This is a genomic window from Intrasporangium flavum (assembly GCF_001956915.1).
GTDB lineage: Bacteria > Actinomycetota > Actinomycetes > Actinomycetales > Dermatophilaceae > Monashia > Monashia flava.
Window position 1 is genome coordinate 1 of record NZ_MLJO01000015.1, and the last position, 106,019, is coordinate 106,019.

Annotated in this window: 97 protein-coding genes; 34 read left to right on the forward strand and 63 right to left on the reverse strand. The window is 73.4% G+C overall.

The features are described 5' to 3' along the window. Positions 1-143: 143 nt before the first annotated feature. From BIV28_RS12590 to BIV28_RS12600, 3 genes are read right to left on the reverse strand one after another with little or no spacing between them, the layout of a single operon-like run. Positions 144-1,091, reverse strand: a complete 948-nt coding sequence (locus BIV28_RS12590) for a phage tail tip lysozyme (protein WP_076262346.1) — start codon at positions 1,089-1,091, stop codon at positions 144-146. Between the two features lie 45 nt (positions 1,092-1,136). Next, complete coding sequence (locus BIV28_RS12595; RefSeq protein WP_083707311.1) at positions 1,137-2,237, reverse strand: peptidoglycan recognition protein family protein; 1,101 nt, start codon at positions 2,235-2,237, stop codon at positions 1,137-1,139. Beyond that, the gene (locus BIV28_RS12600; RefSeq protein WP_083707312.1) at positions 2,225-2,986 is read right to left on the reverse strand and encodes a M15 family metallopeptidase; all 762 of its coding nucleotides are present in this window, start codon (positions 2,984-2,986) and stop codon (positions 2,225-2,227) included. The genes BIV28_RS12595 and BIV28_RS12600 overlap by 13 nt, the downstream gene beginning before the upstream one ends. Before the next feature lie 300 nt (positions 2,987-3,286). On the opposite strand from BIV28_RS12600, the gene BIV28_RS12605 reads away from it, so the two are divergent. Together BIV28_RS12605 and BIV28_RS12610 are read left to right on the forward strand one after the other, a co-directional pair. Beyond that, the gene (locus BIV28_RS12605; protein ID WP_076262348.1) at positions 3,287-3,739 is read left to right on the forward strand and encodes a hypothetical protein; all 453 of its coding nucleotides are present in this window, start codon (positions 3,287-3,289) and stop codon (positions 3,737-3,739) included. Between the two features lie 168 nt (positions 3,740-3,907). After that, complete coding sequence (locus BIV28_RS12610) at positions 3,908-6,322, forward strand: helix-turn-helix domain-containing protein (RefSeq protein ID WP_083707313.1); 2,415 nt, start codon at positions 3,908-3,910, stop codon at positions 6,320-6,322. Here BIV28_RS12610 and BIV28_RS12615 read toward each other — a convergent pair. Both BIV28_RS12615 and BIV28_RS12620 read right to left on the reverse strand, forming a co-directional pair. Continuing rightward, a complete protein-coding gene (locus BIV28_RS12615) occupies positions 6,311-6,919 on the reverse strand; it encodes a ClpP family protease (protein ID WP_076262352.1) in 609 nt (202 codons plus the stop codon). The genes BIV28_RS12610 and BIV28_RS12615 overlap by 12 nt on opposite strands. Next, positions 6,916-7,524, reverse strand: a complete 609-nt coding sequence (locus tag BIV28_RS12620) for a ClpP family protease (RefSeq protein ID WP_076262353.1) — start codon at positions 7,522-7,524, stop codon at positions 6,916-6,918. Before BIV28_RS12620 ends, BIV28_RS12615 begins: the two co-directional genes overlap by 4 nt. A gap of 116 nt (positions 7,525-7,640) precedes the next feature. On the opposite strand from BIV28_RS12620, the gene BIV28_RS12625 reads away from it, so the two are divergent. The 5 genes from BIV28_RS12625 to BIV28_RS12645 all read left to right on the forward strand — a co-directional run bounded on the left by BIV28_RS12625 (position 7,641) and on the right by BIV28_RS12645 (position 13,942). Continuing rightward, on the forward strand, positions 7,641-9,287 hold the full coding sequence (locus tag BIV28_RS12625) for an FAD-binding dehydrogenase (RefSeq protein ID WP_076262355.1): 1,647 nt from the start codon (positions 7,641-7,643) through the stop codon (positions 9,285-9,287). 50 nt (positions 9,288-9,337) lie between these two features. Then, positions 9,338-10,534 (forward strand): ROK family transcriptional regulator, encoded by a 1,197-nt coding sequence (locus tag BIV28_RS12630; RefSeq protein ID WP_076262357.1) that lies wholly within the window; start codon positions 9,338-9,340, stop codon positions 10,532-10,534. A gap of 93 nt (positions 10,535-10,627) precedes the next feature. After that, positions 10,628-11,716, forward strand: coding sequence for an ABC transporter substrate-binding protein (locus BIV28_RS12635; protein WP_076262359.1), 1,089 nt, complete (start codon positions 10,628-10,630; stop codon positions 11,714-11,716). Between the two features lie 100 nt (positions 11,717-11,816). Further along, the gene (locus tag BIV28_RS12640) at positions 11,817-12,656 is read left to right on the forward strand and encodes an ATP-binding cassette domain-containing protein (RefSeq protein WP_076262360.1); all 840 of its coding nucleotides are present in this window, start codon (positions 11,817-11,819) and stop codon (positions 12,654-12,656) included. Next, the gene (locus tag BIV28_RS12645; protein WP_076262362.1) at positions 12,653-13,942 is read left to right on the forward strand and encodes a sugar ABC transporter permease; all 1,290 of its coding nucleotides are present in this window, start codon (positions 12,653-12,655) and stop codon (positions 13,940-13,942) included. Before BIV28_RS12640 ends, BIV28_RS12645 begins: the two co-directional genes overlap by 4 nt. Positions 13,943-14,064: 122 nt before the next feature. Here BIV28_RS12645 and BIV28_RS12650 read toward each other — a convergent pair whose 3' ends face one another. Together BIV28_RS12650 and BIV28_RS12655 are read right to left on the reverse strand one after the other, a co-directional pair. Continuing rightward, positions 14,065-14,622, reverse strand: a complete 558-nt coding sequence (locus BIV28_RS12650) for a GNAT family N-acetyltransferase (protein WP_076262499.1) — start codon at positions 14,620-14,622, stop codon at positions 14,065-14,067. A gap of 63 nt (positions 14,623-14,685) precedes the next feature. Then, complete coding sequence (locus BIV28_RS12655; RefSeq protein WP_076262364.1) at positions 14,686-15,912, reverse strand: MFS transporter; 1,227 nt, start codon at positions 15,910-15,912, stop codon at positions 14,686-14,688. Positions 15,913-16,051: 139 nt separating this feature from the next. Between BIV28_RS12655 and BIV28_RS12660 the strand changes: the two genes are divergently transcribed. Continuing rightward, the gene (locus BIV28_RS12660; RefSeq protein WP_076262366.1) at positions 16,052-16,519 is read left to right on the forward strand and encodes a MarR family winged helix-turn-helix transcriptional regulator; all 468 of its coding nucleotides are present in this window, start codon (positions 16,052-16,054) and stop codon (positions 16,517-16,519) included. A gap of 3 nt (positions 16,520-16,522) precedes the next feature. Here BIV28_RS12660 and BIV28_RS12665 read toward each other — a convergent pair whose 3' ends face one another. The 8 genes from BIV28_RS12665 to BIV28_RS12700 all read right to left on the reverse strand — a co-directional run bounded on the left by BIV28_RS12665 (position 16,523) and on the right by BIV28_RS12700 (position 24,287). Beyond that, complete coding sequence (locus BIV28_RS12665) at positions 16,523-17,242, reverse strand: phosphatase PAP2 family protein (RefSeq protein WP_076262368.1); 720 nt, start codon at positions 17,240-17,242, stop codon at positions 16,523-16,525. Between the two features lie 81 nt (positions 17,243-17,323). Beyond that, positions 17,324-18,415 carry a DNA polymerase IV gene (locus BIV28_RS12670; RefSeq protein WP_076262370.1) on the reverse strand — a complete coding sequence of 364 codons (1,092 nt, stop codon included), beginning with the start codon at positions 18,413-18,415 and terminating at the stop codon, positions 17,324-17,326. Between the two features lie 38 nt (positions 18,416-18,453). Next, positions 18,454-18,849 (reverse strand): hypothetical protein, encoded by a 396-nt coding sequence (locus tag BIV28_RS12675; RefSeq protein WP_076262372.1) that lies wholly within the window; start codon positions 18,847-18,849, stop codon positions 18,454-18,456. A gap of 67 nt (positions 18,850-18,916) precedes the next feature. Next, positions 18,917-20,155 carry a hypothetical protein gene (locus tag BIV28_RS12680; RefSeq protein WP_207555961.1) on the reverse strand — a complete coding sequence of 413 codons (1,239 nt, stop codon included), beginning with the start codon at positions 20,153-20,155 and terminating at the stop codon, positions 18,917-18,919. Positions 20,156-20,296: 141 nt separating this feature from the next. Further along, positions 20,297-22,432, reverse strand: a complete 2,136-nt coding sequence (locus tag BIV28_RS12685) for a penicillin acylase family protein (RefSeq protein ID WP_083707314.1) — start codon at positions 22,430-22,432, stop codon at positions 20,297-20,299. Then, positions 22,429-22,839 (reverse strand): TIGR03618 family F420-dependent PPOX class oxidoreductase, encoded by a 411-nt coding sequence (locus BIV28_RS12690; protein WP_076262378.1) that lies wholly within the window; start codon positions 22,837-22,839, stop codon positions 22,429-22,431. The genes BIV28_RS12685 and BIV28_RS12690 overlap by 4 nt, the downstream gene beginning before the upstream one ends. Positions 22,840-22,845: 6 nt before the next feature. Further along, on the reverse strand, positions 22,846-23,304 hold the full coding sequence (locus tag BIV28_RS12695) for a hypothetical protein (RefSeq protein ID WP_207555962.1): 459 nt from the start codon (positions 23,302-23,304) through the stop codon (positions 22,846-22,848). Between the two features lie 14 nt (positions 23,305-23,318). Further along, positions 23,319-24,287 (reverse strand): phage tail tip lysozyme, encoded by a 969-nt coding sequence (locus tag BIV28_RS12700; protein ID WP_076262382.1) that lies wholly within the window; start codon positions 24,285-24,287, stop codon positions 23,319-23,321. Between the two features lie 113 nt (positions 24,288-24,400). Here BIV28_RS12700 and BIV28_RS12705 point away from each other — a divergent pair, with 113 nt between their 5' ends. The 4 genes from BIV28_RS12705 (at position 24,401) to BIV28_RS12720 (ending at position 26,799) form a co-directional block, all read left to right on the forward strand. After that, positions 24,401-24,799, forward strand: coding sequence for a DUF2237 family protein (locus tag BIV28_RS12705; protein ID WP_076262384.1), 399 nt, complete (start codon positions 24,401-24,403; stop codon positions 24,797-24,799). Beyond that, positions 24,796-25,245, forward strand: coding sequence for a hypothetical protein (locus BIV28_RS12710; RefSeq protein ID WP_076262386.1), 450 nt, complete (start codon positions 24,796-24,798; stop codon positions 25,243-25,245). The genes BIV28_RS12705 and BIV28_RS12710 overlap by 4 nt, the downstream gene beginning before the upstream one ends. Then, complete coding sequence (locus BIV28_RS12715) at positions 25,245-26,051, forward strand: pentapeptide repeat-containing protein (RefSeq protein ID WP_076262388.1); 807 nt, start codon at positions 25,245-25,247, stop codon at positions 26,049-26,051. Before BIV28_RS12710 ends, BIV28_RS12715 begins: the two co-directional genes overlap by 1 nt. Positions 26,052-26,148: 97 nt before the next feature. Then, positions 26,149-26,799: a hypothetical protein gene (locus BIV28_RS12720; protein ID WP_076262390.1), complete on the forward strand. Its 651-nt coding sequence runs from the start codon at positions 26,149-26,151 to the stop codon at positions 26,797-26,799. A 73-nt stretch (positions 26,800-26,872) separates the two neighbouring features. Here BIV28_RS12720 and BIV28_RS12725 read toward each other — a convergent pair whose 3' ends face one another. Next, a complete protein-coding gene (locus tag BIV28_RS12725; protein WP_076262392.1) occupies positions 26,873-28,312 on the reverse strand; it encodes an HNH endonuclease signature motif containing protein in 1,440 nt (479 codons plus the stop codon). A gap of 221 nt (positions 28,313-28,533) precedes the next feature. On the opposite strand from BIV28_RS12725, the gene BIV28_RS12730 reads away from it, so the two are divergent. After that, positions 28,534-29,607 (forward strand): M14 family zinc carboxypeptidase, encoded by a 1,074-nt coding sequence (locus BIV28_RS12730; RefSeq protein WP_076262394.1) that lies wholly within the window; start codon positions 28,534-28,536, stop codon positions 29,605-29,607. Between the two features lie 27 nt (positions 29,608-29,634). Here BIV28_RS12730 and BIV28_RS12735 read toward each other — a convergent pair whose 3' ends face one another. After that, positions 29,635-30,621 carry a DUF389 domain-containing protein gene (locus tag BIV28_RS12735; RefSeq protein WP_076262396.1) on the reverse strand — a complete coding sequence of 329 codons (987 nt, stop codon included), beginning with the start codon at positions 30,619-30,621 and terminating at the stop codon, positions 29,635-29,637. A gap of 73 nt (positions 30,622-30,694) precedes the next feature. Here BIV28_RS12735 and BIV28_RS12740 point away from each other — a divergent pair, with 73 nt between their 5' ends. Further along, entirely contained in the window at positions 30,695-31,888 is a 1,194-nt protein-coding gene (locus BIV28_RS12740) for an MFS transporter (RefSeq protein ID WP_076262398.1), read from the forward strand. Here BIV28_RS12740 and pdxR read toward each other — a convergent pair. Next, the gene (pdxR, locus tag BIV28_RS12745) at positions 31,863-33,296 is read right to left on the reverse strand and encodes a MocR-like pyridoxine biosynthesis transcription factor PdxR (RefSeq protein WP_076262400.1); all 1,434 of its coding nucleotides are present in this window, start codon (positions 33,294-33,296) and stop codon (positions 31,863-31,865) included. The two genes, BIV28_RS12740 and pdxR, sit on opposite strands and share 26 nt — an antisense overlap. Before the next feature lie 95 nt (positions 33,297-33,391). Between pdxR and BIV28_RS12750 the strand changes: the two genes are divergently transcribed. Continuing rightward, positions 33,392-34,732: an amino acid permease gene (locus BIV28_RS12750; protein ID WP_207555963.1), complete on the forward strand. Its 1,341-nt coding sequence runs from the start codon at positions 33,392-33,394 to the stop codon at positions 34,730-34,732. Between the two features lie 57 nt (positions 34,733-34,789). Continuing rightward, positions 34,790-36,739 carry an APC family permease gene (locus BIV28_RS12755; protein WP_076262402.1) on the forward strand — a complete coding sequence of 650 codons (1,950 nt, stop codon included), beginning with the start codon at positions 34,790-34,792 and terminating at the stop codon, positions 36,737-36,739. 41 nt (positions 36,740-36,780) lie between these two features. On the opposite strand, the gene BIV28_RS12760 is transcribed toward BIV28_RS12755, so the two are convergent. After that, positions 36,781-37,314, reverse strand: a complete 534-nt coding sequence (locus tag BIV28_RS12760; RefSeq protein ID WP_076262404.1) for a GNAT family N-acetyltransferase — start codon at positions 37,312-37,314, stop codon at positions 36,781-36,783. Positions 37,315-37,595: 281 nt separating this feature from the next. Here BIV28_RS12760 and BIV28_RS20445 point away from each other — a divergent pair, with 281 nt between their 5' ends. From BIV28_RS20445 to BIV28_RS12780, 3 genes are all read left to right on the forward strand, one after another. Further along, on the forward strand, positions 37,596-39,173 hold the full coding sequence (locus tag BIV28_RS20445; protein ID WP_207555964.1) for a helix-turn-helix domain-containing protein: 1,578 nt from the start codon (positions 37,596-37,598) through the stop codon (positions 39,171-39,173). A 102-nt stretch (positions 39,174-39,275) separates the two neighbouring features. Further along, positions 39,276-39,746, forward strand: a complete 471-nt coding sequence (locus BIV28_RS20450; protein ID WP_076262406.1) for a YciI family protein — start codon at positions 39,276-39,278, stop codon at positions 39,744-39,746. Next, the gene (locus BIV28_RS12780) at positions 39,747-41,030 is read left to right on the forward strand and encodes a DUF6596 domain-containing protein (protein WP_076262408.1); all 1,284 of its coding nucleotides are present in this window, start codon (positions 39,747-39,749) and stop codon (positions 41,028-41,030) included. A 4-nt stretch (positions 41,031-41,034) separates the two neighbouring features. On the opposite strand, the gene BIV28_RS12785 is transcribed toward BIV28_RS12780, so the two are convergent. Continuing rightward, on the reverse strand, positions 41,035-41,592 hold the full coding sequence (locus BIV28_RS12785) for a DinB family protein (protein WP_076262410.1): 558 nt from the start codon (positions 41,590-41,592) through the stop codon (positions 41,035-41,037). 72 nt (positions 41,593-41,664) lie between these two features. On the opposite strand from BIV28_RS12785, the gene BIV28_RS12790 reads away from it, so the two are divergent. The 3 genes from BIV28_RS12790 (at position 41,665) to BIV28_RS12800 (ending at position 45,128) form a co-directional block, all read left to right on the forward strand. After that, positions 41,665-42,291, forward strand: coding sequence for a LysE family translocator (locus BIV28_RS12790; RefSeq protein ID WP_076262412.1), 627 nt, complete (start codon positions 41,665-41,667; stop codon positions 42,289-42,291). Positions 42,292-42,375: 84 nt separating this feature from the next. After that, positions 42,376-43,830: an FAD-binding oxidoreductase gene (locus tag BIV28_RS12795; RefSeq protein ID WP_242652974.1), complete on the forward strand. Its 1,455-nt coding sequence runs from the start codon at positions 42,376-42,378 to the stop codon at positions 43,828-43,830. After that, positions 43,827-45,128, forward strand: coding sequence for an SAM-dependent methyltransferase (locus tag BIV28_RS12800; RefSeq protein ID WP_076262414.1), 1,302 nt, complete (start codon positions 43,827-43,829; stop codon positions 45,126-45,128). Before BIV28_RS12795 ends, BIV28_RS12800 begins: the two co-directional genes overlap by 4 nt. 15 nt (positions 45,129-45,143) lie before the next feature. Here the strand turns inward: BIV28_RS12800 and BIV28_RS12805 are convergent, their stop codons facing one another. The 3 genes from BIV28_RS12805 to BIV28_RS12815 all read right to left on the reverse strand — a co-directional run bounded on the left by BIV28_RS12805 (position 45,144) and on the right by BIV28_RS12815 (position 46,410). Next, positions 45,144-45,542 (reverse strand): VOC family protein, encoded by a 399-nt coding sequence (locus tag BIV28_RS12805; protein ID WP_076262416.1) that lies wholly within the window; start codon positions 45,540-45,542, stop codon positions 45,144-45,146. Between the two features lie 6 nt (positions 45,543-45,548). Next, a complete protein-coding gene (locus BIV28_RS12810; protein WP_076262418.1) occupies positions 45,549-45,809 on the reverse strand; it encodes a metal-sensitive transcriptional regulator in 261 nt (86 codons plus the stop codon). A 64-nt stretch (positions 45,810-45,873) separates the two neighbouring features. After that, positions 45,874-46,410, reverse strand: coding sequence for a hemerythrin domain-containing protein (locus tag BIV28_RS12815; protein WP_207555966.1), 537 nt, complete (start codon positions 46,408-46,410; stop codon positions 45,874-45,876). A gap of 139 nt (positions 46,411-46,549) precedes the next feature. Here BIV28_RS12815 and BIV28_RS12820 point away from each other — a divergent pair, with 139 nt between their 5' ends. Then, positions 46,550-46,765: a hypothetical protein gene (locus tag BIV28_RS12820; RefSeq protein WP_076262420.1), complete on the forward strand. Its 216-nt coding sequence runs from the start codon at positions 46,550-46,552 to the stop codon at positions 46,763-46,765. A gap of 30 nt (positions 46,766-46,795) precedes the next feature. Here the strand turns inward: BIV28_RS12820 and BIV28_RS12825 are convergent, their stop codons facing one another. The 22 genes from BIV28_RS12825 to BIV28_RS12930 form a co-directional block, all read right to left on the reverse strand. Beyond that, positions 46,796-47,455 (reverse strand): LutC/YkgG family protein, encoded by a 660-nt coding sequence (locus tag BIV28_RS12825; protein WP_076262422.1) that lies wholly within the window; start codon positions 47,453-47,455, stop codon positions 46,796-46,798. Continuing rightward, positions 47,452-48,957 (reverse strand): LutB/LldF family L-lactate oxidation iron-sulfur protein, encoded by a 1,506-nt coding sequence (locus tag BIV28_RS12830; protein WP_076262424.1) that lies wholly within the window; start codon positions 48,955-48,957, stop codon positions 47,452-47,454. The genes BIV28_RS12825 and BIV28_RS12830 overlap by 4 nt, the downstream gene beginning before the upstream one ends. Continuing rightward, a complete protein-coding gene (locus tag BIV28_RS12835; RefSeq protein ID WP_076262426.1) occupies positions 48,954-49,721 on the reverse strand; it encodes a (Fe-S)-binding protein in 768 nt (255 codons plus the stop codon). The genes BIV28_RS12830 and BIV28_RS12835 overlap by 4 nt, the downstream gene beginning before the upstream one ends. Positions 49,722-49,754: 33 nt before the next feature. Beyond that, a complete protein-coding gene (locus BIV28_RS12840) occupies positions 49,755-50,372 on the reverse strand; it encodes a class I SAM-dependent methyltransferase (RefSeq protein WP_076262508.1) in 618 nt (205 codons plus the stop codon). A 10-nt stretch (positions 50,373-50,382) separates the two neighbouring features. Further along, positions 50,383-51,408 carry an alpha/beta fold hydrolase gene (locus BIV28_RS12845; RefSeq protein ID WP_076262428.1) on the reverse strand — a complete coding sequence of 342 codons (1,026 nt, stop codon included), beginning with the start codon at positions 51,406-51,408 and terminating at the stop codon, positions 50,383-50,385. Beyond that, positions 51,405-52,643: an RNA polymerase sigma factor gene (locus BIV28_RS12850; protein ID WP_076262430.1), complete on the reverse strand. Its 1,239-nt coding sequence runs from the start codon at positions 52,641-52,643 to the stop codon at positions 51,405-51,407. The genes BIV28_RS12845 and BIV28_RS12850 overlap by 4 nt, the downstream gene beginning before the upstream one ends. A 12-nt stretch (positions 52,644-52,655) precedes the next feature. Further along, positions 52,656-53,060: a YciI family protein gene (locus BIV28_RS12855; protein WP_242652976.1), complete on the reverse strand. Its 405-nt coding sequence runs from the start codon at positions 53,058-53,060 to the stop codon at positions 52,656-52,658. A gap of 112 nt (positions 53,061-53,172) precedes the next feature. Continuing rightward, positions 53,173-53,568 (reverse strand): VOC family protein, encoded by a 396-nt coding sequence (locus BIV28_RS12860; RefSeq protein WP_076262432.1) that lies wholly within the window; start codon positions 53,566-53,568, stop codon positions 53,173-53,175. A 128-nt stretch (positions 53,569-53,696) separates the two neighbouring features. Next, positions 53,697-54,707, reverse strand: coding sequence for a sugar phosphate isomerase/epimerase family protein (locus tag BIV28_RS12865; protein ID WP_076262434.1), 1,011 nt, complete (start codon positions 54,705-54,707; stop codon positions 53,697-53,699). Positions 54,708-54,751: 44 nt separating this feature from the next. Next, on the reverse strand, positions 54,752-56,185 hold the full coding sequence (locus BIV28_RS12870; RefSeq protein ID WP_076262436.1) for an alkaline phosphatase family protein: 1,434 nt from the start codon (positions 56,183-56,185) through the stop codon (positions 54,752-54,754). Further along, a complete protein-coding gene (gene eboE / locus BIV28_RS12875) occupies positions 56,182-57,363 on the reverse strand; it encodes a metabolite traffic protein EboE (RefSeq protein WP_076262438.1) in 1,182 nt (393 codons plus the stop codon). The genes BIV28_RS12870 and eboE overlap by 4 nt, the downstream gene beginning before the upstream one ends. Before the next feature lie 2 nt (positions 57,364-57,365). Further along, positions 57,366-58,262, reverse strand: coding sequence for a TatD family hydrolase (locus BIV28_RS12880; protein ID WP_076262439.1), 897 nt, complete (start codon positions 58,260-58,262; stop codon positions 57,366-57,368). 9 nt (positions 58,263-58,271) lie between these two features. Next, positions 58,272-58,886, reverse strand: coding sequence for an EboA domain-containing protein (locus BIV28_RS12885; protein ID WP_242652978.1), 615 nt, complete (start codon positions 58,884-58,886; stop codon positions 58,272-58,274). Further along, a complete protein-coding gene (locus BIV28_RS12890) occupies positions 58,883-59,779 on the reverse strand; it encodes a sugar phosphate isomerase/epimerase family protein (RefSeq protein WP_076262441.1) in 897 nt (298 codons plus the stop codon). The genes BIV28_RS12885 and BIV28_RS12890 overlap by 4 nt, the downstream gene beginning before the upstream one ends. Further along, complete coding sequence (locus BIV28_RS12895; protein ID WP_242652980.1) at positions 59,776-60,699, reverse strand: SCO3242 family prenyltransferase; 924 nt, start codon at positions 60,697-60,699, stop codon at positions 59,776-59,778. The genes BIV28_RS12890 and BIV28_RS12895 overlap by 4 nt, the downstream gene beginning before the upstream one ends. Further along, positions 60,696-61,856, reverse strand: a complete 1,161-nt coding sequence (locus tag BIV28_RS12900) for an inositol-3-phosphate synthase (RefSeq protein WP_076262443.1) — start codon at positions 61,854-61,856, stop codon at positions 60,696-60,698. Before BIV28_RS12900 ends, BIV28_RS12895 begins: the two co-directional genes overlap by 4 nt. 123 nt (positions 61,857-61,979) lie before the next feature. Next, positions 61,980-65,240, reverse strand: coding sequence for a PQQ-dependent sugar dehydrogenase (locus BIV28_RS12905; RefSeq protein WP_076262445.1), 3,261 nt, complete (start codon positions 65,238-65,240; stop codon positions 61,980-61,982). 227 nt (positions 65,241-65,467) lie between these two features. Next, on the reverse strand, positions 65,468-66,592 hold the full coding sequence (locus BIV28_RS12910; protein ID WP_076262447.1) for a sugar phosphate isomerase/epimerase family protein: 1,125 nt from the start codon (positions 66,590-66,592) through the stop codon (positions 65,468-65,470). A 95-nt stretch (positions 66,593-66,687) separates the two neighbouring features. Beyond that, positions 66,688-67,920, reverse strand: coding sequence for a Gfo/Idh/MocA family protein (locus tag BIV28_RS12915; protein WP_076262516.1), 1,233 nt, complete (start codon positions 67,918-67,920; stop codon positions 66,688-66,690). Positions 67,921-68,040: 120 nt separating this feature from the next. Then, a complete protein-coding gene (locus BIV28_RS12920) occupies positions 68,041-69,099 on the reverse strand; it encodes a substrate-binding domain-containing protein (RefSeq protein ID WP_076262449.1) in 1,059 nt (352 codons plus the stop codon). A gap of 91 nt (positions 69,100-69,190) precedes the next feature. Next, entirely contained in the window at positions 69,191-70,267 is a 1,077-nt protein-coding gene (locus BIV28_RS12925) for an ABC transporter permease (protein ID WP_076262451.1), read from the reverse strand. Next, the gene (locus BIV28_RS12930; RefSeq protein WP_242652982.1) at positions 70,264-71,790 is read right to left on the reverse strand and encodes a sugar ABC transporter ATP-binding protein; all 1,527 of its coding nucleotides are present in this window, start codon (positions 71,788-71,790) and stop codon (positions 70,264-70,266) included. Before BIV28_RS12930 ends, BIV28_RS12925 begins: the two co-directional genes overlap by 4 nt. A 91-nt stretch (positions 71,791-71,881) precedes the next feature. Between BIV28_RS12930 and BIV28_RS12935 the strand changes: the two genes are divergently transcribed. The 3 genes from BIV28_RS12935 (at position 71,882) to BIV28_RS12945 (ending at position 75,769) form a co-directional block, all read left to right on the forward strand. Next, positions 71,882-73,123 carry an ROK family transcriptional regulator gene (locus tag BIV28_RS12935; RefSeq protein ID WP_076262455.1) on the forward strand — a complete coding sequence of 414 codons (1,242 nt, stop codon included), beginning with the start codon at positions 71,882-71,884 and terminating at the stop codon, positions 73,121-73,123. A 17-nt stretch (positions 73,124-73,140) separates the two neighbouring features. After that, positions 73,141-73,935, forward strand: a complete 795-nt coding sequence (locus BIV28_RS12940) for an HAD-IIA family hydrolase (protein ID WP_076262457.1) — start codon at positions 73,141-73,143, stop codon at positions 73,933-73,935. Between the two features lie 82 nt (positions 73,936-74,017). Continuing rightward, a complete protein-coding gene (locus BIV28_RS12945) occupies positions 74,018-75,769 on the forward strand; it encodes a serine/threonine-protein kinase (protein WP_076262459.1) in 1,752 nt (583 codons plus the stop codon). A 51-nt stretch (positions 75,770-75,820) separates the two neighbouring features. Here the strand turns inward: BIV28_RS12945 and BIV28_RS12950 are convergent, their stop codons facing one another. Together BIV28_RS12950 and BIV28_RS12955 are read right to left on the reverse strand one after the other, a co-directional pair. Next, on the reverse strand, positions 75,821-77,479 hold the full coding sequence (locus BIV28_RS12950) for an HAD family acid phosphatase (RefSeq protein WP_076262461.1): 1,659 nt from the start codon (positions 77,477-77,479) through the stop codon (positions 75,821-75,823). Between the two features lie 132 nt (positions 77,480-77,611). Next, positions 77,612-78,115: a DnaJ family domain-containing protein gene (locus BIV28_RS12955; RefSeq protein WP_076262463.1), complete on the reverse strand. Its 504-nt coding sequence runs from the start codon at positions 78,113-78,115 to the stop codon at positions 77,612-77,614. Between the two features lie 159 nt (positions 78,116-78,274). Between BIV28_RS12955 and BIV28_RS12960 the strand changes: the two genes are divergently transcribed. The 3 genes from BIV28_RS12960 (at position 78,275) to BIV28_RS12970 (ending at position 83,365) form a co-directional block, all read left to right on the forward strand. Next, a complete protein-coding gene (locus tag BIV28_RS12960) occupies positions 78,275-80,035 on the forward strand; it encodes an ATP-binding cassette domain-containing protein (RefSeq protein ID WP_207555968.1) in 1,761 nt (586 codons plus the stop codon). Then, a complete protein-coding gene (locus BIV28_RS12965) occupies positions 80,032-81,834 on the forward strand; it encodes an ABC transporter ATP-binding protein (protein WP_076262465.1) in 1,803 nt (600 codons plus the stop codon). The genes BIV28_RS12960 and BIV28_RS12965 overlap by 4 nt, the downstream gene beginning before the upstream one ends. Before the next feature lie 88 nt (positions 81,835-81,922). Next, the gene (locus tag BIV28_RS12970; RefSeq protein ID WP_076262467.1) at positions 81,923-83,365 is read left to right on the forward strand and encodes an HNH endonuclease signature motif containing protein; all 1,443 of its coding nucleotides are present in this window, start codon (positions 81,923-81,925) and stop codon (positions 83,363-83,365) included. A 10-nt stretch (positions 83,366-83,375) separates the two neighbouring features. Here BIV28_RS12970 and BIV28_RS12975 read toward each other — a convergent pair whose 3' ends face one another. The 3 genes from BIV28_RS12975 to BIV28_RS12985 form a co-directional block, all read right to left on the reverse strand. Next, positions 83,376-83,570: a hypothetical protein gene (locus BIV28_RS12975; RefSeq protein WP_076262469.1), complete on the reverse strand. Its 195-nt coding sequence runs from the start codon at positions 83,568-83,570 to the stop codon at positions 83,376-83,378. A 114-nt stretch (positions 83,571-83,684) separates the two neighbouring features. Further along, on the reverse strand, positions 83,685-84,128 hold the full coding sequence (locus BIV28_RS12980) for a GNAT family N-acetyltransferase (RefSeq protein WP_076262471.1): 444 nt from the start codon (positions 84,126-84,128) through the stop codon (positions 83,685-83,687). A 21-nt stretch (positions 84,129-84,149) separates the two neighbouring features. Next, complete coding sequence (locus BIV28_RS12985) at positions 84,150-85,046, reverse strand: uracil-DNA glycosylase (RefSeq protein ID WP_083707319.1); 897 nt, start codon at positions 85,044-85,046, stop codon at positions 84,150-84,152. Positions 85,047-85,173: 127 nt separating this feature from the next. Between BIV28_RS12985 and BIV28_RS12990 the strand changes: the two genes are divergently transcribed. Then, positions 85,174-85,662 carry a sigma-70 family RNA polymerase sigma factor gene (locus tag BIV28_RS12990; protein ID WP_076262473.1) on the forward strand — a complete coding sequence of 163 codons (489 nt, stop codon included), beginning with the start codon at positions 85,174-85,176 and terminating at the stop codon, positions 85,660-85,662. Further along, positions 85,659-86,348, forward strand: coding sequence for an anti-sigma factor family protein (locus BIV28_RS12995; RefSeq protein WP_076262474.1), 690 nt, complete (start codon positions 85,659-85,661; stop codon positions 86,346-86,348). The genes BIV28_RS12990 and BIV28_RS12995 overlap by 4 nt, the downstream gene beginning before the upstream one ends. 29 nt (positions 86,349-86,377) lie before the next feature. On the opposite strand, the gene BIV28_RS13000 is transcribed toward BIV28_RS12995, so the two are convergent. From BIV28_RS13000 to arfA, 6 genes are read right to left on the reverse strand one after another with little or no spacing between them, the layout of a single operon-like run. After that, on the reverse strand, positions 86,378-87,421 hold the full coding sequence (locus BIV28_RS13000) for a glycoside hydrolase family 43 protein (protein WP_076262476.1): 1,044 nt from the start codon (positions 87,419-87,421) through the stop codon (positions 86,378-86,380). Continuing rightward, positions 87,418-89,742, reverse strand: coding sequence for a family 43 glycosylhydrolase (locus BIV28_RS13005; protein WP_083707320.1), 2,325 nt, complete (start codon positions 89,740-89,742; stop codon positions 87,418-87,420). Before BIV28_RS13005 ends, BIV28_RS13000 begins: the two co-directional genes overlap by 4 nt. Positions 89,743-89,751: 9 nt before the next feature. After that, positions 89,752-90,579, reverse strand: a complete 828-nt coding sequence (locus tag BIV28_RS13010) for a carbohydrate ABC transporter permease (protein WP_076262480.1) — start codon at positions 90,577-90,579, stop codon at positions 89,752-89,754. Continuing rightward, a complete protein-coding gene (locus tag BIV28_RS13015) occupies positions 90,576-91,511 on the reverse strand; it encodes a carbohydrate ABC transporter permease (protein ID WP_076262521.1) in 936 nt (311 codons plus the stop codon). Before BIV28_RS13015 ends, BIV28_RS13010 begins: the two co-directional genes overlap by 4 nt. Positions 91,512-91,566: 55 nt before the next feature. Continuing rightward, a complete protein-coding gene (locus BIV28_RS13020; RefSeq protein WP_076262481.1) occupies positions 91,567-92,931 on the reverse strand; it encodes an ABC transporter substrate-binding protein in 1,365 nt (454 codons plus the stop codon). Next, the gene (gene arfA, locus BIV28_RS13025) at positions 92,928-94,451 is read right to left on the reverse strand and encodes an arabinosylfuranosidase ArfA (RefSeq protein ID WP_076262483.1); all 1,524 of its coding nucleotides are present in this window, start codon (positions 94,449-94,451) and stop codon (positions 92,928-92,930) included. Before arfA ends, BIV28_RS13020 begins: the two co-directional genes overlap by 4 nt. Before the next feature lie 204 nt (positions 94,452-94,655). Here arfA and BIV28_RS13030 point away from each other — a divergent pair, with 204 nt between their 5' ends. After that, complete coding sequence (locus BIV28_RS13030; protein WP_076262484.1) at positions 94,656-95,687, forward strand: LacI family DNA-binding transcriptional regulator; 1,032 nt, start codon at positions 94,656-94,658, stop codon at positions 95,685-95,687. 226 nt (positions 95,688-95,913) lie between these two features. Continuing rightward, entirely contained in the window at positions 95,914-96,162 is a 249-nt protein-coding gene (locus BIV28_RS13035) for a DUF2630 family protein (RefSeq protein ID WP_076262486.1), read from the forward strand. Between the two features lie 24 nt (positions 96,163-96,186). Here the strand turns inward: BIV28_RS13035 and BIV28_RS13040 are convergent, their stop codons facing one another. The 7 genes from BIV28_RS13040 to BIV28_RS13070 all read right to left on the reverse strand — a co-directional run bounded on the left by BIV28_RS13040 (position 96,187) and on the right by BIV28_RS13070 (position 104,938). After that, the gene (locus BIV28_RS13040; protein ID WP_076262487.1) at positions 96,187-98,058 is read right to left on the reverse strand and encodes a glycoside hydrolase family 3 protein; all 1,872 of its coding nucleotides are present in this window, start codon (positions 98,056-98,058) and stop codon (positions 96,187-96,189) included. Between the two features lie 136 nt (positions 98,059-98,194). Next, positions 98,195-99,841, reverse strand: a complete 1,647-nt coding sequence (locus tag BIV28_RS13045; RefSeq protein ID WP_076262489.1) for a glucoamylase family protein — start codon at positions 99,839-99,841, stop codon at positions 98,195-98,197. A 19-nt stretch (positions 99,842-99,860) separates the two neighbouring features. Continuing rightward, complete coding sequence (locus BIV28_RS13050) at positions 99,861-100,763, reverse strand: carbohydrate ABC transporter permease (protein WP_083707321.1); 903 nt, start codon at positions 100,761-100,763, stop codon at positions 99,861-99,863. Between the two features lies 1 nt (position 100,764). Next, on the reverse strand, positions 100,765-101,679 hold the full coding sequence (locus BIV28_RS13055; protein ID WP_076262490.1) for a carbohydrate ABC transporter permease: 915 nt from the start codon (positions 101,677-101,679) through the stop codon (positions 100,765-100,767). A 4-nt stretch (positions 101,680-101,683) separates the two neighbouring features. Beyond that, positions 101,684-102,970, reverse strand: a complete 1,287-nt coding sequence (locus BIV28_RS13060; RefSeq protein ID WP_076262492.1) for a sugar ABC transporter substrate-binding protein — start codon at positions 102,968-102,970, stop codon at positions 101,684-101,686. A gap of 141 nt (positions 102,971-103,111) precedes the next feature. Further along, complete coding sequence (locus tag BIV28_RS13065; RefSeq protein WP_083707322.1) at positions 103,112-104,266, reverse strand: LacI family DNA-binding transcriptional regulator; 1,155 nt, start codon at positions 104,264-104,266, stop codon at positions 103,112-103,114. A 288-nt stretch (positions 104,267-104,554) separates the two neighbouring features. Next, on the reverse strand, positions 104,555-104,938 hold the full coding sequence (locus tag BIV28_RS13070) for a VOC family protein (RefSeq protein WP_242652986.1): 384 nt from the start codon (positions 104,936-104,938) through the stop codon (positions 104,555-104,557). Positions 104,939-105,025: 87 nt separating this feature from the next. On the opposite strand from BIV28_RS13070, the gene BIV28_RS13075 reads away from it, so the two are divergent. After that, positions 105,026-105,997: a sigma-70 family RNA polymerase sigma factor gene (locus tag BIV28_RS13075; protein WP_076262494.1), complete on the forward strand. Its 972-nt coding sequence runs from the start codon at positions 105,026-105,028 to the stop codon at positions 105,995-105,997. The last annotated feature ends 22 nt before the right edge of the window (positions 105,998-106,019 follow it).

Genomic DNA, 106,019 nt, shown 5'->3' on the forward strand with positions numbered 1-106,019 from the left:
CGTCGCGCCGGTCCTCGACCTGACGACCCGCATCGAGCACCAGCGCGCCGATCTCGCCGACCAGGGCGCGCTGACGCCCGTGACCCCTCCGGCCACGGGCGCCCGCGCGTCGTTCGTGCTCGCCAGCTGAGGCGGCCCCTCCCTCAGTCGACGAGGCTGCCCCACGTGTTGTTGCCGACGACGCCGTCGACGACGAGGCCCACCTTGGACTGGTAGGACCGCACGGCGGTGTTCGTCGCCGGTCCGAACGAGCCGTCGACCGTCAGCGAGTAGCCGGCGTCGACGAGCTCGCGCTGCAGGCCCTTGACCGCCTCGCCGCTGCTGCCCTCGCGAAGCACCGGCAGGATCGAGTACCACGTGTTGTTGCCGACGACGCCGTCGACGGTGAGGCCGTGCGCCGACTGGTAGGACCGCACCGCTGACTCGGTGCCCGAGCCGAAGATCCCGTCGGCCGTGACCGACCGGCCCGAGGCGCGCAGCATGTACTGCAGGGTGCGCACCGCCGAGCCGCTGCTGCCGTTGCGCAGCACCGGCAGGCTCGTCTCGGTCGTGCCGCCGCCCGTGCCGCCGGTGCCGTACTTGGCGAGCACGTCGTTGGCGTAGGCGATGCGCTGCGTCGTCGCGCAGGTGCCACAGCGCTCGAACTTCTGCATGAACACCGTCGTGGCGGTGCTCACCGACGTCGACGCCCGCAGGTCGGCGAGGCCGTAGCCGGAGAAGGTCGTCAGCTCGTACCAGGTGAAGTCGAGCTGGGCCCCGAGCGCGTAGCGGCTGCGACCGCTGAGCCCGGCGTACCAGACCATGTTGTCGCGGCTGTCGGTGTCCCAGCGACCGCCCTCGGACCACTGGGCGATGCCCATGCCCGGGCCGCCGGCCTGGTTGGCGTACGGGTTGATCGGGCTGCCGGACTCCTGGATGAGGTTGCCGACGATGCCGGCGGACTGGCGCTCCGTGAGGCCCTTGGACACGAAGTAGTCGAAGGCGATCTCGTCGTTGCTGGCCGCCGACGCGCTCGGTGCCACGGCGACGCCGAGCACGAGCACGGCGACCGCCGCGAGCAGGCCGGACAACGTCCGGCGATGGGTCTTCATCGGTGGATCCTCCTGTGCGATCGAGTGGTTCGGGTACGGCTCACCTCAGGCGAGCAGCCTGCTCCACGTGTTGAGACCCACGACGGCGTCGGGGTCGAGGGCGTTCGCGGTCTGGAAGGACCGCACCGCCGAGGCCGTGCCGGAGCCGAAGACGCCGTCGACGGTGACGGTGTTGCCCTTGGCCGTCAGGGCCGTCTGGACGCCGCGGACCGCGTCGGAGGTCTGGCCCTGGCTGCACGTCACGGCGAGCGGCGACTCCCACGTGAGACGGCCGATGCTGCCGTCGGCCGTCAGGCCCTTGGACTGCTGGAACGACACGACGGCGGACTTCGTGCCGGGCCCGAAGGCGCCGTCCACCGACAGGCTGCGGCCGGAGTGGCGCAGCAGGTACTGCGCCGTCGTGACACGGAAGCCGGACGCCCCCTGCGAGAGTGTCGGCCACGAACGCGTCGGCGGCGGAGGGGGATTCGTCGTGCCGAGCTTGGCGGCCACCTCGGAACGCAGCTGGGGGAGCCTGGCGTACAGGGCATCTCCCGGGCAGTCGGTGTCGAGGAAGTCACGGTGGCCGTAGATGTCCTCCGGGCCCAGGCCGTAGGTCTGGCACAGGTAGGCGCAGAGGTTCACCAGGGCGGTCCACTGCGCGCTGGTCGGCAGGACCGTCATGTACGTGCCCTCGTTCTCGATGCCGATCGACGTCGAGTTCTGGCCCGTGCAGTGCGCCCCCAGCGGGAACACGCTGCTCGTGCCGGAGCCGAGGCCCTCGACCGAGCGGTGTCGGCCCTCGAGCGTGTAGCCGCCACGGCTGATCGTGAACTGCTGCCCCGAGTCGATCCAGCCGCGCGCGAAGTGCCACTGCTGGATGTTGCGGGCGATCGTGTACGCGGCGGCCTGCGAGTAGTCGGTCGTGTTCGCCGAGTCCGTGTGGTGCACGAGGATCTTCTGCGGCGGACCGACCATGCTGATGGTCGACGTCGCGGGCTGGGCGCCCCACGTGGCGCACCCGATGATGGCCGGCCGCGCGACGGCGGCGTTGGCCGGCCCGGCCTTGCCGACGGACAGGGCGCCGAGGCCCCCCGCGCCGAGCAGTCCTCCGAGGACCGCCCGGCGCGAGGGACGCGGGGCCGCGTTGGCGCTCAGATCCCGCACTGGGACGCGCTCCAGGTCTGGCCCGAGCGGATGTCGACGTGGGTGTGGTCCGAGTGGCCCGGGTAGCCCGGCCCGAAGATGCCGCCCATGCCGGCGTAGCGTGCGTTCTGGGCGATCTTGCACAGCGTCGTGCCGCTGTCGGCCGGCACGAGGTCGAGCGCCGTGCCGTACGTGTGCTGCCCACCACCGGTGCCGCCGACGCCGGCGTCGCAGGCCTTGTCGCGGAAGCCCGACGTGACGCGCAACGGGTGGTCGCCCATCCGGTGGCGCAGCGCCTCGGCCCGCCACATGACGCGCTTGAGGTTCTCCCGGGCGGTGGCCAGGGACACCGACCCGTTGCCGTTGAGGCCGCGGCCGCAGTTCTCGCTGGCCTCGGCGTAGCTGAAGTGGATCGGCGTGCAGTCGGGGTCCTGCAGCGCGTAGATCTTGGAGAACGTGGCGGGTCCGGCGACCCCGTCGGCCGCGAGGCCGTAGGCCGACTGGAAGTTCTTGACCGCGGTGGTCGTCTGGCCGCCGTACTGGCCGTCGATGGCCATGTTGACGCCGTAGCCGGCCCAGCCGGCGACGCGGATCTGCAGCTGGCTGACGTCCGAGCCCGACGTGCCGTTGCTCAGCGTGCGGCTCCACGTGTAGCACTCGTCGGCGTGCGCCGTCGGGGCAGTGGCGGTCACCGTGGCCGTGGCGACGGTGAGGCCGCCGATGGCGAGGGTCATGGCCGCGAGAGATCGGGCCAGTCGTGAGGTGCGCATGTGCGTGTCCTTTCGTGAGTTGCCGTGTCCCTGCGTCTCGAGCGTGTCCGAGCGGTCCGCGAACCGCGCGCCGAGCGGATGGGGAGCACTCCCCATCCGGCCGTCCCAGCGTCGCCACCCGCGCACCCGGGCGCCCACGCACTCCGACCCGGACATTGCGTTGTCCGGGCTCGCGCGACCCGGACACCGGCCGTGTCCGACCGGACATCCACCGGTGTCCGTGGGCCCGCGAGCGCCGGCGCGACACCGTCAGGGCAACGGCCGGCGATCCGCCGCCGGTACCGACCCGAGGAGGAACCCATGAACAGCAAGCTCGTCGCCGGAGTCGTCAGCGTGGCCGCGGCCGTCAGCGTCGGCGTCGCCGCCGCCCCATCGGCCCAGGCGTCCTCGATGTACGGCTGCAGCTACCCCAAGGTCTGCCTCAAGGACGGCAGCTACCAGTCCGGCACGGTGTTCTGGGGCGGGCAGGACACGATCTACCAGAACCTGCCCTCCTCGGGGCAGAACCGGGCCGACTCCGTCGTCAACACCCGCAACGACGACTCGGTGTGGCTGCTCGACACCGGCTCCTCGCCCGACCGGTACATCTGCATCCCGCGCAACACCGCCGTGAACCTCGGCGACTACACCCTGTCCGGCACGAACACCTGGGCCAACGACGTCGACACCGTGCGCATCTGGAGCGACGGCGGCACGTGCTCCGGCACCTACCACGTCGTCACCGGCACGGTGCCCGACGGCTGGCGCGGCTGAGCCGACCGGCCACGCGAGGGGCCCGGCGCGTCGCCGGGCCCCTCGCCGTGCTCTGCCCGGGCCCCGAGTTGCGAGGCCGTTGCCCCTCCCCCACGATTCGACTGCGGGACCCCGCAGGTCCCGTCTTCGCGCGGGCCGCCCTGCGGCCCAGACCGATCAGGGGACGGTATGGACGGAGATTTCGGTACGGCTCTGCGGCGGATGCGCCGTACGGCCGGGTTGACCCAGGAGGCGCTGGCCGAACGGTCGGGCCTCAGCGTCGAGGGCATCAGCGCCCTCGAACGGGGCCATCGGCGCTACCCACGCGCCGACACGGTCCAGCTGCTCGCGGACGGCCTCGGCCTCGCCCCCGATGACCGGGGTGCCCTCGCGGCCGCCTCCCGCCGACCCCGCGCCACCCCCACCACCGCCCGCCACGACGTCCCGCGGCAGCTGCCGGCGCGCGCACCCGCTTTCACCGGACGCGCCGCCGAGCTGGGGCGCATCACGGCGCTGCTCGCCGACCCGGAGCGGCGCGACTCCCCCGTCGTCGTCGCGGTCGTCGGGATGGGCGGCCTCGGCAAGACGACCCTCGCGGTACACGCCGCCGCGGCCGTCGTCGACGACTACCCGGACGGCCAGCTCTACCTCGACCTGCGCGGCCACGACGCCCGGGCACCGCTGCCGCCGCAGCGCGCCCTCTCCTTCCTCGTCGGCTCGCTCGGGGGCGATGCCGGCGAGGTGCCCGACGACGTCGACCAGGCGGCGGCGATCTTCCGCTCGCTCGTGTCCGGCTCGCGGCTGCTCATCGTCCTCGACAACGCCGCCGACGCCACCCAGGTGGAGCCGCTGCTGCCGGCGGCCCCGGGGTGCGCCGTTCTCGTCACGAGCCGGCGGGCGCTGACCGGACGCGTCGGCGTGCACCACGTGCCCCTCGACGTGCTGCCCGAGCACGAGTCCCGCCGCCTGCTCGACGAGCTCGTCGGCGCCGACCGCCTCGCCACCGACCCAGACGCCGCCGCCGAGCTCGCGCACGCGTGCGGCGGCCTGCCCCTCGCGCTGCGGATCGTCGCCTCGCGGCTGACCGCCCGCCCGTCGTGGCCGCTGGAGTTCCTCGCCTCGCGCCTCGCCGAGGCCCGCACCTGCCTCGGCGAGCTGCGCTGCGGCGACCTCGCGGTGCGCTCGAACATCGCCCTGTCGGTCGAGCACCTCGAGTCGAGCGAGGACCCCGTCGACGCCGCGGCCGCGCTCGTGCACCTGTGGTGCGGCCTGCTGCCCTCGGCGTCCCTCTCGGTCCCGGCCGTCGCCGCGCTCACCGGCCTGCCCGACGACGACGCGGCCACCGCGCTCGAGCGGCTCGCCGACGTCAGCCTCGTCGAGACGACGACGCCGGGCCGGTACCGCGTCCACGACCTCGTGCAGGCGGTGGCGCGCGAGCGGGCCGAGGCCACGCTGGCACCGCACGAGACGGCGGCCGCCCTCGAGCGGCTGCTCGCGTTCTACGTCGCCGTCGCCTGGCGCACCCGCCACCACAGCCGTGGCGTGCCCCGCGGCGTCGACGAGGCCGCCCTGACGGCGCCGTCCGGTGCGCTCGTCGAGAGCTCCGCCTGCCTCGACCTGCTCGTCGCCGACGCCGACCAGATCGTCGGCCTCGCCCAGACCTTCGCCACGGCCGACCACCCGGCCCGACGCCACGTGCCGTGGCTCGCCCTCGGGCTCATCACCTACTACGTCGCCCGCGTCGACACGGCCGGCTGGCCGGAGATGCTCGGGCTCGCCCTGGCGGCGGCCGCGGCCGAGGCGCCGGACGCGTCGCCGTCGCTCGTCGGGCACCTGCACGAGGACCTCGCCCTGGCCCTGAGCGGGCGGGGCGAGCACGCCGCCGCCCTCGAGGAGGCGCGCCGCGCCGCCGGCACCTTCCACGCCTGCGGCCACGCCTCGGCCGAGGCCGCGGCGCTCGGCACCGTCGCCATCGTCCTCGGACGCCTCGACCGCGTCGGCGAGGCCATCGAGCTGCGCACGCGGGCCCTCGAGCTGAGCGAGCGAGCCGGCGACACCCGGGCCGTCGCGGCGGCGCACCGCGACCTCGGGCTGCTCCACTCCCGACGCGGCGACCTCGCCACCGCCGTCGTCCACGAGCAGCGCTCGCTCGACCTCTACACGCGGATCGGCGTCCGGCGCGGCATCGCCATGGCGTCGGTCAACCTCGGCGTCATGCTCCGCGACAGCGGCCACCTCGAGCCCGCCCGCCGCCACATCGAGCAGAGCCTGGCCATCTACCGCGAGATCGGCGACCGCGCCGGCGTCACCGAGTCGCTCGACGAGCTCGGCTACTGGCACCTGGTCTCCGGCGACCCCGACCGCGGCCTCACGGTGCTGACCGACGGCCTGGCCCTCGTCGTCGCCGCCGACGCCGGGCAGTGGGAGGCGAGCATCCGCAAGCGGCTCGGCCTCGCGCTCCTGCGGCTCGGGCGCCGCGACGAGGCCGAGCAGCACTGGCACGCCGCGCTGCGCATCCACGTGCGGCGCGGTGAGTGGCGGGCCGTGGCCGAGGCCCGCCAGCTGCTCGGCACCGTCGCGGTCCCGGCGGCCTCAGCCCGGTAGCCGCGTCTCCTCGGCCCGCTCGACGACGTGGTCGACGAGGCCGAACTCGACCGCCTGACGGGCGGTGAGCACCTTGTCGCGGTCGGTGTCGAGGCGCAGCTGCTCGATGCTGCGCCCTGTGTGCCGGCTCAGCACCTCCTCGACCTCCGAACGGACGCGGAGCAGCTCGTCGGCCTGGAGGGCGAGGTCGCTGACGGTGCCCTGCCCACCGGCCGACGGCTGGTGGAGCAGGACGCGCGAGTGGCGCAGCGCGAAGCGCCGCCCCGGCTCGCCGGCCGCGAGGAGCACGGCCGCGGCCGACGCCGCCTGGCCCAGGCACCAGGTCGCCACCGGCGTCGGCACGTACTGCATCGTGTCGTAGATCGCCATGAGCGCCGTGAACGAGCCGCCCGGGCTGTTGACGTAGAGCGACACCTCGCGCTCGGGCGCGACATCGGACAGGTGGAGCAGCTGGGCCATGACGACGTTGGCCACGCCGTCGTCGATCTCGGTGCCCACGAAGATGATCCGCTCCTGGAGCAGCCGGCTGTAGATGTCGAAGCTGCGCTCGCCGGCGGGGGTGCGCTCGACGACGTAGGGGATCGTGTAGCTGCTCACCGCAGGCCCACCTTCCGCTCGACGCCCTGCGGCCGGACGTCGGCGAGCGAGGCGACGACGTGGTCGACGATGCCGTAGGCCTGCGCCTCCTCGGCGCTGAACCAGCGGTCGCGCTCGCTGTCGAGGGTGATCTGCTCGACGCTCTGGCCGGTGTGCTCGGCCTGCAGCTCGTTGACGCTGCGCTTGACGGCCTTGAGGTTGTTGGCCTGCACCTCGACGTCGGCGGCCGTGCCCTGGATGCCGGCCGAGGGCTGGTGCATCATGATCCGCGCGTTGGGCAGGGCGAACCGCTTGCCGGGCGTGCCGGCTCCGAGGAGGAACTGCCCCATCGAGGCCGCGAACCCGAGCGCCAGCGTCGACACGTCGTTGGGGATGACGCGCATCGTGTCGTAGATGGCCAGGCCCGCGGTGACGGAGCCGCCGGGACTGTTGACGTAGAGGCTGATGTCGCTGCGCGGGTCGCGCGCCGACAGGAGCAGGAGCTGGGCCGTGATCCGGTTGGCGACGGGGTCATCGACCTCGGACCCGAGCACGATGATCCGCTGGTGGAGCAGCTGCATCGACAGCTGGTCGTCCAGCGCGGCTGGTGCGAGTTGGTCGGTCATGCCCCCAGCGTGCGGCCCGACGCGTCGTCCGGAGGTGCGTCTCTGCCGCGGGCGGATACGCCCCCGGCGGACGGATCGCCGGGGGTCGGGGTCCGGGCACCGGTAGGTTGCCCTGCATGGAAGCCGACGTCGTCGTCGTGGGAGCCGGCCTGGCCGGGCTCGTCGCCACCGCCGAGCTCGCCGATGCCGGCAAGCGGGTGGTGCTCGTGGACCAGGAGGGCGAGCAGTCGCTCGGCGGCCAGGCGTTCTGGAGCTTCGGGGGACTGTTCCTCGTCGACTCGCCCGAGCAGCGGCGCATGGGCATCCGGGACTCCATCGAGCTGGCGACCCAGGACTGGATGGGCTCGGCGCAGTTCGACCGCGACGAGGACTTCTGGCCGCGCAAGTGGGCCGAGGCCTACCTGCACTTCGCCGCCGGCGAGAAGCGGGCCTGGCTGCACGACCTCGGCCACCGGCTCTTCCCCGTCGTCGGGTGGGCCGAGCGCGGTGACGGCCGCGCCGACGGGCACGGCAACTCCGTGCCGCGCTTCCACATCACGTGGGGCACGGGCCCGGGCATCGTCGAGCCCTTCGAGCGTCGGGTGCGGGCCGGCGTCGCGGCCGGACGCGTCACCCTCGCCCTGCGCCACCGCGTCGACGAGCTCGTCGAGTCCGGCGGCGTCGTCAGCGGCGTCCGCGGCGCGGTCCTCGCACCGGACGACGCGCCGCGCGGGCGCCCGACGAACCGCGAGGTCGTCGGCGACTTCGAGATCACCGCCCAGGCGGTCATCGTCACGAGCGGCGGCATCGGCGGCGACCACGACCTCGTGCGGAAGGCCTGGCCCGAGCGGCTCGGGACGCCACCGAGGCGGATGGTCGCAGGCGTGCCGGCGCACGTCGACGGCCGGATGCTCGGCATCACCGAGGCCGCCGGTGGCCGGGTCATCAACCCCGACCGGATGTGGCACTACACCGAGGGCCTGCGCAACTGGGACCCGATCTGGGACAACCACGGCATCCGCATCCTGCCCGGGCCCTCGTCGCTGTGGGTCGACGCGACGGGCCGGCGGTTTCCGGCGCCCTACTTCCCCGGGTTCGACACCCTGGGCACGCTCGGGCACATCATGCGCACCGGCCACGACTACTCGTGGTTCGTGCTGACCCAGAAGATCATCGAGAAGGAGTTCGCCCTCTCCGGCTCGGAGCAGAACCCCGACCTCACCGGCAAGGACGTGCGCCAGGTGCTCGGACGCGTCCGGCCGGGGGCGCCGGCGCCGGTCGAGGCGTTCAAGCGGCACGGCGAGGACTTCGTCGTCGCCGACACCCTCGAGCAGCTCGTCGCGGGCATGAACGCGCTGACGGGCGAGGACCTCGTCGACGAGACGGCGCTGCGGGCCACCATCGTGGCCCGCGACAACGAGATGGCCAACGACTTCGGCAAGGACGCGCAGGTCACAGCCATCCGCGGCGCGCGGAACTACCGCGGCGACAGGCTGATCCGCGTGGCCACACCGCACCGGCTCCTCGACCCCAAGGCCGGTCCGCTCATCGCGGTGCGGCTCAACATCCTGACCCGCAAGACCCTCGGCGGCCTCGAGACCGACCTCACCGGACGCGTCATGCGCGCCGGCGGCGAGCCGCTGCCGGGCGTGTACGCGGCGGGCGAGGTGGCCGGGTTCGGCGGGGGCGGGATGCACGGCTACAACTCCCTCGAGGGCACCTTCCTCGGCGGCTGCCTCTTCAGCGGCCGCACGGCCGGGCGCTCCGTGGCGGCGGCGCTCTGACCGGCGGACGCTCGCTACCCAAACCGAACCCCAGCCCTTATCTTTACCCCGTGAATTCATCGCAGGCATCCCCCGGCTCGCAGGCGTCACTGCGCGAAGCCAACCGCCTGCGCGTCCTCGAGGCCCTGCGCGACCAGGGCGCCATGACCCAGGTCGAGATCGCCGGCGCGACCGGGCTGTCCCCGGCGACCGTCTCGAACATGGTCAAGGAGCTCGACGCAGCGGCCGTCGTCGAGCTGGCCCCGAGCATCCGCAACGGCCGCCGCGCCGTCCTCGTCAAGCTGGCGACCGGCAACACGCTGCTGGCCGGCATCGCCTTCGGCGACCGCGACGTGCGCGTCGCCGTGGCCACCGGACCGCGCGACGTCATCGGGCGCCAGCGCATGCCCCTGCCGAAGGACCACGCCGCCGACGAGGGCATGGAGCGCGCCGCCCGCCTGCTCCACGACCTCGTCGAGAAGGCCGGTCGCGAGATGCCCGACATCAAGGCCGTCGGTGTCGGGATCCCCGCCCCGGTCGACAGCGTGACGGGCCAGGTCGGGTCCGAGAGCATCCTGCCCGGGTGGCGGGGCGTCGACGTCGCCGACGAGATGAGCGGGCGCATCGGCGCCCCCGTGTCGGTCGACAACACGGCGAATCTCGGCGCCCTCGGTGAGCTGAGATGCGGTGCGCTGCAAGGGATCTCGGATGCGGCCTACATCAAGCTCTCCTACGGCGTCGGGGCCGGGTTGGTGCTCGGCGGCGAGCTGTTCCGCGGCCATGCCGGCACGGCCGGCGAGATCGGCCACCTCACCATCGACGAGCACGGCCCGATCTGCCGGTGCGGCAACCGCGGCTGCCTCGAGACCTTCATCGGGTCGCCGGCGCTGACCGAGGCGCTGGCGGGCTCGCACGGCCGCCTGACGCTGCGCGACCTCGTGGCGCGCGCCCTCGACGGCGACATCGGCTGCCGCCGGGTCCTCGAGGACGCCGGACGCCACCTCGGGGTGGCCGTGGCGGGCCTGGTCAACCTGCTCAACCCCCAGGTCGTCGTGGTCGGCGGCCAGCTCTCGGCCGTCGGCGACCTCATCACCGACCCGATGCGCCGCGCGCTCGAGCGCAGCGCGATCCCGAGCGCCGCCGCGTCGGTGGAGATCCGTCGGTCCGAGCTCGACACCGACGCCGACGTCGTCGGCGCGATCGTCGCCGCGGAGGCGCTCCACGCGTCCCGCGAGGGCCTCATGGTAACGATTACGTCCACTTCTTGAATTCAAGGCTTGACGCCAAGGCCGCGCACACGCTGTACTCCGTACGGCCGCACCACCGAGGTTGCCGGCGCAAGAACAAGGGAGTTCCACACCATGCGTGCTCGCTCGACCCGTCTGGCCGGCCTCGTCCTCGCCGCCGGCCTCGGCATCACCTCGCTCGCCGCGTGCGGCGGCAACAGCAACGGCTCGACCTCCGGAAGCAGCGGCGGGGCAGCCGCCGGCGGCAAGAAGATCGCCCTCCTGCTGCCCGAGTCGAAGACCACCCGCTACGAGACGTTCGACCGCCCGCTCTTCGAGGCCGCCGTCAAGGCCTCGTGCGCGGACTGCCAGGTCATCTACAGCAACGCCGACCAGGACGCCAGCAAGCAGCAGCAGCAGGCCGAGGCCGCGCTGACGCAGGGCGCCAACGTCCTCGTCCTCGACCCGGTCGACGGCAAGGCCGCCGCGTCGGTCGTCGCCAGCGCCAAGAGCAGCGGCGTCCCCGTCGTCGCCTACGACCGCTTCATCGACGGCGCCGACTACTACGTGTCCTTCGACAACGAGACCGTCGGCAAGCTGCAGGCCCAGACCCTCGTCGACCTCGTCAAGAAGAGCGGCAAGACCTCCGGCGACCTCGTCATGATCAACGGCTCGCCGACCGACCCGAACGCCGCCGACTTCAAGAAGGGCGCGCACAGCGTCATCGACGGCAGCGGCTTCAAGGTCGCCGCCGAGTACGACACCCCGGACTGGAGCCCCGACAAGGCCCAGCAGTGGATGGAGGGCCAGATCTCCGCGGTCAAGGGCAGCCTCGTCGGCGTCTACGCGGCCAACGACGGCACCGCGGGTGGCGCGATCGCGGCCCTCAAGGGTGGCGGCGTCAACCCGCTGCCGCCGGTGACCGGCCAGGACTCCGAGCTGGCCGCGATCCAGCGCATCCTCACCGGCGACCAGGCGATGACGATCTACAAGCCGATCAAGCCCGAGGCCGAGGCTGCCGCCAAGGCCGCCCTCGCCCTCGCCGCCAAGGAGACGCCGGAGAAGTCCGGCGACTTCAAGGGCATCGCGGCCACGATCCTGGACCCGATCGCCGTGACGAAGGACAAGATCAAGGACACCGTCGTCAAGGACGGCATCTACAAGACCGCCGACATCTGCTCCGGCAGCGCCGCGTCCGCCTGCGCGGCCGCCGGCATCAGCTGACGCACTCCGGGTGCGGGCGGCGCCGACCGGGCCGCCCGCACCCCCGCTCCCCTCCACCGGCACCACCCTCCCGCTCCCTCTCCGACCGAAGGACGGCCCCATGACCGGCACGACCGCCACCACCTCGCCGCCACCTGCACCGACGCAGACGGCCGTGCTCTCGCTGCGCGGCATCTCCAAGCGCTTCGGTGCGGTCCAGGCCCTCTCGAACATCGACTTCGACGTCAACCCGGGCGAGGTCGTCGCGCTCGTCGGCGACAACGGCGCCGGCAAGTCGACGCTCGTCAAGACGATCGCCGGCGTCTACACGCCTGACGCCGGCACCATGGAGTTCGCCGGATCGCCCGCGACGGTCTCCTCCCCCGCCGAGTCGCAGCGGCTCGGCATCGCGACGGTCTTCCAGGACCTCGCCCTGTGCGACAACCTCGACGTCGTCGCCAACCTCTTCCTCGGCCGCGAGCTGCGCACCGGCCGGGCCCTCGACGAGGTGCGGATGGAGCAGGAGAGCTGGCGGCTGCTGCGCCAGCTCTCGGCCCGCATCCCGTCGGTGCGCATCCCCGTCGCGAGCCTCTCCGGCGGCCAGCGCCAGACGGTCGCCATTGCACGCTCGCTGCTCGGTGACCCCAAGGTCGTCATGCTCGACGAGCCCACCGCGGCCCTCGGCGTCGCACAGACCGCGGAGGTGCTCAACCTCGTCGAGCGCCTGCGCGAGAACGGGCTCGGCGTCATCCTCATCAGCCACAACATGAGCGACGTCATGGCCGTCGCCGACCGCGTCACCGTGCTCCGGCTCGGGCGCAACAACGGAACGTTCGACGTCAGCCGGACCAACGTGCAGGAGATCATCGCCGCGATCACCGGCGCCACGACCAACGCGGTGTCCGAGCGGGCCTCCCGGCGCGCCCAGGCCGAGCCGACCGAGACGCAGGAGCAGCAGTGAGCACCACGACGCCCGACCCGACGCGCGACGCGACCACCGCCGAGCCCGCCCCGGCCCCGGCGCTGCCGGCCGACCTGCAGGACGAGCGCCTCATCGCCGAGGCCGGCGTCGCCGGCGCGGCCCGCGCCTTCCTCGCCCGGCTGCGCAGCGGCGACCTCGGCGCGCTGCCGGTCGTCGTCGGCCTCGTCATCATCTGGGTCGTCTTCCAGAGCCTCAACGACGCGTTCCTGTCGCCCCGCAACCTCGTCAACCTGACGCTGCAGAGCGCGGCCATCGGCACCATCTCGATCGGCATCGTGCTCGTGCTGCTGCTCGGCGAGATCGACCTGTCCGTCGGCTCGATCAGCGGCCTCGCGGCGGCGATCGTCGCGGTCGGCACCGTCGAGCGCGGCTGGCCGGCGGTCGTCGCCATCGTCGCGGCGATCCTGGCCGGCACGGTCATCGGCATCGCCTACGGCGCGATCTACACCCGGTTCGGCGTGCCGAGCTTCGTCATCACGCTCGCGGGCCTGCTCGGCTTCCTCGGCCTGCAGCTCAAGGTCCTCGGCGAGACCGGCTCGATCAACCTGCCGTTCGACTCGGGCCTGGTGAAGTTCGCCCAGCAGACGTTCCTGCCGCCCGTCGTGGCCTACGTCCTCGCACTGCTCGTCGTCGCGGCCTACGCGGCGACCCGCCTGCGGGCCAACGCCCGCCGTGACGCCGCCGGCCTGTCGACGACGCCGGTCGGCTTCGTCGCCGCGCGCACCGCCGGCCTCGCGCTCGTCCTCATCGCGCCCATCGCGGTGCTCAACCAGGACCGTGGCGTGTCGGTGATGTTCCTCGTGTTCCTCGCGCTCGTCGTCGTCATGGACTTCGTGATCCGCCGTACCGGCTGGGGCCGCTCGGTCATGGCGGTCGGTGGCAACGTCGAGGCCGCCCGTCGGGCCGGCATCAACGTGCGACGCATCTACCTCACGGTCTTCGCGCTGTGCTCGACGTTCGCGGCGGTCGGCGGCATCTTCGCCGCGGCTCGCCTCGCGGCCGCCAACCAGAGCAGCGGCGGCGCCGACACCAACCTCAACGCCATCGCCGCGGCCGTCATCGGCGGCACGAGCCTCTTCGGCGGACGGGGCTCGGCCTACGCGGCGCTGCTCGGCATCCTCGTGATCCAGTCGATCAGCAACGGCCTGGCCCTCATCAACCTCGGCTCCCCGGAGCGGTACATGATCACCGGCGCGGTGCTGCTCCTCGCCGTGACGGTGGACGCGCTGAGCCGGCGCAGCCGGGCGGCCCACGGGCGGGCCTGACGCGCCAGTCGCGTCGGGCGTGCCGGGGTCGGCACGAGACCTTCGCCGACGGTCGGTCGGCGGGGGCGGGAGGAGGGCCCGGCGGTGGGAGACCACCGCCGGGCCCTCTGGCGTCCGCGAACTCAGCGCGGCGACGGCTGCCACTCGCGCCGCAGCAGTCCGTGGACCCACGAGTCGGAGACGACGCCGCCGACGACGCAGTCCTCGCGCAGCGTCCCCTCGAGGACGAACCCGAGCTTCTCGAGCACCCGGGCCGAGGCCGGGTTGCGGGTGTCGACCTCGGCCTGGACGCGGTTGAGGTCGAGGGCACCGAAGGCCCACTCGAGCAGGGCCCGGGCGGCCTCGGTGGCGTAGCCGTGCCCCCACGCGGCCTCGCCGAGGCAGTAGCCGAGCGACGCGCTGCGGAAGTCGGGGTTCCACCGGTTGAGGGTGATCCACCCGAGGAAGACGCCGTCGTCGGCACGCTCGAGGACGAGCCGCACGCCGGTCCCCTCCTCCTCCATCCGGCGGCTCACGTCGAGGAACTTCTGCGCCCGGGCCGGGTCGGTCCACGGCGGCGAGTCCCAGTAGCGGAGCACCGTCGCGTTGCTCTGCAGGGCGTAGAGGTCGCCGGCGTCGGTGTCGGCGAACGGGCGGAGCCGGAGGCGGGCGGTGGCCAGCGTGGGAGCAGGCAGCGTCATGCGCGTCATGCTCTCCCCGCGACCACCGCCCGGGCAACCGAGTTCCCTGCGGCGCAACGCCCCTCAGCCGACCGGCACCTCCGGCCGCACGGGGGACACGGCCTCGGCGAGCGGAGCGGAGGCCCCTCGTCGTCCGGCGGCCGTCGCGGAGAGGAGCACCACGAGGCCGAGGCCACTCAGGGCCGCGCCGACCCACAGCGGCGAGGTCCAGCCGAGGCCCGCGGCGATGGCGAGGCCCGAGAGCCAGACGCCGAGGAAGTTGCCGACGTTGAAGGCGGCGATGTTGGTCGAGGAGGCCATCGTCGGGGCGGCCGACGCGTGCTCGAGCACCCGCATCTGCAGGCCGGGCACCGTGGCGAACCCGAAGAAACCCATGGCGAGGAGCATCGCGGCGGCGCCCCAACGGCTGCCGGCGAGCAGGCCGAAGGCGACGAGGGAGGCGCCGAGGGCGATCGTCAGGGTCACGAGCGTGCGGGTCAGGGCGCGGTCGGCCCAGCGGCCACCGAGGAGGTTGCCGGCGAACAGCCCCGCCCCGAAGAGCACGAGCAGCCACGGCACGGCCGACTCGCCGAAGCCGGACACGCGGGTCAGCAGCGGCTCGACGTACATGAACGCCCCGAACATCCCGCCGAAGACGAGCACCGTCATGGCGAGGGAGTACCAGACCTGCGCCGAGCGGAACGCCGCGAGCTCGGTGCGCAGCGACGCCGCTCGCCCCGTGCCGCCCGGGGCGTGACCCGCCACCGGCGCGTCGGGGACGAGGAGTGCGATCCCGGCGAGGGCCACGACGCCGACGACGGCGATGACCGCGAAGGTGGCCCGCCAGCCCCACTGCTGCCCGACGAAGGTGCCGAGCGGGACGCCGAGGACGTTGGCGAGCGTCAGCCCGCCGAACATGATCGAGATGGCGCCGGCCTTGCGGTCGGCCGGCACGAGCGAGGCGGCGAGCACCGAGCCGATGCCGAAGAAGGCACCGTGGGCGAGGGCCGCGACGACGCGTCCGGCGAGCAGGGCGGCGTAGCCACCCGCGAGGGCGGAGGCCGCGTTGCCGACGACGAAGAGCACCATGAGGGCGAGGAGGGCGCGCTTGGGGCGCCAGGCGCCGATGAGCGGCGTCAGACCGAGGGCGCCGACGACGACCGCCAGCGCGTAGCCGCTGACGAGGTAGCCGGCCGTCGGGATCGTGACCGCCATGTCGGTGGCGACGGCCGAGAGCAGGCCGGCGATGACGAACTCGGTGAGGCCGATGCCGAAGCCACCGAGGGCGAGGGCGATGAGGCCGAGGGGCATGCGAGGAGTCCTTCCGGGAGGACGCGGGAGCGTCGGGGCGCGTCGTTGTCGTCGCCGATAGGCCGCGTGTGCAACTAACTGACCGGATCGAAGTTAGTTGCACACGCGGGATATTGCAAGCGCGGGTTAGAATGGACGCATGGGTATCGCCGACTCCGCCGTGGAGGTGCGCGCCAACGGGTGGCGCACGCTCGCGGCGCTCCACGGGCACATCGAGGCCGCGCTCGAGCGCGAGCTGAGCCGCGAGCACGGCGTCTCCGCCGTCGAGTTCACCGTCCTCGACGCCCTCTCCCGCCAGGACGGCTGGCACATGCGGATGTCGCAGCTGGCCCGCGCCGCCGCCCTCTCCTCCTCGGCCACGACCCGCCTCGTCAACCGGCTCGAGGAGCGCGGCCTGCTGACCCGCGTCCTCTGCGCCGACGACCGCCGCGGCATCTACACCGAGCTGACGGCGAGCGGCCGGAGCCTGCACCGGGCCGCGTCACCGACCCACGACCGCGTGCTCGAGGCCTCGCTCGAGCAGGCCCGCGAGGTGCCCGAGCTCGCGCCCCTCGTCGACTTCCTCCACGCGCCGGCGTCAGCGTCAGCGGCTGCGACGCGTCGCTGAGGCTCAGGCCTCGGGACGCTCCCGCACCGGCTCGCCGACCACGCGGCGCACGAGGTCGGGGGCCGAGCCGTCGACCCACGCCTCGAGCCGGGCGTGCAGCCACGGCACGAGGGCCCACGTCGCGAACCACACGACGAGCACGCCCACGGCCACCCCGGTGACGACGTCGTGCCAGTAGTGCGCGCCCGTGACGACGCGCGAGACGCCGACCGCGATCGCGACCGGGACGGCGAAGCGCCACCACGTCGGGGCGAGCACGACGACGGCCGTCGCGAGCGACGCGGCGATGACGGCGTGGTTGCTCGGCCACGAGTAGTCGCCCGGCGGCGGGCAGGCCGCGAGCGGGTGCACGGCGAGGGTGCGGCACGGCCGCTCCTCCCCCACGAGCGACTTGACGACCTCGCTCAGCACGTACGCACCGACCGTCGTGACCGCGGCAGCGACCGCGACCGCGACGTGGTCGAGGCCACGCGACCGGGCCCGCCACGCGAGGAAGGCGGCCGCGCCGAGCAGCACGATGATGCCGAGCTCGCCGACGACCTCGAAGAGCGCACCGAGCGGTCCGGGCAGGGCCGTACCGAACGCCGCGGTCGCCCGGTACAGGGGCTCGCGCGCCACGGTGAGCAGCAGGACGAGGACGAGGCACCCGCCCACGGCGGGCAGCACCCCGGAGCCGCCGATGCGGCGGCGGACGTCGGCGGTGCTGCTCGGGCGAAGAGACATGGGCACGACCGTAGGCCACCAACCTGACAGCCGCCTGCCACCCCCCGTACAGGCGGCGTCCACCTCGGTCGAGACCACGCCCTAGAGGCGGCCGCGGATCGGGGTGCGCTCGACCGGGTCGCCCTCCTCGGGCATCACCATCTCGGCGCGGACGCCGAGCAGGCGCACCTCACGGTCGGGGTCGAGGCGCCCGGCCAGCTCGACGGCGGCCGCGACGACCGCGTCGAGCTCGGTGGTGGGCGCCGGCAGCTTGCGCGCCTTGGTCTGGGTGAAGAACGGGGCGTACCGCACCTTGAGGGTGACCCGGAAGACCGGGCGCCCCTCCTTGACGGTGTCCTCGAAGACCTGGGCGGCGAGCACCCGCACCGCCTCCTGCACCTGCGCCGGCGTCGTGAGGTTCTCCTGGTACGTGGTCTCGCGGCTGTGGCCGCGCGCCACCCACGGCGAGTCGTCGACGACGGCCGAGCCGAGCCCGCGACCGAGCTGGTGGTACCAGACGCCCATCCGCGGGCCGAGCTCGCCGACGAGGACGGACTCGTCGGCATCGGCCAGCTGGCGCACCGTGTGGATGCCGTGGGCCGCGAGCCGCTTGGACACCTTGGACCCGACGCCCCAGAGGTCGACGGTCGGCCGCTCGCCCATGACCTCGAACCAGTTGTCGCGGGTGAGCCGGAAGACGCCGCGGGGCTTGCCGAACCCGGTGGCGATCTTGGCGCGCACCTTGTTGTCGCCGATGCCGACCGAGCAGTGCAGGTCGGTGGCCTCGAGCACGGCCTGCCGGACGCGGGCGGCGAAGGCCTCCGGGTCGTCGGTGTCGACGCCGAGGAACGCCTCGTCCCAGCCGAGCACCTCGACGACGACGCCGAGCGAGCGCAGCGTCTCCATGACCCGGCCCGACGCCTCGGTGTACGCCTCGGCGTCGACGGGAAGGATGACGGCGTCCGGCACCTTGCGCGCCGCCAGCCGCAGCGGCATCCCCGACCCGACGCCGTACTGCCGCGCCTCGTAGCTGGCCGTCGAGACGACGGCTCGCTCGGTGGGGTCGCCGCGACCGCCGACGATGACTGGCCGGCCGGCGAGCTCGGGGTGGCGCAGCACCTCGACGGCGGCGATGAACTGGTCGAGGTCGACGTGGAGCACCCAGCTCGTGGCGGGGGCGGCGCCGTCGGTCATGTCGCCATTGTGCCCACGGCCACCGACGACCCGACGGCTCAGGACCCGCCGATGCGCTTGCCGCGCTTGAAGGTGTAGGTCTCGTGCGTCTCGACGTCCGCCCGCTCGGGCACCCCGGCGGCCGGGTCGGGGTCGACCCGGGAGGGGTCGAGGACCGGGCCGACCGACGCGTCGCCGCCCGGGGCGTCGGGCTCGTCCCAGTCCTCGACGGCGGCGGGTGCCGCTGCGTCCTGGGCCTCGGCCGCGACGACGACCCCGTGGTAGAGCATGAGCGCGGCGAGCGCCGTGACGAGCCACGCCGACACCTCGAGCCCGAGGCTCGTGTGGGCACCGCCGAGGTCGGAACGCAGGACGTGGAGGACGGCCGCGACCCCGCCCACGAGGGCGGCGCCGACGAGCCACAGGGCAGCCGAGCGCCGCGTCGTTGTGCTCACGGGGTCACTCTCGCACAGCACCGCCCGTGCGGGACGTGGGTCCGGCGCGACGTGCCGGGCTGCCGGCTCAGCGGGTCGCCCGAGCGGCCTTCGCCGCGCTCTTCGCCGCAGCCTTCGCGTCCGACTTCGTCGCCCCGGCCACCTGCTTGGCCACCTGCTTCGTCGCCTTGGCCGCCTGCTTCGTCGCCTTGGCCGCCTGCTTCGTCGCGTTCTTCGTCGCGCCCGGAGTGACGGCCGCGGCCGGCTTGGCAGGCTTGGCCGTCTTCGCAGGCTTGGCCGTCTTCGCCGGCTTGGCCGACTTGGGGGCGGCCGGTGCCGTCGTCGCGGGAGCGGTGAGGCCGGTGGGCGTCGCGGGCAGTGCGCCCGTGCCGGCCACGGCGGCCAGGCCGCCGAGTCCCGGCTTCGGGGCGAACGCGTCGGTGGGCAGGATCGGCGCCGACGGCGTCGCCGCGGCGCGCACGACCTCGGCCGTCGCACTCGCGTGCGACGCGCTGCTGCGCGGGGCCGGGGCCGCCGACCCGCCGGCGGCGTGCCGGCTCGGCGGCACGAGCGTGCCGGTCACCGACGGGACCGCGCTGAGCTCGGTGCTCGTGCGGTGCGGCGTGGTCGGCGCCACCGACGCGGACGCCGACGGCGTCGCGGCATGGCTGGAGGCGATCGCCGAGGAGACGGGGACGGGGACGCCGTGCTGGACGGCGTCCTCGCGGCGGGCCGCGGCGTCGACCGAGCCGAGGATGAGCGCGCCGACGGCCACGACGAGCAGGAGGCTGCCGCCGCGCAGGCCACCGACGTGGTGGAGCGTCAGGCGGCCGAGGATGATCGCGGCGGACGCGGCGAGCAGCGTCGAGACGCCGAGGACGACGAGGCCCCCGGTGGGGCCCCCGATGAGCGTGCCGAGCACGACGAGGGCGGCCATCAGTGTGAAGCCGAGGCCGGAGCCCTCGGGGAGCCGGCGACGGCGCGGGCGGGCGAGCAGGTCGACGGTGTCGCGCGGCGCGATGACCGGGCGCGACGGGAGGGTGAAGGCGGCGTCGTCGGCCTCGACGAACGGGCGCGTCTCGTCGTCACCGGTGAGGTCGACGTCGGCGCGCTCGGGCGCCCGGTCGGCGCCGAGGGCGCCATCGGCGGACGCACCGGGTGCACCCGGCTCGGGCAGCGCTGCGGCCCAGAGGTGCCAGCCGCGCGGAGGGACGGGCCACTCGGGGTCGGGCAGGAGCCGCTCGCCGGTCCCGGCGCCCACCGGCACGAGGGCGCGGTCGAGCGAGAGATCGAGCGCCATGCGGTGCATCGTCGTCGTCCTGGACATGTCCGGACCCCCTCCACCCCTCACGATCGGGACCCTCGACCCGACCCCCGCGGACCGTCCCACCGGTCCGTCAGGCTCGAGCGTACGGGGAAAGTCACGAAATGTCCCGCAAAAGGTAAAAGAATGGTCAAGTGCGGCGGATCACGCCCCGCCATCGTCGTGCACGGGGTATAGGCGTCCGGTGAGCCACGCCGCAGTCTGGTCGGCGAAATGTGGGTCGCCCTCGACCCCGGAGGCGCCGATCGGCACGACCCAGCGGCTCGCCGAGCGGTCCGCGAGGTCCCACACGTACCGCGCGACCGGACCGCCGTAGGCACGGTCGGTGACGCCGGGGGCGCTGGCCGCCGCGAGGACGCAGCCCTTGTCGCCCGGCACGGGGTCGGGCGACACGGACGGCGCACCACCGACGCCGTCGAGCGCGTGGAGCGGGTCGAGGCGGTGCCGGTCGCCCCACATGGCGTCCGGGCCGACCGACCCGGCGGCCCGCTCGAGCGCGACCCGGACCCCGACCGAGACGTCGATGCCGAGCGCGTCCGCCCCCTCGACGAGCGTGTGCCAGCCGGCACCGAGCTGGCCGAACGGGTTGGTCCACGCCGCGAAGATCCTCGAGTGGCCGAGGGGTTCGCGCACCGCCGCGAGCTGCGGCTGCTCCGCGAACCAGTGCACGAGCGCCGTGCGCCAGGCCGCGAAGAGCGCGGCCGCGTGGCTGTCGACGTCGCTGTGGCCGTCCCACGCGAGGAGCGTCTCGCGCGCCGCGGCCGCCCGGCCGTCGACCACGGCCGCCTCGACGAGCGGACGCATCGGCTCGGCCTGGCCGTTGAGGGTGTCGACGTGGATCGCCGCGAAGTCCAGGGCGGTGAGGTCGGTGCGGTCGCCGACGAGGGCGCGGATCCGCTCGGCCCGGAAGGGGGTCGCGTAGTCGACGCCGAGGCCGCCGCCGCTCGCCCGGTCGTTGGCACTGACCATGACGTCGTCGACGTCGGTCACCGGTGGCGTGCGGTAGCCGCGCCACGCGTGGCGGGGGTCCCACGCCGGCACCGGCAGCTCGAGGGCCGAGGGGTCGCGGTCGGGCACGCGGCCGGCGACGACGTGCCGGACGCGTCCGGTCGTGTCGGCGACGAGCCCGCTGTTGACCGGCTCGACCCAGCGCGCGAAGGCCGCCTCGACGTCGTCGACGCTGCGGGCACGCAGCAGCGGCAGCAGCGCCGAGAAGCCGAGGTCCTCCTCGACGGAGGTGGGCGTGCGCAGGCTGTAGGCCGGCGGGTGGCTGCGCCGGGGCGCGGACGCGGGGTCGCCGCCCGCCGCCACGTGCTCCGCGGCGGCCCGGTCGAGCTCGGCCTCGAGCCCGGTGACGACCGGCCCGCGACGCGTCACGACGACGGGCACGACGACGTCGTCGCCGCCACGCACCCGCACGACCTCGCTCGAGGCGTCGACCGGCTCCCAGCCGTCGACACCGCGCACCTCGAGGACGAGCCCGCCCGACGCGTCGTGGCCGGTGACGCGCAGCGACTCGGTCGTGAGGTCCTGGTAGTCGGCCATGGCGTTGGTGATGCCCCAGGCCACGGTGCCGGTGTGCGCGAAGTGCTGGACGCCGGGCACGCCCGGGAAGGTGAACCCGACGACGTCGAGCTCGGGACAGGCGAGGCCCACCTGCTGGTAGCAGCCGGGCAGCTCGATGGTGCGGTGCGGGTCGCCGGCGATGAGCGGCAGGCCACCGGCCGTGCGGTGACCGGCGACGACCCACGCGTTGCTGCCGGAGCGGTCCGAGCCCTCGGTGCGCAGCAGCGGCACGACCTCCGCCCCGAGCCGCGCGGCGACGTGGGCGTTGAAGAGCTTCGAGGGGAAGGTGCCGAAGAGCAGGTGGATGCCCCAGAAGATCCCGAGCGGGGTCCACGGCTGCCACGGGCGCGGGGCCGCGGCGTACTCCTCGAGGCCGAGCGATCGGATCTCGGATGCCTTCGAGAGCCCTTCTGCCAGAGTCGAGCTGACGCCGTCGACGTAGGCGGCGAGCCACTCCTGGGTCTCCGGGTCGAGCTTCTCGAAGCAGCGGCGGACCGTGTGCTCGAGGCGCACCTGGCGCGCGAACCGGTCCCAGTCGAGGCCGTCGACCCCGACGTGCTCGGCCGTGCGTCCCTCCATCCGCCAGCGGTGGTGCTCGATCTGCCAGGCGCGGTCGAGCGCGGTGACCTGCCCCTGCAGACGGGCCAGCTCGATGACGTCGTCGGCCCACAGGTGCGGCACCCCGAGCGGGTCCCGACGGACGCGTGCCGTCACCTCGCGTCCTTCAGCCGGCCCCACGCGTGCCAGCGGTCTACCTCGACGCGCGCCGTGACGCGCGGGCGGTCGCGCACCCGGTACGGCTTGCCGGTGTAGTGCCGTGCGATGCGGTCGATGTCGCGCAGGTCGGCGTCGTCGAACAGCTCGACGACGTGGCCCTGGAGGCTGACGTGGGTGATCCAGTCGTCGGGGTCGATGGCGCTGAGGGCGACCCGCGGCTCACGGCGCAGGTGGGCCAGGCGGGTGCGGCCGGCGTCGAGGTTGACGACGACACGGCCCTCCTCGAAGAGGTACCAGGTGGGCACCGAGACGGGCTGGCCGTCGCGGCGCACCGTGCTCATCGTGGCGTGGTTGGGACGGGCCAGGAACTCGGCGACCTCGCCGGGCAGGGGCGGACGGCTCACGACGCGTCAGCCCTGCCCGCCGTGGGACAGGTGGGCCTCGACCTGGCGGAAGAACGCGTCGGCGAGGCGCATGTACTGCTGGAGGGTCAGGCGGACGGGGTCGCCCGGCGCGAGGCGCAGCACGGTGCGCGCGGGGTCGAGCGGCGAGCGCGGGTCGGCGACGAACGTGCCGCCGTCCTCCATGAGCGACCGGACGACGGCCCGCACCTCGTCGACGGCGCCCCCGCGGCCGAGGAGGGCTCGCGACCGCTCGCCGAAGTAGCCCTCGAGGACGATGAGCATGTTGTTGAAGTACTCGTACTCGAGCGAGGCGAGCGCCCCCTCGAGGAGGTCGACGTCGGCGTCGCCGTGGTCGCGCGCCGCCTGGGCGACCTCGCGGAACATCGCCGCCTGGGTCTCCGAGCGGGAGCGACACGCGTCGACGTAGTCCTGCTCGCTGTCGTCGTAGTCGCGCATCCCAGCCATGGGATCCAGCGTAGTCAGTCGACGAGGCTGCCCCACGTGTTCGTGCCGACGACGCCGTCGACGAGCAGGCCGTTCGCCTGCTGGTAGGAGCGCACGGCCGAGTCGGTGGCCGGCCCGAAGGACCCGTCGACGGTCAGCGCGTAGCCGGCGTCGACGAGCTCGCGCTGCAGGCCGGTGACCGCGTCGCCGCTGTCGCCCTGGCGCAGCACCGGCAGGATCGAGTTCCACGTGTTGGTGCCGACGATGCCGTCCGAGCCGAGCCCGTGCGCCGACTGGTAGGAGCGCACGGCGGAGTCGGTGCCCGCGCCGAAGACGCCGTCGGCCGTGACCGCGTAGCCGCGCGAGCGCAGCAGGTACTGCAGGGTGCGGACCGCGGTGCCCTGGCTGCCGCTGCGCAGGGTCGGCAGGGCCGTCTCGGTGGAGCCGCCACCGCCGCTGCCGCCTGTGCCGTACTTGGCCAGGGCGTCCTTGGCGTAGGCGATGCGCTGGGTCGTCGCGCACGTCCCGCACCGCTCGAACTTCTGCATGAAGACCGTCGTGGCGGTGTCGACGCTGGTGGCGGCGCGCAGGTCGGCGAGGCCGTAGCCGGAGAACGTCGAGAGCTCGTACCAGGTGAAGTCGAGCTGGGCGGTCAGGTCGTAGCGGCTGCGACCGCTCTGCCCGACGTACCAGACCACGTTGTCGCTCGCGTCGTGGTCCCACCGGCCACCCTCGCTCCACTGCGCGATGCCCATGCCGGGCCCGTTCGGCTGGTCGGCGTACGGGTTGATCGGGCTGCCGGACTCCTGGATGAGGTTGCCGACGATGCCGGCCGACTGGTTCTCGGTCAGACCCTTGCCGACGAAGTAGTCGAAGGCGATCTCGTCGTTAGAGGCGGCGGACGCGCTCGGTGCCACGGCGACCCCGAGGACGAGCGCGGACGCGCCCGCGAGGACGGCGGTGAGCACCCGGCGGGCGCGGGTCGGGCGTGCGAGGCGGTGCATGGGGTGTCCTCTCGGGGCCGGTCCGGTTGCCTGGTCCGCCACAGGACACTGGCACCGGATCGAGGCCCTCGCCACTCGAGACGGGGCCCGGCGCCGGACGCTACGTTGGGCGCATGGCGGATCGGCGGGAGCGCAACGTGCTCGGCGGCGACCTCGAACCCTGCGGCACCGACCCGCTCACCGGCTTCTACCGCGACGGCTGGTGCACGACCGGCCCCGAGGACCGCGGCAGCCACACGATCTGCGTCATCGCGACCCGCGAGTTCCTCGACCACCAGCGCGCCGTCGGCAACGACCTCGTGACGCCGCGGCCCGAGTGGCGCTTCCCGGGGCTGACGCCCGGCGACCGCTGGTGCGTCGTCGCCGCGCGCTGGCTGCAGGCCCAGCAGGACGGCGTCGCGGCCCCGGTGTTCCTCGCCGCGACGCACGAGCGCGCGCTCGAGGTCGTGCCGCTGCAGCTCCTGCAGGACTACGCCGCCGACATCCCCGACGACCCGAGCTCGCTGCTGTGAACGCGCCGACGCCCTTCACCGCCGGGGAGATCCGCGCCGGCTGCCCCGACGGCCGCACCATCACGCTGCTCGTCGAACCGGCCGGCGGCGAGCCGTTCCGGCGGGTGAACCGCTACCGCGACGGGGACGCCGACGGCGTCACCGTCGACCGCTGGACCCTCGGGCCCGACGGCGCGCCGGCCGGCGAGGTCGAGGCCACGCGGTCCACGTGGCTCGAGCTGCAGGCCCACGCGTCGTTCCCCGAGGAGGTCACGACGGTGACGCGCGAGACCGTGACGCTCCCGCTCGGCGAGGTGGAGACGTTGCGCTACCGGGTCGGCACCGGCGCGGACGCGGCCACGTTCTGGTTCGCCCCGGCCCACCCCGGCATGCCGGTCCGGTACGAGTCGCCTTCTGCCACGGGCGGCGTCGACCGCACCACCGTCGAGTCCGACCGGATGTCGTGATGGGTGCGCCCCCGAGCGGCGTGCTCCCCGAGCTCGTGCCCGACTGCTCCCGCTGCTTCGGCCTCTGCTGCGTGGCGCTGCCGCTGACCCGCTCGGCCGACTTCCCCGTGGACAAGCCCGCCGGGGAGCCGTGCCGCAACCTCCTCGCCGACGACCGGTGCGGCATCCATGACCGGCTCCGCGAGACGGGTTGGAAGGGCTGCACCGTCTTCGACTGCTTCGGCGCGGGCCAGCAGGTGTCGCAGGTGACCTTCGGCGGGGTGTCGTGGCGCGACGCCCCGGGCACGGCGGCGTCGATGTTCGCCGTCCTGCCGGTGCTGCGCCAGGTGCACGAGGTGCTCGCGCTGCTCACCGAGGCGGCCGGGCTCCTGGCTCACGGGGCGTCGGCGGCGCCGGGCGACCCACTCGGCACGGAGGTGGAGGGGCTGGTCGACGAGGCGGTCGGCCTCAGCGGTGCCGACGCCCAAACGCTGCTCGCCCTCGACCTCGACGCCCTGCGACGACGCGTGGGCCCGGTGCTCGGACGCGTCAGCGCCCTCGTGCGCGCGTCGGCGCCCGGTCCGCGCGGGGTCCCGGACCGCAGGGCGCGGCCCGGGGCCGACCTCGTCGGCGCGGACCTGCGCGGTGCGGACCTGCGCGGCGCCGACCTGCGCGGGGCGCTGCTCATCGCCGCCGACCTGCGTGGGGCGGACCTGCGCCGGGCCGACCTGCTCGGCGCCGACCTGCGCGACGCCGACCTGCGGGGCGCCGACCTCGAGGGGGCACTCTTCCTGACGCGGCCGCAGCGCGCCGCGGCCCGCACCTGAGCGGTCGGGTGACCCGATTCGGTCGTTCGGCCCCGAAACGTGCCCTGGCGTGCTGACAATCGTCGGACCACACACCCGGCGACCGAGGGAGGCGACCGTGCACCGAGCCCGTGCCACGGCAGCCGCCGTCCTCGGCCCCGCTCTCGCGCTGGCCCTGGCCGTCTCCGTGTCCGCGTGCTCGTCGGGCAACCCGTCGGTCGAGCTGAGCCAGGCGGCGCAGGGGGCGGGCGTCCGCGACACGGTGAGCGTCACGGTCACCGACACGCAGACCGTGACGCAGACGGCCACGGTCGCGGTGACCTCGACGGTCACGGTGCGGGCCACCCCCACGGTGACGGTGACGATGCTCCCGCGACCGGCCCTGACGAGCACCTCCGTGTTCAACCGTGCGACGGCCCTGAACGGCTACGCGGCCCTCCTGTCGGACATCCGCACGCTCGACGGGATCCCGTTGAACGGCAACACCGCCGCGGTGCGGCTCGACACGCTGGCGCGCCACTTCGCCGCGCTCGGCGCGGGCGGGTCGCCGCCCGGCCTCGACGCGCCGACGTACTACGCGAGGCTGTCCTCGCTCCGGCTCTTCACCGACGCCGCGGTGCGCGAGGCGGAGGCCGCCTCGCCACAGGCGGCGGCCCGGTACGCCGTGATCCGCCAGGAGACGGGCACCTTCCTCGCCCTCGTCAACGGCGCGCTGTCGACGACGTTCACGCTCCCGGCACCGACGCCGGCACCGACGACGAGCCGCTGAACCCGCCCTGCGCCACGGGCCCGGCGGCGGCGACCGGCACGCGGACAGCCGGGAATCGGCCAGGACGGCCCGCTCACTCCCGCCGCGGTGCGGCGCGTGACGGGGTGAGGTCGACGAGGTGCAGGTGCAGCGTGCCGCCGGTCGGGGCGGGGTAGGTGCGCCCGAGTCGTGGTGTCGGTCGCGGGTGTGGTCGACGCGGCCGGGTCGACGCGTCGACGCTGCGGCGGCCGGACGGCGTGTCGGCAGCCAGGGGGCAGGGCGGCTCAGGTGGCGGTGCGGGTGGGCCGATGGGCCAGCCCTGCCGGGACTCGAACGTGAGCCCGTCGGTGCGGGTGGGGTCGCCGGTGATGGTGAACTCGCCGCGGTGGTGGCTGTCGTGGTGGAACGTGCACAGGCACAGCAGGTTGTCCAGGTCGGTGAGCCCGCCGTCGCGCCAGTGCACCCGGTGGTGCACCTCCAGGTAGTCGGCGGCGCTGACCGGGCAGCCGGGGAACCGGCAGCCGCGGTCCCGGTCGAGCACGAGGACGCGGGTGCGGTGCGGCACGACCCGGTGGGTGCGCCCGACGTTGACCGGGGAGCCCTGCGTCTCCCACACCGGGGTCAGGGTGCCGTCGCAGGTCAGCCCGTCCAGGACGCGCTTCGGCAGGCGGGGTCCGGCGTTTAGCCAGCCGCCGTCGGTGTCCAGGTGCACCTGGACCCGGCACCGGGCCCGCCTGGTCGACCCGCCACACGCCGAACCGCCGGCGCCGCTGGACGCAGCGATGGTTCCCGCGGCGTCGAGGGAGCGGGTGGCGAGCAGGACGAGGGCGTCAGCCCAGGTGACGCGGCGCGGGCCGGGTGTCGTAGCCGGGTCGGTGTAGGGGTCGTGCTGGCGCTGCGCGTCGTCGCCCTCACCGGTGTGGGTGGTGTCGGTGACGGTGTGGAACAGGGCGTCCTTGGCCTCGGCGAGCGCGGCCCTCACGAGCTCGCCGACCTCCGCGGGGGCGTCGTACCGCAGCCGGAACCGCCCATCGGCGTCGACACCCATCGACAGCGACGCCGGCTCGACGACCTCGGGCTTCGCGTCCGGGTCGCGCTCGGCGGGCAGCAGTTCGCCCTCCTCGTCGAAGGTCCGCGGTTCGAGGGTGAAGTCGTACCGAGCGACCGACCGCTGCAGCTGCGGCACCGTGGCGTGCTGGGCGAACTCGGCCACCGTCACGTCGAAAGCCGCCGGGGCGTGCCGGGCCACGACCGCCGCCTGGTCCAGGCTGATCCGCCCCGCCCGCAGGGCAGCGGCCGTCGCCGGCAGCTCACCGGCCCGGCGCGCCATCAGCACCAGCGCCGCCGCGTGACCCCGCGACAGCCCGGCCCGCACGACCAGCCAGTGCTCCGGCGAGCGGATCCCGGCCGCCATCCAGGACCCCTCCACCAGCGCCACCGCGACCGCGTCGACGAGCCGGGCGTGCGCGTCGTGCAGGTCGGCGGCCAGGGACGCCACGAGGTCCCAGTCCTGCTCGATCACTGCTTGCGACATGTCCCTATCGTACAGGTGTTCGAATGGTGACGACAGTGTTGTCCACAGCGAATCTCATTGGACCACAGTCCGTTTCGCCGACTGCGCTGCCAAGCGGTCTCCACCCCTGTCCATCTTTTGCCGACTCGTGAGTAGCCCCTTTGACTGAGGGCACCGCCGCAGCCGAACGCGGCCGGTACTCGGGGAGACACACCGATACGCAACGAACAGGAACCACTCACATGACCGCACAGAACACTCACACGACCGTGCCGACGCGTCGCCGCGCGTTCCGGCGCACGTTCGCCACCCTCGCCGCCGCCACGCTGCTCGGCGGGGCCGGACTCGTGGCGACGCCGGCGGCGCAGGCCGTCGGCGAGGGCCCGACGTGCTGCACCAACGGCACCGTCAACACCTCGATCCTGCACACCTACGACTCGATGGTCGCCGAGCTGAGGACGCAGGCGGCCAAGCAGCCGAGGATGGGGCTCGAGGTCATCGGCCAGACCCGCAAGGGCCGCGACCTGCACCTCGTGAAGTACCTCAGCGACCCCGCGAACCCGACGATCCTCTACATCACCCAGCAGCACGGCAACGAGCAGCTGACCACGGAGGGGACGCTCGAGTTCATCAAGAGCCTCGGCACCGGCAAGAACGGTGACGTGCTCGACCACGTCAACATCCTCATCGTGCCGATGGTCAACGCCGACGGTGCGATGGGCGACGTCGACTTCCCGCTCGACGACTACGTCGCCGCGGGTGACCGGCACCTGACGCGGTACAACGCGGCACGCGTCGACCTCAACCGCGACCACGTGGCCAAGGCCGAGCCGGAGACGCGGGCCCTGCACGACAACGTCCTGTCGAAGTACGACATCGACTACGCCGTGGACCTGCACCACCAGGGCACGACGAGCCGCGCGGGCGGCGAGCTCGTGTCGGGTTCGATCCTCTACCCGACCAACGGCGACGTCTCGACCGGCACGCTCGCGGGCAGCAAGCGGCTCGGCGCGGTCGTCTACGACGCGATCCAGCCGACCGGCTGGGGCCACCTCGGCAAGTACGTCGGCGGGAGCGAGCGGACCATCGCCCGCAACGGCCTTGCGGCCGAGTACGGCATCTCGACGCTCCTGTTCGAGATGCGCGGCATGAGCGACCACGAGAACGAGTCGGCCGTCCTCGGCCAGAAGAGCAACGGCTACCTCATCAAGCAGACGGTCGTCACGCTGACGGCCACGGCCCGCGCCCTCGCCGACGGTTCGATCGACACGGTCGACACCTCGTTCTGGGACACCCTTCCGGCACAGCGCAGCTGAGACGTCCGGCCGCCCCCGCCCCGCGCCTCACCGGGCGCGGGGCGGGGGCGGCTCGGCGTGCACCCGCCGGTTGAGCCGCGAGTGCGACCGCGGAGCCGGCACGCGTGACCAGACCGCGCGCTGCAGGGCCAGCGTCAGCCACCCGGCCAGGGCCATCCCGACGAGGTTGACGACGAGCTGCAGGCCGCTGCCGGCCACCTCGGTCCACGCGCCGAAGGCGAGACCGAGGCCGACGTTGCCCGCGGCGGGGATGGTCGTGACCGAGATGAAGACGCCACTGAGACCCCCGACCTTGGCCGAGGTCAACGAGAGGACACCCGCCGCGGCGGCGAGCACCGCGACGATGAACGACCACCGGTCCGGCGTGTAGATGAAGCCGGTCGCAGGCCGCCGGCCGGTGATGTCCTCGAGCGTCACCCAGCCGAGCGCACGCCCGAACAGGCCGGCGAGGCACGTCACGAGGATCGCGACCCCGAAGCCGACGACGAGCGCCCGGGCCGCCACCGCGAAGAGCAGGGCGCGCCGCCGCACCAGGGCGACACCGAGCGCCGCGATCGCCCCGAACTCCGGGCCGAGCACCATCGCGCCGATGACGAGGATCTGCGAGTCGAGGACGATCGCGATGCCGGCGATGAGCGTCGCGAGCGACATGAACGACAGGAACGTCCAGTTCAGCTCGCTGTCCTCGTAGGAGCGCTGGGCGACCTCGGCCCAGACGACGGCGTCGGCGCTGCTACCGGGCGTCTCCTCGTCGGCCTCGAAGCCGGCCCGCGACACCCACGTGCCCACCGGCTCGAGCTGCAGCGACCCCTCCTCGTGGACGCCGAGAGCGCGGAGGCGCTCGACGAGGTCGTTGGCGCCCTCGCGCGCGACGTCGGCGTGCACGACGTCACCCGGCGGGCGCAGGGCGACGCCGCGGTGCACGACGAGCGTGCTCACGGCCGTCGAGTCGGCGAGCACGTGCGTCACGTCGTCGGTCAGCGCGCCGGGCACCGTCACCGTCAGTCTCAGCATGGCGGACAGTCTGCCGCGCCCCGCGGGACGGAGCGCTTGACGGCGGCGCGCGCGGGGTCCATCGTGAGCCACCGTGACGGTCCAGACCGAGGCCCCTGCCCTCCGCCGCTCCCGGCTCGCCGCCGGCGCCGCCTTCTTCGTGCAGGGCCTGCTCTTCATCTCGCTGACCACCCGCCTGCCGATGATCCAGGAGCGCTGGGACCTCGACGAGCTCGCCGTCAGCGGCCTGCTCCTCATGGTCGTGCTGCTCGCCGGCGTCGGGTCGGTGCTGGCGGAGGTCGTGGCCAAGCGGTCCTCGAGCGCCGTCGTCGTGCGGGTCGGGTTCGTCCTGGCGACGGTCGGCTTCGCGGTGCTGCTCGTCGCGCCGGCGTTCGGGGTGTTCGTCGCGGGGCTCGCGGTCTACGGGCTCGCGCTCGGCCTCGTCGACGCGTCGTCCAACATGCAGGCCGTCACCGTCGAGCACCTCTACGGCCGCCCGATCCTGCCCTCGTTCCACGGCTTCTGGACCGCCGGCGGCGTCGTCGGCACAGTCATCACGCTCGCGACGGCGTCGGTCGACCTCGGCCCGAAGCTGCTGCCGCTGCTCGTCTTCCCGCTCGCCGTCCTCGCCGCGCCGTTCGTGCGCCGTGACCGGCTCGCCGAGACCGCCGAGCCGCTCGACGTGCCGTGGCGGCGCATCCTGCTCCTCGGCGTCGCGATGGTCCTCTTCTACATGGTCGACACCGCCGCGACGACGTGGGGACCGGTCTACCTCGGCGGCACGCTCGACGCCCCGACGACGCTGACCGCGCTCGCGACGCTGCCCTACCTCCTCGCGACGCTGCTCGCCCGGGCCGTCGGCGACGGGCTCGTCGACCGGCACGGGGCCGTGTGGATGCTGCGGATCAGCGGTGTCGTGGCCTCGCTCGCCCTCGCGGTCATCGTCTTTGCCCCGACCTGGTGGGTGGCCGTCGTCGGGTTCGCCGTCCTCGGTGGTGCCGTCGCGACGATCGCCCCGCTCAGCTTCTCGGCGGCCGGGGCCATCGCCGGCGGCGAGGGCCTGAGCGGCGAGGCCCGCATCGACAAGGTCGACCAGGTCATCGCCCGCTTCAACCAGTTCAACTACGTCGGCGCCCTTCTCGGCGCCGTCCTCACCGGCGCCGTCGGCTCGGACAACCTCCGCATCGGGTTCGCGGTGCCGATGGTGCTGATCCTCGGGATCATCCCGCTCGCAGCGCAGTTCGCGATCGTGCGCCGGCGCGCTACGGGCGTCGTCGACGGCGCCTGAGCACCGCGGCGAGCGCCGCCACCCCGGGCCCGACGCGGTCGGCGGGCACCGCCCCGACGCCGAGCACGAGGCCGTGGCGAACCGGCTGCTCGCGGTGCCGGGTCGACAGCGGCTCGACGAACACCCCCGAGGCGAGGGTCTGCCCGGCCACCGTGGCGTCGTCGAGTTCGGGGTCGCGCAGCACGGCACAGACGTGCAGGCCGGCGGCGGACGGCACGACGTCGAGGTGCTCGTCGAGGCCGGTCAGCGCGTCGAGGAGCCGCTCGCGCCGCTCGCGGTAGACCTTCGTGGCGCGCCGCACGTGCGCCCCGTGGTGGCCCTCGGCGAGGAAGTCGGCGAGCGCCTCGTGGGTGACGGCATCACCGGACCACGCCGTGACCCGACGCGCCTCGCGCAGCGCGCCCGACAGCGACGGCGGCGCCACCGCGTACCCGACCCGCAGCGCCGGCAGCAGCGACTTCGAGAAGGACCCGACGTAGACCACCCGCCCCTCGCGGTCGAGGCTCTGCAGCGGCTCGAGCGGGCGGTCGGCGAACCGGAACTCGCTGTCGTAGTCGTCCTCGACGACGACGGCGTCGTGCCGGGACGCCCACTGCAGCAACGCGATCCGGCGCGCCAACGACATGGCGGCGCCCGTCGGGTGCTGGTGCGACGGCGTGACGTAGACGAGCCGTGCCGCGTCCGGCAGGGCCTCGACGACGAGCCCCTCGCCGTCGACGGGCACGCCCCGGACGCGCGCCCGGTGGGTCTCGAGGAGGCGGGCGGCGGCGGTGTAGCCGGGGTCCTCGACGGCGACGACGTCGCCCGGCTCGACGAGGAGGCGTGCGACGAGGTCGAGGGCCTGCTGGGCACCCGCCGTGACGACGACGTCCTCGGGCCGGGCCGACACCGAGCGTGACAGGCCGGCGTGCCGGGCCACCTGCTCCTCGAGCCGCGACGGACCGGTGTCGCCGTAGGTCACGGTCGACAGGCGTCCGCGACGCAGGGCGCCCGACACGAGGCGGCGCCAGGTCGCGAGCGGGAACAGGTCGGGGTCGGGCACCCCGACCGAGAAGTCGACGGCGACCTCGCCCGGCAGCTGCGGCGGCTCCCCCGGCACCTGCCATGGCCCGCGCGGCGTGAGCACACCTGCGGCCCGGGCCGCACGCGTAGGGGCCGCGGGTGGCACGCACCCGGGGGCGACGAACGTGCCGGCGCCGCGTCGGGCCTCGAGCAGCTCCTCGGCGAGGAGGCGGTCGTAGGCGGCCGTCACGGTGCCCCGGGCGACGTCGAGCCGGACGGCGAGGTCGCGGGAGGCGGGCAGCCGGTCGCCGCCGGCGAGCCGGCCCTCGAGCACGGCGTCGCGCAGCTGGGCGTAGATCTGGGCCGTGAGGTCGCCGGTGCCGGTCAGGGTGACGTGCAGGTCCACCGCTCCAGCCTAGGCACGTGGGAGCCGGATTGGCCCAAACGGATTGCCGCGGACTGGACCTTCTGACCGGGCCACTCTGGCGGCAGTCTGGGCCCATGACCTCGACCGCCGCCCACGAGCCCGCGCTCCCCGTGCTCCCCGCACCTGCGACCGGGGCCGCTCCCGCCCGGGTAGGCAGCGGGGCCGGCAGCGGGGCCGGCGGCCTGACGGTCCCGCAGGGCACGGCGCTGTCCGTCGGCGCCGTGCTCGGCACCGGCGTCATCACACTGCCGGCCCTCGCCGCCGGGATCGCCGGCCCCGCCTCGCTCGTCGCGTGGGCGGCGCTCGTCGTCCTGTCCGTACCGCTCGCCAGCACGTTCGCCGCCCTCGGCGCCCGGCACCCCGACGGCGGCGGCGTGTCGACGTACGTGCGCCGCGCCTTCGGCGACCGCGCCGCCGGTGCCGTGGGCTGGTGCTTCTACCTCGCCATCCCGGTCGGGGCGCCCCCGGCGTCGATGATGGCCGGCGGGTACGTCGCCGACGTCGTCGGCGGCGGCCGCACGACGACGCTCGTCGTCGCCGCGTCGCTGATCCTCGGCACCGGGCTCATGAACGCCGCGGGCCTGCGCTTCTCCGGACGCGTCCAGCTCGGCCTCGCCACGGTGCTCGCCCTCCTCATGACGGCGACCATGGCCGTCGCGCTGCCGCACGGTCACACCGAGTCGCTGACGCCGTTCGCGCCGCACGGGTGGGGCGCCGTCGGCTCGGCCGCGGCCGTCCTCGTGTGGGGCTTCGCCGGGTGGGAGGCGGTGGCCTCGCTCGCCGGCGACTACCGCAACCCGCGGCGCGACGTGCCCCGGGCCACCGGCATCGCCGTCGCCGTCGTCGGCGTCCTCTACCTGGGTCTCGCGGCCACGAGCGTGCTCGTCCTCGGCCCGGCCGCCGGCTCGAGCGCCGCGCCGCTGTCCGACCTGATGGCCATCGCCCTGGGCGAGCAGGCCCGGGTGGTCACCGCTGTCGTCGCGGTCCTGCTCACGATCGGGGCGATGAACGCCTACTTCGCCGGCGGGTCGCGGCTCGGGGCGTCGCTGGCCCGCGACGGCGCCCTGCCGGCCTGGCTCGCCAAGGGATCCGGCCCCGGCGAGGTGCCGCGGCGCAGCGTCGCCGTCATCGCGGGCTCTTCGGCGAGCGCCCTGGCCCTGACGGCCGTGCTCGACCTCGGGATGACCCCGCTCATGCTGCTCGCGACCGGGTGCTTCACGCTCGTCTACGTGCTCGGCACGGCGTCGGCGCTGCGGCTGCTCGAGCGCGGGAGCGCCGGCTGGTGGTGCGCCGCCGTCGCGTTCGCCTCGGTCGTCGCGCTGCTGGTCGTCAACGGCCTCCACGCCCTCTGGGCGCTCGGCGTGGTCGGTCTCTCGCTGGCCTACCAGGCGCGCCGCCGGCGCCGGGTGGCCTGACCGGCCCGCGTCCTCGACTGGCGCCGGACCCCGGACCGGCCCCTAGACTCCTCCGCCGTGACGACGCCAACCGCGCAGCGGTTCAACCGGTGGTTCTTCGACGCGGACCCGCAGCCCGACCCGGGCGGCTACTACGAGCGCGAGGCCCAGGCCACCGCCCAGCACCACGTGCAGCCCTGGTGGCGGGTCATGTGCCTCACCGGTGTCGACTACTTCTCGACGCTCGGCTACCAGCCCGGCATCGCCGCACTGGCGGCCGGCGCGCTGTCCCCGGTGGCCACCCTCGTGCTCGTGCTCATCACGCTCTTCGGGGCGCTGCCGATGTACCGACGCGTCGCCGCCGAGAGCCCGCACGGCGACGGCAGCCTGTCGATGCTCGAGCGGCTCCTGTCGTACTGGCCGAGCAAGATCCTCGTGCTGGCCCTCATCGGCTTCGTCGCCACCGGGTTCGTCATCACCATCACGCTGTCGGCCGCCGACGCCAGCGCCCACCTCATCGAGAACCCGTACCTGCGCTCGACGCTGAGCGGGCACCAGGTCGGCGTCACCCTGGCCCTGCTCGTGCTGCTCGCGGCGATCTTCCTCAAGGGGTTCAAGGAGGCCATCGGCCTGGCGGTCGTCCTCGTCGTGGCCTACCTCGGCCTGAGCCTCGTCGTCGTGGTGCGCGGTTTCGTCGCGATCGGCGACCACCCGTCGGCCTTCGGCGACTGGGTCGATGCCATGACCTCGGCCCACTCGGTGCCGTTCGGGATCATCGGGGCGGCGCTGCTCGTCTTCCCCGCCCTGGCCCTCGGCCTGTCCGGGTTCGAGACCGGGGTCGTCGTCATGCCGCTCGTCGAGGGCGACCCCGACGACACCCCGGCCAACCCGGCGGGCCGCATCCGCAACGCCAGGAAGCTGCTGACGACCGCCGCCCTCGTCATGAGCGTCATGCTCATCGGGTCCTCGCTCGTCACGACCCTGCTCATCCCGCACGCGGCCTTCGAGCCGGGCGGGCCGGCCAACGGCCGCGCCCTGGCCTACCTGGCGCACGACCTGCTCGGCGAGGGGTTCGGCACCGTCTACGACGCGTCGACGATCGGCATCCTGTGGTTCGCCGGGGCGTCGGCCATGGCCGGCCTGCTCAACATCGTCCCCCGCTACCTGCCGCGCTACGGCATGGCGCCCGACTGGGCCCGCTCGACGCGCCCGCTCGTGCTCGTCCTGTCCTTCATCGCCGCGGTCGTGACGCTCGCCTTCAAGGCCAACGTCGACGAGCAGGCCGGCGCGTACGCCACCGGCGTCCTCGCGCTCATGACCTCGGCCGCCGTGGCGGTGTTCCTCACCGAGCTGCGCCGCCGGCACCGCGGCACGGCCGTGTTCTTCGGCGTCGTCAGCGCGATCTTCCTCTACACGATCACCATCACCGTCGTGGAGCGTCCCGAGGGCCTGCTCATCGCGCTGCTGTTCATCGCGCTCATCGTCGTCATCAGCGTGTGGTCGCGGATCGTCCGCTCCACCGAGCTGCGCGTGCAGCGCGTCGTCTACGACGAGAGCGCCAAGGCGATCCTCGACGACGCGGCCCTGGGCCCGCAGCCGCTGCGGTTCATCGCGAACAAGATCGACGCCGGCGACCGCGACGAGTACCGCGCGAAGTCGCTCGAGGTGCGGATGCACAACCACCTCAACGCCCGCCAGGGCGCAATCTTCCTCGAGGTCGAGATCAGCGACGCGAGCGACTTCGCGACGACCGTCCACGTCAGCTCGGCGGTCGTCGGCGGCCACTACATCCTGCGCGCGACGGGCCCGTCGGTGCCGAACGTCCTCGCGGCTGTGCTCCTCGACGTCCGCGACCGGGTGAGCAAGCCGCCGCACATCTACTTCGAGTGGAGCGAGAAGGCCCCGGGCCAGAACGTGCTGCGCTTCCTGCTCGCCGGCGAGGGCGACATCCCTCCGCTGACCCACGAGATCATCCGGCGTGCCGAGCCCGACGCGACGCGTCGCCCCCAGGTGCACGTCGGCGGCTGAGCCCCACGACCGCCGGCGTCGTGGCGGTGGGTTCGGACGCGTCAGGCGCGGTTGGCCCACGCGTCGGGCGTCGTGCGGAAGACGCGCGAGGGCTCCTCGTACCACTTCGTCATCTCGCCGAGGTCGTCGAGGCCGAGCCGGCGACAGACCGCCTGGGAACGGTCGTTGGTCAGGTGGGTGATGGCGTGGACGTCGGGCAGCCCGGCGTCGAAGCCGTGCCGGATGACGGCCGTGGCGGCCTCGGTGGCGTAGCCGTGGCCCCACGAGTCGGGGTGCAGGTGCCAGCCCACCTCCACCTCGCCGTCCTCCGCGTTCGGCAGCGTCAGCAGCAGGACCGAGCCGGCCACGACGCCCGTCTCGCGCACCTGCACGGCCCAGAACCCCAGCGGCGGGTTCTCGCTGCGGGCCCGGTAGCGGTCGATCCGCTCGTGCGCCTCGTCGAGGTCCTTCATGAGCACCGGCTCGCCGTCGCCGAGCCACTGCACGACCTCGATCCGGCTGAGGATGTCGAGGAGGCGGTCGGCCTCGTCGTGCGACCAGGGACGGATGACGAGGCGAGGGGTCTCGAGCTGCATGGCGCCACGATCACACCCGTCGCGCCCGCCGTCCACGCATTTGTCCAGCGCCCTCAGCATTGCTCCGCCACACGAGCCAATGGCCCGCGGCGGCGACGGCGCCGCTTCACCCCTGCTTCGAGTGGCCTGGCTCGCCGGGCGGAGCAATGCTGAGTGACCGAGGGACGTCCCCCTCACCTCCGAGGAGCGGGTCGTCCACATCCCCGGCCGGTCGGCCCGCTGCATCCACAGGGGACCTCGCTGGTGCCCGACCAGGCGTCGGGGCGCGGGAAGGTCGGGTCATGAGCTCCAGCGCGACTCCGCCCGACCTCGGCGCCGAGGCGTTCGGCGACGCGTTGCGCCACGTGCGGCGCGTGCATCGGGTGAGCCAACGCGCGCTCGCCACCTGGCTCGGGGTGCCGCGGGCCCGGATCGGGCGGATCGAGGCGGGTGACCTGTCGATCAGCCTGCGCGAGGCCATCGGCCTGTTCAGGGTCCTCGGCTTTCGGATCGTCCCGTCCCACGACTTCCCGTGCCGCCCGCGACCGGTGCCCGAGGAGCACTGGGTCGGCGCCGAGAGCCCCAACCGGTGCACGGAGTGGTTCCTCGACGGGGCCATCACCCATCGCGACGACGCCGACCGGGCCTTCCCGGCGCACGGGGTCATCGACCCACGCGGGCTTCCCGACCACTGGGGCATGCGCTACGGCTGGGGAAACACCGACGGCCGGATGCCGTGGATCCACGACCGGCGAGGCCCGCGCGCTCCGGAGGTCCCGTGGGGCCGGACAGGGCAGGATGGCGGCATGTCAGCGACGACCCCGTCCTCGACCGGCGGACCAGACGGCTCCGATGCGCCCGCCGCGGTCGACCTGCCCCTGCCCTCCTCGACGCCGGAGATCCGCGCCGCCGTCGAGGAGTACGCGGCGCGCCGGCCGGCCCTCGAGATCGCGACCCACCGGTTCATCGACCTCGTGCGCGACCTGCTCGACGACGCCGGCATCAACTACCTCACGGTCAGTGGCCGGACGAAGTCCGTCGAGTCGTTCGCCGCCAAGGCCGAGCGCCGGCGCGACGGCGTGCTGACCCATCCCGACCCCCTCGAGGACATCACCGACGTCGTCGGGGTCCGGGTCATCACCTACGTGCCCGACGACGTCACCGCCGTCGCCGAGCTGCTCGCCGAGGAGCTCGCCGTCCTCGACGACCGCGACCTCGGCAAGGAGACCGCCCGCTCCGGCCGGTTCGGCTACGCCAGCCGCCACCTGCTCGTCGGCATCGACGCCAGCCGCAGCGTGCCCCGCGCCTACGAGTCGCTGGGGCGGCAGAACGCGTCGGTGCAGGTGCGCACCGTCCTGCAGCACGCATGGGCCGAGTTCGAGCACGACATCCGCTACAAGGGCAGCGTCCCCGAGGAGCACGCGAGCGACCTCGACCGCCGGTTCACCCTCGCCGCCGGGCTCATCGAGCTCGCCGACCGGGAGTTCTCCGCGATCCGCGGGCGCCTGCAGAAGGTGCTGCCCACGCGTCCGGCCGACACCGGCGAGCGCCCGGCGCCGGGGATCGCGGCCCAGGACCTCGCCAAGTTCCTCGCGCACCGGTACACCGACGCCGGCTGGTCACGCGCCGACCACTACACGTGGATCTCGGGCCTGCTGCTCGAGCTCGGCGTCACGACGGTCGACCGGCTCGCCGAGGTGCTCGGGCCCGACGACGGCGCCGACCTGACCGAGCGGATGGGCTACAAGTACCCGCCGGGCGCGGTGCGCCGCCTCGACGACGCCCTGCTGCAGCGCTTCGGCGAGGCCTACCTGGCCCTCGACGGCAACGCGCACCGCCGCGACTCCCTCGCCGCACGCCTCGACAAGCTGCGGGCCTGAGTCACCGGAAATCCTTTCCGGGGTCGTGTCGATTCCACGGACGCGAGTTCGTCAGCATGATGTGACGAGAGTCGTCACGCACCCACTGACGAGGAGCCGACCATGACCGACACGTACGCCTACATCATCCACGAGGGCGACTGGGACTCCGACGCCTTCCTCGCCGGCGCTCCCGGCGCCGGCGCGCCCGCCGGCAAGGACCCGTCCGCACCCGGCAGCACGCCCGGTATGGGCGGCACCGCCGTCGCCACCGCCGAGGCCCCGACCGACCTCGAGGGCTCCTTCCCCGAGCACAAGGCCTTCCAGGAGGCCGTCGCCCGGATGGGCGCCCGCATCGTCGGCGGCGCCGCGCTGCAGAACGGCCGCCACGGTGGCACCGTCAAGCCCGGCACCGGCGACCGCAAGGTCGAGGACGCCGTCTACACCGACGGGCCCTTCACCGACACCGCCGAGGTCATCACCGGCTTCTACCTCGTCGAGACCGACGACGAGGACACCGCGCGGCGGATCGCGGCGCTCGTCCCCTCGGGCGGGCACGTCGAGTGGCGCAAGGTCTTCCCGACGGGGATGTGAGTGCCCCTCGCGCCGGGTGAGTTCGAGGAGGCGTGGCCGCGCATCGTGCGCGTCCTCGCCTCCTTCACCGGCAGCCTCGACGACGCGGAGGAGTACGCCGCCGAGGCCGTCGCGCGCGCTGCGGACCACGAGCGCCGCACCGGCAGGCCCATCGACTCGTGGGCCGCGTGGTGCACGACCGTGGCCAAACGGGCGTGGCTGGACGACACGCGTCGCCGGGCCGCGCTCGACCGGCTCACGCCGCAGCTGGCCCGGCCCGAGGCGGACCCCACCGCCGTCGACCCCACCGACCACACCGCCATGGACACCGACGACCTGGCCCGCGAGGGCCTCGACGACCGCCTCGCCCTGCTCTACGTCGCCTGCGACGAGGCGCTCTCCCCGGCCTCGCGGATGGTGCTCGCGCTCCGGGTCGTCTGCGGCCTGACGATCCCGGAGATCGCCGGCCACCTCGGCGTGCAGGACACCGCGGCGGCGGCCCGGCTCACCCGAGCCAAGAAGGCGCTGACCGAGGCCCGGGGCGCCTTCCACGTGCCCGACGCCGCCGAGCGCGAGCGGCGCCTGCCCGTCGTGCTCGCCTGCGTGTCCGGGATGTTCACCGTGGCCCACCGGACCGTGCTCGACCCCGCCGACGGCCTCGCCGACACCGGGCGGCAGGCCCTGTCCATCGCCGACGCCCTCGTCGCCGAGCACCCCGACGACCCGGAGGTGCGCGGGCTGCGGGCCGTCATCCGGCTCGGCCTCGCGCGCCGACCCGGCCGCCTGGACGCCGACGGCACCGGCCTCGCGCTCGACGAGGTCGACCGCCGCCGCTGGGACCACGCCCTCGTCGCGGCCGGTCTCGACGACGCGACGGCCGCGACCCGTGGTGACGGCCGCTTCGCGATCGAGGCCGCCATCGCCGGGCTGCACACCGCGGCCCCGACGTTCGAGGCGACCGACTGGCCGCGGATCGTCCAGCTGTACGGCGCGCTCGAGGAGCGCTGGCCCTCGCCCGCCGTCCGCGTCGCCCGGCTCGCCGCCACGGCGCACGCCCACCTCGCCGGACGCGTCACCCCGGCCGGGAGCGACGTGCCGTCCCTCTCCGACGTCGAGCGCGAGCTGAGGCTGCTGGCCGACGCCGCCCCGGCGTACGCGAGCCGCGACGCCGCCCTGGCCCTGGCCGACCTCGAGTGGCGCACCGGGCGCCGGGAGGCCGCCGCCGCCCGCTACCGCGAGCTGGCCGAGGTGCTCCCCGCCGAGCCGCTGCGCCGGTTCTGCCTGCGTCGGGCGGCCTCGGCCTGAGGCGTCACTCGCCCGTGGCGCCGTCGATGGACTCGCGGATGAGGTCGGCGTGGCCGTTGTGCCGCGCGTACTCCTCGATCATGTGCAGCAGGATCCAGCGGAGGCTGAACTGGCGGCCCTCCTTGCGCGAGGAGACGACCGACAGCTGGTCCAGGCCGCCCGCGGCGAGCGCCTCGTCGATGTGCCGGCGGGCGGTCCCGACGGCCTCGTCCATGAGCCGGTGCAGTTCCTCCGGGCTGTCGTCCCTCGCCGAGGTCAGCTCCCAGTCGGGGTCGGCGTCCCAGTCGGCGGAGTCCCACGGCTCGCCCATCGGCCGCCCGTGCAGCACCCGGCCGAACCAGCTGGCCTCGTTGAGCGCGACGTGCTTGAGCAGGCCGCCGAGGGTCAGCGTCGACGGCGGGTGCGGCGTCGCGAGCTGCTCGGCGGTCAGGCCCGCGGTCTTCCGGCGCAGCGTGTTGCGGTGGTAGTCGAGGAAGGCGACGAGCGTCGTGGCCTCGTCGGCCGCGAGGGGCGGGTCGGTGCGGCTGGGCTCGGTGGCCCCGGGTTCGGTCGCGTCGGTCATGGCGCCCGACGCTAGTGTCCGGCCCGCGGAAAACGCATGTCGTTATCGGCGGTGCGGGAGCACACTGGGTCGGTGCCCAGCTCGAGCCAGTGGATCGCCTTCCTCATCGCCTCGCTCCTGTTCATCCAGGTGCCGGGGCCGAGCCTGCTGTTCACCATCGGCCGGGCCCTGACCGTCGGGCGCCGCGAGGCGCTGCTGTCGGTCGTCGGCAACGGGCTCGGCGTCACGACGCAGGTGCTGCTCGTGTCGGTCGGCCTCGGCGCCGTCGTCGCGGCGAGCACCACGGCCTACACGGTCGTCAAGGTCGCCGGCGCGGTGTACGTCATCTGGCTCGGCATCCAGGCCATCCGCCACCGAACCGAGGCCCGCAAGGCGCTCGAGGCGCAGGTCGCCGCCAGGCGTGGGCACGCGCTGCGCGTCGGGTTCATCGTCGGGGTGACCAACCCGAAGACGATCCTCTTCTTCCTCGCCTTCCTGCCCCAGTTCACGAACACCGCGGCGGGACACGTCGGCCTGCAGATGGCGGTGCTCGGCGTCGTCTTCGGGGTGATGGCCGTGTGCTCGGACAGCGTCTGGGCGCTCGCCGCGTCGAAGGCGCGGGACTGGTTCGCCCGCAAGCCGGCCCGGCTCGACCGTCTCGGCGCGGCCGGCGGCACGATGATGGTCGGCCTCGGGGTCACGCTCCTGGCCCGCGAGTGACCGGGCCGCGGCCCGTCCCGGAGATTTTCGCGAGTGCCGGCGGTCCGCGTGCGGAGCCCGCTGCGGCCGTGCTTGAGTAGGACCGTGGCAACCGGTCAGGCTACGGCCCTGACGCGTCCGCCCGGCACGAGCGAGCGGCTGCGCGACCACGAGCGTGCCGTCGAGGCGGCCCGACGCTCCTTCGCGGCCATCCCGCCCGGGGCCCGCGTGCGCCTGGCCAAGCGCACGTCCAACCTCTTCCGCGTGCGCGCCCCCTCCGACGCCCCCGGCCTCGACCTGTCCGGGCTCACCGGCGTCGTCGACGTCGACCCGGAGGCCCGCACGGCCCGCGTCGGGGGCCTGACGACCTACGAGCAGCTCGTCGACGAGCTGCTGCCCCACGGCTTCGTGCCGCTCGTCGTGCCGCAGCTGCGGACCATCACCATCGGCGGGGCCGTCACCGGTCTCGGCATCGAGGCGGCCTCGTTCCGCAACGGCCTGCCCCACGAGTCGGTCCTGGAGATGCGGGTGCTCACCGGCGCCGGCGAGGTCGTCACCGCCACCCCCGACGGCGAGCACGCGGAGCTGTTCCGTGCCTTCCCCAACTCCTACGGGTCGCTCGGGTACGCGCTCGACCTCGTCATCGAGCTCGAGCCGGCGCACCCGTGGGTGCTGCTGCGGCACGTGCGCTTCGACGGCGTCGCCGCCCTCGTCGACGCCGTTCGCGCCGTCATGGCCGACGCGGCGTGGTCGGGCGAGCGGGTCGACTTCGTCGACGGCGTCGTCTTCGGCCCGCGCGAGGCGTACCTGACGCTCGGGCGCTGGTCCGACGACCTGCCCCACGGGACGCGTCCGAGCGACTACACCGGCGAGCGCGTCTTCTACCGCTCGATCCAGCACCGGCGCACCGACGCGCTCTCGGCGCACGACTACCTCTGGCGCTGGGACACCGACTGGTTCTGGTGCAGCCGCGCCTTCGGGGCGCAGGTCCCGGCCGTGCGGCGGCTCTGGCCGAAGCACCTGCTGCGCAGCGACGTGTACTGGAAGATCGTCGCCCTCGAGAACCGGTACGGCCCGATGGCCCGGCTCGACCGGCTCCGTGGCCTGCCGGCCCGCGAGCGCGTGGTGCAGGACGTCGAGATCCCGCTCGACCGCACGGCGGAGTTTGTCGAGTGGTTCCTGCGGGAGGTTCCGATCGAACCGGTCTGGCTCTGCCCGATCCAGCTGCGCGACGCCGGGTCGGCGACTGGAGACGTGTCAGGCGACGAGAGCACGCCGTGGCCGCTCTACCCGATGCGCCGGGGCGAGCCCTACGTCAACGTCGGCTTCTGGTCCAGCGTCCCGATCGAGCCCGGCGCCGCCGACGGCGACGTCAACCGTCGCATCGAGGACGAGGTGACCCGCCTCGGCGGCCACAAGTCGCTCTACTCCGACGCGTACTACGACGAGGCGACCTTCGCGCGCCTCTACGGCGGCGCGGCGTACACCGCCGCCAGGCACAGGTACGACCCGACGGGTCGGCTCCCGACCCTCTACGAGAAGGCGGTGCGAGCAGGATGACGACGCTCACGGTGGGCGAGGCGTTCGACCGGGTCTACGGGCCGGACGCCCCGGTGCGGGTGGTCGCGTGGGACGGGTCGAGCGGGGGCAGCCCCGACGGCCTCGTCGTGCGCCTCACCGGCCCCGAGGCCCTGAACCATCTTGTGACGGCCCCCGGCGACCTCGGCCTGGCCCGGGCCTACCTGCTCGGCGAGCTCGTCATCGACGACATCGACCCGGGCGACCCGTACACCGTGCTGCGGCTGCTCGGCGACGGCCTGCACCCCCGGCGCCCCGGGGCGCGCGACCTGCTCGAGGTGGCGCGTCTCGTCGGGGCCAACGGCGTGCACGTGCCCCCGATCCCGCCGGAGGAGACGCCCGGGCAGCTGCGGCGGCTCGCCCACGGCCTGCGCCACGGCCGGGCCCGCGACGCCGAGGCGATCAGCCACCACTACGACGTGTCGAACGACTTCTACGAGCTCGTCCTCGGGCCCTCGATGACCTACACGTGCGCCTGCTACCCGAGCGACACCGCCTCGCTCGAGGAGGCCCAGGCCTACAAGTACGACCTCGTCGCCCAGAAGCTCGGGCTGCGCCCGGGGATGCGGCTGCTCGACGTCGGCTGCGGCTGGGGCGGCATGGTGCGGCACGCGGTCCGGCACTACGGCGTCACCGCCTTGGGCGTCACCCTCTCGCGCGAGCAGGCGACGTGGGCCCAGCGGGCGATCGTGGCCGAGGGCCTCGAGGGGCGGGCCGAGGTCCGCCACGGCGACTACCGCGACGTCACGGAACGCGGCTTCGACGCGATCAGCTCGATCGGCCTGACCGAGCACATCGGGGTACGCAACTACCCGGCCTACTTCCGCTTCCTGCGCGAGCGGCTGCGCGACGAGGGGCGACTGCTCAACCACTGCATCACCCGCTCGGACAACCGCCACGCCGGCCTGCCGGCTCGCGGCTTCATCAACAAGTACGTCTTCCCCGACGGCGAGCTGACCGGGTCCGGCGACATCGTGCGCGTCATGGAGGACGAGGGCTTCGAGGTGCGCCACCACGAGAACCTCCGTGAGCACTACGCGCGCACGTGCGGCGCCTGGAACGCCAACCTCTCCAAGAACTGGGAGCGCTGCGTCGAGCTGGCGGGGCTCGGCACCGCGCGCGTCTGGGGCCTGTACCTCGCCGGGTCGCGGATGTCCTTCGAGCAGGGCGACATCCAGCTGCACCAGGTGCTCGCGTCACGCACGAGCAGCGACGGCGCGTCGGGCTTCGCGCTGCGCCCGCGCTTCGAGCCGAGCGACCTCGAGCGGCCGGTGGGCTGAGACGAGCCGGACGCGTCAGAGGTCGCCGGCCGCCCGGCGCTCGTCGTCGCTGCGCAGGATGCAGAACTCGTTTCCCTCGGGGTCGGCCATGACGACCCAGCCCCGACCGTCGGCCGTGCGGCAGTCCTGCACGACGGAGGCGCCGAGCGCCTCGACACGGGCGACCTCCTCGTCGCGCGGGCGGTCGGTGGGGCGAAGGTCGAGGTGGACGCGGTTGCGCACCTGCTTGGCGTCGCCGACCTCGATGAAGAGCAGCCGGTGCGACTCGTCCGGCGAGAAGATCATGCACTCCTCGTGGCCCGGCTCGTTGGGGTCGTCGGGGTCCTCGTGGTAGCCGAGCAGGTCGGCCCACCAGACGGACTGGGCGTGCGCGTCGAGGGCGTTGACGGTCGTGTGGGACAGCTGGAGCGCCATCGGACCTCAGGCGAGCGAGAGGAACAGACGCTGCATCGTGTCGACGTCCATCTCGTTGTTGTCGGGGTCGGCGAGGCACTGGCGCAGCCCGAGGGCGATGACGGCGAAGCCGGCCCGGTCGAGGGCCTTGGACACCGCGGCGAGCTGGGTGACGATGTCCTGGCAGTCGCGGCCGTCCTCGATCATCCGGACGATGCCACCGATCTGGCCCTGTGCACGGTTGAGCCGCTTGACGACGGCCTTCATCTCGTCGGGGTCGAGCTCCATCGACGGGCCTCCTGGTCTGGTCGGAACCCCCTGATGATACCCCTCGGCGTATCAGGACGAGGGTTCAGCCGGAGCCGCCGAGGTCGACGTCGTAGGCCTCGTGGAGCAGGTCGTCGCCCTTGCTCCGGTGGCGCACGAGCCGGGTGACGAGCCGCGCGACCTCCTCGCGGAAGACGGGGAGGTCGGCCATGGTGCCGCCGTGCTCGAGGACGACGAGGTAGCCGCGGATGGAGTCGCGCAGGTCGACGTGCTCGGCGCGGAGCCGGCCCGCCGTGCCGGAGAGGCGCGGCGCGGCGTGGGCCGCCCGCTCGTAGACGCCGCCGCTGCTCTCGGTGAGGCTGACGTGGTCGTCGAAGTCGTGGGACAGCTCGGCGAGGGCGGCGCGGACGCGCTCACGCCACATCCCGCCCCGCGCCAGGGGTGAGTCGAGGGCCGAGCCGACGGCCGACACCGACTCGCGCAGCTCGGCGCGATGGGCCCGGACGCGTTCGAGGTGCGCGGCGAGGCCGTCGTCGGCCACCGTGGTGGTGGCCCACGGGCTCGACGACGTCACGGCACCGTGGCCGGGGGCGTGTGGCTCGAAACCGGTCTGCACGTCCATGGCGACCCCTCTCCATGCGCCTCCATGGTCCTCCCGCGATGCGAAGATCGTCCAGTCCCAGTTTCGTCAACCGTGGTTGACGACCGCTGAGCCGGGGCGTAGCGTCGTCAACGCAGGTTGACACGGGAGGGACGGACGGATGGAGGTGGACGACGTGGTGCGCACCGCCCTCGCGACCGGGGACGAGGACCCCCGCGTGGCCCTCGCCGCAGCACGCGAGCTGCGCCGGGCGGCCGGCCGCACCGAGGCCGCCGTCGTGCGGCGGGCCCGGGTCGGCGGGATGGCCTGGGCCGAGATCGCCGACGCGCTCGGCGTCAGCCGGCAGGCCGTCCACAAGCGCTACGGCCGCCGCTGAGGGCCCACGGGCCCGCGGGCCCGCGGCCGGTCAGCCGGCGAGGACGACGACGAGCGTCCGGGGGCCGTGGACGCCCTCGACACGGCTCAGCTCGATGTCGCTCGTGGCCGACGGGCCACTGACGAACGTCAGCGGACGCGTCGGGTCGAGCCGGGCCAGCGCCTCGGGCACGGTCTGCACGACGTCGGCGGTGCGCAGGACGCAGACGTGCACGTCGGGCACGAGCGTCAGGGCGCGACGACCGCACGCCGGCGAGCCGTCGAGGACGACCGTGCCGGTCTCCGACACCGCGACGACCGACGCCGTGACGACCGCCGCGACCGCGTCGAGGTCGCGGGCGGCGCTGGTGCCGTCGTCGGGTCGGGACCCCAGCCCCTCCACCCACGCGGGCGGCAGCCCCGGTGCGTGGAGCAGAGCAGCGGAGGCGTCGGCGGTCTCGCCGATCCCCTTGCGGGACAGCACCTCCCGCACGGCAGAGGACACGGCGTCGCGCACCGACGCGTCGTCGCCGCCGCACCGCACGACGGTCGCCCGGTAGTCCTCGAGCCGGTCGACGAGCTGCTCGACGACCATCTCCGAACCGGGCTCGTGCTCGCCCACCCGTCGGTACCCGCGCGGCACGTCGGGCACGGTCGGCGTCGGGCCGAGGGCGTCGCGGACCCGCGCGAGCACCTCGTCGCGGGCGCTCACGACCCGGCCCCTTCTCCGCGGGTGCGGGCCCACCAGTCGCGGAACGTCTCGGTGGGCAGGTCGGGCAGGTCGCGGGAGGACGTCCAGCCGGCGAACGGCGGCGGCAGCGGGACCACGGGCTTGCCGCGTCGGATCCCCTTGCGCGCCAGAGCAGCCGCCCGTCCGGCGCGGGCGAACCGACCGGCGTCGGCCATGACCCAGGCCACGGCGCGCATCGAGGCGGCCTCGGCCGTCGGCAGCCGGTGCGCCTCCTCGTGCGCCTCGACGTGCTCGGCCCGCAGCCGCACGAGCTGGTCCGGGATCGGGATCTTGACCGGGCACACGTCGTAGCAGGCGCCGCACAGCGACGACGCGTACGGCAGCGAGTCGTTGGGGTGCGCGTCGCCGGTGCCACCGTCGAGACCGGTCAGCTGCGGCGACAGGATCGCCCCGATCGGGCCGGGGTACACCGACCCGTACGCGTGGCCGCCGACCCGCTCGTACACCGGGCACACGTTGAGGCAGGCCGAGCAGCGGATGCAGTGCAGCGCCGACCGGCCCTGCTCGTCGGCGAGCACCCGGGTGCGGCCGTTGTCGAGCAGCACGAGGTGGAACTCCTGCGGGCCGTCGCCGGGCGTGACGCCGGTCCACGTCGACGTGTACGGGTTCATCCGCTCGCCGGTGGAGCTGCGCGGCAGCAGCTGGAGGAACACCTCGAGGTCCTGCCACGTGGGCACGACCTTCTCGATGCCCATGACGGTGATGAGGGTCTCGGGCAGCGTCAGGCACATCCGACCGTTGCCCTCCGACTCGACCACGGCGAGCGAACCGGTCTGCGCCACGGCGAAGTTCGCGCCCGACACCGCGACACGTGCGCGGAGGAACACCTCGCGCAGGTGGGCCCGGGCCGCCGCGGCGAGGACCGCGGGCTCGTCGGTGAGCGACGCGTCGACGCCCGGCATCTCGCGCACGAAGATGTCGCGGATCTCGGCCCGCCCTCGGTGGATGGCCGGCACGAGGATGTGCGACGGCCTGTCGTGGCCGAGCTGCACGATGAGCTCGGCGAGGTCGGTCTCGTGCGCGGTGATGCCGGCGGCCTCGAGCGCCTCGTTGAGGCCGATCTCCTGGGTCGCCATCGACTTGACCTTGACCACCTCGCCCGCCCCGGTCGCCCCCACGAGGCCGGTGACGATCGCGTTGGCCTCGGCGGCGTCGCGGGCCCAGTGCACGTGGCCGCCGCGCGCGGTGACGTTGGCCTCGAGCTGCTCGAGCAGCTCGGGCAGCCGGGCCATCGTCGCGGCCTTGAGCGCGGCGCCGGCGTCACGCAGCGCCTCCCAGTCGGGCACCTCGCCGACGACGGCGGCGCGCTTGGCCCGGATCGTCGCCGTGGCGTGCCCGAGGTTGCGGCGCAGCTGCGTGTCGGCGAGCGCGGCCCGTGCGGCGGTCGGGAACGACGCGTCGCCGGTGAGGTTGCCGTGCCCGGCTGGGGGCCGCAGGCCCGGCATCCCGAGGTGGGTCGTCATGCGCCCACCTCCCACGGCGCGTCCTGCGTGCTCGCGAGCACCTGCGCGAGGTGGACGGGTCGCACGCCGGTGCGCAGCCGGGCCAGCCCTCCCCCGATGTGCATGAGGCACGACGCGTCGCCGACGGTCAGCACCTCGGCGCGGGTCTCGCGCACCGCCGCCATCTTGTCGGCGAGCATCGCCGTCGACGTGTCGGCGTTCTTGACGGCGAAGGTGCCGCCGAACCCGCAGCACGAGTCGGCAGCCGGCAGCTCGACGAGGTCGATGCCCCGGACCGCGCGCAGCAGCTGCAGCGGCCGGTCGCCCACGCGGAGCATCCGCAGCGAGTGGCACGTCGGGTGGTAGGTGACCCGGTGCGGGTAGGAGGCGCCGACGTCGACGACGCCGAGCACGTCGACGAGCAGCTCGGACAGCTCGAAGGTGCGGGCGGCCACGGCGTCGGCCCGCTCGGCCAGCGTGACGTCGCCCGCGCGTCGGGCGACCTCGGCGTGCTGGTGGCGCACCGACCCGACGCACGACCCCGACGGCGCGACGACCGCCTCGACGCCGGCGGCCAGGGCCCGCCCGAACACCTCGACGTGGTGGCGCACGAGGCCCACGGCGTCGCGCTGGTAGCCGGTGTTGGTGTGCATCTGGCCGCAGCACGTCTGGTCGGCGGGGAAGACGACCTCGTGGCCGAGCCGCTCGAGCAGCACCGTCGTCGCGCGGGGCACGTCGGGGAACAGGACGTCGCCGAGGCACGTCGCGAACAGGCCGATGCGCATGCGCGCCTCCTCTGGGTGCCGGTCAGGGTCGGGTCAGGTGCGGCTCAGGACGACGACGGTGTCGAGGGCCTCGCGCGGGCCGTCGTCGGTCTCGACCGGCCGTACCCGGATGCCCGACTGCTGCACCTGCACCGGCAGGCCGTCGACGAGGTCGGTCACCTCGTCGGGGTCGTGGAGCACCTCGCGCGAGCTCGGGCCGCCCCAGCCCTCGGCGAGGTTGCGCCCGGCGTGGCAGACGACGACGACGTGCCCGCCCGGGCGAACCGCCTCGACGCCGGCGCGGAACGCGGCGCGCATCTGCTCGCGCGGCAGCTGGAGGTAGGAGAACAGGGCGAGGTCGAAGGAGGCGGGGTCACCGGGGGCGTCCGTCGTGGCGTCGGCGACGAGCGGCGTCAGGCGCGACGCGTCGTCTCCGAGCACGGCGGCGGCACGGGCGCGCATGCGGTCGACGGCCACCGGGGAGTAGTCGGTGGCCACGACGGTCCAGCCCTGCTGCACCATCCAGATGGCGTTGCGGCCCTCGCCGGCGGCGAGGTCGAGCGCCGAGCCCGGGCTCAGCGCGGCGACGATCTCGGCGACGAACCGGTTCGGCTCGGCCGACCACACGAGCTCGCTCGCGGCGTAGCGCTCGTCCCAGGCGTCGGAGTCCACGTCGCCCTCCTCAGGCCGGCCCGGCGGCGGGCCGGCCGACGGCGTCGTCGCGGACATCGCCTGCGGCGTCGACCGACTCGACGAATGGCACGACCTCGGCGAGGAACCGGTCGGGCACCTCGAGCTGCGGGGTGTGCCCGACGCCCTCGAGCCAGGCGGTGGACCAGCCGGGGTTGCGGGTGGCGGTGCGCTGCGCCGCGGTGAAGGGCACGAGCCGGTCGCGGTCGCCGTGCACGAGCAGCACCCGCCGGTCGATGCCGGAGATGAGCGCGTCGTAGCGACGCGGACGACGCAGGACCGCGAGCAGCGACCTGGCCGCGCCGAGGAACTCGGTGTCCTTGGCCGGCAAGGCGCCGCGCCACTGCGTCAGCGTGACGCCGGCGTCGACGACCGCCGCGTCGGCCCGCGACGCGTCGGCGAAGCACAGCTGCACCGTGCCGAGCACGCGCTGGCGGTCGGTGTACCGGCTCTGCAGTCGCGACAGGAACAGCTCGCCGACGCGGGGCACCGCGTAGAGCGCGAACGTCACGGCGACCTGACGGTCCTGGCGCTGGCGGGGCGCCGGCAGCGCCGGGTCGACGAGGACGAGGCCGGCCACGCGCTCGGGCGACCGGGCGGCCAGCAGCAGCGAGACCATGCCGCCCATCGAGTTGCCGACGAGCACGGCCGGCGCCCCGACCACCTCGTCGAGGAACCGGGCCAGCACCACGGCGTTGGCGTGCACGCTCGTCGAACGGTCACCTGCAGGAGTCAGGCCGAAGCCGGGGAGGTCGAGTGCGACGACGCGACGGCCGGCCGCGAGCGCCGGGCCGACGTGCACCCAGTTGAGGTGCGAGCCGCCGAGGCCGTGCACGAGCACGACGGGCGTGCCGGCCGTGTCGGATGCGTCAGACGCGTCGGACGCGTCGGCGCCCTCACGGCCGCCGGGCGGGTCGAACTCCACCCAGTGCACCGGGCCGCCGAGGTCGGTGACGTGGCTGCGGGCGCCCCACGGCGCCGCGAGGTCGAACGGGGCGTCGCCCGGGATCGCGCTCACCCCAGCAATCTACGACTCCCGGCGGCCCTGGAGGCGAGGTGGGCCGACTCCGTGGCGTTCTCGGTCGACGCCGAAGCCCGCTCCCACTCCGCCGCGGCGTCCGCGTGACGCCCCACGCGTCCGAGCAGGTCGGCGCGCACGGCGTGGAAGGACGTGTACCCCTCGAGGGCGAGCGGCTCGACGAGCGCGAGCCCGGCCGCCGGGCCATCGACCTCCGCCACGGCGACGGCCCGGTTGAGCCGCACGACGTCGGTCGGCACGACGGCGAGCAGCTGGTCGTAGAGCGCGAGCACCTGGCGCCAGTCGGTGTCGGCGGCGCTCGCGGCGTCGGTGTGCACCGCGTTGACCGCCGCCTGCAGCTGGTAGGGCCCGGGCGCGCCGCGGCGCAGGCAGGCCCACACGAGCGCGTGGCCCTCCGCGATCGCGGCGTGGTCCCACCGCGAGCGGTCCTGGTCGGCGAGGCGCACGAGCCCGCCGGACGCGTCGGTGCGGGCCGGGCGCCGCGCCTCGGTGAGGAGCATGAGCGCGAGCAGGCCGACCGCCTCGGGCTCGTCGGGCATCAGCTCGACGAGGACCCGGCCGAGCCGGATCGCCTCGGCCGCGAGGTCGGGCCGGCCGAGGTCGTCGCCGGCGCAGGCCGTGTGGCCCTCGGTGAAGACGAGGTAGATGACGGCGAGGACCGACGCGAGCCGGTCGGGCAGGTCGGCGTCGCGGGGCACCCGGTAGGGGATGCCGGTGTCGCGGATCTTCTTCTTGGCCCGCACGATCCGCTGGGCCATCGTCGCCTCGGGCACGAGGAAGGCGTGCGCGATCTCGGGGGTGCTGAGGCCGCCGAGGAGCCGCAGGGTCAGGGCGACGCGAGCCTCCGGGGCCAGCGCCGGGTGGCAGCACGTGAAGACGAGCCGCAGGCGGTCGTCGCGCACGGGGCCCTCCTTCCAGTGGTCGTGCAGGGTGTCGTCGGACGCGGCGAGCAGGGCCGACTCGGCGTGCTTGCCCTCGCGCGCGGCCTCGCGGCGGAGCCGGTCGACCGCGCGGTGGCGGGCGGTCGTGATGATCCAGCCGGCCGGGCTCGGCGGCAGGCCCTCGCGGGGCCACCGCTCGACGGCGACGGTGAAGGCGTCCTGCACCGCGTCCTCGGCGAGGTCGATGTCGCCGAGGACGCGGATGAGGACCGCCACCGCCCGCCCGTGCTCCTGCCGGAAGACCCGGGCGATCTCGTCGGTGCTGGCCGGCATGCGTCGGGACGCTCAGCCGGCCTCGGGCCGCTGGCCCGGGTCGTCCATGTCGACGAACGGGCGGATCTCGACGGCGAGGCCGGTGGCCTTCGCCGTGCGCTGCGCCCAGCCGAGCGCGACGTCGTAGTCGGGCGCCCGGACGATGGTGAGGCCGCCGAGGTGCTCCTTGGCCTCGAGGAACGGACCGTCGGTGAGGACGGCCTCGCCCGAGCCGCCGGTCCGGATCGTCGTGGCCGCGGACAGGTCGCCGAGGCCGCCGGCGAAGACCCAGCCGCCGGCCGCGCGGATATCGGCGTTGAGCGCCTCGAGCTCGGCCATGATCGGGCCGAGGACCTCCGGGGGCGGCGTCGGGCCGTCCGGGGAGTAGAGGGTGATGAGGTAGGTGCGCATCGGGGTCGTCGAAGCCGTGGTCGTCATCGTCGTGCCTCTCGGTCGTGAGGTGAGGAGCGGGACGGTTCGCCTGCTCTCACCCTCTACACGAACGCGCCGGGTGGCAATCGACAGTCGTCGACGACTTTCCGACGGACGATCAGGACGCGGCGCGCGGGCGCTGCTCGACGAGGCCGACGAGGTTGCCCTCCGGGTCGGTGACGAACGCCATCCACTCGTCGGTGCCGACCGGGCCGAGGGTGTCGTCGTCGTGGCCGAAGATGACGTGCGGCTCGGACTCGACGGAGACGCCCGCGAGGCGCAGCCGCTCGACCGTGGCGTCGAGGTCGGCGACGCGGTGGTAGAGCAGCGCGCTCGGGGCGCCGCGGTCGAGCAGCAGCCGGACGCCGCCGCGGTCGAAGAAGACGAGGCCCGGCGGGTCGAACGAGGCGACCGGCTGCACGCCGAGCAGGTCGGCGTAGAACGCGGTGGCGCGGGCGAGGTCGTCGGCGTGCAGGGCGACCTGGACGAGGGGGCTGCTGCCGTCGATGGCCATGCCACGACCGTAGACGTCCCGCTCCGTCGAGTGGGCACTTCCACACGGTCGAGTGGGCACTTCGTCCGTGGCGAAGTGCCCACTCGACCGGTGTCGTGGGTCGGTGACGGGGCCCGTTGGCCCCGGCGTCAGTCCTTCGTGCTGCTGAAGGCGGCGTCGAAGGCCGCCTCGGGGCGCTCGAAGTTGAGCGCCCGGACGTACTCGAGCGCACCGGGCGCTCCGACGAGGCGGTCCATGCCGGCGTCCTCCCACTCGATGCTGATCGGGCCGTCGTAGCCGATGGCGTTGAGGGTGCGGAAGCAGTCCTCCCACGGCACGTCGCCGTGCCCGGTGGAGACGAAGTCCCAGCCCCGACGCGGGTCCCCCCACGGCAGGTGCGAGCCGAGCCGGCCGTTGCGGCCGTTGCCGACCCGCTTGCGGGTGTCCTTGCAGTCGACGTGGTAGATCCGGTCCTTGAAGTCCCAGATGAACGCGGCCGGGTCGAGGTCCTGCCACACCATGTGGCTCGGGTCCCAGTTGAGGCCGAACGCCTCGCGGTGGCCGATGGCCTCGAGGGTCGCGACGGTGCTCCAGTAGTCGTAGGCGATCTCGCTCGGGTGCACCTCGTGGGCGAACCGCACGCCGACCTCGTCGAAGACGTCGAGGATCGGGTTCCAGCGTCGGGCGAAGTCGGCGTACCCCTCCTGGATGACCGCGTCGGACACGGGCGGGAACATCGCGACGTACTTCCACACCGCGGAGCCGGTGAACCCGACGACGGTGTCGACGCCGAGCCTCGCGGCGGCACGGGCGGTGTCGGCCATCCGCTCGGCGGCGCGCTGCCGGACGCCCTCGGGGTCGCCGTCGCCCCAGACGCCCGCCGGCAGGATGTCCTGGTGGCGCTGGTCGATGGGGTCGTCGCACACGGCCTGGCCGACGAGGTGGTTGGAGATCGCCCACACCTTGAGGTCGTGCTTGGCGAGGATCTCGAGGCGCGACTCGATGTAGCCGTCCTCGGTCAGGGCCCGGTCGACCTCGAAGTGGTCGCCCCAGCAGGCGATCTCGAGGCCGTCGTAGCCCCACTCCCCCGCGAGGCGGCACACCTCCTCGAAGGGCAGGTCGGCCCACTGGCCGGTGAAGAGGGTGATCGGTCGAGCCATGTGAGTCTCCTTGGCGCGTGTCGGGTCGAGCTGGCGAGGGGTGGTCAGGACGCGGCGACGGTCTCGGCGAGGGGTGCGGCAGGTGCGACGGGGTCGGCGGGTGCGACGGCGGCTCCCGCGGCCTCGAGGACGAGGTCGTGGACGTCCGTCGCGGCCACGGTCTCACGCTGCAGGCCGCGCAGGGAGGGGTCGGAGGCGAGGAGGACCGGCCCGTCCTCGGGGTCGGCTGGCAGGCGGCCGTGGCTGCCCCTGACCCACCGCGGGTCGAGCGGCACGACGCTCATCGCGTAGCGCAGGCCCACCTTCTTGCGCACGAGCGACAGGGCGGCGCGGGCCTTCGCCGAGCGGTCGGCCGGGTCGAGGAACAGCTCGGCCGGGTCGTAGCCGGGCTTGCGGTGGATCTCGACGCCGCGGGCGAAGTCGGGCGCGCGCCGGTCGTCGAGCCAGTAGTAGTACGTGAACCAGGCCCCCGGCTCGGCCACGAGCACGAGGTCTCCGCTCCGCTCGTGGTCCAGCCCGTGCTCGGCCTGGCCCGCCCGGTCGAGGACGAGGTCGACGCCGGGGACCGCCGCCAGCAGCGTGCGCACCTGCTCGAGCCGGCCCGGGTCGCGGACGTAGACGTGCGCCACCTGGTGGTCGGCGACGGCGAAGGCCTCCGACGCCCACGGGTCGAGGTACTCCATGCCGGCCTGGGTGTGCACCTCGAGCAGCCCCTCGCGGCGCAGCACGCGGTTGACGTCGACCGGCTGGTCGACCTCGGTGATGCCGTACTCGCTGACGACGAGGACGGTGACGCCGAGCCGCTCGGCATCGTCGAGGAGCGGCGCGAGCACGTCGTCGAGCTCGCGGGCAGCCGCGCGCGCCTCGGGCGAGTCCGGCCCGAACCGCTGGAGGTCGTAGTCGAGGTGCGGCACGTAGGCGAGGGTCAGGTCGTGCTCGGGCAGGAGGATCCGCGTCGCCTCGACGATCCAGCGCGACGACGCGATCGACGCGGTCGGGCCCCAGTACTGGAAGAGCGGGAAGGGCCCGAGCCGCTCGGTCAGCCTGTCGTGCAACGACGCCGGGCGGGTGTAGCAGTCCGGCGACTTGCGCCCGTCGGCGTGGTAGACCGGCCGCGGGGTGACGATCGAGTCGACGTCCATCCCCATCGCGTACCACCAGCAGACGTTCGCGACGCGGGCCCCGGGGTGGGCCCGACGCAGCGCGTCCCACACCTTCTCGCCCTGGACGAGCGCGTTGTGCTGGCGCCAGAGGAAGACCTCGCCGAGGTCGCGGAAGTACCAGCCGTTGCCGACGGCGCCGTGGTCGGCGGGCAGCCGGCCGGTGAGGAACGTCGACTGCACCGAGCAGGTGACGGCGGGCAGCACCGTGCCGAGCGTGGCCTGCGCGCCGCCGGTGGCGAGGCGCTGCAGCCGGGGCATGTCGCGCAGGGCGCGCGGGGTGAGGCCGACGACGTCGAGCAGCAGGACGGGTTTCATGCGGGCTCCTTGAGGCCGAGGTCGATGAGGGTGTCGCGCAGCCAGGCCAGCTCGCCGGCGATGCTGCGGGCAAGGCCGGCGTCGTCGCGCGGGCGGTGCCGCTCGGGCACGACGGTCCACGTGTACGTCTCAACCTCGAGGTGGTCGGTGCGGGCGGTGGCGCCGCCGACGAGCGCGTCGAGCGAGCGGCGCAGGTCGTCGGTGGTGGCGGTGAGCGGGGGCTCGGGTGCGGTGCCGAGCGGCACGTGGAAGTGGACGCGCCACGGCTCGTCGGCGTGCGCGCACAGCGGCCGCCGGCCGCCGAGTGCCTCGCCGAGGTCGTCACGGGTGCGCACCTGCCCGGCGTGGTCGCGCGAGCGCACCTGGTGCAGGAACCGCTCCTCGTCGAAGGCGGCGAGGGCGGCGCGGGTGGCCGGGTCGGTCGGGTCGGCGGCGTGCAGGCCGGCCGACACCTGCGCCTTGGCGACGCCGGTCCCGGACGCGTCGAGCGCGGCGAGGGCCTCGCCGGCATCCTCGAAGCCGACGGCGAGGTGGCACAGGTCGAGGCACGCGCCGATGACGTCGCGGTCCCAGCCGCGGGTGCGCTCGACGAGGTCGGAGACGGTCTCGACGACGCAGCCCGGCTCGGGCTCGAGGGCGACGCGGACGGTGCGCCCGGTGCGGTCGCGCAGGGCGTGCAGGTGCGCGGCGAGGCGCTCGAACTGCTCTGCGGCCAGGGCCTGCCGGTCGCCGAACCACGGGTGGCGCCAGCCGAGCGGCAGCGTCGAGATGCTGCCGCGTGCGGCGTCGTCGGGCAGCAGGCGCGCGAGCACGTCGGCGAGGTCGGTCGTGTAGCGCAGGCGCGCCGGCTCGCTCCAGTCCGGGTGGTAGACGCGGTGCTTGACGACCGGCTCCTGGAACCCGCGGTACGGGAACCCGTTGAGCGTCACGACCTCGAGGCCGCGCCGGTCGAGCTCGGTGCGGAGGCGGTCGGTGAGAGAGGCTTCGGCGGCGAGGGCGTGGGCCACCGGCGCGCTGAGCCACAGCCCGACACCGAGCACGTCGGCGCCGAGGTGCTGCCGCACCGGCAGCGCGAAGCGGTCGAGCTGGCCGACGATCGTGTCGATATCCTCGCCGCCGTGCACGTTGGTGCAGTAGGCGACGTGGACGGTCGTACCGTCGGCGTGCTGGAGGCGCACGGCTACTCCCTCGCCCCGCGCAGCACCGAGTTGCCTTCGTACGTCGAGGCGCCCGCGCCCACGAGCTCGCCGACAAGCTCACCCGCGCCGGACGCGTCGACGCCCTCGGGCAGCTCGAGCCGGCCGCTCTGGGCGAAGAACTCGACGGGGTTGCGCCACAGCACCCGGTCGACGTCGTCGGCGCTGAAGCCGGCCCGCAGCATCGCCTCGCCGGTGCGCCACGTCTTGAGCGGGTCGCTGTTGCCCCAGTCGGCCGCGGAGTTGACGAGCATCCGCTCGAGGCCGTGCTCGCGCAGGATCGCGACCATCCGCTCCTCGTCCATCTTCGTGTCGGGGTACACGGAGAAGCCCATCCAGCAGCCCGACTCGGCGACGGCGCCGACGGTCACCTCGTTGAGGTGGTCGACGAGCACCCGCCCCGGCTCGAGGCCCGACTCGCGCACGACGTCGAGGGTTCGACGCGTGCCGGCCAGCTTGTCGCGGTGCGGCGTGTGCACGAGGGCCGGCAGCCCGTGCTCGACGGCGAGCGCGAGCTGCGCGGCGAAGACGGCGTCCTCCTCGGGCGTCATGCTGTCGTAGCCGAGCTCGCCGACGGCGACGACGCGGTCCTTGGCGAGGTAGCGCGGCAGCTCGTCGAGCACCTCGCGGCAGCGGGCGTCGTTGGCCTCCTTGGGGTTGAGCCCGATCGTCGCGTGGTGGGCGATGCCGTACTGCGACGCGCGGAACGGCTCCCAGCCCAGGAGGGCGTCGAAGTAGTCGCAGAAGGTGCCGACGTTCGTGCGGGGCTGGCCGAGCCAGAACGAGGGCTCGACGACGGCCCGGACGCCGGCCTCGTGCATCCGCCGGTAGTCGTCGGTCGTCCGAGAGGTCATGTGGATGTGGGGGTCGAAGATGCGCACGGCTGCTCCTCAGCGGTCGGGGGTGTCGGTGGTCGTGGTGGCGCGCGCGGCCTCGAGGACGGTCGACGCGTCGGCCGGCACGGTGCGACCGGCTGCGAGACGCTCGGCGGCGTAGTCGGTGACCATCCGGGCCAGCTCGGCGTCGGCGCGCTCGACGAGGCCGGCGACCGCCGCCACGGGGACGCCGGTGAAGAGCACCTTGAGCACGGCCTGCCGCCACGCGTCCTGGTCGAGGTGGCGGGCGGCGTAGGGGCCGAGTGCCGCCTCGACGAGCCGGGTGTCGTTGGTGCGCAAGGCGTCCCGCACCAGTGGGAGGAGCCGGTCGCCGATCGCGTCGCCCCGGCCCGGCGCGTCGAGGGCATCGAGGGCGTCGAGGGAGCGCAGGACCGCGAGCCGTTCGGCGGTGTCGCCCCGCTCGTAGAGCCGGGCGACGCGGCGAGCGGTGTCATCGGCCGGCCCGGGCAGCGCGAGCAGGATGAGGCGGCGGTCGGTGTCGCCGTCGCGGCCAGCGCGGGCCGCGAGCCGGGCAGCCGGGGTGAAGTGGCGCTCGAGGCTGTCGGGGTCGCGCGTCACCTCGGCGAGCGCGTCGTGCAGGGCCGTGTCGGGGTCGAGGTCGGTGGTCACGAGGGCACCTCCTGGAGGGGGGGACGGGTGGTCGGGCGTCGGGTAGGGAGCGCTCCGGCCGCACGCTCGGCGGCGCGGAGGAACCGCAGGCTCTGGGCCGCGAGGGTCGGGGCGGCCCACGGGTGGCGGGGCAGCTCGACCGACACGAGGCCGCGGTAGCCGACGGCGCGGAAGGCGGCGAGCACGGGCGGCACGTCGACCTCGCCCTCGCCGAACGGCAGGTGCTCGTGCACGCCGCGGCGCATGTCGTCGATCTGCACGTTGGCCAGGTGCGGGCCGGCCGCGAGGACGACGGCTGCGGGGTCGTCGTCCTCGACGCACCGCAGGTGGCCGACGTCGATCGTCAGGCGCAGGCGGTCCGGGTCGCCGAGGCGCCGGCGCAGGTCGAGCACGTCGGCGACACGCTCGACGACCATGCCGGGCTCGGGCTCGACCGCGAGGTCGACGCCGTGCGCGTCGGCCACCGGCAGCACCTGCGCGATGCCGTCGTCGACGCGTCGGAGCAGCTCGGTGGTCGGCACCCCGACGGGCGCCACCCCGCTCCAGCACGACACGACGGGCGCCCCGAGGTCGGCGGCGATGCGGACCGCGCGGTGCAGCAGGTCGACCCGGCGTTCGCGCCCGGCGTCGGAGACGAGCGTCGGCTCGTGCTTGAGCCGCGGGTCGAGGAGGAACCGGGCGCCCGTCTCGACGACGACGTCGAGCGCGTACCGGTCGAGCAGCGCCCGCACCCGACGGACGCGTGCCGCGACGTCGCGGGCGAACGGGTCGAGGTGCGCGTGGTCGAGGGTGAGGGCGACCCCCTCGTAGCCGAGGTCGGCGAGCAGGGCGAGCGCGTCCTCGAGCCGGTGGTCGGTGAACCCGTTGAGGCCGTAGCCGAAGCGCAGGCTCATGTCGGCGACACCACCCGCATCGCGAGGCGTCCCGCGGGCACCGAGGCCGCGAGCGCCAGCGCGACCTCCGGCCGACCGCGTCCGGCGACGAGCGAGCCCTGCAGCGGGACGAACCCGCGGATGCCGTGGCCCGTGGCGCGCCGGACGGTGACCGCGTCGGGCGACCGGACCGCGTCGAGCTGCGCGCTCAGCACGCCCCGGGCGTACCAGGCGGCCATGCCGGTGGACAGCGCGAGCGAGCCGGCCCGGCGCAGGCGCGAACCGCGGCGGGTGTCGGGTCGGGTGTCGGTCCTGCCCGCGAGCCCGCCGACGAGCGCGCTGGCCGTGGCGACGGCGGCGGTGCCGACTGCCACGGCACGGGCCGTCGAGGCTGAGCCGCCGTGCACCTCGCCGCGGCTCAGCGCGGTGACGCCGGCCGTGTGCGCCCCGACGAGGGCCGCGGGAACGAGCGCGGTGCGGATCCCCCCGAGCCCGCCCGCGCTCGCCCCGAGCGCGACGTCGAGCGCGCGCGTCGAGGCCATCGTGGCCGCGCCGAGCGGGCCGTCCTTGGGGCCGAGGTCGTAGGCCCAGACAGCAGCGGCGAGCAGGGCCGCCACGGCAGCGCCCGCGCGCCCGGCCGCGGCACCGGCCACGGCGACCCCGCCGACCGTCAGTCCGGCGGCCACGCCGAGCGCCGTCCCGGCGGGCACGCGCCCGGAGGGGATCGGCCGCTCCGGCCGCTCGGTGGCGTCGACGTCGCGGTCGGCCCAGTCGTTGAGCGCCATGCCGGCCCAGTAGAGGCACGTCGACGCGACCGGCAGCAGCAGGGTGCGGCGCCCGCCGGGCCAGCCCGCGGCCGCCGCGCCGGTGAGGGTGTCCCCGGGCACGGTCAGCGCGGCCGGTGCGCGCACCAGATCGGCGAGGTCGCGCAGCGTGGTCACGACGCCGCCGCCCCCTCGCCGCCGGCCACCCAACCGCGCAGCGTCTCGAGCTGCTCGAAGAGGCGGTGCTCGTCGGAGCCCACCGGGTCCTTGAAGAAGAAGCCCCACTCCGGCACCGGACCGACGAGGCCGCGGCGCAGCGCGAGGTCGGCGAGCCGGGCCAGGTCGATGACGAGGGGCGCCGCGAGCGCGGAGTCGCAGCCCTGCCAGGTGAACTGGAGCGACATCCTCGTCCCGAGGAACCCGGAGAAGGTCACGTGGTCCCACGCGGTCTTCCAGTCGCCGAGGTCGGTGATGTTGTCGATGTGCACCGGCCCCTCGACGGGGTAGCCGAGCATCGCCTCGAGTCCCTTGGCCTTGCTCCGCGACTTGCTCTCCCGGGCCTCGGGGTCGGCGAGGGTGGCGCCGTCGCCGCCGCCGAGCAGGTTGGCCCCGGCCCAGGAGCGCACCCGCAGCGAGCGCGCGGCGAACATCGGGGCGAGAACCGTCTTGACGAGGGTCTCGCCGGTCTTGCCGTCGCTGCCGCCCCACGGCAGGCCGTGCCGCTCGGCGAGCTCGGCCAGCGCGGGCAGGCGGGCCCCGGTCGAGGGCGTGAAGTCGACGAAGGCGGCGCCGGCGATAAAGGCCGCGGCCGCGTACACGGCACTCGACGGCAGCGGCGAACCGCCTGCGTCCCAAGCGGACTCGAGGGCGGCCAGCGACAGATGGGTCGGTTCGACCTCGACCGGCGGCTCCGTCGAGGACACGTTGACGACGACGACCCGGGCCAGGCCCTCGACGCGTCGGAAGTCGGTGATGTCGGCGGCGAGACGGCGCACCGCGTCGCCCTGCGGCTCCGCCCCGGGCGCGTACCCGGGCCGCAGTCGGGTGTCGACGCGCTCGAGCTCGTCGTGGACGAGCGGCAGTGCCGCGCCGGGCACCACGCCGGCGTCGGCGAGCGCCGCCGCCCGCTTGGCCAGGGGCACCTCGGCGACGTCGTGGCCGCCGAGGACGATCCGGTCGAGGCCGGTCACGTGCTCGCGCAGGCCCGCCTGCTCGGTGACGAGCCCGTCGGGGCCGCTGCCGCCGGCCGCGATCACCGCGAGCCCGGTGGCCACCGTCGTCGCGACGCTGCCGCGGGCCCCGACCAGCCAGAGCCCGGTCCTGTCGTTGCTCATGTCGATCTCCTTCGATCTGCCGTGGCCCCCCACGTGTGGCACGTGTGCCGTGCCCTCCCCTCCCCCGGGGTGGTGACCCGGCGGCGGTCGCCCGCCGCCGGGTCACCCGTCATCTCCCTCCGGTCACCTCAGCGAGGCGATGACCGCCCTCGCGTCACGCTGCAGCGCGGCGCGGGCCGCGGCGTCCGACACGTTGGCCGGCTGGCCGGCGAGCGTCACGAACTCCTGCAGCTGCGACACCGCAGCGGCCGTCCGACCGCCTGCGACGTGCTTGGCGGCCTGCTCGAGACGCTTCTCGAGCAGCGGCTCGCCCGCCTTCGTCACGAAACCCTCGCGGGCCAGGCGCTCGGTGAGGGCCGTCAGCTCGGCCAGCGACGTCGTCGTCGTGAACGTCGTCGTGGTCGTGCGGACCAGACCCGCCTTGTCCTTCGCCGTCACGACGAGGGTGTGGCTGCCGAGCGGCAGGCGCCAGAGGGCCAGCGGCTGGTCGGCCGCGACCGTGGCCCCGTCCACCGTCGCGGTGACGGTGTCGATGCCGCTCGTGGCGTCGGTCGCCGTCCACGTGACGTCCTTCGAGGTGCCGACGGACCCGCCGTCAGTGACCCCGGAGACCGCCACCGTGGGCTGCGTCTTGTCGAGCTTCACCGTGACGGAGCCGACCTCGGAGACGTTGCCGCCGTTGTCGGTGGCCCGGTAGAGCACCGTCGTCGTGCCCTCGGTAGAGACCGTGAGCGCGGTGTTGGCGTTGACCCACGTCGCGCCGCCGTCGGTCGAGCGCTGGCGCGAGGCGACGGTGCCGTTGTCGGTCGCGTTGACCGTCACGGTGACGTTGCTCGTCCACCAGCCGTTCGCGCCGTTCGGCGTCGCGGGGCTGAGCGTCGCCGACACCGTCGGCGGCGTCGTGTCGGCCACGCCGTCACCGACGAACGAGAGCGCGTCGAGCACGACCCCACCCGTCGAGGTGACGAAGAGGCGCCCGGTGCCGGTCGGCTTCGACGACAGAGTCGCCGCCGTGTCGGACCAGCCGGTGCTGTTCACCGCGACCGTCCCGAACGGCGTCGCAGTCGGCGAGTTCCAGCGCAGCGACAGCGTGCCCTGGCCCGACGCGCGGGCCGTGATGCCGGTGATGCCGATGAGGTTGGCCGGGTCCCAGCCGAGGTGGTCACCGGCGTCGAGCGAGGTGACCTTGCGCAGGCCGCTCGCCGTCGTGTCGCCGACGATCTCGACGCCCTGGGTCAGGTCGGCCCACTCGGCCTCCTGCTTCTTCGGGTTGAGGATGAGCTGCTCGGTCGTCGTCGCCGCCGGGACGCCCGCGTGGCCGTTGTCGGTGTAGGTGATGACGACGACGCCGAAGATGTTCTCGGTCTCGCCGTGCTCGGTCGCGTCGGCCGGGGTCGGGATCGCGAACTGGCATCCCGTGCCCTGGCTCAGCGGGTGGGCGTGCGCGTCGTGCCCGAGACCGAAGGTCCACGTGACGCGCGAGCACACCGTCGCGGTGCCGTCCTCGGGGTCCGAGGTCTTGACGTCGAACGGGACGGCCTGGCCCCAGTCGAAGAAGGCACCGTTCGGCGGGGTGGTGATGTTCACCGTCGGGGCGACGTTGCCGACGCTGATCGACGTGCTCGTCAGGCCGCGACGGCCCTCCGGGTCGGTGACCCGCAGCCGCGCCGTGTACTTGCCGAGCTCGGTGTAGGTGAAGGACGCCGTGACACCGGTGGCGTCGAACGTGCCGTCACCGTTGAAGTCCCACTCGTAGGTGAGGGCCTTGCCCTCGGGGTCGACCGAGCCGGACGCGTCGAAGGCGACCGTGAGCGGCGCGGTGCTGCTGCTCAGCGGGGTGGCCTTGATGCTGGCCTGCGGCGCCTTGTTCCCCGGCGAGTAGTCGATGCGGTAGAGGCCCGCGTCGGGGTTCTGCCGGAAGAAGCCGTCGCCGTAGTCGAGGACGTAGAGCGAGCCGTCCGGCCCGAACTCGATGTCGATCGGGCTGTCGGTGATCGGCTGGCCGTTCGTCTCGAGGGCCTTGTTGGGCAGGAACTGCTCGATGTGGTCGACCGGTCCGTTCGGCCACTGCACGGTGAAGGCGGCGAGGTAGTCCTGCGAGAACTCGGCGAAGAACGCCTTCTTGTCCCAGTACGCCGGGAACTTCGTCGTCGACGGGTTGTCGGCGTCGTAGTGGTAGACCGGGCCGCCCATCGGGCCCTGGCCGCCCTGCGGGTCGAAGTCGGTCAGCTCCGGCCACGGCTGGTCGGTCGACCGGTCGCCGTAGTAGAGCGTGGCGGTCGTGGCCGGCGGCACCTGCGCCAGGCCGGTGTTCCAGCGCGAGTTGTTCTGCGCGCCGGCGTTGCAGTCGAACCATGGGCCGGGCGTCGCCGTCGCGTAGTTCCACTCGTTGTAGTTGGCGTTCGGGCCGTGGCAGTACGGCCAGCCGCCGTTGATCGGCCGGTCGATCGCCGTCGTCATCCACTCGACGTAGCCCATCGGGCCGCGCTGCGGGTCGGCGGCACCGGCGTCGGGGCCGTAGTCGCCCCACGTCACCGAGTTCGTCTCCGGGTCGACGTCCATGCGGAACGGGTTGCGCACGCCCATGACGAAGATCTCCGGACGCGTCTTGGCCGTGCCCGGCGCGAAGAGGTTGCCGGCCGGGATCGTGTAGCGGCCGTCGGCCTCGACGTGGACGCGCAGGATCTTGCCGCGCAGGTCGTCGGTGTTGCCCGCGCCGCGGCGCGAGTCGAGGCCCGGGTTCATGCCCGGGGCGTCGTTGTTCGGGGCCATGCCGTTGGCGCCCGGCGTGCTGGCCGGGGTGTTGTCGCCGGTCGAGAGGTAGAGGTTGCCGTTCGCGTCGAAGTCGACGTCACCGGCGACGTGGCAGCACTGGCCCCGCTGTGTCTCGACCTTGATGATGACCTGCTCGGTCGAGAGGTCGAGCTTGTCGGCGGCGGGGTCCCACTTGAACCGGCTGAGCTGGTTGTAGCCCTTCCACTGGTCCCAGTACGACGCGTCGGCGCCGGCGGGCAGGCTGTTCGGCGCCGAGCCCGTCGGGGTCGTCGTGACGTAGGGCGCCGTCATCGTCTTCGGCGCGTAGTAGAGGTAGACCCACTGGTTCGTGGCGAAGTCGGGGTCGAGGGTGACGGTCTGGAGGCCGTCCTCGGAGTTGTTGTAGACCGGCAGGGTGTTGACGACCTTGGTGACGCCGGTGGCGGGGTCGACGAGGCGGACGTCGCCGTTGCGGGCCGTCGTCAGCACGCGACGGTCCGGCAGGACGGCCAGGTCGATCGGCTCGCCGGTGTCCTTGGTGAGCGTGATCTTCTCGTAGTTGGACCAGTCGAGGGCGGGGTCGTCGCCGTGGTCGACGCCGTCGTGGGCGGCGGCGGGCGAGGCGAGCATCCCGCCGAGGGTGGTGAGGGCGAGGACGGCGGCGGCAGTTGCCGCAACCGCCCTCCGCCCTCGGACACGACTTGTAGCATTCATCGGTACGTCCTTCTTGACAGAGACGGGCGAAGCCGGTCCCCGGGGAGCGCGCCGCTGCAACGGCCATGCACTCCCCGGGGGTCGGCGTTGATGCTTTCCGACAGGGTGAGGCGTCGGGGTGGTGTCGGTGCTGGGTGACGGGCTCAGCCGCGGAGCGCGGCCATGGCGTCGTAGCTGACCTGGGCGAACTCGAGTGACTGCCCCGGGTTGGCCGTGCCGCCGGGAGCGGTGTCCTGCTCCCACATCGGGTTGTGCCAGCCCTTGGAGCCGACCCGGCGCAGGAACGTCGAGTAGTCGATGTCGCCCTGGCCGAACGGGGCCATGACGTAGCCGTTGGCCTGGGTCGTGTCGGACTTGCCGTCCTTGGCGTGGAACAGCGGGAACCGCTTCGTCTGGGCCTCGACGACGGCGGCCGGGTCGAAGACCGAGGTCACCGTCGAGCCGTCGGCCGCCGTGTACGACTTGTGCTTGTACTGCGCGACGTGCGCCCAGAAGATGTCCATCTCGAGGAACACGTACTTCGGGTCGGTGTTGGCGAGGAAGTACTCGAGACGCCGGACGCCGGACGAGCGCGTCGGGCGACCGAGGGCGTCGAGCGGGCCGCTGTCGAGCAGGAAGCTGTAGGCCACGTCGTGGTTGTGCGTGTAGAGCTTGAGGCCGTGCTTGGTCAGGGCGCGCTCGCCGAGGACGTTCCACCGGGCGGCCGCGGCCTCCCAGTCGGCGAGGTAGCCGCTGCTCGTCGGGTCGCTGCCGGTGCCGACGTGCGTCATGCCGAGGATGTTGGCGGTCTCGCACATCGCGTCGAAGCTCGCGAGCGTCGCGTCGGTGATCGTCGAGGGGACCGTGCCGTGGTTGCCCTCGGCCTCGATCCCGTTGTCGTCGAGCCAGGTTCGCAGCAGCTTGGCACCGTCGGGGTTGTTGACGTTGCCGCCGGGGGCGTTCGCGTGCTGGCTGTAGCCGGCGAACTCGATCTGGGTGTAGCCGATGCGGCCGAGCTCCTCGATGACGGCCTTGAACCCCGACGCGTACGGCGAGGTGGCGGGGTCGCGCGAGATGGCGTCGCGCACCGTGTAGAGGATGATGCCGCGCTTGGACTGCGGGATGAGGACCCCGTTGGCGTTGCCCGTGGCCGCCGCCTGGGCGGTGCCGGCCGAGGCCGCCGTCAGGGCCGCCGCGGCGGCCATTCCCGTGGAGGCCGCCATGAACTGGCGGCGGTTGAGGCCGAGGCCCTTGGCGAGCTTCAGCGGCTTGACGTCGTTGTCGTGCATGTGTGGGTGCTCCTTCGGGGTGTGACAGAGACGGTGGTGCGGGGACTGCGGCCGGGACTCCTTTCAGGACGGCGGTGACAGACGACCCCCGCGGGTCAGGAGAGGACGGGAGACGGCGTGCGGGCCCCGACGATCGGGGTCCAGGACCCCTCCCGCTCCGCACTCGCCTCGACGGCCGACAGGATCCGCTGCACCTGGAGCCCGTCGGTGAACGAGGGCCGCGGGTCGGTGCCCGCGGCGACGGCGGTGAGGAAGTCCACCGCCTGGTGGGTGAAGCCGTGCTCGTAGCCGAGCACGTGGCCGGGCGGCCACCAGGCGGCCACCCACGGGTGGTCGGCCTCGGTGACGAGCACCCGGGTGAACCCCGCGTCGCGCGTCGGGGCGTCGTTGTCGAAGACGTGCAGCACGTTCATGTCCTCGAAGTCGAACGCGATCGACCCGCGGGTCCCGTTGATCTCCAAGCGGATCGCGTTCTTGCGCCCGCTGGCGAACCGCGTCGCCTCGAAGGTCGCGAGGGCCCCGCCGGACATCCGGGACACGAACACCGCGGCGTCGTCGACGGTGACCGGCCCCAGGGTGGCGCTCCCGTTGGAGCCGGCGGTGCCGCTGATCCCGCTCGTGCCGACCAGCGACGCGTCGGCCACCGGCCGCTCGCGCACGAAGGTCTCGGTCAGGGCCGACACCCCCGTCAGCGTCTCCCCCGTGACGTGCTGGGCGAGGTCGACGATGTGCGCCCCGATGTCACCGAGCGCCCCGGACCCGGCGCGGTCCTTCTGCAGCCGCCACGTCAGCGGCGACTCGGGGTCGGTGAGCCAGTCCTGCAGGTAGGCGCCGCGCACGTGCAGCACGCGCCCGATGCGCCCCTCGGCGACGAGCTGCCGCGCGTACGCGACGGCCGGGACGCGTCGGTAGGTGAACCCGACCATGGAGCGCACGCCCCGGGCCCGGGCCGCCTCGGCGGCCGCGGCCATCGCCTCGGCCTCCTCGACGCTGTTGGCGAGCGGCTTCTCGCAGAGCACGTGCTTGCCCGCCTCGAGCGCGGCGAGCGCGATCTCGGCGTGCGTGTCGCCGGGGGTGCAGATGTCGATGACGTCGATGTCGTCCCGCTCGAGCAGCCGTCGCCAGTCGGTCTCGACGTCGGCCCAGCCGAACCGGTCGGCCGTGTCGCGGGCGGCCGACGCGTTGCGCCCGGCCACCGCGACGAGGCGCGGCTCGACCGGCACGTCGAAGTAGCTGCGGGCGTTGCGCCAGGCCTGCGAGTGGGCGCGGCCCATGAAGGCGTAGCCGATCATCCCCACCCCGAGGGTGGGCTGTGGTGCGGTCGTCATGACGTCCTCATCTCCGACGAACGATGTGTCGGTGGTGGTGCTGCCGGTGCGGTCGTGGTGCCCGCGGGACCGGTGCCCGCGCCGTGCCGTGGGCACGGCGTGCGGCGCGGGCCCGACCCGTCAGGACTCGAAGCCGAGCGGCAGGTACTGGTCGACGTTCTCCTTGGTCACCACCGGGGCGTTGAGGACGATGCGCCGCGGGACCTCCACCTGGACGAGGTCGCTGATGCCCTTGTCCTGCGCGATGAGGCGGGCCAGCTTGATGCCGTCGGCCGCCTGCGTGGGCGGGTAGAGGACGGTCGCCTCCATCTTGCCCTCCTTGATCCAGCGCATCGCGTTGGCCGAGCCGGCGCCGCCGATGAAGGCCATCTCGTGGCGGTTCGCCTGGTCGAGGGCGGCCATGACGCCGACACCCTGGTCGTCGTCGTGGTTCCAGAGGATGTCGATCTTCGGCGCCGCCTGGAGCAGGTTCGACATCTGCTTCTCGCCCGACTCGACGGTGAACTCGGCCGCGACGCGGTTGTCGACGGTCTGGTTGCACGCCTTGAGGGCGTCGGCGAAGCCCTTGCTCCGGTCCTGGGTCAGGGGCAGCGAGTCGATGCCGGCGATCTCGGCGATGACCGGGTTGGACAGGTTCTTGTCCTTGACGAGCTTGCACGCGTAGGTGCCGGCCGAGACGCCCATGCCGTAGTTGTCGCCGAGGACGGTCGCGCGGGCGGCGAACGGGCTGGAGAACTCGCGGTCGACGTTGATGACCGGGATGCCGGCCTGCATCGCCTTGGTGGCGACCTCGGTGAGGGCGGCGCCGTCGGTCGGCAGCAGGACGATGGCGTCGACCTTGTCGTTGATGAAGGTCTCGATCTGGCTGATCTGCAGCGACGCGTCGTTGGTGCCCTCGGCGACCTTGAGGTCGACGTCGCTGTACTTCTTGGCCTCCGCCTGGGCGGCGCTGTTGATGGCACCGAGCCAGCCGTGGTCGGCCGCGGGGCCGGAGAAGCCGATGGTGACCTTCGTGCCCGGGGCGTCGTTGTCGCTCGCGGCGTTGCCACCGGCCTGCTGGGTCGAGGCCGCCGGCGTCGTGGCCGGGTCGTTGCTCGTGCAGCCGGCGGCGACGAGGGCGGCGCCCATGGCGATCGCCGCGGCGGCGACGCGCTTGGTGGTGCGAGGTGATGCAGACACGCTGACTCCTATGTGAGCAGTGTTGAGGGTGTGAGTTGCCTTGCGATGCTGTGCGATTCGATGTGCGTTGCGGTGCGGTTCCCCTGAGGCCCTACGCGGTACGGGTGCGGGAGACCCGTTGCTGGAGCAGGACGGCGGCGACGATGATGGCCCCCTTGGCCACCGCCTGCGTGGAGGTGTCGAGGTTGTTGAGGGTGAAGACGTTGGTCAGCGTCGTGAAGATGAGGACGCCGAGGACGGTGCCGACGACGGTGCCGCGGCCACCGGACAGGAGCGTGCCGCCGATGACGACGGCCGCGATGGCGTCGAGCTCGTAGAGCTGGCCGTGGGTCGAGGTGCCGGTGGTCGTGCGGGCCATGATCATGACCGCGGCGATGCCGCAGGCGATCCCGAGCAGCACGTAGAGGTACATCGTCTGGCGCTGCACGCGGATGCCGGCCAGGCGGGCTGCCTCGGGGTTGCCGCCGACGGCCAGGGTGCGGCGGCCGAACGTCGTGCGGTTGAGCAGGACCCAGCCGATGACGGCGACGACCACGAACATGATGACGAGCACCGGGACGCCGAGGACGCTGCCGCCGAAGAACTCGATGAAGCCGCGGTCCTTGACGATCTGGGTGCGGCGCTTGGCGATGATCTCTGCAAGGCCGCGGGCGGCGGCGAGCATGGCCAGGGTGACGATGAAGGGCGCTATCCGCCCGTACGCCACGAGGACGCCGTTGACGAGGCCGCAGCCGGCGCCGACCGCGACGGCCGCGAAGACCATGACGATCCAGTGGCTGTTCGCGGCCATCGTCTGGGTGGCGACCGTCGTGGCCCACACCGACGACAGGGCCACGATCGCGCCGACCGACAGGTCGATACCGCCGCCGGAGATGACGAAGGTCATGCCGACGCTGACGACGCCGATGACCGAGCCGAGGCGCAGGATGGTCAGCGCGTTCTCGGGGCTGGCGAAGCGGTCACCGGCGGTGATGACGCCGACGACGACGAGTAGCAGGAGGGCGAGGACGAGCCCGGCGCTGCGGCCGGCGGGTCCCGACAGGAAGCCGGCCAGGCCCCCACCGGTTCGCGACGGCGCACCGCCGACGGCGGGACCGCCCTTCGGCTCGTCCGGCGCGGACCCGGGCGCTGCCGGCGTCTGGTCGGCCTTCGTGACGTCGGCGCTCATGCCGCGTCTCCCTTCAGGATGATGTCGAGGACGGCGTGCTCGTCGAGCTCGTCGGCGCGGCCCTCGTGGCGGACGGTGCGGTCGGCGAGGACCAGCACCCGGTTGGACAGCCCGAGCACCTCGGGGATCTCGCTGCTGACGACGACGACGGCCACGCCCTCGTCGGTGAGGCGGCGCACGAGCGCGTAGATCTCGGAGCGGGCGCCGACGTCGACGCCGCGGGTCGGCTCGTCGAGGAGCAGGACGCGGCAGCCGCGGAGCAGCCACCGGGCGAGGACGACCTTCTGCTGGTTGCCGCCCGACAGCGTCCGGGACTCGCGGTGGACGCCGCGCGGCCGGACGTCGAGCGACTCCATGAGCTCCTCGGCCGCCTCTGCCTCGGCGTCGCCGTCGAGCAGGCCGCCGCGGGAGAACCGGGCCAGCGTGGCGAGGCTGATGTTCGAGGCGAGCGAGGCGCCGAGGACGAGGGCCTGGCTCTTGCGCTCCTCGGGGCACAGGCCGATGCCGGCGGCGACGGCGGCAGTGACCGAGCCGGCCCGGACGGGCTTGCCGTCGACGACGACGCGTCCGCTCGTGGCCTTTCGCGCACCGAAGATCGTCTCGACGATCTCGGACCGGCCCGAGCCGACGAGGCCGGCGAGGCCGACGACCTCGCCGGGCCGGACGTCGAACGTCACGTCGGCGAACTCGCCTGCGCGGGAGAGCCCCTCGACGCGGAGCACCGGCTCGGCGTCGGCGATCGGCGGCTTGTCGGGGAAGACGTACTCGATGGAGCGGCCGGTCATGAGCCGGATCAGCTCCTGGGTGCCGGTCTCCTCGGCGTCGAGCCCGGTGGCCACGGTGCGGCCGTCCTTGAGGACGGTGACGCGGTCGCCGATCTCGCGGATCTCCTCGAGGCGGTGGGAGATGTAGACGACGGCGACGCCCTGGGCGGTGACCTCGCGGATCACGGCGAAGAGCTGCTCGACCTCGCCGGCGTCGAGCACGGCGGACGGCTCGTCCATGATGATGAGGCGCGCGTCGCGCGACAGGGCGCGGGCCATGCTGACGATCTGGCACGACGCCGCCGAGAGCGTGCCGACCTCCGCCGAGGGTGAGATCTCGCGGTGGCCGAGCCGGGCGAGCAGCTCGGCGGCGCCGCGGCGGGCGGTGGTGCGCTGGGAGAACCCGAAGCGCGTCGGCTCGTGCCCGAGGTAGATGTTCTCGGCGACCGTCAGGCCCTCGACGAGGTCGAGCTCCTGGTACATCGTCGCGACGCCGAGGTCCATGGCCGCCTGCGGGTGGTGCAGCCGCACGGTCTCGCCGTCCCACTCGATGCTGCCCTCGTCGGGCTCGTGGACGCCGGCGAGGACCTTGATGAGGGTGCTCTTGCCCGCGCCGTTCTGGCCGAGGAGGCAGTGCACCTCGCCGGGCCGCACGTCGAGGTCGACGCCACCGAGGGCCACGACCCCGGGAAAACGCTTGACCACGCCGGTCATCCGCAGCAGCGGGGCGTCGGCTCCATCTCGCCGTCGAGATTCCATGCGTCACACCGTGGACCACTTTTGTCGGACCGTCAAGCAAAAGTTTTGTGACTGAGACGCGAAAGCCGATCACATGGCATGTGGAAGCTGCATGTGCTTCACTTCAACCGTGCGTGATCCGGAGTCGTCGTCGCCCCCCGTCCTCGCCGCCAGCGGCGCGGGCGAGCTGCTCCAGCTGCTGCGCGACGAGACCCCCCGCACCCGTGCCGAGCTGGCCAAGCTGACCGGCCTCGCGCGCTCCACCGTCGGTGCCCGCGTCGACGCGCTCCTCGCCACCGGCCTGCTCGCCCCGAGCGGCGAGGCCGCCAGCACCGGCGGACGCCCGCCGGTGCGCTTCGCGTTCAACCCGGAGGCACGCGTCGTCATCGGCGCCGACATCGGCGCGACGCACGGACGCGTGGCCCTGACCGACCTCAGCGGCAGGCCGATCCACGAGGTCGGCGAGGAGCTCGACATCACCGACGGGCCCGAGGCCGTCCTCGACTGGCTCGTCGCCACGACCCAACGCCTCCTCGACGACACCGGTCGCGACGCGTCCGACCTCGTCGGCATCGGCATCGGCCTGCCCGGCCCCGTCGAGCACTCCACCGGCCGGCCGATGCGCCCGCCGATCATGCCCGGCTGGGACGGCTACGACGTGCCCTCACGGGTGCGCCGGTCCTTCGACGTGCCGGTCCTCGTCGACAACGACGTCAACATCATGGCCCTGGGCGAGCACGCCACGGCCCACCCCGACGTCGAGCACCTGCTCTTCGTCAAGGTCGCCACCGGCATCGGCGCCGGCATCATCAGCGGCGGCCGGCTGCACCGCGGTGCGGTGGGCGCGGCCGGCGACCTCGGCCACGTCGCGGCACCGCACGCGCCCGAGGTGCTGTGCTCGTGCGGCAACGTCGGGTGCCTCGAGGCCGTGGCCAGCGGACCGGCGATCTCCAAGTCGCTCAAGCAGATCGACATCGTCGCCGAGAACAACGCCGACATCGTCGCGCTCGTGCGCGGCGGCAACGTGCCCGCCGCCCACGCCGTGCGGCAGGCCGGCCGCACCATCGGCGAGGTGCTCGCCACGTGCGTCAGCCTCCTCAACCCCGAGGTCATCGTCATCGGCGGCTCGCTCGTGCAGGCGGGCGAGAGCCTCATCGCCGGCGTCCGCGAGGTCGTCTACGGGCGGTCGCTGCCGCTCGCCACGGGCGGACTGCAGATCGTCGTCGCCTCCACCGGGGTGCAGGCCGCAGTCATCGGCGCCGCCACGATGGTCATCCAGCACGTCCTGACGGCCGACCGCGTCGACCTCGCCATCGCCCGCAGGTCGGCCGCGGCCGCCGCGTCGGCCAGCTGAACCCCCACAATGGGCCCATGACCGACCACCGGCCCGTCGACACCTGGCTCACCGACATGGACGGCGTCCTCGTGCACGAGGAGGACGCGATCCCCGGCGCCGCCGAGTTCATCGCGGCCCTCGAGGCCTCCGGCAAGCAGTTCCTCGTCCTGACGAACAACTCGATCTTCACCCCGCGCGACCTCGCGGCGCGCCTGCGGCTCAGTGGGATCGACGTGCCCGAGCGCGCGATCTGGACCTCGGCTCTGGCCACGGCGCAGTTCCTCGCCGACCAGCGCGGCGGCGGCAGCGCGTACGTCGTCGGCGAGGCAGGGCTGCTCACGGCGATGCACGACGTCGGCTTCGTCATGACCGACCGCGACCCCGACTACGTCGTGCTCGGCGAGACGCGCACGTACTCCTTCGAGGCCATCACCCGAGCGATCCGCCTCATCGACAACGGCGCCCGCTTCATCGCGACCAACCCCGACCCGAGCGGGCCGAGCGCCCAGGGCAAGCTGCCGGCCACCGGCTCGGTCGCGGCGCTCATCTCGACCGCCACCGGCCGCCAGCCGTACTACGTCGGCAAGCCGAACCCGCTCATGATGCGCAGCGCGCTCAACCGCATCGAGGCCCACAGCGAGACCACCGTCATGGTCGGCGACCGCATGGACACCGACATCATCAGCGGCCTCGAGGCGGGCCTGCGCACCGTCCTCGTGCTCACGGGCTCGACGCAGCGGCACCAGATCGAGCGCTTCCCCTACCGGCCGAGCCGCGTCGTCGACTCGGTCGCCGACCTCGTGCCGCTCGTTGCGGGCGACGAGGCCTGAGGAGCACTGCCGACCCCGGGGCGGCGTGTGGCGCCCGGGCGCTCCGGGTAGGGTCCTCTGGTCGACGGAGGGACTGCCACCAGTGAGCCAGGAACGACAGGTCGTCGCAGGGCGCTACCGACTGCTCGACCGCATCGGGGCCGGCGGCATGGGCCAGGTGTGGCTCGCGTGGGACGAGCGCCTCAGCCGCGCCGTGGCCCTGAAGCTGCTGCACCCTCCGGTGGGTCTCCCGCGGGACGACGCCGCGGTCACCCGCGAGCGCGCCATGCGCGAGGCGCGGATCACCGCGCGGCTGCACCACCCCAACGCCGTGCCGGTCTACGACGTCGTCGACCACGAGGGGTCACCCAGCCTCGTCATGCAGTACCTGCCGTCGCGCAGCCTGCACGAGGTCCTCACGACCGACGGCACCCTCGACCCGCGAGAGGCCGCCCGCATCGGCGCCGGCATCGCGAGCGCGCTCGCCGCGGCCCACGAGGCCGGCATCGTCCACCGCGACGTCAAGCCGGGCAACATCCTGCTGACGACCACCGGGACGCCGCTGCTCACCGACTTCGGCATCTCCCGCGGCAGCGGCGACGCCTCCCTCACCGCGACCGGCCTGCTGACCGGCACCCCGGCCTACCTCGCCCCGGAGGTGGCCCGGGGCGGCGACTCGACGCCGTCCGCCGACGTGTTCGCCCTCGGCGCCACGCTCTACGCCGCCGTCGAGGGCGCGCCGCCGTTCGGCGCCGACGACAACCCGATGGCCCTGCTGCACCGCGTGGCCTCCGGTCGCATCGACCCGCCGCGCCGCGCCGGCGCCCTGCTGCCCGTCCTCGACCGGATGCTCTCGACCGACCCGGAGGCGCGGCCCCGCATGGCCGAGGCCGCCACGGCGCTGGCCGCCGTCGCCGCCGGCGGACCGACGACGCCGCGGGCCGGCGTCGCAGCGGGCGCCGGGGCACAGGGCTCAGCGGGCGGCCACACGGCCGTCCTGCCGGTCACGCCGGACGCGTCGGACGCGTCGGGCGACGCGTCCGCCCAGCCCGGTGACGAACCTGCCGTCGAGCCCACCGACGAGCCCACCCAGGAGGCGGCAGGGCCCGCCGAGCCGGCTCCGCCGCGCATCGACGGCGCCACGCCTGCACCGACGCCCGCTGCGAGCACTGCCCCGGCCCCTGCACCCTTCCCCGTCGCCGCGCCCGCCCCGACGTCGGTGCAGGCCCCGGCCCCGGACCACGAGCCGGACCGGCGGCGCACCCTGCTTCTCCTCGCGGCCGGGGCGCTGCTCGTCGTCCTCGTCGTGGGCATCGTGCTGGCGACCCGACAGACGCCGCCCACCGCGGACGCGCCTGCGCGCCAGCCGTCCTCGTCGGCAGGCACCGCGTCGACGCCACCGCGCACCTCCCCGACGACGGGCAGGCCGAGCACGTTCAGCGCCCCGAGCCCGACGACCCCGAGCCCCACGCCCTCCTCGACGCCGACGCCGACGCGTGAGCCCGCGACGACGGCACCGTCCGGGGCACCCACGGACTCCGAGCTGGCGGGCGCCGTCCGCGACTACTACGCCCTGCTGCCGGGTGACACCGACGCGGGCTGGGACCTGCTGACGCCGCGGTACCGGGCGAGCACGTCCGGCAGCCGGTCGAGCTACGCCCGGTTCTGGTCCGCGATCGACCGGGTCCGCGTCAGCAACGTCGAGGGGACTGCCCCGTCCTCGGTCGTGGCGACGCTGCGCTACGACTACCGGGACGGCCGCACCTACGTCGAGCGCACCGCCTACACGCTGGTGCAGGAGGGCGGTCGACTCAAGATCGACCGCACCTCCGTGCTCAGCAGCCGGCAGCTCTGACCGTCACACCGAGCGTCACACCAGGCGTCACACCAAGCGCCTCGACGAGCGTCAGGGCAGGTAGTACGTCGGGTTCGGCAGCTTGACGACGTGGTCGGCGTGGCCGCCCTTGAGGTCGCTCCACTGGTCGCCGAAGTTCGCCACGACGTCGTAGCCGAGGTCGTCCTCGACGTGGGCGCGGGTGGCCGACTTGTACTCGATGGTCGTGCACGTCGGGTAGGCGACGCACTTGCCCTGCATGTACGACGGCGGCTGCTCGCCCGACTTCCACTTCGTGAAGTAGAGCTCGCTCGTGAACTGCGGGTAGCCCTGCTCGTGCAGGTTGGCGAGCGTCGCGTCCTTCTGGCCGGTGTTGCGGCCGGTCAGGCCCACGATCGCGCAACCGGCGTCGGACGCAGCAGCGACGAGGGAGGGCATGCCGGGCGTGGCCGGGAACAGCTTGTTCTGCACCCAGTAGTCCTGGCGGGTCGGGTTGAAGACGAACTTCATGTCCGCGACCTCCATGTCGTAGGTCCACAGCGTCGTGTCGTCGGCGTCGAGGACCACGGCCGGCTTCGTCCCGCGGGCCGCGCCCTGGCGGCACGACGCGACGAGCCGCTGCTTCTGGCGCGCCTGGATCGCCGCGAGCTCGCTGATGTACGGCGAGGACGTCTTGTTCGCGATGCCCGTGCCCGGGTCGCCGTAGTAGGTGTAGATGGTCTTCTTGACCGAGTCGATGTTGGGGATCCCCTCACCGCTCTGGGTGAGGCCGCTCGAGCCGTCCGGCTTCATCGTGAAGTGGGTACGCGGCGCGAGCTTCGGCTCGTTCATCCCGGCGAGGTCGGGCGAGGGCAGGTAGTACGTCGGGTTCGGCAGCTTGACCCAGCGGTCGGCGGAGCCGCCCTGCAGGTCGCTCCACTGGTCGCCGAGGTTGAGCACGATGTCGTAGCCGAGGTCCTGCTCGATGTGGCGACGCGTGTTGGCCTTGTACTCGACGGTCGTGCAGGCGGCCATGTTGACGCACTTGCCGGCCATGTAGTCGGGGATCGGGTCGCTCGAGCGCCACTTCGTGAAGTACCGGTCGGCGGTGAAGCCGCGGTAGCCGACGTCGGCGAGGTTCTGCAGGGTCGCGGCCTTCTGGCCGTTGTTGCGGCCGGTGAGCCCGAAGATCGTGAAGCCCATCGCCTCGGCCTTGTTGACGAACGAGACCATCGACGGCGTCGCCGGGAAGAGGCGGTTCTGCACCCAGTAGTCCTGGCGGGTCGGGTTGAAGACGAACTTCATGTCCGCGACCTCCATGTCGTAGGTCCACAACGTCGTGTCGTCGGCGTCGAGGACGATGGCCGGCTTGTGGCCGGCCCGCACGGACTTCGCGTAGGCGTGGGCGAGGTCGTCGTCGAGCCGCGAGGTGATGCGACCGAGCTCGCTGATGTACGGCGAGGACGTCTTGTTCGCGATGCCGGTGCCGGGGTCCCCGTAGTAGGCGTAGATCGTCTTCTTGACAGAGTCGATGTTGGGGATGGCCTCGCCGCCGACCGTGGCGCCGCTCGAGCCGTCGGGCGCCATGACGAACTGGGTGCGTGGGGTCAGCGTGCGGTCGGGCTGGCCGTCGTGGCCGTCGTGCGCGACGGAGGGGGCGGCGGAGCCGACGACGAGGGCTCCGACGACGGAGCCGACGGCTCCGACGACGAGCCCGGCGCGTCGACCCGGAAGGGTGCTGGGACGCCTCATGCGGGATCACCTCTGGGGGCGGGAGTTCACGGACGCTCGAAGGTATCCCCACGGGACCCCGCATGGGCCGTTGCGGCCCCTATCGGGTGAATCCCAGCCGACCCCCAGACTTCGGGCTCCCAGCGTGGAGGCTCAGCCGCGGCCGAGCAGGCGCGACCACCACGAGCGGGCGGGCTGCCGGGCGGCCGCGGCAGCGGCCTCGCGCTCCTCGCGGGCCAGCCGTTGCCGCTCCTCGCGCTCGTCCCGAAGCTCCCGCCACGCGGCGACCATCTCGTCGACGTCGAGCGTCCGGGCCAGCAGCGGCGGCAGGTTGCCGACGGCCGGGCGGAGCCGGTCGGCGAGCACGCGCTTGTTGAAGTCCTGGACGATCTCGCGCACCTGCGCCTCGGTGCGGACGTCGGCCAGCGCCTGCGGGTAGCCGGCCGCCTCCTTGCGCAGGGCGAGCGCGCCGGGCAGCGCCCCGCCGAGGTCGAGGTTCTCGCGCTGGGCGAACCGCTTGACCCACCAGTCGGGGTCACTCGAGTCGCGCAGGTCGAGCGGCTTTCCGGCACCGGGCAGGTTGTCGAACTCGCCGCGCTCCTGCGCCTCACGGATCTGCCGCTCGACGGCGCTCTCCCAGTACGGCTGACCGGACATGCCCTCCACGCTAGCCGACCCGGCGCGGGGATAACGGGGTGCGCCGGCGTCGGCGCTCGGGTAGACCGGTGGGGCAGCCACCGCGACGACAGGGGAAGCGTGCTCGCCAGAAGGCTCGGACCCGGCGGACCGGTCGGACTCGTCCGGCACCAGCTCCGCGTGCACCCCCTCGGGGTGCTGCTCGTGCTCGTCGACGCCGTGGTCGTGGCCGGGGTGTCGGTCGGCGTGCCGTGGCTCGTCGGTCGTCTCGTCGCCGACCTGCCGGCCGCGGTCGGAGGCGGGCCGCTGACCGTCGTCGGCGTCGAGTTCGTCCTGCTCGTGGGCGTGCTCGCGCTCCAGGTGCTCGTCGGGGGTGCGCAGGAGCCGGTCTTCCAGGACCTGTCGCTGCGCACGGAGAAGGACGTGCTCGAGCGGCTGGCGCGCCTGTTCGTCGCGCCGGTGCGGATCGGGCACCTCGAGGACCCCGAGTTCCTCGACCGCGCCCAGCGCGTGCGGGCCAGGGTCTGGGAGGTCAACCAGGGGATGATGCAGGGCGGCACGGCCCTGACCGGCCTGCTCACCGTGTGCGGCGCCGCGGCGTCGGTCGGGGTCGTGATCGGCTGGCCGAGTGCGGCGCTGCTGCTCGGCGCCGCGGTGGCCGTCGCCGTCGTGCGGTCGCTGCTCATGCGGCGCGAGCTGGACCAGTGGGTCGGCGCCACGGAGGACCAGCGGCATGCCGAGTACGCGTTCGGCCTGGCAACCGGCCTGGCGCCCAAGGAGGTCCGGGTCTTCGGGCTCACCGACTGGCTGGCTCGTCGCTACTGGGAGCGCACCGCTGCGTCATGGAAGCCGTTCTGGCGCAAACGGGTCCACAACTCGCTCTGGGGGCTGGCGCTGGACGCCGGTCGTTCAGCGGCCGCGGTGGGTGTCGTCGTGCACGTCGTGTCGGGCGCCCTGGACGGCACCCTGTCGGTGGCCGCGGCGGCCACGGCGATCCCCCTCGTCCTCGTGCTGGCCCAGGCCGAGATCGGCGGCCTGCCGCTCTTCGTCCGCGGCGCGGCTGTGCTCGACGACCTCGTCGAGACCGAGCGCCGTTACGGCCGAACGCCGCCCGAAGCTCCCCACCACCCGAGGCGTCAGCCCGGGACGCCACCGGCCGTCGAGCTGGTGAACGTGACGTTCCGCTACCCCGGACGCGACGCGCCGGTGCTCGACCGCCTGTCGCTGCGCATCCACGCCGGTGAGGACGTCGGGCTCGTCGGCGTCAACGGGGCGGGCAAGTCGACCTTGATCCGCCTCCTCACCGGCTCGCTGCGCCCCGACTCCGGTCACGTCCTCGTCGACGGCGTCGACCTCGCCACGCTCGACGAGACCGACGTCGCGCGCTGGCAGCGTCGGGTGGCCGTGCTGACCCAGGAGTTCTGCCGCTACCCGCTCAGCGCCCGCGACAACGTGACACTGGGGGCCGGACGCCTGTCGACCGACGCGGACGCGCCCGCGCTCGCCGACGCCGCCCGGCGCACCGGCGCCCTCGAGGTGGCCGAGGCCCTCGTGGCCGGGTGGGACACCGTGCTCGACGCGTCCTTCCCCGGCGGGCAGGACGTCAGCGGAGGCCAGTGGCAGCGAATCGCTCTGGCGCGAGCGGCTTTCGCGGTCGGCGAGGGTGCCGGGATGATGGTGCTCGACGAGCCCGCTGCGGCCCTCGACGTGCGGGCCGAGGCCTTCCTCGTCGAGCGGCACCTGGCCCTGACGGAGGGCGTCACCTCCCTCGTCGTGTCGCACCGGTTCTCGGTGCTGCGGCCGATCCCGCGCATCGTTGTGCTCGACGGCGGGCGGATCGTCGAGGACGGCTCGCACGACTCGCTCATGGAGCTCGGCGGCCGCTACGCGCGGCTGTTCACGCTCCAGTCGCAGCGGCTGCTCGCCGGGGAGCCCCGATGACGACCGTCGCGCGCCGGGTCCGGCTGTGGCTCGTGCTCGGCTTCGGGGCCGCTCCCGGGCTGACCGCCACCGGCCTCGCGATCGCCGTCGCCGGGGCCGTGCTCGCGCCGCTCGCCACCCTCGGCGTCGGGCGCGTCGTCGACGGCCTGACCGCCGGCGACGGCGACCTCGCGCGCCAGGGGCTGTGGCTCGTGGCGGCCGGGATCGTCGTCGGCGTGCTGCAGGCGGTGTCGTGGCCGCTCGTGTGGTTCTTCGTCGACGACCTCGGTGAGCGGTTCGCGCGCCACCGGGTGCTGCGGCTCATCGCCGGCATCCCGACCGTGGCCCACCACGACCTGCCGGAGATGGCCGACCGGGTGTCGACGCTGCGCCGAGAGGCGCGCGACCTCGGTGCGGCCGGCCAGCGACTGGGCACGGACGCCTCGACGGTCGTGGGCACCGTGACGCTGGCCGGGGTGCTCGGCTCGATCGCGTGGTGGCTCGCGCTCCTCGTGCCGGCCGCGCTGCTGCCCGCCTGGGCGTCGGGCCGGGCCTTCCGGGCCCGCTACGAGGCCGAGCGGCACAACGAACAGGCGATCCGGGCCGCCGACCGGCTCCTCGACATCGCCCGCGGCCCCGCCACCGGACTCGAGGTGCGGTGCAGCGGGGCCCCCGCGACGCTCGTCGACGCGCTCGGCTCGGCCCTCGACGAACGGATGTCGGCGGTGGCCGAGGCGAGCCGCGTGACGCGTCCGTTCGCGGTGGTGACGCGGCTCGCGTGGATCGCGCTGCTCGCCGTGGCCGTCGTCGGGGTCTTCGCGTCGGTGCGCGCGGGGTCGCTCGGTGTCGGGTCGCTCGTCGTGCTCGTGCTGCTCGTGCCGCAGGTGGAGTCGATGGCCACGATGCTGCAGGGCCTCGTGGCCCGCGGCGTCCGCACGGCCCAGCACCTCGCTCGGCTCGACGAGCTCGAGCAGTACGCGGCGGGGTTCGCGGGCTCACCGGCGGGGCACCCATCGGACGGCGACGCCTCCTCGCGACCGTGGCGACTCGAGCGCGGGATCGAGCTCGTCGACGTCGGGTTCACCTACCCCGGCGCCACCTCCCCCAGCCTCGAGGGTGTGACGCTGCACCTCGACGCGGGCACGACCGTCGCGCTGGTCGGCGAGAACGGCGCCGGCAAGTCGACGCTCGTCATGCTGCTGGCCCGGCTGCACGACCCGACCCGCGGCCGGATCCGGGTCGACGGGCGGCCCTTGACCGAGCTGCCCCACGCCTCGTGGCACGAGCGTCTCGGCGCCGTCTTCCAGGACCACACCGACCCCCACGTGCTCGTCCACGAGGCCGTCGGCATCGGCGACCTCGACGGGGCGACCGACGAACGTGTCGACGCCGCGCTCGGGCGGGCCGACGCGTCCGGCCTGGTCGCTGCGCTCCCCCGTGGCCGCGACACGCAGCTCGGCCGGCAGTTCGCCGGCGGCACCGACCTGTCCGGAGGGCAGTGGCAGCGGCTCGCCGTGGCACGAGGACTGCTGCGCGAGGAGCCGCTGCTCATGCTCCTCGACGAGCCGTCGTCGGCGCTGGACGCGGCGGCCGAGGACGCGATCCTCGGCGGGTACCTGTCACGAGCGCGCGAGGTGAGGCGGCGGACCGGCGGGATCACCGTCGTCGTCAGCCACCGGCTCTCGACGGTGCGCGCCGCCGACCGCATTGTCGTGCTCGAGGGTGGGCGGGTCGTCGAGGACGGCACCCACGACGAGCTGGTGGCTGCAGGGGGCCCGTACGCCGAGCTCTTCGACCTGCAGGCACGGTCGTACCGATAGGTGACGATCAACGAAACGGACTGCGGTCCAACGGAATTGGCTGTGGACAAGCCTGCCGTCAGCATTCGAACACCTGTACGATTGGGGTATGTCGCAAGCAGTGATCGAGCAGGACTGGGACCTCGTGGCGTCCTTGGCCGCCGACCTGCACGACGCGCACGCCCGGCTCGTCGACGCCGTGGCGGTGGCGCTGGTGGAGGGGTCCTGGATGGCGGCCGGGATCCGGTCGCCGGAGCACTGGCTGGTGGTCCGGGCCGGGTTGTCTCGCGGTCACGCGGCGGCGGTGGTGCTGATGGCGCGGCGGGCCGGTGAGCTGCCGGCGACGGCCGCCGCGCTGCGGGCGGGGCGGATCAGCCTGGACCAGGCCGCGGTCGTGGCCCGGCACGCCCCGGCCGCGTTCGACGTGACGGTGGCCGAGTTCGCCCAGCACGCCACGGTGCCGCAGCTGCAGCGGTCGGTCGCCCGCTACGACTTCACCCTCGAACCACGGACCTTCGACGAGGACGGCGCGCTGCTGCCCGCCGAGCGCGACCCGGACGCGAAGCCCGAGGTCGTCGAGCCCGCCACGTTGAGCATGGGTGTCGGTGAGGACGGCCGGTTCCGGCTGCGGTACGACGCCCCCGCGGAGGTCGGCGCGCTCGTGAGGGCCGCGCTCGCCGAGGCCAAGGACGCCCTGTTCCACACCGTCACCGACACCACCCACACCGGTGAGGGCGACGACGCGCAGCACCAGCACGACCCCTACACCGACCCGGACGCCCAGCCCGGCCCGCGCCGCGCCACCTGGGCCGATGCCCTCGTCCTGCTCGCCACCCGCTCCCTCGACGCCGGCACCACCGACACCCCGGCCCGGCGGGCCCGGTACCGCGTCCAGGTCCACCTCGACACCGACGGCGGCTGGCTAAACGCCGGACCCCGTCTCCCACAGCACGTCGTGGACGGGCTGACCTGCGACGGCACCCTGACCCCGGTGTGGGAAACAGAAGGGTCTCCGGTCAACGTCGGACGCACCCACCGCGTGGTGCCGCACCGCACCCGGGTCCTCGTGCTCGACCGCGACCGCGGCTGCCGGTTCCCCGGCTGCCCCACCCGGGCGAGCGACTACCTCGAGGTGCACCACCGGGTGCACTGGCGCGACGGCGGACTGACCGACCTCGCGAACCTGCTGTGCCTGTGCACGTTCCACCACGACAGCCACCACCGCGGCGAGTTCACCATCACCGGCGACCCCACCCGCACCGACGGGCTCGTGTTCGAGACCCGGCAGGGCTGGCCCATCGGCCCACCGTCCGCGGAACTCACCAATAGGCCAGAACCGCAAGCTCTCGCGATCGTCGACCCGGCTCCTGATCCAGGCCCCATTTCCGCCGATCGCCTCACACCTGAGGCCCTGTCGCCGCCCGGACCCAGGCGGCCACCCCCGCGACCGACACCACGACTCGGGCGCACCTACCCAGCCCCGACCGGCGGCACCCTGCACCTGCACCTCGTAGACCTCACCCCGTCACGCGCCGCACCGCGGCGGGAGTGAGCGAACCGTCCTAGCCGGCCTGCAGCTCACGCAGGATCGGCAGCTCCAGATCCTGAGGCGAGACGCACCCCTTGGAGCAGGACACCGCCGGCTCACCGTCCTGACGGTCGATGCGCCACGCGGTCCCGCCGTGCACCGGCTCGGCCGTCACGGTGACGATGCCTCCGCAGCCTCTCGTCGGACACGGCACGCTGATGGTCTCCATGCTCGTCAGCGTCTCGCGAACACCGGGCCACCGCGGCCGGTTCGGCCAACCCGCCAGCACCGCCCCCGTTCATCGGAAGCGGACGCGGACGCGGACGCCCGCAGGCGCCAGTGGTCAGAGCTCCTTGCGGAAGTGGACGTCGTCGGAGTCGGCAGTCGGCACGCCCTGCCAGCGGAAGATCTCGCGATAGCCCTGCTTCTCGTAGAACCCGGGCGCCTGGAAAGTGAACGACGTGACGAACACGTGCGTGCAGCCGCGCGCTCGTGCCTCGGCCTCGAAGTCGGCGAGCAGCCGCTCCCCCAGGCCCTGACCGCGCGCGTCCTCGTCCACCCACGTCATGCCGATGCCGGCGGCAACGCCCCACGTCCAGCCGCTGACCCCCGCGGCGAGCTCGCCCGACGCGTCGAGCAGGCGGACCGTCAGCTCGCGGGCCGCGGGCGTGCCGACGGTGGCGGCCGCGTTGACGACGTCGAGCTCGTCAGAGAGGCGCTGGTCGAGCGCGGCGTCGGCCTCGCCGACCTCCGAGCGGTAGGTGGGGGCAGCCTGGTGATCGGTCATGAGGGCCGATCCTGCCACGGGTCAGAGGCGCGCGAGCACCTCGTCGAGCATCGCCTCGGTGAGCTTTCCGGTGAAGGTGTTCTGCTGGCTCACGTGGTAGCTGCCGACGAGGCGCACCACGCGACCCGAGGCGGTGACGAGCGTCGCCTCGGCGCCGTGGCCGAAGCGCGGCTTGGGGCGCGGCACCGCCCAGCCGCGGCGTCGGGCGGCACCGAGCGCGGCGTCCCACCCGATCGAGCCGAGCGCCAGCAACGACTCGACATACGGCTCGGCCAGCTCGAGGTCTCGGTCGAGCCACGGCGCGCACGTCGCCTTCTCCTGCGTCGTCGGCTTGTTCTCGGGTGGGGCGCAGCGCACTGTGGCCACGATGCGCAGCCCGGTCAGCTCGAGGCCGTCACCCGCGGCCACCGACGTCGGCTGGCTCGCGAAGCCGGCCCGGTGCAGGGCGGCGTAGAGCCAGTCGCCCGAGCGGTCGCCGGTGAACATCCGCCCGGTCCGGTTGGTGCCGTTGGCCGCCGGCGCCAGGCCGACGACGAGCACCCGCGCCTCCGGGTCACCGAACGACGGGCCCGGCCGGCCCCAGTACGGCTGGTCGGCGAACGACGCGCGACGCCCGGTGCGAGCCACCGACTCGCGCCACTGCACGAGCCGCGGGCACGCCCGGCACACGCTGACGCGGGCGTCGACCTCCTGCAACGAAGCCGCGGAGCGCGCGAGCCGCACCACCTGCCCGGGCGTGCGCGCCACCGGCGTCGACGCGTCGGCCGGGTCGCCGGGCCAGCCGCTGCCGGGCGGCACCGGGGACGGGAAGCGCTGCCCGGTGACCGGGTGCGGGTCGGACGCGTCGGGAACCGGCCCGCTCGACCCGCCCGGCCCGATCGGCACACCCGGCGCGTCGGGTGTCGGCGTGCCGTCCATGCCCCCACGCTAGGCCGCCGTGAGACGGTTCGGGTGGTGGCGCCGGTGAACCGCGGGCGGGTCGGCGTCGTCCTCGCCTAGGAGAGCCCGCTGGACCCGACAGGACGCAGAGGAGGTGAGGCCCAGCATGCCGCTCGACGACGACGCCGTCGCGGAGATCTACCGCGAGCACGGCCCCATGCTCCGGCGCGTCGTGTGGCGGGCGACGAGCGACGCCGACCGCGTCGACGACATCGTCCAGGAGGTCATCCTCCGCGTCTGGCGGCAGGCGCCCCAGGCCGAGAACCTGCGCGCGTACCTCATCACCACGGCACGCCACCTCATCGTCGACCAACACCGCGCCGCGACCCGCCGCCCCCAGCAGGCCCAGCTCGTCGACCTCCCCGAGGACGACGCCGCCCTGGACCGGGCCCTCGACCAGGTGCTCGTCGAGGAGGCCCTCGGTCGCCTGCAGCCGGCCCACCGCGACATCGTCCGCCTCCTCTACTACGAACGACTGTCCGTGGCCGAGACCTCCACCCGCGTCGGGGTGCCCGAGGGCACCGTCAAGTCGCGGGCCTACTACGCCGTGCGCAACCTGCGCGTGATCCTCGACGAGATGGGAGTGACCCGATGAACGCCGGCCCGGACGACGTGCACGTGCTGCTCGGCGCGTACGTGCTCGGTGGCCTCGCCGACGAGGACCACCGCGCCTTCACCGAGCACCTGCGCACGTGCCGCGACTGCCAGGCCGAGCTCGGCCAGGTGTCGGGGCTGCCGCGGCTGCTCGACCTCGCCGGCCCGGACGGCGGGCCGCACCTCAGCGACGCCACCGACGCCCCCACCACGCCGCTGCCGCCGGCCGACGACGGACGCGTCACCGACCTCCTCGCCGAGGTGGCCCGACGCCGGCGGACGCGTCGCACGTGGTTGTCGGGCATCGCCGCGGCGGCGGCCGCCGTCCTCTTCGCGGGCGGCGCGTGGCTCGGGCCGGGGATGTTCACCACAGCGGCGCCCACGCCACCGACGACGCACTACCTGGCCTCGGCCGCGCCCGGCTCGGCGGTCAAGGTCGACGTCGCCCTCGTGACCCGCGGCTGGGGCACGCAGCTCGACATCGACTGCGAGGACATGCCCAAGAACGGCGAGCTGCTCCTCTACGTCATCGACGGCAGCGGCAAGGCGATGACGGCCGCCTCGTGGCGCGCGACGGCGACCGGCTACTCCAAAGTGACCGGCGCGACGTTCCTCAGCCCCGACCAGATCAAGTCCATCGAGGTGCGCACCGGCACCGGCACGGTCGTCGCCTCGGCCCGCACCTGAGCTCCCGCACCTGATGGGCCCGAACCGGGTCAGAGGCCGGCGATCGTCGACGCCGGCTGCTCCACCCGTACCGTCGACCCGTCGAAGGTGACGCGCGAGAGCCACATGGTGCGGCCCGGCACCTCCGAGCCGACGGCGCCCGGGTCCCACGCGTGGTAGACCATCCAGACGGTGCCGTCGTGCTCGAAGAGGGCGCAGTGGCCGGGCCCGGCTGCGACATCGGTCGAGGTGAGGACCGGCTCGGGGTCCTTCGTGAACGGCCCCGTCGGCGAGGTCGCCGTGGCGTGCCCGACGGCGTACTTGTCGCTGCCGTAGTCGTTCGCCGAGTAGAAGAGGTGGAACACGCCGCCGCGCTCCCAGACGAACGGAGCCTCGACGAGGCTGCCCTCCCACGGGAGGTCCTGCTTGACCAGACGCTTCGGCTCACCCTCGAGGTGCAGCCCGTCGGCGGAGAGCCGCTGCACCGAGATCCACGTGTCCATGCCGACGGCGTTGCCGTCGTTCTTCCAGTACAGGTAGGCGGTGCCGTCGGACGCGACGAAGGGAGAGGCGTCGATGGAACCGCCCTGGTCCTGCTCGCACACGAGCGGGCCGCGGCTCGTGTCGCGGTAGGGCCCCGCGGGGTCGTCGGCGACGGCGACGCTGATGCACTGGATGGCCGGGTCCGGCGCCATCGTCGTGTAGAAGAGGACCCACCGGTCACCGAAGCGGTGCGCCTCGGGAGCCCACACCTTGCCCTTCGTCGTCCACGACGGCAGCTGCGGGAGGGCGTCGGAGCCCTGCGTCCACGTGCGCAGGTCGTCGCTGACGAGCGTCTGCACGTTCATGCCGTTGCCGTTGGTGGCGATGGCGATCCAGCCGCCGCCGTCGGGCAGCACCTGCGGGTCGGGGAAGTTGCTCGGCCACACCGGGTTGGTCGCCCGCGTCGTCGCGGCGGGTGTGGTCGCGGTCGGGTCGGTCACGCTGCCTCCGGTGCGGGTGGGGTCGGGGCCCTCGCCCCCGCAGCCGGCGAGGAGTGCGGCGGCGAGGGCGGCGGCGAGGGCTGCGGGCAGGACGCGTCGGGCGCGCCTCATCCTGCGCCGGGGTCGCTGGGCCAGGTGGACGCGTAGAACCGCAGGTGGTCGACGGTCGCCACGGCCGCCGGCGAGGCACCGCCGTGCGCGACGAGCCCGATCCGCGGGTTCGTGCCGGGACGGAAGGTCCACGTCGCTCCCCACGTCCAGTGCACGCCGTCGCGGCTGGTTCCGGCACGGTAGAGGTGCTCCCCGGATGCGGACGTGTGGTGGGCCAGGCGCAGCCACAGCGTCGGTGCGGCCGTGCCCACGATGGCTCCGCCGTAGCTGGTCGGGCCGCCGGGGTTGGTCGGGTCGGCGGCGGTCTCGCGCCCGAACTCGGTCTGGCGCGTGTTCCAGATGGCGACCTTGGAGAGCCGGGCGAAGTCGTCGTCGTTCTCGTAGGCGACGAGGCCGACCTGCTGGTAGTTGCGGACGGTGTCGACGCCGAGGTCGAGGGTCGTCTTGGCCTCGGCGATCCAGTCGCCGTCGCCGGGGGTGCTGTGCAGCAGCACGCTCGCGGTGTTGCCGCCACCGACGAGGTCGGTCCCCTCGACGGGCCAGTGGAGGCTGCCCCCCGAGACGGTGACGGCCGGGTTGCGCCGCACCCACGTGAAGCCGGCGAGGCTCGTGTCGTCGAAGTCCTCCGACTCGATCAGCGCACCGGCCTGCGGGACCGTTGCCGACGTCGGCGCGTCGGCCGCGGCCGGGTTGACCACGACGTTGTCGACGACGGCCTTGCTGCTGCTGAGGCGCACCGGCGCCGGGTCGGGCTGCGCGTCGCCGTCGAGGTGCACCCGGGCCGCGACGTCGGCGAGGTCGCTCTCGGTGACCTCGGCGGTGAGGCCCTCGGCGGTGGCCTCGACGGTGAGCGTGCGCCAGGCACCAGCGGGCAGCGGAGGCAGGGTGGTCGCCGACGAGCGGACGACTCCCCTGCCGCCGGCCTGCGCCGTGAGGCGAGCTCCCTTCGGGTCGAGCGTGACCTTGACCGACCGGTCCCGGCCCGCCATCACACGGAGCGGGTCGGTGCCGCGCTGGTCGAGGCGCACGTGCAGCGCACCCACGGGTGCGGCCGAGGTTGTCGACGCGGTGCCGTGGACGAGTGCCGTGGCCCCGGTGACCGGGTCGCCAGGGCCGGCGGACAGCCCGCGGAAGCCGGTGGCCGCGGGGTCGGTCGGGGTGATGCCCAGGCCGGAGGACAGCGACGGGGCGGGCTGCTCTGTGTCGGACGGACCGGCACCGGCACGCGTCCGCGGCCAGCCGTCGACCCAGTCGAGCCGGTCGAGCAGCATCGGTCGGCGGTTGATGCCGAACGGCTGCGCCAGCCACGGGTGGTCGCGGTCGATGGCGTGGTAGGCGATGAAGTCGCGGCCCTCGGCGTCGGTGACGACCGCGTGGTGGCCGGCGCCGACGAACCGGTTGCCGTTCTGCGTCAGCACCGGTGTGCCGCCCACCCGTGACGCGAGCAGCGAGGTGCCCTCCGCGTCGACGAACGGCCCGAGCGGCGAGCGTGACCGCCCGGCGAAGACCGAGTAGCCCGTGGTGGGCCCGGCGCAGCAGTTGGCTGCCGAGCCCATGAGGTAGTACCAGTCGCCGTGCCGCACGACGTAGGAGCCCTCGTAGCGGTTGTCGATCGCCACCTGGGTGGGCGTGCCGACCGGTGTCAGGCCGTCCGCCGACATCCGGGTGGCCCAGAGCCCGCCGAAGTAGCTGCCGTAGTAGAGGTAGCGCTGGCCGCCGGTGTCGGTGAAGCCTGCCGGGTCGAACGTCCAGAGGAACCCGCCACCCGCGGCCGGCCGGGGTGGGACGGCCGGTGCGGGGGCGGGAGTCCAGGGCCCCGACGGGGTGGGCGCGGTCGCCGCGCCGATCGCGGAGTCGTCGCCGGGATGGAGCGTCGTGTCGGTGACGGTGAAGTAGAGGACGTAACGCCCTGCGACGTAACGGATGTCGGGCGCCCAGAGGCCGGCGGTCGGCGTCGCCCACGACGGCCGGTTGCTGCCGTCGAACACGGTGCCGAGGTACTCCCAGCTCGACCAGTCGCGCGTCCGGGCGATGTGCATGGCGCCGGGCACGTCTCCGGCCCGCAGCGGGTCGGAGGTCGCGTAGGCGTACCACCAGCCGTCGCGGCCACGGATCACCGACGGGTCGGCGAAGGTGTCCGAGAAGGAGTCGGACACGGCGTTGTGGAACGTCGGGCGTCCCGCTGCCGCTGCCGCAGCCGCGTCACCGGCGGCGCCGGCGGGGACCTGCGCGGCGGCGAGCCCCACGGCGGCCAGCACCGCTGCGGCCCAAGCGGTTCCGCGCCGACGAGTACGTGCTCTGAGGTGGCTCGGTGGACGCATGCGGACTCCTCAGCCCTTGACGCCGCTGCTGGCGACGCCCTCGATGACGTAGCGCTGCACGAAGACGTAGAGCGCGAGGACGGGGATCGCGGCGAGCATCGCACCGGCCATGACCACCGGGTAGTCGATCGTGTACGCGCCCTGCAGGCGGCTCAGGCCGGCGGGCAGCGTGAGCCGCTCGGGCGAGAAGAGCACGTAGATCGGCCAGATGAAGTCGTTCCAGTTGGCGAGGTAGCTGAGCACGCCGAGCGTCACGAGGGCGGGGCGCGCGTTCGGCAGGACGATCGACCACCACGTGCGGAACGGCCCTGCGCCGTCGAGCCGGGCGCTCTCCTCGAGTTCCCTGGGCAGCCGCATGAAGAACTGGCGCATGAAGAAGACGCCGAAGGCGCCGGCCGCACCCGGCACGACGAGCGCCCAGATCTGGTCGAGCCAGCCGAGCTTGTCGAGCAGCAGGAAGTTCGGCATGAGGAAGATGAAGGCGGGCACGAAGAGCGTCAGGATGATGGCGGTGAAGATCGCCCTCTTGAAGGGGAACTCCATGCGGGCCAGGGCATAGCCGGCCAGGGAGCACACGACGAGGACGAGCAGGGCGTGCAGCGTCGCGGCCGCCATCGAGTTGAGGAACCACCGCAGCACCGGGCTGGCGGCATCCTGGAAGAAGAGGACGTCGAAGGCCCGCAGGCTCGGCTTCGACGGGAAGTAGGTGGGCGGGACGGTACGCGACTCGTCCTGGGACTTGAACGCGGTGAGCAGCACGAGCAGCAGCGGCCCGATGAAGACGAGGCTCAGGGCACCCATGCCCAGCCAGAAGAGGGGTCCGTTGCGGCGCCTCACGACGTCTTCTCCCTCAGCGCCCAGACGTTGACGAGCGAGACGAGGGCGAGGAAGACGGCGAGCACGTAGCTCATCGCGGAGGCCTGGCCCATCCGGTACTGCGAGAGGCCGAGGTCGGTGATCTCCATGATCGCCGTGCGCGTCGAGTCGCCCGGACCGCCCTTGGTGATGAGGTAGCTCTGGCCGAACATGTTGGCGCTGGCGAGCACGGTGGTCACCACGACGAAGACGAGCACGGGGCGCAGGCCCGGGATCGTGATGTACCGCAGCTTCTGCCAGGCGTTGGCGCCGTCGATGTCGGCGGCCTCGTAGTGCTCGGCCGGGATGTCGGCGAGGCCGGCGAGGTAGATGACGGCGTTGAAGCCGATGGTCCACCACACGGTGACGGCCGCCAGGGAGATCCACGCCCACGGCTGCTCGGTGGTCCAGGCGGTGTCGTCCGGCAGCCCGATCGCGCCGAGCAGCCCGTTGACCATGCCGAACGACGGGTCGAGCAGGTAGCGCCACATCAGCCCGACGACGGCGACGCCGAGCACGAACGGGGCGAAGAAGACGGCGCGGAAGAAGGTGCGCCCCGGGAACCGGCGGTTGAGCAGGATCGCGAGCAGCAGCGGCAGGGTGACGAGGAACGGGACGCTGATGACGACGAAGATGCCGGTGGCCTTCATGCCGTTCCAGAAGGGCTGGAACTGCGGCGACGAGCTGTCGAGCAGGTCCGCGTAGTTCTGGGCCCCGACGAAGGGCTTGTTCGGGAGCAGGAAGTCCCAGTCGTGCAGGGAGATCCAGATCCCGAGCACCCCGGGGACGGCGACGAAGGTGACGAAGAGGAGCAGGAACGGCGCGAGGAAGAGGTAGGGCGTCAGGCGGGACCCGTGGATGCCACCCCGCGCGCCCCGAGAGCGCCCCCTCCCCCGGGGCCGTCGGCCAGGCACCGACGCCACGGAGGAGGGGGCACTCGGCCTGTGGGTGCTGGTCACCGCCATGGCGTCACGCGCCGTACTTCTTCTTGTTCGCCTCGAGGATCTTCGTGGCGCGGCCCGCGGCATCGGACAGCACCGTCTTGGGGTCCTGGCCGCCGAGGACGGCCGCGTTGAGCGCCTTCTCGAACTCCGGCATCGCGTCGCCGATGCCGGCGACCGGCGGCGGGAAGTGCAGGTCGTCGATCTGCGTCGCGAGGGTGGCCTGGTCGGTGAGGGCCTTGAACTCGGCGGACTCACGCACGGAGTTGCGGGCGGGCACCTGGCCACCCTTGGCCCACTCGATGCTCTTCGTGCTGATCCAGTTGAGGAAGACGCGCGCCGCGGTCTGCTTGTTCTGGTCGGGCGTGCGGGAGGTGGGGAGCACGAACTGGTGCGAGCCGGCCCACGCGGCCTTGGTGCCGCCGATGTTCGGCAACGGCGCGACGCCCCACTTGAGGTCGGCCTTCTCCTTGAGGGTGTTGATGGTCCAGATGCCGTTCCAGTTGAAGGCGGTCTTGCCGTTCTGCAGCGCGACGATGTCGGCGTCCTGGGCGATCTTGGCCGCCGAGTAGCCCTTCGTGACGAGGTCCTGGAACCACGTCAGCGCCTTGACGCCCGGCTCGTCGGCCCACAGCACCTGGGTGGCGTCGTCGGAGAAGAGGGTGCCGCCGAACTGCCAGATGAGCGACTGCACCGACATGCTCCCGGTGAACGGGAACGGTGTGGCCCAGTGTCCTTGGATGCCCTTGCCCTTGAGGGTCTCCAGCGCGGCCAGGTACTCGTCGGCCGTCATCGGCGGCTTCTCGGGGTCGAGGCCGCCCTTCTCCATGACGTCCTTGTTGTAGAAGAAGCCGAGCGGGTGCACGTCGAGCGGGATCGAGTAGCGCTTGCCGTCGTAGACGCCGGCCTTCCACGGCACGGGCGCGAAGTCCTTCTCGTCGAGCTTGAGCGCCGCCGCGACGTCGTCGAGCGGCTGGACGACGTTGCGGGCCGCGTTCGTGGCGACGGAGTCGACGTGCATGATGCCGATGTCGGGACCCTTGCCGGCCGTGACGGCAGCGGGCAGCTTGGCGTAGTAGTCGGCCCACTGCATCGTGTTCATGCTGACCGCGATGTTCTGGTGCTCGGCGTTGAACTGGTCGACGAGTCGCTTCATGAACGGGCCGTCGCCACCGGTGAAGCCGTTCCAGAACTGCAGGGCCACCTTCGGGCCGGAGTAGCCGGTCGCACCCCCGCCCGCGGACACGGCCGGGGCCTGGCCGGGCACGCCGCTCGAGCCGGACCCGCAGGCGGACAGGCCCGCGGCGCCGACGGCGCCGAGGACGCCGCCGAGGACGGTGCGACGGGAGAGGGAGGATGCGGCGGACGTCGTCGTCCACGGGGTGCTGTTCATCGGGGCGTCCCTTCGGAGAGGCGGATGCAGTGCCAGGAGATCGGGGGCAGGGTGGCCCGGAGGGTGCGCCCCTCGACCGTCGCGCCGCCGGGCCGCGGCGTGACGCGCTCGGGGTCGGCCTCGGTGTTGCGGGCCGACGGGTCGTCGTCGTGCAGGACGAGGTGCTCGACGAGCGAGTACCCCGGATCGGCGCCGATACCCGCCGCGACGTCGAGGACGAGGTCGGCCGGCTCGGTGCGGCTGCGGTTGACGACGAAGACGGCCAGCTCGCCGGTGTCCTCGTCGCGGGTGGCGGTGACGACGATCTGGTCGACGTCGCCGAACCTCTCGGTGTGCACGGCCCCGCAGTCCACGGCCGGGCGCAGGACGGTGCCGCGGGCGTAGCGCGACGTCAGGGCGAACGGGTGGAAGATCGTCTGGCGCCAGGCCGGGCCGCCCGCCCGCGTGAGGATCGGCGCGATGACGTTGACGAGCTGGGCCTGGCAGGCCATCGCGACGCGGTCGGTGTGCTGCAGGAGCGTGATGAGCAGGCTGCCCACGACGACGGCGTCGGTGAGGTCGTAGACGTCCTCGATCAGCTCGGGCGCCTCGCGCACGGCGAGCGAGCTCTCGCCGTGGAAGCGCTCCTGGAACCACACGTTCCACTCGTCGAAGGACACCGTGATGCGCTTGTCCGAGCCCTTGACGGCCGCGACGTGGTCGGCCGTGGCGACGACCGACTCGATGAAGCGGTGCATGTCCTCGCCGCTGGCCAGGAACGAGTCGACGTCGCCGTCGACCGGCTCGTAGTAGGCGTGCGCCGAGATGTGCTCGACGAGGTCGAAGCACCGCTCGAGGACGACGCGCTCCCACGTGCCGAAGGTCGGCATGCCGCGGTTGGAGGAGCCGCAGGCGACGAGCTCGAGCCCGTCGTCGACGCGCTTCATGGCGCGGGCCGCCTCCTCCGCGACCCGCGCGTACTCCTCGGCGGTCTTGTGCCCCATCTGCCACGGGCCGTCCATCTCGTTGCCGAGGCACCAGACGCGGATGTCGTGCGGCTCGGGGTGGCCGTGCTTGGCGCGGAGGTCGGGCCAGTGGGTGCCCGGCTCGCCGTTGCAGTAGAGGAGCAGCTCCACCGCCTCCCGGATGCCGCGGGTGCCGAGGTTGACGGCCATCATCGGCTCGACGCCCACGCCGCGCGCCCAGTCGACGAAGTCGTCGGTGCCGACCTGGTTCGTCTCCACCGAGCGCCACGCGAGGTCGAGCTGGGTCGGCCGGTCGGCCTTCGGGCCGATGCCGTCCTCCCAGCGGTAGTTCGACACGAAGTTGCCGCCGGGGTATCGCACCGTGGTGACGCCGAGCTCGCGCACGAGCGCCGCGACGTCGGTGCGGAACCCCTTCTCGTCGGCCTCCGGGTGGTCCGGCTCGTAGATGCCGGTGTAGACGCAGCGGCCCATGTGCTCGACGAACGAGCCGAAGAGCCGTGGCCGCACCGGCCCCACGGTGAACGCGGGGTCGAGCCGTACTGTCGCAGATCCCATCCGGTCCTCCTTGACCGTCGGCTGCTGTGGTGACCGCTGATTTACAACGGTTAACCTTTGGGCTTGAGCGAGAAATTACAACGTTTACCGAAACCTGTCCAGAGTCGGGCGTGGACCTCCGTCGCGCAGCCGGGAAGGCGGCTAGCCTGAGACCGGACAAGGGTGGTCGACAGTGACCCACGAGGTCACGGACGGAGGTGGCGGGTGCCGGCACGGCTCAGGGACGTCGCGGAGCTCGCAGGCGTGTCGGTCAAGACCGCCTCGAACGTGCTCAACCACCACCCGCACGTCCGGGCGAGCACGCGCGAGCGCGTCGAGGCCGCCATGGCCGAGCTGCACTATCGCCCCAACCTGTCGGCGCGCAGCCTCAAGCACGGGCGGGCGGGCTTCCTCGCGCTCGCCGTCCCGGCCATGGACTCCCCGTACTTCGCCGAGCTCGCCGCACGCATCACCGAGGAGGCCGCGGCCCTCGGCTTCATCGTCCTGCTCGACGTGACGAGCGGCGACGCCGACGCCGAGCGCGTCGTGCTCGAGGGGATGCGCTCGCACGTCATCGACGGCGTCATCTTCTCCCCGCTCGCCCTGTCCGCCGAGGAGATCAGCCGCAGGGCCGACGACCTGCCGATGGTGCTGCTCGGCGAGCGACCGGTGCCGGCCGGCTTCGACCACATTGCCGTCGACTCCGTGGCCGCCGCACGGGCAGCCACCGAACACCTTGTCGCGCAAGGACGCCGACGCATCGCAGCAGTGGGCCGCGAACCCGAGCGCGGCACCGCGTCCGAGCGCCTGCGCGGGTACCGGCAGGCCCTGCGCGCGGCAGGGCTGCCCTACGACAAGGACCTCGTCGTCGGCGTCCCCCACTTCGAGCGCGCCGACGGCCACGCCGCCATGCAGCGCCTGCTGGCCCTTCCCGAGCCGCCGGACGCCGTGTTCTGCTTCAACGACCTCATGGCGATCGGCGCGCTCCGGTGCTGTGTCGAGTCCGGGGTCCGGGTGCCCGACGACGTCGCGATCGTCGGCTTCGACGACATCGCCGAGACCCGCTTCAGCAACCCCACGATCACGACGGTCTCCCCCGACCTCACCGGCCTGGCGCGCCAGGCGCTGTCGATGCTGAGCCGCCGCATCGAGGGCTGGGACGCCCCGGCGCAGGTGGTCAAGGTGCCGTGGCGGCTCGAGGAGCGCGAGACCACCCTCGGCGTGCCCCGACGGCGGCGCCGCCGGCCCTCGGCCTGAGCCCGGCGACGGCGCGCTCGAGGGCCCGGTTCGCGGGTGCGCAGCCTGCGATGCCGGGCCCTGAAGTGGCGGTTCACGTACCGCAACGGGCCAACCGCCGAAGTCGGAGCGGGTCAGGTCGGGTTCGGGCCGATCAGGTGCCTCGGGTCCGTTTCGCGACCGTTCACACCGATCAGTGCCGATGTCCGGGCCACAGATACACGCGCGGCGCGTGCGAGACTGAGCCATGGCTGACGACGTCTCCATCCAGGGCCGCATCAAGTCGCTCATCGACGAGGAGCACGCGCTGCGCGACTCGCTCGGCAAGGGCGAGATCAGCGTCGACGACGAGCACGACCGGCTGCGCAGCGTCGAGGTCGAGCTGGACCAGTGCTGGGACCTGCTGCGCCAGCGCCGGGCCAAGCGCGAGTTCGGCGACGACCCCGACGAGGCGCAGGTGCGCTCCGAGCGCACTGTCGAGGGCTACACGGGCTGAGCCCCGCCCGCGCCCTCGAACCGCTCAGGCGCCGAGGCCGTGGCCGAAGGCGAACAGCGGGTCGTCGTAGCCCGGCACGTCCTCGCCGTGCCGGCGCACCTGCTCCATCGACCGCGGCAGGTCGAAGGGCAGCCGGCCCTGCGGCGTCTCGACGCCGGTCAGGGCGTCGACGAGCGCGTCGTCGCTCGTGCCGTAGCTGCCGACGACCGTGGTCGCGATCGGCAGCAGCGGCGTCAGCACCGCCGGGCGGTCGAGCACGACGTCGACGACGAGCGGGCACGCCGCGGCCACCCGGCCGAGCCGGTGCACGAGTCCGGGCGGGAAGTCGAGCGAGCCCTGGTGGAACCACGACTCGAGGAAGAGGTCCGAGCGCGGGTCGAACGGCGCGGTGACGCGCACGACGGCGACGTCGGCGTCCTCGGGCCGCTCGACCACGGTGCCGAGCCGGGCCGCCGCCTCGGGTGAGACGTTCTCGACGTAGACGCGCAGGCCCTCGCGCAGCGGCAGCGTGGCGTCGGCGCACGTGATGCTCGAGCCCTCCGGGCGCGCCCCCGCGGGGGCGCCGTTCTGCAGCACCGTGACCGACCGGGCCTGGACGGCCCGGCCGAGGTCGCGGAAGTCCTGGCGGCCCACCGTCGTGGCGGCCGCGTCCTCGTCGACGTACGGGTCGTCGAACAGGCCGAGGCGGAACTTCACCGCGAGGATCCGCCGGGCCGACGCGTCGACGCGCTCCTCGGTGACCCGGCCCTCCTTGACGAGGTCGATGAGGACCTCGACGCACTCCTCGCCGCCGAACTGGTCGGCTCCGGCCTCGAGGATCAGCTCCATCCGGCCGTGCGGGTCGAGGTGCTCGACGCCCCACGCGCGGGCCGGCAGCACCTGGTCGCCGACGTGGTTGTCGTTGACGAGCTCCCAGTCGGTGACGACGACGCCGTCGTAGCCGAGCTTCTCGCGCAGCAGCCCGGTGACGACCTGCTTGTTGTAGCCGAACCCGATGGGCTCGATCTTCTCGCCGTCGATCTCGAGCTCGACCGGCATGCCGTAGTACGGCATGATCCCGGCCGTGCCGGCCTCGATGATCGGCGGGAACGGCTTGAGGTGGTCGGCGAACCGCCCACCGGGGTAGACCTGCTCGCGGCCGTACGGGAAGTGGGCGTCCTCGCCGTCCTTCTGCGGGCCGCCGCCCGGGAAGTGCTTGCTCGTGCAGGCGACGCTCGTCGACCCGAGCGAATCCCCTTGGAATCCCTTGAGGTAGGCGACGCCGAGCTCGGTGACGAGGTCGGGGTCCTGGCCGAACGTGCCGGCCTGGCGGGCCCAGCGCGGCTCGGTGGCCAGGTCGAGCGTCGGGTGCAGCGCGGCCCGGATGCCGACGGCCACGTACTCCTGGCGGGCGACGTCGGCGAAGGTGCGCACGAGGTCGGCGTCGCGCAGGGCGGCGAGCCCGAGCGGCTCCGGCCACTGCGAGAAGGCTCCGGCCGAGAACGACACCCCGACGTTCTCGATGAAGGCGTGGCGGGGGTCGGTCGAGATCGTCACCGGGATGCCGTGCGGGGTCTGCTCGGCGAGGGCCTGCAGCGTGTTGTTCCAGCGGGCGGCCATGCGCGGGTCGTCGAGGGCGTGCACGTTGAAGTGGCTCAGGTGCTTGCTCAGCACGACCTCGGACGTCGGCGACTTGCTGATGTTGCCGGGCGTCTCGAGCACCGACCCGTCGGCCCCCGCCTCGATGACGGTCTGGAACATGAGGCCGACCTTCTCCTCGAGGGAGAGCCGCCCGAGCAGGTCCTCGACGCGCTGCTCGACCGGCAGCCGCGGGTCCTCGTAGGGGTCCATCCGGCCGTTGCCGTTGAGGTCACGGAAGGTGACCCCGTCGTCGGTCGTGCTCGTCTCGGGTCGCACGGGTGAAGCCTTTCATGCAGGTGGTGAGGGTTCCGTGGCCGCCCGCGGAGAGGGGGCAAGGCGGCGGGCGGCCACGGAGGGCGTCGGAGCGTGGTGGGCCACTCCCGACGCGTCGAGGGGTGAGTTGGTCTGCGGCTCAGGCGATCCCGGCTCCGAACTCCTCGATCCCGATGACCGGGCGCAGGCGCTTCTCGACGGTCGGCGTCGAGAAGCCGCGACGGATGACGCCACGACCGAGCACGTTGCCGGCCACGCCCATGACCATCGCCTGGTCGAGCGAGAGGTAGCGGCGCGCCACGGTGCCCGACCGCACGGCGACGGCGTCGAAGAACCCGCCGCGGCCGTAGGAGTCGAAGTCGGCCTTGAGGTTGGCCAGGTTGGTGAACGCCTCGTCCGGCTCGTGCATCATCGCGAGGAACGCGGCGTGCGGCGTGACGACGCCGTCGCCGTACGTCGGGTTCGGGTTGGTGGCCGCGCGGCAGTCGCCGAAGCCCGGGTCGTAGTTCGTCCGCTCCTTGTCGGAGAAGTAGCCGTCGGGGTTGAGGCCGAGGGCGTCGACGCCGTACTCGCGGTACCCGGCGAAGGGGTCGCTCGACGGGCTGAAGCCCCAGTAGCCGTAGCCGGCGTCGTCGAGGCCGTGCTCGCGCTGGGCCCGCACGTGCAGCGGGTGGTTGCGACCCCAGCTGTTCGGGGCCCACTCCGCCTCGGGGACGAAGACGTCGGGCATGAGCTCTTCGAACATGCTGCCGCCCCAGCCGGGCACGACGTGCATCCCGCGGTAGGTGTAGGCGCCCTCGTAGACGTCGATGCCGTAGTACGTGCGGTGCTCGCCCACCGGCTGCATCTCGTGCCAGCTCCAGTCGCAGGTGGCCGGGAAGGTGCGCCACATCGCGAAGTACTGCTTGGCCGGGATCTGGCCGGTGACGATGCCGAGGTAGCTGGTGATGCGGGTCTCGGACACCGTCGTGTCGTAGTGGTGCGTCGTGAGCCAGACGGGGTCGCCGCCGATGTGGGTGCCCTGGTAGGTGCCACCGGGGCGGCCGTCCTCGTAGGGGTAGAACCCGCCGTGGATGAGGCCGCCGGGGCGGACCTGGTGGGCCGGGTCGCTGTTGTCGTTGTAGAAGGCGTCCCACCGCATCCGGTCGAAGATCCTCTTCGCCCAGGGCGCAGCGGCGGCGTCCGAGCTCTGCACGACGAGCAGCGCCGCACCGAGCCAGCCGTTGTCGACGCTCGAGCAGAACGGGACGACCGTGTCGCCGGAGTCGGGCCACGTGTGCAGCGCCTTGGCGGTGGCCTCGTCGTACCAGTTGTAGTACATGCCGCTCGGCGTGTGGTGCTCCATGCGCTCCACCGTCTTGAGCGTGCGGATGAGGCGAGCCGACGCCTCGCCGCGGGTGATGATGCCGAGCTCGCGGGCGGCGATCGTCGACCACAGGTAGCCGCCGATGTTCGTCGGCGACGTGTAGCCCGAACGGTCCCCGGCCGCGAGGCTCTCCGGGATGTTGTCGGCGGGCAGGCCGGTGGTCGGGTCGGTCATCGCGACGAGGCTGCGCCACGTGTCGGCGGCCCAGGTGCGCACCAGCGCGGCGTCGAGCGACCGCGTCTGCGCGCCGAGCCCGTTGCGGAGGAACGCCGGGGCCGAGCCGGTGCGCGTCGCGGCCCCCGCGGAGGCGGCGGGTGCGAGGGCGAAGGCCGCGAGGGAGGCGGCCCCGCCGACGAGGAGGCTGCGTCGGGAGGGGGTGGAGGAGAGGGAGTTTGAGGAGGTGGTGGGACGGTCGGACATGGGGGCTGTTCTCCGTTCCTTACTTGAGGCCCGTCGTGGCGATGCCCTCGATGAAGCGCTTCTGGAACACGAGGAAGACGACGAGGATGGGGAGGATGACGACGGTGGCGCCGGCGAGCAGCAGGCCGTAGTTCGTGCTGTTCTGGCCCGTCGAGTAGAGGGCCAGCGCCACAGGGAGGGTGTACTTGTCCTCGGTCTGGCCCACGACGAGCGGCCAGAGGAAGTTGTTCCAGCTGCCGAGGAACGTCAGGATGCCGAGCGTCGCGAGCGCGGGACCGCACAGCGGCAGGATGATCCGCCAGAAGATCCGCAGCTCGCCCGCGCCGTCGACGCGGCCGGCGTCGAGCAGGTCCCTGGGCAGCCCGAGGATGAACTGGCGCATGAGGAACACGCCGAAGGGGCTGACGAGGAACGGCAGGAAGAGGCCGGGCAGGGAGTTGATGAGCCCGGCGTTGGCGACGAGGACGAACAGCGGCACGAACGTCACGACTCCCGGGATCATCAGCGTCGCCATGACGGCGAGGAAGAGCGGACGCTTGCCCTTGAAGTCGAGCATCGCGAACGCGTACCCGAGCATCGAGCAGAAGATGAGGTTGCCCGCCGTGACGACGACCGCGACGACGATCGAGTTGTAGAAGTACTGGCCGAAGTTCAGCTTGCTGAACAGCTGCGTGTAGTTGTCGAGCGAGGCGCTCTGCGGCCACCACGTCGGCGGCACCTGGCGCAGCTCGCCCTCGCCCTTGAACGAGCCGAGGACCATCCACACGAACGGGGCGACGACGGCGACGAGGGCCACGGTCAGGACGAGGTAGAGCCACCAGCGTCCACCCCGGCTCGAGCCGACCATGCCCGAGCGCGGCGCGCGCGAGGAGGGCTGGGGGGCCACCTCCCGCGTCGGTCGGGGTGCGGTGTCGACGGCCATGTCAGGTCCTCTCTCGCAGCAGCCGGAACTGGATCGCGGTGACGATCGCGATGACGACGAAGATGAGGTAGCTCATCGCCGACGCGAGGCCGTAGTTGCCGAACCCGAACTGCTGGTAGGTGTAGTAGGACAGCGAGATCGTGCTGTTGAGCGGGCCGCCCTTGGTCATGACGAACGGCTCCTCGAAGAACTGGAGGTAGCCGATCGCGGTCGTCACCATGACGAACAGCAGGGTCGGGCGCAGCAGCGGCAGGGTGACGTGCCGGAACCGCTTCCACGCACCGGCGCCGTCGATGGCCGCGGCCTCGTGCAGCTCGGCCGGGACCGCCTGCAGGCCGGCGAGGAAGATGATCATCGCCGTGCCGAAGTTGCGCCACGACGCCATGAGGATGAGCGCCGGCATCGACCAGTTGGGGTCACCGAGCCAGTTCGGGCCGTCGATGCCGACCCACCCGAGCGCCGTGTTGATGAGGCCGCCCGGGTCCTGCAGCAGGAAGCGCCAGACGACGGCCACGGCGACGATCGAGGTGATGACCGGCATGTAGAAGCCGAGGCGGAACACGGCCCGGAACCGGGTGATGCCCTTGTCGAGCGCGACGGCCGCGGCGAGGGCCACGACCAGCGTCAGCGGCATCCCGACGAGGACGAAGTACGCGGTGTTGCCGGCGGCCTGGCGGAAGATCGGGTCGGACAGGGCCTTGGCGTAGTTGTCGAACCCGACGACGTCGACGGCGAAGGGGGTGCGCAGGTCGCGCGCCCTGGTGTCCGTGAAGCTCATGAAGAGCGACTGGAGCACCGGCCACGCCGTGAAGGCGAGGAACAGGACGCAGAACGGGAGCGCGAGGATCCACGCAGCCCGCCCCTCCCGCCGGGCCGCCTTCGCGGTCCGGCGGGAGGCTGCGGTCTGGACGCTCATGGGATCAGGCGCCCGTGCCGATGGAGTCGGCCTGCTGCTGGGCCGTCTTGAGCCCGGTCGCCGGGTCCTCGCCGGTCTTGGTGATCTTCTCCATCTCGGTGTCGAGGCCCTTGACGGCCTGCTCCCACGTCGGGAACGACGGCGGGGCCTTGGCGGTCTCGAGCTGCTTGCCGAAGACGGCGAGCTTCTTGTCCGCGGCGAGCGACGGGTCCTGCCACGCGCTCTTGACCGAGGGCAGGTCGGTGGAGATCGAGTACCACTTGGCCTGGACCTTCGGGTCGGCGAGCCACTGGACGAACTTCCACGCGGTGTCGCGGTTCTTCGTGTTCTTGAAGACGACGAAGTTCGAGCCGCCGACGAAGGAGGACGAGCCCGCCGAGCCGGCCGGGATCGGGGCCACGTTGTACTTGTCCTTGAAGCCGGCGCCGCCGACCTTCTCGACCGCGGACATCATCCACGGGCCGGAGATGAACATCGGGACCTTGCCGCTCGCGAAGTCCGGCTCGGTGGTCGGCGTCGCCGGGGCGGCCTTGTCGGAGATGCCGTCCTTGAAGAACGACTGGTAGTACTGCGTGGCCTTGAGCAGCTGCGGGCTGTCGAAGTTGTAGGCCTTGCCGCTGTCCTTGGTCAGGTCAGCGCCCTCGCCCCAGGCGAACGGCATGACCGTCTGCCACGAGCCCTCGCCGCCGGCCTGCAGGCCGATGCCCCACTTGGCGCCGGCCTTGGTCTGCATGGCCTTGGCCATGTCGTGCAGGCCCTGCCAGTCGGTCGGCACGGTGTCGTAACCGGCCTTCTTGGCCAGGTCGGTGCGGTAGTAGACGACGCGCGTCTCGACGTACCACGGGATGCCGAACGAGGTGCCGTTGACCTCGGTGGTCTTCTGGGCGCCGTCGAAGAAGGCGCTCTTGTCGATGGAGGCGGGCGTCGGGTCGAGGGCGTCCATGCCCGCGAACTCGCCCATCCACGTCGTGCCGACCATGGCGACGTCGGGGGTCTTGTTGGCGGTGATGGCGGTCGTGAACTTGTCGTGCGCGGCGTCCCACGGGATGCCGGTGACCTGGACCTTGACGCCGGGGTTGGCGGACTCGAACTCCTGGGTCAGCTTCGAGAGGTTGTCACCCTCGGCGCCCATGGCCCACACGGTGATGGTGCCGCTCGCCTTGCCGGTGCTGACGGCGGCTCCGGTCTGCCCGGCGGCGGGGCCACCGTTGTCCGAGCCTCGGCCGCAGGCGGTCACGGTCAGGGCCGCGGCGGTCATGCACGCGACGGTGATGGCGGTGGTGCGTCTCATCGGGTGTTCTCTCTTTCTCTGGGACGTGCAGCGTGGGTTGCCGGGGGGCGGTGCGATCGCACGTGTGGAGGGGCGGGTCGGGGTCTGGCGTCAGGGTCTGGCGTCGGGGTCGGGAGTGGGCCGGCCCGTCGGCGGGCGCGCTCAGCGCGTCGGGTCGGCGAGGCCGGCCGGACCGGAGGTGGACGGGGGGCGGGGGCTCGGGCAACCGCACGAGCCGCGGATGACCACCCGGGTCGGGAGCAACCGGCGCTCGGACGGCAGCTCTCCCCCCTGGACCCTCTGGTGGAGACGTTCGGCCGCCAGCTCACCGAGCTCGCGGACCGGTTGGCGCACGGTGGTCATACCCGGGCGCACGTACCTGGCGGTCATGACGTCGTCCCAGCCGACGACGGCGACGTCGCCGGGGACGTCGCGGCCGGCGTCCTGCAGGCGCGTCATGATCGAGAGCGCGAGCTCGTCGTTGGCGCAGACGAGGGCGTCGGCGTCGAGCTCGCCGGACAGGAGGCGGTCGGCGACGAGCTCGCCGTCGGCCTCGCGGAAGGGCACGCGGACCGGCTCGGCCGGCTCGAGCCCGAGGTCGTGGTGGGCGGCCACGAAGCCGGCGTGGCGCTCGGCGATGTCAGGAGCGCCGGCCGGGTCGCCGACGAAGAGGAGGCGACGCCGACCGTGCCCGAGGACGTGGGCGGTCAGCTCGGCCGCGCTGTGGGCGTTCTCGGCCGTGACGCTCTCGATGCCGTCCTGGGGCTCGCCGGCGATGATGACGACGGGCTTGCGCCCGTGCAGGGCCCGCGCCACCGCGGGCGGCATGGCAGCGGAGCCGAGCACGGCGAGGGCGTCGACGCGGGTGGCGAGGCGGCGCACGGCGCGGGCGGCATCGACCTTGCCCTCGGTGAGCAGCAGCGTGACGCTCTGGCCGAGCTCGGCGGCGCGGGTCTCGAAGCCGAGGAGCAGCTCGGCGTAGTAGGGACCGGTGAGCTCGGGAAGCACGAGGCCGTACGCCTCGTGGTGGCGGACCGCGAGGCTGCGGGCGGCGCCGAGGGGCACGTAGTTGAGGGCGTCGACGGCGTCGAGGACCTTGCGGCGGGTCGTCTCGGAGACGACGTCGGCGCCCTGCAGGACGCGAGAGACGGTGGCGATGGAGACGCCGGCGCGCTCGGCGACCGAGTAGATCGTCGCGCCGGCACCGGCACCGGCAACCTGGCCGGACGCGGGTGCCGAGCCGAGGGTGGACGCGTCGGCGGAGGCCTGGGTGGCCGGGGTGGCACGGCGGGCACGTCGGGCCTGCTCGGCTGCCATGGGAGGCCACCTCCGTCTCGTCGTCGAGTCCCTGGTCGGTGATGCTTGGCGTTGTAAGCGCTTACATCGGCAACCATCCTGCACACATCCCCGACGTCGCGCAAGACCCCCTCTCGGTGCCGGGGCCATCGGGCGGGGTCGGCCGGGGCTGCGAACGGCAATCCACGGTCTCAGGATCTGGCACGTGATCGACTGCGCCCCAAGTGATTTCGCCTGAGACAGCGAGGGGCCCGGTGACGTCGGGAGTCCGACGCCACCGGGCCAGGGGTGTCTCGCGGGCGGGACCGGTCAGGCCTGCGCAGCGTCCTGCAGGACCCCGACGTGGCCACCGTCGGGCAGGGCGAGGACGGCGGTGCGGCGCCCGCCACCGACCTCCGTCGGCTCCTGCACGACCGTCGCGCCGGACGCCACGAGGGCGTCGCGGGCGGCCGAGATGTCCTCGACCGTCCAGTACGGCAGCGGGCCGGCGAGGCCCTTGCGGTGGCCGTTGGGGTCGAGGGCCACGTCGAGGCCTCCCACGTTCCAGCCGACGTAGTAGGGCTGGTCGGTGTGCGGCTCGCCGAGGAGGGCCCTGAACGCGGCCTTCGCGGCGTCGAGGTCGGTGACGGCGTAGACGACGGTCGTCATGGCGGGCAGGGTGGTCGTGCTGGTCGAGGCGGTCGAGTCGGTCATGTCAGGGTGCTCCTTGTCGGTGTCACATCGGGCCCGGCTGGCCCGTCAGACCCATGACGGAGCAGACACGAAGGATGTGACACGGCGATGGACCAGAACCCCGACCGGACCCCCGACTGGCTGGCGGCACGCTTCGAGGAGCACCGCGGGCACCTGCGCGCCGTGGCCTACCGGGTGCTCGGATCGAGCGCCGATGCCGACGACGCCGTGCAGGAGGCCTGGGTGCGGCTCAGCCGCACCGACACGAGCGACGTCGCCAACCTCGGCGGCTGGCTCACCACCGTCGTCGCGCGGATCAGCCTGGACCAGCTGCGCTCGCGCTCGGCCCGGCGCGAGCACCCGTGGGACGTCGCCGACGCCGAGGCCCTCGACCACGCCCCGGTCGCCCCGGTGGGCGCGACGCGGACGCCCGACCCCGCGGCGGAGGCCGAGCTCGCCGACTCTGTCGGCCTGGCCCTGCTCGTCGTGCTCGACACCCTGGCGCCGGCCGAGCGCCTGGCGTTCGTGCTCCACGACCTCTTCGGCCTGCCGTTCGAGGAGATCGCCGACGTCGTCGACCGCTCGCCCGCGGCGACGCGTCAGCTGGCGAGCCGGGCCCGCCGACGTGTCCGCGCCTCCGGCGTCGGCCTCGACACCGGCCTTGACAGCGAGAGCGTCGACGGACGCACCGGCAACCTGCCCGGGGCCTCCTCCGTGGCGACGACACGGTCGCGGCAGCGTGAGGTCGTCGAGGCATTCCTCGCCGCGTCGCGCGGCGGCGACCTCGGGCGGCTGCTCGAGCTGCTCGACCCCGCCGTCGTCGTGCGGTCCGACGCCGCGGCGGCGCTCATGGGCTCGCCGGCCGAGGTGCGGGGCCAGCAGGCGGTCGCCGCGATGTTCGACGGCCGCGCCCGTGGGGCCCGGCTCGCGACGCTCGACGGGCGACCCGGTGCCGTGTGGATGCTGCACGGGGTGCCGAAGGTCGTCTTCGCCTTCACCGTCGAGGACGGGCGCGTCGTCGGCATCGAGCTGGTCGCCGACGAGGCCCGCCTCGACGCCCTCGAGATCGAGTACCTCTGAGGCTCACTGGTGGACCGTGGGG

What these genes read in the sequence shown, in the direction of transcription:
- BIV28_RS12600 (WP_083707312.1), bottom strand. Translation starts at nt 2,986, where the DNA reads ATGCGCACCTCACGACTGGCCCGATCTCTCGCGGCCATGACCCTCGCC.
- BIV28_RS20445 (WP_207555964.1), top strand. Translation starts at nt 37,596, where the DNA reads ATGAGCTCCAGCGCGACTCCGCCCGACCTCGGCGCCGAGGCGTTCGGC.
- BIV28_RS12820 (WP_076262420.1), top strand. Translation starts at nt 46,550, where the DNA reads ATGGAGGTGGACGACGTGGTGCGCACCGCCCTCGCGACCGGGGACGAG.
- BIV28_RS12805 (WP_076262416.1), bottom strand. Translation starts at nt 45,542, where the DNA reads ATGGCGCTCCAGCTGTCCCACACGACCGTCAACGCCCTCGACGCGCAC.
- BIV28_RS12865 (WP_076262434.1), bottom strand. Translation starts at nt 54,707, where the DNA reads ATGGCTCGACCGATCACCCTCTTCACCGGCCAGTGGGCCGACCTGCCC.
- BIV28_RS12975 (WP_076262469.1), bottom strand. Translation starts at nt 83,570, where the DNA reads ATGGAGACCATCAGCGTGCCGTGTCCGACGAGAGGCTGCGGAGGCATC.
- BIV28_RS12655 (WP_076262364.1), bottom strand. Translation starts at nt 15,912, where the DNA reads ATGCCCCTCGGCCTCATCGCCCTCGCCCTCGGTGGCTTCGGCATCGGC.
- BIV28_RS12625 (WP_076262355.1), top strand. Translation starts at nt 7,641, where the DNA reads ATGGAAGCCGACGTCGTCGTCGTGGGAGCCGGCCTGGCCGGGCTCGTC.
- BIV28_RS12850 (WP_076262430.1), bottom strand. Translation starts at nt 52,643, where the DNA reads ATGCCGGCCAGCACCGACGAGATCGCCCGGGTCTTCCGGCAGGAGCAC.
- BIV28_RS12815 (WP_207555966.1), bottom strand. Translation starts at nt 46,410, where the DNA reads ATGGACGTGCAGACCGGTTTCGAGCCACACGCCCCCGGCCACGGTGCC.
- BIV28_RS12650 (WP_076262499.1), bottom strand. Translation starts at nt 14,622, where the DNA reads ATGACGCTGCCTGCTCCCACGCTGGCCACCGCCCGCCTCCGGCTCCGC.
- BIV28_RS12860 (WP_076262432.1), bottom strand. Translation starts at nt 53,568, where the DNA reads ATGGCCATCGACGGCAGCAGCCCCCTCGTCCAGGTCGCCCTGCACGCC.
- BIV28_RS12955 (WP_076262463.1), bottom strand. Translation starts at nt 78,115, where the DNA reads ATGTCCGGTCAGCCGTACTGGGAGAGCGCCGTCGAGCGGCAGATCCGT.
- BIV28_RS12660 (WP_076262366.1), top strand. Translation starts at nt 16,052, where the DNA reads ATGGGTATCGCCGACTCCGCCGTGGAGGTGCGCGCCAACGGGTGGCGC.
- BIV28_RS13055 (WP_076262490.1), bottom strand. Translation starts at nt 101,679, where the DNA reads ATGAGCGTCCAGACCGCAGCCTCCCGCCGGACCGCGAAGGCGGCCCGG.
- BIV28_RS13020 (WP_076262481.1), bottom strand. Translation starts at nt 92,931, where the DNA reads ATGAACAGCACCCCGTGGACGACGACGTCCGCCGCATCCTCCCTCTCC.
- BIV28_RS12980 (WP_076262471.1), bottom strand. Translation starts at nt 84,128, where the DNA reads ATGACCGATCACCAGGCTGCCCCCACCTACCGCTCGGAGGTCGGCGAG.
- BIV28_RS13070 (WP_242652986.1), bottom strand. Translation starts at nt 104,938, where the DNA reads ATGACCGACTCGACCGCCTCGACCAGCACGACCACCCTGCCCGCCATG.
- BIV28_RS12950 (WP_076262461.1), bottom strand. Translation starts at nt 77,479, where the DNA reads ATGAGGCGTCCCAGCACCCTTCCGGGTCGACGCGCCGGGCTCGTCGTC.
- BIV28_RS12990 (WP_076262473.1), top strand. Translation starts at nt 85,174, where the DNA reads ATGCCGCTCGACGACGACGCCGTCGCGGAGATCTACCGCGAGCACGGC.
- BIV28_RS12855 (WP_242652976.1), bottom strand. Translation starts at nt 53,060, where the DNA reads ATGACGACCACGGCTTCGACGACCCCGATGCGCACCTACCTCATCACC.
- BIV28_RS12910 (WP_076262447.1), bottom strand. Translation starts at nt 66,592, where the DNA reads ATGCACGACAACGACGTCAAGCCGCTGAAGCTCGCCAAGGGCCTCGGC.
- BIV28_RS12590 (WP_076262346.1), bottom strand. Translation starts at nt 1,091, where the DNA reads ATGAAGACCCATCGCCGGACGTTGTCCGGCCTGCTCGCGGCGGTCGCC.
- BIV28_RS12870 (WP_076262436.1), bottom strand. Translation starts at nt 56,185, where the DNA reads ATGAAACCCGTCCTGCTGCTCGACGTCGTCGGCCTCACCCCGCGCGCC.
- BIV28_RS12935 (WP_076262455.1), top strand. Translation starts at nt 71,882, where the DNA reads ATGTGCTTCACTTCAACCGTGCGTGATCCGGAGTCGTCGTCGCCCCCC.
- BIV28_RS12760 (WP_076262404.1), bottom strand. Translation starts at nt 37,314, where the DNA reads ATGCAGCTCGAGACCCCTCGCCTCGTCATCCGTCCCTGGTCGCACGAC.
- BIV28_RS12700 (WP_076262382.1), bottom strand. Translation starts at nt 24,287, where the DNA reads ATGCACCGCCTCGCACGCCCGACCCGCGCCCGCCGGGTGCTCACCGCC.
- BIV28_RS12715 (WP_076262388.1), top strand. Translation starts at nt 25,245, where the DNA reads ATGGGTGCGCCCCCGAGCGGCGTGCTCCCCGAGCTCGTGCCCGACTGC.
- BIV28_RS12810 (WP_076262418.1), bottom strand. Translation starts at nt 45,809, where the DNA reads ATGGAGCTCGACCCCGACGAGATGAAGGCCGTCGTCAAGCGGCTCAAC.
- BIV28_RS12725 (WP_076262392.1), bottom strand. Translation starts at nt 28,312, where the DNA reads ATGTCGCAAGCAGTGATCGAGCAGGACTGGGACCTCGTGGCGTCCCTG.
- BIV28_RS20450 (WP_076262406.1), top strand. Translation starts at nt 39,276, where the DNA reads ATGACCGACACGTACGCCTACATCATCCACGAGGGCGACTGGGACTCC.
- BIV28_RS12925 (WP_076262451.1), bottom strand. Translation starts at nt 70,267, where the DNA reads ATGAGCGCCGACGTCACGAAGGCCGACCAGACGCCGGCAGCGCCCGGG.
- BIV28_RS12830 (WP_076262424.1), bottom strand. Translation starts at nt 48,957, where the DNA reads ATGACGACCCACCTCGGGATGCCGGGCCTGCGGCCCCCAGCCGGGCAC.
- BIV28_RS12985 (WP_083707319.1), bottom strand. Translation starts at nt 85,046, where the DNA reads ATGGACGGCACGCCGACACCCGACGCGCCGGGTGTGCCGATCGGGCCG.
- BIV28_RS12735 (WP_076262396.1), bottom strand. Translation starts at nt 30,621, where the DNA reads ATGCTGAGACTGACGGTGACGGTGCCCGGCGCGCTGACCGACGACGTG.
- BIV28_RS13075 (WP_076262494.1), top strand. Translation starts at nt 105,026, where the DNA reads ATGGACCAGAACCCCGACCGGACCCCCGACTGGCTGGCGGCACGCTTC.
- BIV28_RS12695 (WP_207555962.1), bottom strand. Translation starts at nt 23,304, where the DNA reads ATGGCTGGGATGCGCGACTACGACGACAGCGAGCAGGACTACGTCGAC.
- BIV28_RS12905 (WP_076262445.1), bottom strand. Translation starts at nt 65,240, where the DNA reads ATGCTCGCCTCGCCCGCCGCCGCCCACGACGGCGTCGACCACGGCGAC.
- BIV28_RS12970 (WP_076262467.1), top strand. Translation starts at nt 81,923, where the DNA reads ATGTCGCAAGCAGTGATCGAGCAGGACTGGGACCTCGTGGCGTCCTTG.
- BIV28_RS13045 (WP_076262489.1), bottom strand. Translation starts at nt 99,841, where the DNA reads ATGTCCGACCGTCCCACCACCTCCTCAAACTCCCTCTCCTCCACCCCC.
- BIV28_RS12680 (WP_207555961.1), bottom strand. Translation starts at nt 20,155, where the DNA reads ATGTCCAGGACGACGACGATGCACCGCATGGCGCTCGATCTCTCGCTC.
- BIV28_RS12705 (WP_076262384.1), top strand. Translation starts at nt 24,401, where the DNA reads ATGGCGGATCGGCGGGAGCGCAACGTGCTCGGCGGCGACCTCGAACCC.
- BIV28_RS12800 (WP_076262414.1), top strand. Translation starts at nt 43,827, where the DNA reads ATGACGACGCTCACGGTGGGCGAGGCGTTCGACCGGGTCTACGGGCCG.
- BIV28_RS12610 (WP_083707313.1), top strand. Translation starts at nt 3,908, where the DNA reads ATGGACGGAGATTTCGGTACGGCTCTGCGGCGGATGCGCCGTACGGCC.
- BIV28_RS12750 (WP_207555963.1), top strand. Translation starts at nt 33,392, where the DNA reads ATGACCTCGACCGCCGCCCACGAGCCCGCGCTCCCCGTGCTCCCCGCA.
- BIV28_RS12930 (WP_242652982.1), bottom strand. Translation starts at nt 71,790, where the DNA reads ATGGAATCTCGACGGCGAGATGGAGCCGACGCCCCGCTGCTGCGGATG.
- BIV28_RS13050 (WP_083707321.1), bottom strand. Translation starts at nt 100,763, where the DNA reads ATGGCCGTCGACACCGCACCCCGACCGACGCGGGAGGTGGCCCCCCAG.
- BIV28_RS13005 (WP_083707320.1), bottom strand. Translation starts at nt 89,742, where the DNA reads ATGCGTCCACCGAGCCACCTCAGAGCACGTACTCGTCGGCGCGGAACC.
- BIV28_RS12785 (WP_076262410.1), bottom strand. Translation starts at nt 41,592, where the DNA reads ATGACCGACGCGACCGAACCCGGGGCCACCGAGCCCAGCCGCACCGAC.
- BIV28_RS12900 (WP_076262443.1), bottom strand. Translation starts at nt 61,856, where the DNA reads ATGAGCAACGACAGGACCGGGCTCTGGCTGGTCGGGGCCCGCGGCAGC.
- BIV28_RS12995 (WP_076262474.1), top strand. Translation starts at nt 85,659, where the DNA reads ATGAACGCCGGCCCGGACGACGTGCACGTGCTGCTCGGCGCGTACGTG.
- BIV28_RS12640 (WP_076262360.1), top strand. Translation starts at nt 11,817, where the DNA reads ATGACCGGCACGACCGCCACCACCTCGCCGCCACCTGCACCGACGCAG.
- BIV28_RS13060 (WP_076262492.1), bottom strand. Translation starts at nt 102,970, where the DNA reads ATGAGACGCACCACCGCCATCACCGTCGCGTGCATGACCGCCGCGGCC.
- BIV28_RS12835 (WP_076262426.1), bottom strand. Translation starts at nt 49,721, where the DNA reads ATGCGCATCGGCCTGTTCGCGACGTGCCTCGGCGACGTCCTGTTCCCC.
- BIV28_RS12620 (WP_076262353.1), bottom strand. Translation starts at nt 7,524, where the DNA reads ATGACCGACCAACTCGCACCAGCCGCGCTGGACGACCAGCTGTCGATG.
- BIV28_RS12940 (WP_076262457.1), top strand. Translation starts at nt 73,141, where the DNA reads ATGACCGACCACCGGCCCGTCGACACCTGGCTCACCGACATGGACGGC.
- BIV28_RS13000 (WP_076262476.1), bottom strand. Translation starts at nt 87,421, where the DNA reads ATGAGGCGCGCCCGACGCGTCCTGCCCGCAGCCCTCGCCGCCGCCCTC.
- BIV28_RS12915 (WP_076262516.1), bottom strand. Translation starts at nt 67,920, where the DNA reads ATGACGACCGCACCACAGCCCACCCTCGGGGTGGGGATGATCGGCTAC.
- BIV28_RS12635 (WP_076262359.1), top strand. Translation starts at nt 10,628, where the DNA reads ATGCGTGCTCGCTCGACCCGTCTGGCCGGCCTCGTCCTCGCCGCCGGC.
- BIV28_RS12890 (WP_076262441.1), bottom strand. Translation starts at nt 59,779, where the DNA reads ATGAGCCTGCGCTTCGGCTACGGCCTCAACGGGTTCACCGACCACCGG.
- BIV28_RS12730 (WP_076262394.1), top strand. Translation starts at nt 28,534, where the DNA reads ATGACCGCACAGAACACTCACACGACCGTGCCGACGCGTCGCCGCGCG.
- BIV28_RS12605 (WP_076262348.1), top strand. Translation starts at nt 3,287, where the DNA reads ATGAACAGCAAGCTCGTCGCCGGAGTCGTCAGCGTGGCCGCGGCCGTC.
- BIV28_RS12670 (WP_076262370.1), bottom strand. Translation starts at nt 18,415, where the DNA reads ATGACCGACGGCGCCGCCCCCGCCACGAGCTGGGTGCTCCACGTCGAC.
- BIV28_RS13035 (WP_076262486.1), top strand. Translation starts at nt 95,914, where the DNA reads ATGGCTGACGACGTCTCCATCCAGGGCCGCATCAAGTCGCTCATCGAC.
- arfA (WP_076262483.1), bottom strand. Translation starts at nt 94,451, where the DNA reads ATGGGATCTGCGACAGTACGGCTCGACCCCGCGTTCACCGTGGGGCCG.
- BIV28_RS12665 (WP_076262368.1), bottom strand. Translation starts at nt 17,242, where the DNA reads ATGTCTCTTCGCCCGAGCAGCACCGCCGACGTCCGCCGCCGCATCGGC.
- BIV28_RS12965 (WP_076262465.1), top strand. Translation starts at nt 80,032, where the DNA reads ATGACGACCGTCGCGCGCCGGGTCCGGCTGTGGCTCGTGCTCGGCTTC.
- BIV28_RS13065 (WP_083707322.1), bottom strand. Translation starts at nt 104,266, where the DNA reads ATGGCAGCCGAGCAGGCCCGACGTGCCCGCCGTGCCACCCCGGCCACC.